The 115343-nt window shown below is 31.1% G+C and carries 116 protein-coding genes, 6 tRNA genes, 4 pseudogenes, 2 riboswitches and 1 other annotated feature (1 of these 129 running past the window's edge); of the genes and pseudogenes, 31 read left to right on the forward strand and 95 right to left on the reverse strand.

Translation table 11 applies throughout. The features are described 5' to 3' along the window. The 3 genes from FYJ33_RS02260 to FYJ33_RS02270 form a co-directional block, all read left to right on the forward strand. Positions 1–114, forward strand: a 114-nt coding sequence (locus FYJ33_RS02260; RefSeq protein ID WP_154530158.1) for an IS3 family transposase, incomplete at its 5' end; no start/stop codon positions are given. Between the two features lie 45 nt (positions 115–159). Next, the gene (locus FYJ33_RS02265) at positions 160–705 is read left to right on the forward strand and encodes a helix-turn-helix domain-containing protein (protein ID WP_154530159.1); all 546 of its coding nucleotides are present in this window, start codon (positions 160–162) and stop codon (positions 703–705) included. Between the two features lie 38 nt (positions 706–743). After that, positions 744–1742, forward strand: coding sequence for a PDDEXK family nuclease (locus FYJ33_RS02270; protein ID WP_154530160.1), 999 nt, complete (start codon positions 744–746; stop codon positions 1740–1742). A gap of 96 nt (positions 1743–1838) precedes the next feature. Here FYJ33_RS02270 and guaA read toward each other — a convergent pair whose 3' ends face one another. From guaA to groES, 12 genes and pseudogenes are all read right to left on the reverse strand, one after another. Then, positions 1839–3380, reverse strand: a complete 1542-nt coding sequence (gene guaA / locus FYJ33_RS02275) for a glutamine-hydrolyzing GMP synthase (RefSeq protein WP_154530161.1) — start codon at positions 3378–3380, stop codon at positions 1839–1841. 114 nt (positions 3381–3494) lie between these two features. After that, positions 3495–4949: an IMP dehydrogenase gene (gene guaB, locus FYJ33_RS02280; protein WP_154530162.1), complete on the reverse strand. Its 1455-nt coding sequence runs from the start codon at positions 4947–4949 to the stop codon at positions 3495–3497. Between the two features lie 172 nt (positions 4950–5121). Continuing rightward, positions 5122–5219: riboswitch (purine riboswitch) on the reverse strand. Positions 5220–5401: 182 nt separating this feature from the next. Continuing rightward, complete coding sequence (locus tag FYJ33_RS02285; protein WP_154530163.1) at positions 5402–5602, reverse strand: hypothetical protein; 201 nt, start codon at positions 5600–5602, stop codon at positions 5402–5404. Further along, positions 5602–6102: a type IV pilus biogenesis protein PilM gene (locus FYJ33_RS02290; protein WP_206046589.1), complete on the reverse strand. Its 501-nt coding sequence runs from the start codon at positions 6100–6102 to the stop codon at positions 5602–5604. Before FYJ33_RS02290 ends, FYJ33_RS02285 begins: the two co-directional genes overlap by 1 nt. Before the next feature lie 162 nt (positions 6103–6264). Next, positions 6265–6687, reverse strand: coding sequence for a prepilin-type N-terminal cleavage/methylation domain-containing protein (locus FYJ33_RS16780; protein WP_154530165.1), 423 nt, complete (start codon positions 6685–6687; stop codon positions 6265–6267). Positions 6688–6711: 24 nt separating this feature from the next. Then, entirely contained in the window at positions 6712–7110 is a 399-nt protein-coding gene (locus FYJ33_RS16785) for a prepilin-type N-terminal cleavage/methylation domain-containing protein (protein ID WP_154530166.1), read from the reverse strand. Between the two features lie 27 nt (positions 7111–7137). Next, positions 7138–7422 (reverse strand): annotated as a pseudogene (locus FYJ33_RS17105) (type II secretion system F family protein); the annotation flags it as partial. A 15-nt stretch (positions 7423–7437) separates the two neighbouring features. Next, entirely contained in the window at positions 7438–7842 is a 405-nt protein-coding gene (locus FYJ33_RS17110; RefSeq protein WP_235900751.1) for a type II secretion system F family protein, read from the reverse strand. A 15-nt stretch (positions 7843–7857) separates the two neighbouring features. Next, positions 7858–8706: pseudogene (locus FYJ33_RS02310) on the reverse strand (GspE/PulE family protein); the annotation flags it as partial. A gap of 109 nt (positions 8707–8815) precedes the next feature. Beyond that, the gene (locus tag FYJ33_RS02315; protein ID WP_154530167.1) at positions 8816–9568 is read right to left on the reverse strand and encodes a prepilin peptidase; all 753 of its coding nucleotides are present in this window, start codon (positions 9566–9568) and stop codon (positions 8816–8818) included. 236 nt (positions 9569–9804) lie between these two features. Then, positions 9805–11427: a chaperonin GroEL gene (groL, locus tag FYJ33_RS02320; protein WP_154530168.1), complete on the reverse strand. Its 1623-nt coding sequence runs from the start codon at positions 11425–11427 to the stop codon at positions 9805–9807. Positions 11428–11458: 31 nt separating this feature from the next. After that, a complete protein-coding gene (gene groES, locus FYJ33_RS02325; RefSeq protein WP_154530169.1) occupies positions 11459–11743 on the reverse strand; it encodes a co-chaperone GroES in 285 nt (94 codons plus the stop codon). A gap of 300 nt (positions 11744–12043) precedes the next feature. Between groES and FYJ33_RS16945 the strand changes: the two genes are divergently transcribed. After that, positions 12044–12763: a TIGR01906 family membrane protein gene (locus tag FYJ33_RS16945; RefSeq protein ID WP_154530170.1), complete on the forward strand. Its 720-nt coding sequence runs from the start codon at positions 12044–12046 to the stop codon at positions 12761–12763. On the opposite strand, the gene FYJ33_RS02335 is transcribed toward FYJ33_RS16945, so the two are convergent. After that, positions 12716–14053 carry an O-antigen ligase family protein gene (locus FYJ33_RS02335; protein WP_154530171.1) on the reverse strand — a complete coding sequence of 446 codons (1338 nt, stop codon included), beginning with the start codon at positions 14051–14053 and terminating at the stop codon, positions 12716–12718. The two genes, FYJ33_RS16945 and FYJ33_RS02335, sit on opposite strands and share 48 nt — an antisense overlap. Positions 14054–14181: 128 nt before the next feature. On the opposite strand from FYJ33_RS02335, the gene FYJ33_RS02340 reads away from it, so the two are divergent. Beyond that, positions 14182–14469: an HNH endonuclease gene (locus FYJ33_RS02340; RefSeq protein WP_154530172.1), complete on the forward strand. Its 288-nt coding sequence runs from the start codon at positions 14182–14184 to the stop codon at positions 14467–14469. Positions 14470–14471: 2 nt separating this feature from the next. Here the strand turns inward: FYJ33_RS02340 and FYJ33_RS02345 are convergent, their stop codons facing one another. The 20 genes from FYJ33_RS02345 to FYJ33_RS16790 all read right to left on the reverse strand — a co-directional run bounded on the left by FYJ33_RS02345 (position 14472) and on the right by FYJ33_RS16790 (position 32985). Next, positions 14472–15371: a DNA-3-methyladenine glycosylase family protein gene (locus tag FYJ33_RS02345; RefSeq protein WP_154530173.1), complete on the reverse strand. Its 900-nt coding sequence runs from the start codon at positions 15369–15371 to the stop codon at positions 14472–14474. 248 nt (positions 15372–15619) lie between these two features. Beyond that, the gene (locus FYJ33_RS02350; RefSeq protein WP_154530174.1) at positions 15620–15937 is read right to left on the reverse strand and encodes a GNAT family N-acetyltransferase; all 318 of its coding nucleotides are present in this window, start codon (positions 15935–15937) and stop codon (positions 15620–15622) included. 6 nt (positions 15938–15943) lie between these two features. Continuing rightward, positions 15944–16087 carry a hypothetical protein gene (locus FYJ33_RS02355; RefSeq protein ID WP_154530175.1) on the reverse strand — a complete coding sequence of 48 codons (144 nt, stop codon included), beginning with the start codon at positions 16085–16087 and terminating at the stop codon, positions 15944–15946. Next, the gene (locus FYJ33_RS02360; protein ID WP_154530176.1) at positions 16087–16539 is read right to left on the reverse strand and encodes a hypothetical protein; all 453 of its coding nucleotides are present in this window, start codon (positions 16537–16539) and stop codon (positions 16087–16089) included. Before FYJ33_RS02360 ends, FYJ33_RS02355 begins: the two co-directional genes overlap by 1 nt. Before the next feature lie 232 nt (positions 16540–16771). Next, on the reverse strand, positions 16772–17620 hold the full coding sequence (locus tag FYJ33_RS02365) for a 3-hydroxybutyryl-CoA dehydrogenase (RefSeq protein WP_154530177.1): 849 nt from the start codon (positions 17618–17620) through the stop codon (positions 16772–16774). Between the two features lie 398 nt (positions 17621–18018). After that, positions 18019–19026, reverse strand: a complete 1008-nt coding sequence (locus FYJ33_RS02370; RefSeq protein WP_154530178.1) for an electron transfer flavoprotein subunit alpha/FixB family protein — start codon at positions 19024–19026, stop codon at positions 18019–18021. Positions 19027–19045: 19 nt separating this feature from the next. Next, the gene (locus FYJ33_RS02375; protein WP_154530179.1) at positions 19046–19825 is read right to left on the reverse strand and encodes an electron transfer flavoprotein subunit beta/FixA family protein; all 780 of its coding nucleotides are present in this window, start codon (positions 19823–19825) and stop codon (positions 19046–19048) included. Between the two features lie 16 nt (positions 19826–19841). Then, a complete protein-coding gene (locus FYJ33_RS02380) occupies positions 19842–20981 on the reverse strand; it encodes an acyl-CoA dehydrogenase (protein ID WP_154530180.1) in 1140 nt (379 codons plus the stop codon). A gap of 28 nt (positions 20982–21009) precedes the next feature. Beyond that, entirely contained in the window at positions 21010–21792 is a 783-nt protein-coding gene (locus tag FYJ33_RS02385; RefSeq protein WP_328598640.1) for a short-chain-enoyl-CoA hydratase, read from the reverse strand. Positions 21793–22032: 240 nt separating this feature from the next. After that, entirely contained in the window at positions 22033–22668 is a 636-nt protein-coding gene (locus FYJ33_RS02390; protein WP_154530181.1) for a redox-sensing transcriptional repressor Rex, read from the reverse strand. A gap of 145 nt (positions 22669–22813) precedes the next feature. Continuing rightward, a complete protein-coding gene (locus tag FYJ33_RS02395; protein WP_154530182.1) occupies positions 22814–23389 on the reverse strand; it encodes a manganese efflux pump MntP in 576 nt (191 codons plus the stop codon). 429 nt (positions 23390–23818) lie between these two features. Further along, positions 23819–24094 carry a hypothetical protein gene (locus tag FYJ33_RS02400; protein WP_154530183.1) on the reverse strand — a complete coding sequence of 92 codons (276 nt, stop codon included), beginning with the start codon at positions 24092–24094 and terminating at the stop codon, positions 23819–23821. 107 nt (positions 24095–24201) lie between these two features. Beyond that, entirely contained in the window at positions 24202–26379 is a 2178-nt protein-coding gene (locus FYJ33_RS02405) for a heavy metal translocating P-type ATPase (protein ID WP_154530184.1), read from the reverse strand. Between the two features lie 49 nt (positions 26380–26428). Then, positions 26429–26794, reverse strand: coding sequence for an ArsR/SmtB family transcription factor (locus FYJ33_RS02410; protein WP_154530185.1), 366 nt, complete (start codon positions 26792–26794; stop codon positions 26429–26431). A 504-nt stretch (positions 26795–27298) separates the two neighbouring features. Next, on the reverse strand, positions 27299–27520 hold the full coding sequence (locus FYJ33_RS02415) for a hypothetical protein (protein ID WP_154530186.1): 222 nt from the start codon (positions 27518–27520) through the stop codon (positions 27299–27301). 73 nt (positions 27521–27593) lie between these two features. Next, positions 27594–28892, reverse strand: a complete 1299-nt coding sequence (locus FYJ33_RS02420) for a chloride channel protein (protein ID WP_154530187.1) — start codon at positions 28890–28892, stop codon at positions 27594–27596. 36 nt (positions 28893–28928) lie between these two features. Continuing rightward, positions 28929–30074, reverse strand: coding sequence for a DHHW family protein (locus FYJ33_RS02425; RefSeq protein WP_154530188.1), 1146 nt, complete (start codon positions 30072–30074; stop codon positions 28929–28931). Positions 30075–30095: 21 nt separating this feature from the next. Then, entirely contained in the window at positions 30096–31460 is a 1365-nt protein-coding gene (locus tag FYJ33_RS02430) for an MBOAT family O-acyltransferase (RefSeq protein WP_235900752.1), read from the reverse strand. A 199-nt stretch (positions 31461–31659) separates the two neighbouring features. Then, positions 31660–32163 (reverse strand): DUF4358 domain-containing protein, encoded by a 504-nt coding sequence (locus FYJ33_RS02435; RefSeq protein ID WP_154530190.1) that lies wholly within the window; start codon positions 32161–32163, stop codon positions 31660–31662. An 18-nt stretch (positions 32164–32181) separates the two neighbouring features. Continuing rightward, entirely contained in the window at positions 32182–32985 is an 804-nt protein-coding gene (locus FYJ33_RS16790; RefSeq protein ID WP_154530191.1) for a GDSL-type esterase/lipase family protein, read from the reverse strand. A gap of 211 nt (positions 32986–33196) precedes the next feature. On the opposite strand from FYJ33_RS16790, the gene FYJ33_RS02445 reads away from it, so the two are divergent. Next, the gene (locus tag FYJ33_RS02445) at positions 33197–33466 is read left to right on the forward strand and encodes a GIY-YIG nuclease family protein (protein WP_154530192.1); all 270 of its coding nucleotides are present in this window, start codon (positions 33197–33199) and stop codon (positions 33464–33466) included. Here the strand turns inward: FYJ33_RS02445 and FYJ33_RS02450 are convergent. Both FYJ33_RS02450 and FYJ33_RS02455 read right to left on the reverse strand, forming a co-directional pair. Next, positions 33426–33707 (reverse strand): hypothetical protein, encoded by a 282-nt coding sequence (locus tag FYJ33_RS02450; protein WP_154530193.1) that lies wholly within the window; start codon positions 33705–33707, stop codon positions 33426–33428. The two genes, FYJ33_RS02445 and FYJ33_RS02450, sit on opposite strands and share 41 nt — an antisense overlap. A gap of 159 nt (positions 33708–33866) precedes the next feature. Then, positions 33867–34553 (reverse strand): M48 family metallopeptidase, encoded by a 687-nt coding sequence (locus FYJ33_RS02455; RefSeq protein WP_154530194.1) that lies wholly within the window; start codon positions 34551–34553, stop codon positions 33867–33869. A 349-nt stretch (positions 34554–34902) separates the two neighbouring features. Here FYJ33_RS02455 and FYJ33_RS02460 point away from each other — a divergent pair, with 349 nt between their 5' ends. The 4 genes from FYJ33_RS02460 to FYJ33_RS02475 all read left to right on the forward strand — a co-directional run bounded on the left by FYJ33_RS02460 (position 34903) and on the right by FYJ33_RS02475 (position 40394). Beyond that, on the forward strand, positions 34903–36471 hold the full coding sequence (locus FYJ33_RS02460) for a MutS-related protein (RefSeq protein ID WP_154530195.1): 1569 nt from the start codon (positions 34903–34905) through the stop codon (positions 36469–36471). Between the two features lie 59 nt (positions 36472–36530). Next, entirely contained in the window at positions 36531–37403 is an 873-nt protein-coding gene (locus FYJ33_RS02465) for a hypothetical protein (RefSeq protein WP_154530196.1), read from the forward strand. Positions 37404–37484: 81 nt separating this feature from the next. Further along, a riboswitch (purine riboswitch) is annotated at positions 37485–37585 on the forward strand. A 4-nt stretch (positions 37586–37589) separates the two neighbouring features. Beyond that, on the forward strand, positions 37590–38993 hold the full coding sequence (locus FYJ33_RS02470; protein ID WP_154530197.1) for an NAD(P)/FAD-dependent oxidoreductase: 1404 nt from the start codon (positions 37590–37592) through the stop codon (positions 38991–38993). Between the two features lie 156 nt (positions 38994–39149). Then, the gene (locus tag FYJ33_RS02475) at positions 39150–40394 is read left to right on the forward strand and encodes a hypothetical protein (protein WP_154530198.1); all 1245 of its coding nucleotides are present in this window, start codon (positions 39150–39152) and stop codon (positions 40392–40394) included. On the opposite strand, the gene FYJ33_RS02480 is transcribed toward FYJ33_RS02475, so the two are convergent. After that, entirely contained in the window at positions 40387–41454 is a 1068-nt protein-coding gene (locus tag FYJ33_RS02480; protein WP_154530199.1) for a mannose-1-phosphate guanylyltransferase, read from the reverse strand. The two genes, FYJ33_RS02475 and FYJ33_RS02480, sit on opposite strands and share 8 nt — an antisense overlap. A 409-nt stretch (positions 41455–41863) precedes the next feature. Between FYJ33_RS02480 and FYJ33_RS02485 the strand changes: the two genes are divergently transcribed. After that, positions 41864–42580, forward strand: a complete 717-nt coding sequence (locus FYJ33_RS02485; protein ID WP_154530200.1) for an ABC transporter ATP-binding protein — start codon at positions 41864–41866, stop codon at positions 42578–42580. Next, a complete protein-coding gene (locus FYJ33_RS02490; protein WP_154530201.1) occupies positions 42577–43770 on the forward strand; it encodes an ABC transporter permease in 1194 nt (397 codons plus the stop codon). The genes FYJ33_RS02485 and FYJ33_RS02490 overlap by 4 nt, the downstream gene beginning before the upstream one ends. A 183-nt stretch (positions 43771–43953) precedes the next feature. Here FYJ33_RS02490 and FYJ33_RS02495 read toward each other — a convergent pair whose 3' ends face one another. Continuing rightward, positions 43954–44589, reverse strand: coding sequence for a hypothetical protein (locus FYJ33_RS02495; RefSeq protein WP_154530202.1), 636 nt, complete (start codon positions 44587–44589; stop codon positions 43954–43956). Positions 44590–45567: 978 nt separating this feature from the next. Here FYJ33_RS02495 and FYJ33_RS02500 point away from each other — a divergent pair. Next, entirely contained in the window at positions 45568–46575 is a 1008-nt protein-coding gene (locus tag FYJ33_RS02500; RefSeq protein WP_206046591.1) for a methyl-accepting chemotaxis protein, read from the forward strand. 63 nt (positions 46576–46638) lie between these two features. Here FYJ33_RS02500 and trhA read toward each other — a convergent pair whose 3' ends face one another. After that, a complete protein-coding gene (trhA, locus tag FYJ33_RS02505) occupies positions 46639–47283 on the reverse strand; it encodes a PAQR family membrane homeostasis protein TrhA (RefSeq protein ID WP_154530204.1) in 645 nt (214 codons plus the stop codon). 209 nt (positions 47284–47492) lie between these two features. On the opposite strand from trhA, the gene FYJ33_RS02510 reads away from it, so the two are divergent. Together FYJ33_RS02510 and FYJ33_RS16180 are read left to right on the forward strand one after the other, a co-directional pair. Further along, the gene (locus tag FYJ33_RS02510; RefSeq protein ID WP_154530205.1) at positions 47493–47819 is read left to right on the forward strand and encodes a hypothetical protein; all 327 of its coding nucleotides are present in this window, start codon (positions 47493–47495) and stop codon (positions 47817–47819) included. 78 nt (positions 47820–47897) lie between these two features. Further along, a pseudogene (locus tag FYJ33_RS16180) lies at positions 47898–48008 on the forward strand (HAD family hydrolase); the annotation flags it as partial. A 458-nt stretch (positions 48009–48466) separates the two neighbouring features. On the opposite strand, the gene FYJ33_RS02515 reads toward FYJ33_RS16180, so the two are convergent. Both FYJ33_RS02515 and FYJ33_RS17115 read right to left on the reverse strand, forming a co-directional pair. Then, positions 48467–49405, reverse strand: coding sequence for a type I phosphomannose isomerase catalytic subunit (locus FYJ33_RS02515; RefSeq protein ID WP_154530206.1), 939 nt, complete (start codon positions 49403–49405; stop codon positions 48467–48469). Between the two features lie 277 nt (positions 49406–49682). Next, positions 49683–50632, reverse strand: a pseudogene (locus FYJ33_RS17115) (hypothetical protein). A gap of 175 nt (positions 50633–50807) precedes the next feature. Here FYJ33_RS17115 and hydE point away from each other — a divergent pair. Genes hydE through FYJ33_RS02535 form a run of 3 tightly spaced genes read left to right on the forward strand, consistent with a single transcriptional unit; the run spans position 50808 to position 52429 of the window. Continuing rightward, positions 50808–51833 carry a [FeFe] hydrogenase H-cluster radical SAM maturase HydE gene (gene hydE, locus FYJ33_RS02525; protein WP_154530207.1) on the forward strand — a complete coding sequence of 342 codons (1026 nt, stop codon included), beginning with the start codon at positions 50808–50810 and terminating at the stop codon, positions 51831–51833. Positions 51834–51851: 18 nt separating this feature from the next. Beyond that, complete coding sequence (locus tag FYJ33_RS02530) at positions 51852–52040, forward strand: hypothetical protein (protein ID WP_154530208.1); 189 nt, start codon at positions 51852–51854, stop codon at positions 52038–52040. Next, positions 52031–52429, forward strand: a complete 399-nt coding sequence (locus tag FYJ33_RS02535; protein WP_154530209.1) for a cysteine peptidase family C39 domain-containing protein — start codon at positions 52031–52033, stop codon at positions 52427–52429. Before FYJ33_RS02530 ends, FYJ33_RS02535 begins: the two co-directional genes overlap by 10 nt. A 260-nt stretch (positions 52430–52689) precedes the next feature. Here the strand turns inward: FYJ33_RS02535 and FYJ33_RS16600 are convergent, their stop codons facing one another. The 3 genes from FYJ33_RS16600 to FYJ33_RS02545 all read right to left on the reverse strand — a co-directional run bounded on the left by FYJ33_RS16600 (position 52690) and on the right by FYJ33_RS02545 (position 55439). Beyond that, positions 52690–52815 (reverse strand): hypothetical protein, encoded by a 126-nt coding sequence (locus FYJ33_RS16600; protein ID WP_268891436.1) that lies wholly within the window; start codon positions 52813–52815, stop codon positions 52690–52692. 304 nt (positions 52816–53119) lie between these two features. Beyond that, positions 53120–53956, reverse strand: a complete 837-nt coding sequence (locus FYJ33_RS02540; protein WP_154530210.1) for a YjjW family glycine radical enzyme activase — start codon at positions 53954–53956, stop codon at positions 53120–53122. A 1-nt stretch (position 53957) separates the two neighbouring features. Continuing rightward, positions 53958–55439, reverse strand: coding sequence for a YjjI family glycine radical enzyme (locus tag FYJ33_RS02545; RefSeq protein WP_154530211.1), 1482 nt, complete (start codon positions 55437–55439; stop codon positions 53958–53960). A gap of 466 nt (positions 55440–55905) precedes the next feature. On the opposite strand from FYJ33_RS02545, the gene FYJ33_RS02550 reads away from it, so the two are divergent. The 3 genes from FYJ33_RS02550 to FYJ33_RS02560 are packed head-to-tail and all read left to right on the forward strand — an operon-like array spanning position 55906 to position 58641. Continuing rightward, positions 55906–56823, forward strand: coding sequence for an alpha/beta hydrolase (locus FYJ33_RS02550; protein ID WP_154530212.1), 918 nt, complete (start codon positions 55906–55908; stop codon positions 56821–56823). A gap of 15 nt (positions 56824–56838) precedes the next feature. Then, positions 56839–57681 carry a polysaccharide deacetylase family protein gene (locus FYJ33_RS02555; protein ID WP_154530213.1) on the forward strand — a complete coding sequence of 281 codons (843 nt, stop codon included), beginning with the start codon at positions 56839–56841 and terminating at the stop codon, positions 57679–57681. Positions 57682–57702: 21 nt separating this feature from the next. Continuing rightward, the gene (locus FYJ33_RS02560) at positions 57703–58641 is read left to right on the forward strand and encodes a polysaccharide deacetylase family protein (RefSeq protein WP_154530214.1); all 939 of its coding nucleotides are present in this window, start codon (positions 57703–57705) and stop codon (positions 58639–58641) included. A 143-nt stretch (positions 58642–58784) separates the two neighbouring features. Here FYJ33_RS02560 and rluF read toward each other — a convergent pair whose 3' ends face one another. From rluF to FYJ33_RS02575, 3 genes are read right to left on the reverse strand one after another with little or no spacing between them, the layout of a single operon-like run. Then, positions 58785–59540, reverse strand: coding sequence for a 23S rRNA pseudouridine(2604) synthase RluF (gene rluF, locus FYJ33_RS02565; RefSeq protein ID WP_154530215.1), 756 nt, complete (start codon positions 59538–59540; stop codon positions 58785–58787). Between the two features lie 22 nt (positions 59541–59562). Further along, complete coding sequence (locus FYJ33_RS02570) at positions 59563–60573, reverse strand: anti-sigma factor domain-containing protein (RefSeq protein ID WP_154530216.1); 1011 nt, start codon at positions 60571–60573, stop codon at positions 59563–59565. A gap of 13 nt (positions 60574–60586) precedes the next feature. After that, on the reverse strand, positions 60587–61177 hold the full coding sequence (locus FYJ33_RS02575; RefSeq protein ID WP_154530217.1) for a sortase: 591 nt from the start codon (positions 61175–61177) through the stop codon (positions 60587–60589). A 152-nt stretch (positions 61178–61329) separates the two neighbouring features. Here FYJ33_RS02575 and FYJ33_RS02580 point away from each other — a divergent pair, with 152 nt between their 5' ends. Both FYJ33_RS02580 and ispF read left to right on the forward strand, forming a co-directional pair. After that, positions 61330–61503: a hypothetical protein gene (locus FYJ33_RS02580; protein WP_154530218.1), complete on the forward strand. Its 174-nt coding sequence runs from the start codon at positions 61330–61332 to the stop codon at positions 61501–61503. Between the two features lie 90 nt (positions 61504–61593). Further along, entirely contained in the window at positions 61594–62067 is a 474-nt protein-coding gene (gene ispF, locus FYJ33_RS02585) for a 2-C-methyl-D-erythritol 2,4-cyclodiphosphate synthase (RefSeq protein ID WP_154530219.1), read from the forward strand. Positions 62068–62196: 129 nt separating this feature from the next. Here ispF and FYJ33_RS02590 read toward each other — a convergent pair. From FYJ33_RS02590 to FYJ33_RS02640, 11 genes are all read right to left on the reverse strand, one after another. Then, positions 62197–62272, reverse strand: a tRNA-Lys gene (locus tag FYJ33_RS02590). A gap of 3 nt (positions 62273–62275) precedes the next feature. Continuing rightward, a tRNA-Gly gene (locus FYJ33_RS02595) sits at positions 62276–62349 on the reverse strand. A gap of 71 nt (positions 62350–62420) precedes the next feature. Further along, positions 62421–62496 (reverse strand) — tRNA-Gln (locus tag FYJ33_RS02600). Between the two features lie 141 nt (positions 62497–62637). Then, positions 62638–62714: transfer RNA gene (locus FYJ33_RS02605), tRNA-Arg, on the reverse strand. Positions 62715–62807: 93 nt separating this feature from the next. Next, positions 62808–63479 (reverse strand): hypothetical protein, encoded by a 672-nt coding sequence (locus tag FYJ33_RS02610; RefSeq protein ID WP_154530220.1) that lies wholly within the window; start codon positions 63477–63479, stop codon positions 62808–62810. A gap of 150 nt (positions 63480–63629) precedes the next feature. Beyond that, positions 63630–63884: a hypothetical protein gene (locus FYJ33_RS02615; protein ID WP_154530221.1), complete on the reverse strand. Its 255-nt coding sequence runs from the start codon at positions 63882–63884 to the stop codon at positions 63630–63632. A 170-nt stretch (positions 63885–64054) separates the two neighbouring features. Continuing rightward, entirely contained in the window at positions 64055–64561 is a 507-nt protein-coding gene (locus FYJ33_RS02620; protein ID WP_154530222.1) for an ABC transporter ATP-binding protein, read from the reverse strand. Positions 64562–64722: 161 nt separating this feature from the next. Then, a complete protein-coding gene (locus tag FYJ33_RS02625) occupies positions 64723–64926 on the reverse strand; it encodes an ArsR/SmtB family transcription factor (RefSeq protein ID WP_154530223.1) in 204 nt (67 codons plus the stop codon). 12 nt (positions 64927–64938) lie between these two features. Next, the gene (locus FYJ33_RS02630) at positions 64939–65706 is read right to left on the reverse strand and encodes a hypothetical protein (protein WP_154530224.1); all 768 of its coding nucleotides are present in this window, start codon (positions 65704–65706) and stop codon (positions 64939–64941) included. 97 nt (positions 65707–65803) lie between these two features. Then, positions 65804–65878: transfer RNA gene (locus tag FYJ33_RS02635), tRNA-Gly, on the reverse strand. 17 nt (positions 65879–65895) lie between these two features. Next, a tRNA-Leu gene (locus FYJ33_RS02640) sits at positions 65896–65980 on the reverse strand. A gap of 164 nt (positions 65981–66144) precedes the next feature. Here FYJ33_RS02640 and FYJ33_RS02645 point away from each other — a divergent pair. After that, complete coding sequence (locus FYJ33_RS02645) at positions 66145–66402, forward strand: hypothetical protein (RefSeq protein WP_154530225.1); 258 nt, start codon at positions 66145–66147, stop codon at positions 66400–66402. A gap of 101 nt (positions 66403–66503) precedes the next feature. Then, positions 66504–66713: a binding site (T-box leader), on the forward strand. A gap of 407 nt (positions 66714–67120) precedes the next feature. Beyond that, positions 67121–69061 (forward strand): threonine--tRNA ligase, encoded by a 1941-nt coding sequence (gene thrS / locus FYJ33_RS02650; RefSeq protein WP_154530226.1) that lies wholly within the window; start codon positions 67121–67123, stop codon positions 69059–69061. 266 nt (positions 69062–69327) lie between these two features. On the opposite strand, the gene FYJ33_RS02655 is transcribed toward thrS, so the two are convergent. Next, positions 69328–70515 carry an MFS transporter gene (locus tag FYJ33_RS02655; RefSeq protein ID WP_154530227.1) on the reverse strand — a complete coding sequence of 396 codons (1188 nt, stop codon included), beginning with the start codon at positions 70513–70515 and terminating at the stop codon, positions 69328–69330. 317 nt (positions 70516–70832) lie between these two features. Next, positions 70833–72122, reverse strand: a complete 1290-nt coding sequence (locus tag FYJ33_RS02660) for a 5-formyltetrahydrofolate cyclo-ligase (RefSeq protein ID WP_154530228.1) — start codon at positions 72120–72122, stop codon at positions 70833–70835. A gap of 81 nt (positions 72123–72203) precedes the next feature. Here FYJ33_RS02660 and FYJ33_RS02665 point away from each other — a divergent pair, with 81 nt between their 5' ends. Both FYJ33_RS02665 and FYJ33_RS02670 read left to right on the forward strand, forming a co-directional pair. Then, a complete protein-coding gene (locus FYJ33_RS02665) occupies positions 72204–72935 on the forward strand; it encodes a phosphatase (protein WP_154530229.1) in 732 nt (243 codons plus the stop codon). An 86-nt stretch (positions 72936–73021) separates the two neighbouring features. Continuing rightward, positions 73022–73705, forward strand: a complete 684-nt coding sequence (locus FYJ33_RS02670) for a L,D-transpeptidase family protein (RefSeq protein WP_154530230.1) — start codon at positions 73022–73024, stop codon at positions 73703–73705. Here the strand turns inward: FYJ33_RS02670 and FYJ33_RS02675 are convergent, their stop codons facing one another. Next, entirely contained in the window at positions 73706–75103 is a 1398-nt protein-coding gene (locus tag FYJ33_RS02675) for a carbon starvation CstA family protein (RefSeq protein WP_154530231.1), read from the reverse strand. 261 nt (positions 75104–75364) lie between these two features. On the opposite strand from FYJ33_RS02675, the gene eutH reads away from it, so the two are divergent. Next, positions 75365–76435 carry an ethanolamine utilization protein EutH gene (gene eutH, locus FYJ33_RS02680; protein WP_154530232.1) on the forward strand — a complete coding sequence of 357 codons (1071 nt, stop codon included), beginning with the start codon at positions 75365–75367 and terminating at the stop codon, positions 76433–76435. Positions 76436–76443: 8 nt separating this feature from the next. On the opposite strand, the gene FYJ33_RS02685 is transcribed toward eutH, so the two are convergent. From FYJ33_RS02685 to FYJ33_RS02710, 6 genes are read right to left on the reverse strand one after another with little or no spacing between them, the layout of a single operon-like run. Further along, positions 76444–76797: a GNAT family N-acetyltransferase gene (locus tag FYJ33_RS02685; protein WP_154530233.1), complete on the reverse strand. Its 354-nt coding sequence runs from the start codon at positions 76795–76797 to the stop codon at positions 76444–76446. After that, on the reverse strand, positions 76772–77113 hold the full coding sequence (locus FYJ33_RS02690; protein WP_206046592.1) for an HIT family protein: 342 nt from the start codon (positions 77111–77113) through the stop codon (positions 76772–76774). The genes FYJ33_RS02685 and FYJ33_RS02690 overlap by 26 nt, the downstream gene beginning before the upstream one ends. A 13-nt stretch (positions 77114–77126) precedes the next feature. After that, positions 77127–77552, reverse strand: coding sequence for a GNAT family N-acetyltransferase (locus FYJ33_RS02695; protein ID WP_154530234.1), 426 nt, complete (start codon positions 77550–77552; stop codon positions 77127–77129). A gap of 11 nt (positions 77553–77563) precedes the next feature. Then, positions 77564–77965: an NUDIX hydrolase gene (locus FYJ33_RS02700; RefSeq protein WP_154530235.1), complete on the reverse strand. Its 402-nt coding sequence runs from the start codon at positions 77963–77965 to the stop codon at positions 77564–77566. Then, positions 77953–78396, reverse strand: a complete 444-nt coding sequence (locus tag FYJ33_RS02705) for a GNAT family N-acetyltransferase (RefSeq protein ID WP_328598642.1) — start codon at positions 78394–78396, stop codon at positions 77953–77955. The genes FYJ33_RS02700 and FYJ33_RS02705 overlap by 13 nt, the downstream gene beginning before the upstream one ends. After that, the gene (locus FYJ33_RS02710) at positions 78393–78713 is read right to left on the reverse strand and encodes an NUDIX hydrolase (RefSeq protein ID WP_154530237.1); all 321 of its coding nucleotides are present in this window, start codon (positions 78711–78713) and stop codon (positions 78393–78395) included. The genes FYJ33_RS02705 and FYJ33_RS02710 overlap by 4 nt, the downstream gene beginning before the upstream one ends. Before the next feature lie 176 nt (positions 78714–78889). Here FYJ33_RS02710 and FYJ33_RS02715 point away from each other — a divergent pair, with 176 nt between their 5' ends. Then, on the forward strand, positions 78890–79729 hold the full coding sequence (locus FYJ33_RS02715) for a helix-turn-helix domain-containing protein (protein WP_235900753.1): 840 nt from the start codon (positions 78890–78892) through the stop codon (positions 79727–79729). Here FYJ33_RS02715 and FYJ33_RS02720 read toward each other — a convergent pair. From FYJ33_RS02720 to FYJ33_RS02745, 6 genes are all read right to left on the reverse strand, one after another. Beyond that, positions 79692–80045, reverse strand: coding sequence for a hypothetical protein (locus FYJ33_RS02720; protein WP_154530239.1), 354 nt, complete (start codon positions 80043–80045; stop codon positions 79692–79694). The two genes, FYJ33_RS02715 and FYJ33_RS02720, sit on opposite strands and share 38 nt — an antisense overlap. Positions 80046–80219: 174 nt before the next feature. Beyond that, positions 80220–80663, reverse strand: a complete 444-nt coding sequence (locus FYJ33_RS02725) for a hypothetical protein (protein ID WP_154530240.1) — start codon at positions 80661–80663, stop codon at positions 80220–80222. 159 nt (positions 80664–80822) lie between these two features. Then, positions 80823–81308 (reverse strand): hypothetical protein, encoded by a 486-nt coding sequence (locus FYJ33_RS02730; RefSeq protein WP_154530241.1) that lies wholly within the window; start codon positions 81306–81308, stop codon positions 80823–80825. Further along, positions 81305–81982 carry an ABC transporter ATP-binding protein gene (locus FYJ33_RS02735; RefSeq protein ID WP_154530242.1) on the reverse strand — a complete coding sequence of 226 codons (678 nt, stop codon included), beginning with the start codon at positions 81980–81982 and terminating at the stop codon, positions 81305–81307. Before FYJ33_RS02735 ends, FYJ33_RS02730 begins: the two co-directional genes overlap by 4 nt. Then, positions 81982–83259, reverse strand: a complete 1278-nt coding sequence (locus FYJ33_RS02740; RefSeq protein WP_154530243.1) for an ABC transporter permease family protein — start codon at positions 83257–83259, stop codon at positions 81982–81984. Before FYJ33_RS02740 ends, FYJ33_RS02735 begins: the two co-directional genes overlap by 1 nt. Before the next feature lie 5 nt (positions 83260–83264). Then, entirely contained in the window at positions 83265–84287 is a 1023-nt protein-coding gene (locus tag FYJ33_RS02745) for an ABC transporter permease (protein WP_154530244.1), read from the reverse strand. Between the two features lie 559 nt (positions 84288–84846). Here FYJ33_RS02745 and FYJ33_RS02750 point away from each other — a divergent pair. After that, positions 84847–85749, forward strand: a complete 903-nt coding sequence (locus FYJ33_RS02750) for a CPBP family intramembrane glutamic endopeptidase (RefSeq protein ID WP_154530245.1) — start codon at positions 84847–84849, stop codon at positions 85747–85749. A 533-nt stretch (positions 85750–86282) separates the two neighbouring features. Here the strand turns inward: FYJ33_RS02750 and FYJ33_RS02755 are convergent. The 14 genes from FYJ33_RS02755 to FYJ33_RS02820 form a co-directional block, all read right to left on the reverse strand. Further along, complete coding sequence (locus FYJ33_RS02755; RefSeq protein WP_206046593.1) at positions 86283–88064, reverse strand: ABC transporter ATP-binding protein; 1782 nt, start codon at positions 88062–88064, stop codon at positions 86283–86285. Between the two features lie 23 nt (positions 88065–88087). Next, on the reverse strand, positions 88088–89878 hold the full coding sequence (locus FYJ33_RS02760) for an ABC transporter ATP-binding protein (RefSeq protein ID WP_154530247.1): 1791 nt from the start codon (positions 89876–89878) through the stop codon (positions 88088–88090). Between the two features lie 390 nt (positions 89879–90268). Then, complete coding sequence (locus FYJ33_RS02765; RefSeq protein WP_154530248.1) at positions 90269–91453, reverse strand: ABC transporter permease subunit; 1185 nt, start codon at positions 91451–91453, stop codon at positions 90269–90271. Further along, positions 91446–92354 (reverse strand): ABC transporter ATP-binding protein, encoded by a 909-nt coding sequence (locus FYJ33_RS02770; RefSeq protein WP_154530249.1) that lies wholly within the window; start codon positions 92352–92354, stop codon positions 91446–91448. Before FYJ33_RS02770 ends, FYJ33_RS02765 begins: the two co-directional genes overlap by 8 nt. A gap of 43 nt (positions 92355–92397) precedes the next feature. Next, a complete protein-coding gene (locus FYJ33_RS02775) occupies positions 92398–92703 on the reverse strand; it encodes a hypothetical protein (protein WP_154530250.1) in 306 nt (101 codons plus the stop codon). 173 nt (positions 92704–92876) lie between these two features. Then, positions 92877–94412: a Tn7-like element transposition protein TnsE gene (locus tag FYJ33_RS02780; protein WP_154530251.1), complete on the reverse strand. Its 1536-nt coding sequence runs from the start codon at positions 94410–94412 to the stop codon at positions 92877–92879. Then, the gene (locus FYJ33_RS02785; protein ID WP_154530252.1) at positions 94393–95946 is read right to left on the reverse strand and encodes a TnsD family Tn7-like transposition protein; all 1554 of its coding nucleotides are present in this window, start codon (positions 95944–95946) and stop codon (positions 94393–94395) included. The genes FYJ33_RS02780 and FYJ33_RS02785 overlap by 20 nt, the downstream gene beginning before the upstream one ends. Before the next feature lie 47 nt (positions 95947–95993). Further along, complete coding sequence (locus FYJ33_RS02790) at positions 95994–97670, reverse strand: ATP-binding protein (protein WP_206046594.1); 1677 nt, start codon at positions 97668–97670, stop codon at positions 95994–95996. Beyond that, positions 97660–99813 carry a Mu transposase C-terminal domain-containing protein gene (locus FYJ33_RS02795; RefSeq protein WP_154530254.1) on the reverse strand — a complete coding sequence of 718 codons (2154 nt, stop codon included), beginning with the start codon at positions 99811–99813 and terminating at the stop codon, positions 97660–97662. The genes FYJ33_RS02790 and FYJ33_RS02795 overlap by 11 nt, the downstream gene beginning before the upstream one ends. Further along, on the reverse strand, positions 99810–100652 hold the full coding sequence (locus tag FYJ33_RS02800; protein WP_328598643.1) for a TnsA endonuclease N-terminal domain-containing protein: 843 nt from the start codon (positions 100650–100652) through the stop codon (positions 99810–99812). The genes FYJ33_RS02795 and FYJ33_RS02800 overlap by 4 nt, the downstream gene beginning before the upstream one ends. A 226-nt stretch (positions 100653–100878) precedes the next feature. Beyond that, positions 100879–102705 carry a glutamine--fructose-6-phosphate transaminase (isomerizing) gene (gene glmS, locus FYJ33_RS02805; RefSeq protein WP_154530255.1) on the reverse strand — a complete coding sequence of 609 codons (1827 nt, stop codon included), beginning with the start codon at positions 102703–102705 and terminating at the stop codon, positions 100879–100881. Between the two features lie 467 nt (positions 102706–103172). Continuing rightward, on the reverse strand, positions 103173–103922 hold the full coding sequence (locus FYJ33_RS02810; protein ID WP_154530256.1) for a M15 family metallopeptidase: 750 nt from the start codon (positions 103920–103922) through the stop codon (positions 103173–103175). A gap of 162 nt (positions 103923–104084) precedes the next feature. Then, positions 104085–105434: a phosphoglucosamine mutase gene (glmM, locus tag FYJ33_RS02815; protein ID WP_154530257.1), complete on the reverse strand. Its 1350-nt coding sequence runs from the start codon at positions 105432–105434 to the stop codon at positions 104085–104087. A gap of 187 nt (positions 105435–105621) precedes the next feature. Next, complete coding sequence (locus FYJ33_RS02820; protein ID WP_154530258.1) at positions 105622–106242, reverse strand: DUF4004 family protein; 621 nt, start codon at positions 106240–106242, stop codon at positions 105622–105624. A 235-nt stretch (positions 106243–106477) separates the two neighbouring features. Between FYJ33_RS02820 and FYJ33_RS02825 the strand changes: the two genes are divergently transcribed. Beyond that, complete coding sequence (locus FYJ33_RS02825) at positions 106478–106903, forward strand: PBECR3 domain-containing polyvalent protein (protein ID WP_154530259.1); 426 nt, start codon at positions 106478–106480, stop codon at positions 106901–106903. Between the two features lie 400 nt (positions 106904–107303). Here FYJ33_RS02825 and FYJ33_RS02830 read toward each other — a convergent pair whose 3' ends face one another. The 9 genes from FYJ33_RS02830 to FYJ33_RS02870 all read right to left on the reverse strand — a co-directional run. Beyond that, on the reverse strand, positions 107304–107594 hold the full coding sequence (locus FYJ33_RS02830) for a hypothetical protein (RefSeq protein ID WP_154530260.1): 291 nt from the start codon (positions 107592–107594) through the stop codon (positions 107304–107306). A 72-nt stretch (positions 107595–107666) separates the two neighbouring features. Continuing rightward, positions 107667–108521 carry an AIM24 family protein gene (locus FYJ33_RS02835; protein WP_154530261.1) on the reverse strand — a complete coding sequence of 285 codons (855 nt, stop codon included), beginning with the start codon at positions 108519–108521 and terminating at the stop codon, positions 107667–107669. Positions 108522–108687: 166 nt separating this feature from the next. Beyond that, positions 108688–109152, reverse strand: a complete 465-nt coding sequence (locus FYJ33_RS02840) for a GNAT family N-acetyltransferase (protein WP_328598646.1) — start codon at positions 109150–109152, stop codon at positions 108688–108690. Positions 109153–109263: 111 nt separating this feature from the next. Then, positions 109264–110061, reverse strand: a complete 798-nt coding sequence (locus FYJ33_RS02845; protein ID WP_206046595.1) for a phosphorylase family protein — start codon at positions 110059–110061, stop codon at positions 109264–109266. Between the two features lie 187 nt (positions 110062–110248). Beyond that, positions 110249–110434 (reverse strand): hypothetical protein, encoded by a 186-nt coding sequence (locus FYJ33_RS02850; protein ID WP_154530264.1) that lies wholly within the window; start codon positions 110432–110434, stop codon positions 110249–110251. Between the two features lie 61 nt (positions 110435–110495). Continuing rightward, positions 110496–111185, reverse strand: a complete 690-nt coding sequence (locus FYJ33_RS02855; protein ID WP_206046596.1) for an HAD family hydrolase — start codon at positions 111183–111185, stop codon at positions 110496–110498. A gap of 200 nt (positions 111186–111385) precedes the next feature. After that, a complete protein-coding gene (buk, locus tag FYJ33_RS02860; protein WP_154530266.1) occupies positions 111386–112456 on the reverse strand; it encodes a butyrate kinase in 1071 nt (356 codons plus the stop codon). Between the two features lie 13 nt (positions 112457–112469). After that, positions 112470–113381, reverse strand: coding sequence for a phosphate butyryltransferase (gene ptb / locus FYJ33_RS02865; protein ID WP_154530267.1), 912 nt, complete (start codon positions 113379–113381; stop codon positions 112470–112472). A gap of 451 nt (positions 113382–113832) precedes the next feature. Continuing rightward, positions 113833–115343: the 3' portion of an NAD(P)/FAD-dependent oxidoreductase gene (locus FYJ33_RS02870; RefSeq protein ID WP_154530268.1), read on the reverse strand. The gene runs 91 nt beyond the window's last position; only the last 1511 of its 1602 coding nucleotides appear in the window; its start codon lies off the right edge, out of view; it ends in the stop codon at positions 113833–113835.

Below are 115343 nucleotides of genomic sequence, written 5' to 3' on the forward strand. Positions count from 1 at the left end.
GAACTTAAGTTAGAATTAAGAAGTTATGTATTATGGTATAACAATAAACGCATTCATAGTTCTTTAAACTATATGACTCCAGTTGAGTATAGACTTGCAAATATGACCGAATAAAAAATGTATTAAAGAGTGTTGACAATCCACAGGAGGAATATTATCATGACAGTAGGTGAAAATATTCGGCGTATTCGTCAAGAGCGCGGCCTTACATTGAAACAACTAGGTGACATGGTAGGAGTAAGTGAAGCATATATACGTGCCTATGAAACCGGGCGTAGGAACCCTAAGATAAAATCGTTAGAAGCGATAGCACAGGCTCTTGCAGTCAATGTAGAAGTATTAACTAATTCTGAATTTGACGGTATAAAAGCCATGCATAGACTCTTTCAAGTATTCCGTCAATATTACGGACAACTATTTGAATATCAGGATAAAGATGGAAATGATATGGTCGGAATCAGTTTTGGAACACTTGCTTTGATGAATTCATGGTTAGACCGCTATAATCAATATATGCAGGAAGTCGAAGAATGTAATAAGATAAAAGATGTTAAGAAACGTAGAGAAGCTCTGCTAAAATCCGAAGCAGATTTTAATCTCTGGATGGATATTTATCCAGAGTCAGAGCCTTTCCCAATGAATTTGCAGATACAAAAAACACATGATGAGTTTATGGATAAGATTGGATTGGAGCCGAAAGAATAATTTTTTAATCACTTTCGAAGACTATGGAGGTAATTGCTATGCTATATAAACTTTTAAACAATAAATCAGACTATTCCAAAGTTAACCGGGTTACTCTTGCAGATATTGGTTGGAAAGAACTTGACTTACAAAATCTTCTATCAAAACACATACAAGATTTTATCTATTCAAACGAATTATTAACAATATTTAATGAACGTCCTCGTCAAGAAGAACCTGATATTCTTGCTCTAGATAGAAATGGTGATTTGTATATTTTAGAACTTAAAAGATGGAGTTCAAATCAAGAAAACTTACTTCAAGTATTACGTTATGGACAACTATATGGAAATAGTAATTATGAAGAGCTTAATGAACTATATCAAAAATTTTGTTCATCTCATACTGATTTATATGAAACTCATAAAAACTATTTTGAATTAAATGATTCTTCTGCATTATCAAAATCTGATTTCAATAGACAGCAACATTTCTTAATTATTACTAATGGTTTAGATCAAAAAACTGTAGAAGCCATAAGCTATTGGAAAAAGAACGGTCTTAACATTGATGCTATTATTTATTGGGTTTTTGAAATAAATGGTGAATATTTCATAGAATTTAATATGTATTCACCTATAGAAGGTTATCTAGAATATGAAGGATATAATTATGTGCTAAATACAAATTATTCTAATAATAAACAACACACTGATGATATGCTTAGGGAACATAAAGCTGCAGCATATTACCCTGGTTGGCGTGAAAAAATATCAAGATTTCAGAAAGGTGATACTATATTTTTATATAAAAGTGGTTTCGGAATAGTTGCATACGGAACCGCTAACGGAAAGCTTGAAATGAAAGATTGTGACGGTTATGCAGATTATGAATATTTTATGCACCTTGATAACTTTCATATCCTATCTAAACCAATGAGCGCCGCTGAAATGAAAAAAATTACACAACAGGGATTTCCTTTCAGAACTACATTGTTTAATTTAAGTGAAGAATGTAAAGATAAAATACTTAAAGAAATCCACAAAAATTATCTCTAAACATAATAATTAATTTTTGTACCAAAATCGTACCCAACGCTATCTAAAAAATCCCTGCAAAGCCCATAAATACAAGCTTTGTAGGGATTTACCTTTTTATTCAAACTCAATAGTAGCTGGTGGCTTTCCTGTTAGGTCATACAGTACTCTGTTGACACCTTTTACTTCATTTACAATTCTTCTTGTTACTGTTCCTAATACTTCCCATGGAAGTTCTGCTGATTCAGCTGTCATGAAATCACTAGTGTTTACTGCTCTTAGAGCTATTGCGTAATCATAAGTTCTTCCGTCTCCCATAACTCCTACTGAACGCATGTTAGTAAGTGCCGCAAAGTATTGTCCGATGTTTTTGTCTACTCCTGCTTTTGCTATTTCTTCTCTATAAATAGCATCTGCTTCCTGAACTATCTTTACTTTTTCAGCTGTAACTTCACCAATTATACGAATTCCAAGACCTGGTCCTGGGAAAGGCTGTCTGTATACAAGCTTTTCAGGTATTCCAAGTTCAAGTCCAGCTTTTCTTACTTCATCTTTGAAAAGAAGTCTTAATGGTTCGATTATTTCCTTAAAGTCAACATAATCAGGAAGTCCTCCAACATTATGATGTGACTTTATTACTGCTGATTTTCCAAGTCCACTTTCAATAACATCAGGGTAAATTGTTCCCTGAACAAGGAAATCTACCTTTCCTATCTTTTTAGCTTCTTCTTCAAATACTCTGATGAATTCTTCACCGATAATCTTTCTCTTCTTTTCAGGATCTTCAACGCCTTTAAGTTTTTCGTAGAATCTATCCTGAGCATTTACTCTGATAAAATTAAGGTCATATGGGCCGTTTGGTCCAAATACTTCTTCAACTTCATCTCCTTCATCTTTACGAAGAAGACCATGATCAACAAACACACATGTAAGCTGCTTGCCAATTGCCTTTGATAAAAGAACTGCAGCAACTGATGAATCTACTCCACCTGATAAAGCACAAAGAGCTCTGCCATTACCTACTTTTTCACGGATTTCCTTTATTGTCTTTTCAACAAAAGAATCCATCTTCCAGTCTCCAGCACACTTACAAATATCCATAACAAAGTTTCTTATCATCTTTATTCCTTCAACTGTATGCATTACTTCAGGATGGAACTGAACTGCATATAAATTCTTCTCACTGCATTCCATAGCTGCAACTGGGCACACTGGTGTTTTTGCTGTTACTACAAATCCTTGTGGAGCTTTTTCTATGTAATCTGTATGACTCATCCAGCATATTGTTTTTTCTGATACACCATTAAATAGCTTTGAGTCTGTCTTTACCTCTACTTCTGTCTTACCATATTCACTTACAGGAGCAGTTTTAACACTTCCTCCAAGCATATAAGACATCATTTGAGAACCATAACATATACCAAGCACTGGTATTCCCATGTTGAATAATTCTTTATTGCATAATGGTGAATCTTCACCATATACACTGTTAGGTCCACCTGTAAAAATTATTCCCTTTGGATTCATTTCTTTTATTTTTTCTAAACTTAATGTATATGGATGTACTTCACAATATACATGACATTCTCTTACTCTTCTTGCTATAAGCTGGTTGTACTGACCGCCGAAATCTAAAACTAAAACTAATTCTTTTTTCATTTTATCCTCCAAGAACTATATTTTCAAATCATTAAGTATCCTTAACTTAAAAATTCTAAAATGGTTAATTCCATTAAATTATACCATTTTAGAATTAGTATTCATAAGGGTAAATTACATCTTAACGCTGTAGTTTGGTGCTTCTTTAGTTATATTTATATCATGTGGGTGACTTTCTCTAAGTCCAGCTGAAGTCTGAACTACAAATCTAGCATTATTAAATAAGTCTTCAAAAGTTCTTGCTCCAAGGTATCCCATACCTGATCTTATACCACCGATTAACTGGAATATAGTATCTGATACAGAGCCTTTGTATGCTATTCTTCCTTCAACGCCTTCTGGTACAAGCTTCTTGTTTCCTTCCTGGAAGTATCTATCCTTGCTTCCGTGTTCCATAGCTGCAAGAGATCCCATTCCTCTGTAAACTTTATAGCTTCTTCCCTGATATATTTCTATTTCTCCAGGTGCTTCTTCACATCCTGCAAACATAGATCCCATCATTGCTGTACTTGCTCCAGCAGCTAATGCCTTAACTATATCTCCAGAGTACTTGATTCCACCGTCAGCAATAACTGGTATTCCAAGTTTTCTTCCTTCTTCAGCACAATCCATAACAGCTGTAAGCTGTGGAACACCAACACCTGCAACTATTCTAGTTGTACATATTGATCCTGGTCCAATACCAACTTTTACACAGTCAGCTCCTGCTTCTGCAAGATGTCTTACTGCTTCAGCTGTAGCAACATTACCTGCTATTATCTGAAGTTCTGGGTATTTGCTCTTTATAGTTTTAACTCCATCGATAACTCCCTGTGAATCTCCATGAGCAGTATCAAGAGTAATAACATCTACTCCTACTTTAACAAGTGCATCAACTCTTTCCATCATGTCATGAGTAACTCCAACAGCAGCTCCACAAAGAAGTCTTCCTAATTCATCTTTAGCAGCATTAGGATATATTCTAGCTTTTTCTATATCCTTTATAGTAATTAATCCCTTTAAGTTATTATCCTTATCAACTAATGGAAGTTTTTCTATCTTGTGCTTTCTTAATAATTCCTTAGCATCTTCCATGCTTATTCCTTCTAAAGCTGTAACAAGGTTTTTCTTAGTCATAAGCTCTGAAATCTTTCTTCTGTTATCTTCTTCAAAAAGTATATCTCTGTTAGTTATTATCCCTACAAGTTTTCCATTATTAGTTATTGGCACACCAGAAATTCTGTACTGTGACATTAAATCTAAAGCATCCTGAATTGTGTGATCTTCTGATAAGAATATTGGATTTGTAATAACTCCATTTTCCTGCCTCTTAACTGTATCTACCTGCTTAGCCTGCTCTGCTATTGTCATATTCTTGTGAATTATTCCTATTCCACCTTCTCTAGCCATAGCTATAGCCATCTTTGATTCAGTAACTGTATCCATTCCTGCACTTAATAGAGGAATATTTAAGCTTATCTTATTTGTAAGCTTTGTCTTTACCTGAACCTCTTTTGGTAATACCTCTGAATGAAAAGGTACTAATAAGACATCATCAAATGTGTAACCTGTTTTCCATATTGTTGCCATAATAGCAATCCCCCTAACAATTATTTTTGCAAGTTTTCTTGCATTCTATTTTTAATCTTTCAAATTTAATTTTATAGTCTAATTAAATATGTATAACAGAAAAAGCATATTAACTCTTTAAGTAAGTTAATATGCTTTAACATAAATATGAATAATGTAATTCATATTTATACAATATACTAATCTCACTTATAGATGGAAATTAATGGTTTCCAGTAGAAACGCCCTGCCTTATTCAGAGCTTATATAAGTAACTTTTTCTTGATTTTTATTCATTATAATGCAATAGATATAACATGTCAACAATTTGTAAACGTAAACCGAAAATTAATTTATGATATTTTTTCCTTCATTTTTAAATTACAAATGCATTTTTTTATTCATTTTGCCTTTTGCACATAAAAAAGTACCTATAAAATACATTATAGATTCCTTCATTACAGCTATTTATATTAATATAAATCTGGAAGAGATTCATCACTAATCTTTACTGTTGCAGGGAATTTATTTGAATTAACTTCTAATATGCTTGTACATGCACTTCCCTTCTCAGTAATGTTATCAGTTAACTTTATATTATATAAAATATAAACTGTATCTCCTGATGACAATCCTGCTCTAATACTAGTTGAATCTATATTAGTAAACTCCACTACTTTTCAAGTTGTTTTGTTGATTTATTCACCTTATAAATAACAGGTTTACTGATAATTTTTCCGTTTACAACACTTATCTTAGGTTCAATTGCGCCTGTATAAGTAAAACTTGCTGCCATTGCCACTCTTGATCCTCTTGGAAAAGATAAATTATTGCTTATATCTATTACCTGATTTCCTTTATATACACCATGTATAATATTGAAAGCATTAATAAATACAGGCGTTTTTATAGCTTCCTTTTCATACTCTCCACTTATTTTATTCTCCTCCAGAATATATTGCACTGTTGAAAGAAGCTTTTTGTTATTTACTATATCACCATCATCAACGCAGTCATCAGGAGTAGGAACTTCAATACATTTGTTTATACTAAGCTTATTTTTAAAGTACATTCCTTGCACGATTTTGATATTGCTGCTTCCAATATCAAAGGCCACAACTTTTTTTCTAGTCTCTATTTTTGTAGAATTATTAAGCTTTTTTAGTTTTTTCAAAAAGCTTAAGTTCAGATCCTTAATATCCATCTACATCCAGCTTTTCTTATTAGCTTTGTCCTCCATTGCCCTGATCCTTTCCATATTTCCATAAGTTACTTCCCCATTATATAGACTAAAGTGTAAAGTCTAAAGAGACTTTACACTTTATAATCTTGTTATTTACTTCTTCTCGAAATCTTTTCCTTGCTTTGGATAAACTTCATTATCATTCCCATTTGCTGGTTTATCACCTGCATAAATTGTTATATTTCCACTGTTATCAAGATATACCTTAAAGTCAGCATTCTCTATTTTAGATTTTGTTCCGCCTGCATCTAGGCTGCTTGTAACATTGTATCCACCAACAGAGCTTAATCCATATGGTGTCTCTGCTGCTGGGAGTGTTACCTTTTCATTAGCTATTGCCTGTGCTACAACAGAGTGGATATTTTTAGCATTTGCTATATCAGTTGTTACATTCGCATTATGTCTTATTGTTGCAAACTTTGGTATAGCAATGGCTGCAAGTATTGCTATAATAGCAATTACAATGATTAACTCTATAAGAGTAAATCCTTTCTTCTTTTTATTCACTTTAAACATATTTATCGCCCTTTAATTATACAATTAATTTTTTTGATAATTTTCACCCTGTGTTGGATATACAATATCCTTATCATCATCAGTACCACCATATACTTTTATATCGCCATCAGTAACTACAACTCTAAATGCATTACCAGATACTTTTGATTTTACTTGATCAGCATCTATACTATTTTTAATTGCATCATCAGCAGATGTTAACGATGTTGTAGCACTTATTTTTTCATTTGCTATACCTTGTGCTACTATTGAGTGAATATTTTTAGCATTCGCTATATCTGTTGTGATATTAGCATTTTTTCTTATTGTTGCGAACTTTGGAATTGCTATAGCTGCTAATATGGCTATGATTGCAATTACGATGATTAACTCGATAAGAGTAAATCCTTTCTTCTTTTTGTTTACGACTTTTTTACCCATACTATCCCCTCCAAAAATATAAATAATTTAGATTTGAGTATAACTGTCGTACATCGGAAGCATTATAGAAATTATTATGAATCCTATTACAAATCCCATTACAACTATTAAAAGTGGTTCCATTAAAGCGAAAGTCGCCTGCAGCTGTGTTTCTACTTCTTCATCATAAAAGTCAGCTGTTTTGTTTAAGATATCGTCAAGAGATCCTGATTCTTCTCCTATCTTTGCCATAGAAGAAAGCATAGCTGGAAAAATCTCAGCTTCCTTTATTGATGAATTCAGCGTCTTACCTACTATAACTTTTTCCCTTACACCTTCAATTGCTGTCTACGCAATCCTATTTCCTAGTGATGACGAAACTATTGGAAGTGCCTGAGCTAAAGTTATACCGCTTGATAATAAAGTTGATAAAGTTCTTGTAAATCGTGATACAATTATTTTCTGATTAAGCTTCTTTAATATAGGCAGTTTGAGCTTAAGGCTGCTTGTAAAAACTCTCCCCCGCTCTGTTTTAGTGAAATATTTTATTGCAATACCAATTCCTGCTATTGCAATTGCGATCATTATAAAGTGATTTCTAAAAGCGTTGCTCATTCCAATAAGGAACCTAGTTGACCAAGGAAGAGCTGTACCGCTTTCTTCAAAGATGCCTGTAAAAGTAGGCAATACAAATGTCATTATTACTATTCTTTTGCCATCATTGCTGATGGCTTTATACTTGAATTTACTCATAGCTTATTCCCCCTTCTAAATTTCTTTTAAAATCGTTATAGTTGCAAGTTTATTCATAGTTGTCACGCCATCAAGTACAAGCTTCTTACATTCGTCTCCTAAAGAACTCATACCATTTTGCACTGCTATATCTCGTATTTCATCCATAGTCTTATGTGAAGTTATAGCTTCTTTAAGCTTTCTTGTAACTTCCATCACCTCATATACGCCAGTTCTTCCTGAGTATCCTGTATTATTACAGTATCCACAGCCTTTGCCTTTGTATAAAGTTAATGGCTTGTCCTCATCAACGCCTAAAACTTGTTTCTCATAGGAAGTAGCTTCATATGCTTGTCTGCATTTAGGGCATATCTTTCTTACAAGTCTCTGTGCTATAATTCCTGCTATTGATGTTGATACAAGATACGGCTGAATACCCATATCTACAAGTCTAACTATAGATGAAGGTGCATCATTTGTATGCAGTGTACTGAAAACAAGATGTTCTTTACCTACTTTATAATTTTTCTTATCAAGTATTCTGATAACTACCTTTTCGCCAAAAACTACAGGCAGAATAGAAACTCTCATATCTACCTCATTATCACCAACTCTTGTAATTATTCTTCCATCCTGAGGATTAATAAACTTTTTAATTACTGATGCTTTTGAAATAAAAGGTACTATTTCAAATCCCGTTGATATCGCAACGTCATCTATAGCATAAATATTTAAAGGATCAGCCATTGCAAGCTTTATACTATTATTTTCAAAAGCAAAAGGTACAACTTCATATTTATCACAAAGATTCTGAGGTACAAGACCTATTACTTTTCTATCGAATTTTATACTATTAAGATCTACTTCTTCAATTCCAGTCTTTTTTAGCTCTAGCCATAAAACTCTCCCTTCAAAATATTGACGATTTTCCTAAATTATTCTACTTTATATTATACTTGGTTATTATGTGTTTTCAACCATTTTGTTATTATTTTTATACAAAAAAAGACATGTACCACGAAATTACTTCTGCTCCAAATAGGAGTGATATTATAGTCCCAATTGCCAGGCTTGGACCAAATGCCATTTCATCTTTACAGCCTTTTTTTCTTCTTACAACTAATATAACTGCCGCAGTTCCTCCAATAACAAATGCAAGGAATAATCCTACTGCCAGAAGCTTTAAACCAAGAAACAAGCCACATATTAAAGCAATTTCTATATCGCCTTCGCCCATTCCTTTTGTTACCACAACTATTACTAAGATAATTAAAAAACCTACAGCTGCACCAATAACATAAGTCATTATTTTTTCTTTAAAAACTGCTGCTTCTATTACTGTAAAAACTACTCCTGCAGCCATTGCAGTTAAAGTAGTAGATTTGTAAACATACTTTGTCTTTCCATCTATCATGCCAATAACAATTAACAGAGATACAAAAATAGCATACTTAAGTAAATTCATTGTAAAACCAAATTTATAATATAAAGCTACATATAGAACAGCGTTGAGTATTTCAATTAACGGATACTGAATAGAAATCTTCTGATGACAGTATCTGCATCTTCCTCTTAAGAATAAATAACTTAAAACAGGAACAAGATCTAATACTCCAAGCCTATGATTACAACTGCTGCAATGAGAAGGCGGAAATGCTATAGACTGTTCTGCAGGTATTCTGTAAATACATACATTTAAAAAGCTTCCTATTACTAATCCTATAATTAATACAAATAAATAATCCATTTTTTTCTCCTTATTTTCTATTAATAAATTATTTCTACTTTTTTCTTATACTCCTTTATCATTCATTACTTATAGAATAATATGGAAAATAAAACTGTTCAAGAAAAAATATTTAGCTAAACAAAAAAAACAGACTGCATGATAGTCAAATTAATTACTATCAAAGCAATCTGTTTAAAATTTCATAAAAATAATCTTTTCAATTAATTAATGATCTTTATTCACTAACTGTTGTATTAGTACATTCCTTCCATTCCTGGGTTTGCAGCTGCTGGCTGTGGATTGTTTTCAGGAATATCTGCAACAGCTGATTCTGTTGTTAAGAATGTAGCAGCTACTGATGCAGCATTCTGAAGTGCTGATCTTGTAACCTTAGTTGGATCAACAATTCCTAATTTAATCATGTTTACATATTCACCATGTAATGCATCGTATCCAGTTCCAACTTCGCTGTTTCTAATCTTTTCGATTATAACTGAACCTTCATCTCCAGCATTCTTAGCAATCTGTCTTACTGGTTCTTCAAGAGCCTTAACGATTATGTTAATACCTACCTGTTCATCTGCAACATCTGAAGTAAGTTTTGCAACTTCATTAATAGCATTGATATAAGCAGTACCACCACCTGCTACAATTCCTTCTTCAACAGCAGCCTTTGTAGCATTAAGAGCATCTTCAATTCTAAGCTTCTTTTCTTTAAGTTCAGTTTCTGTAGCTGCTCCTACTTTAACAACAGCAACTCCGCCTGCAAGCTTTGCAAGTCTTTCCTGTAGCTTTTCCTTATCGAAATCTGAAGTTGATTCTTCAATCTGAGTCTTTATCTGAGCAACTCTGTTTTTGATTTCTTCTTTGTCACCCTTACCATTAACTATTGTAGTGTTATCCTTAGTAACCTTAACAGTTTCTGCTCTACCAAGCATTTCAATAGTAGTTTCCTTCAAGTCATGGCCAAGTTCTTCTGAGATAACTGTACCACCTGTAAGAATAGCTATATCCTGAAGCATTTCTTTTCTTCTGTCTCCAAATCCAGGAGCCTTGATAGCAACACATGTAAATGTTCCTCTTAACTTATTAACTACTAAAGTTGCAAGTGCTTCTCCTTCAACATCGTCAGCTATTATAAGAAGCTTCTTACCAGCCTGAACTATCTTTTCAAGTACAGGTAATATATCCTGAATGTTTGTAATCTTCTTATCAGTTATTAAGATGTATGGATCATCAAGTGCTGCTTCCATCTTTTCTGTATCAGTTGCCATGTATGATGATAAGTATCCTCTGTCAAATTGCATACCTTCAACTACGTCAAGTTCTGTTCCCATAGTCTTAGATTCTTCAACAGTTATAACTCCTTCGTTTCCTACTTTCTCCATAGCATCTGCTATAAGCTTACCGATTTCTTCATCTGCTGATGATATTGCAGCAACTCTTGCTATGTCTTCTTTACCGTTAACAGGCTTTGAAATCTTCTGTATTTCTTCAACAGCCTTATCAACTGCCTTTCTTATACCGTTTCTTACTAGCATTGGATTTGCTCCAGCTGTAACATTCTTAAGACCTTCTCTTATTATTGCCTGTGCAAGTAATGTAGCTGTTGTTGTACCATCTCCTGCTACATCATTTGTCTTAGTAGCAACTTCTTTTACAAGCTGAGCACCCATGTTTTCAAATGGATCTTCAAGTTCTATTTCTTTAGCTATTGAAACACCATCATTAGTTATAAGTGGTGCACCATACTTCTTATCAAGTACAACGTTTCTTCCTTTAGGTCCTAAAGTAACCTTTACTGTATTTGCAAGCTTATCAACGCCAGCTTGCATAGCTCTTCTTGCTTCTTCACCAAACTTAATCTGCTTTGCCATAATATATTACCTCCTATTTTTGTAGTAAATCCTATTCAACTATTGCAAGGATGTCATCCTGCTTTACTATTACAAATTCTTCTCCGTCAACTTTAACTTCAGTTCCTGCATATTTTGAATATAAAACTTTGTCATCAACCTTTACTTCCATAGGAACTACCTTACCGTCTAAAACTTCTCCTGGTCCTACAGCTACTACTAATGCTTCCTGTGGTCTTTCCTTTGCTGCTCCTGTAAGAACTATACCACTTTTAGTCTTTTCCTCTGCTTCTAATCTCTTTATAACAACTCTGCTTCCTAATGGTTTTATGCTCATTGTTATCCCTCCTCTACATTTATTTAAAATATAATTACTTTTAACTTTTTGTTAGCACTCATTATTATTGAGTGCTAATACAATTATTATGATAGTTAATGCTATCAGATTTTTCAAATATATTTATTCCCATCAAACAACCATATGAGTCAATATTATCTTATAAAATCTTATTATCTTTGTTATACTATTTTTTTCTGCTGTTTTCTTTATATTTCATATTTCATTACAAAAATACAATTTTTAAAACAATTTCATTACTGAATATATGAAGTTTTTTATGGCTATACTCTAGAATGGATGCTTATAGGAGGTGTTAATTTGAAGGTATTTTCACAAAAACATTATGCAATCATACTTTATAATTTTATTCTTTCTATACTAATATCTATTTCATCTATATTTATATTTACTTACCTCTTTTTAAAAAGTAAATTTATTTATGGCATTTATCTTACTAAAGTAGATTTTTCAAATTGTATATCTCTATCTAAAAATAAAATATACGAAAACTACTGTATTCTCTGTGATTTTATTTCATCACCATTTAAGAATAAATTAGTCCTTCCAGACTTCAACATCTCTTATAATTCAATGATTCATTTTTATGATGTCAAAAAAATCTTAACTACATTATTATTAATAACTTTGTTAACATTATGCATTATTATCATTCAGTTTATAATCAAATCACTTGCAAAAGCGAAATTCTCTCTCCACTTTCTTATGTATGTTCCTATTGAGCTTATTTTATTCTGCTCTACTTTAGTTTTATCATTTTACATAAACTTTGATAAATGCTTTTTACTTTTTCATAAGCTGCTCTTTAACAATGATTACTGGCTATTTGACCCTAAAATAGACCCTATAATAAATATACTGCCAGAAGATTTTTTCCTCATGGCAGCATCCATCATATTATCATCTTTAATTATTGAAAGTATCTTTATCATATTCATCAGGAAACATATCCTAAAGACTCATAGCATTCACATTATCAGGTTCTTCTTCCTTAGCTAACCTATACTGCTGTACAATAGCACCAAGCATGATCCAATAAATTGATGCGCAGGCTACCATGCTAATATTAACAAAACTCTGCATTAGATATGTGATAAAGAATAAGAACATAATTTTATATTTGTCATCATTATGCTTCTTCATTGCTCTAATAAGCTCTTTAAGAATAACTACAATTAATACAATGTAGCATATTAGTGATACAATTCCTCCACATGCCCATAACTCAATAAATTCATTATGTGCTTTATCAATTATTTCATTGTACTTTTTTATAAATATCCTATGTTCCTCAAACTCATCCCTGTTAATCCTATATTGAAGAGAGTCAAGTCCAGCCCCCATGAATGGATGTTTCTCAATTGATTTCATTGTTATTATCCATATAGCTACTCTATTTGTACCTAAAGATCCAACACCTTTTTCGTCGACTTGTGATATTTCTTGTCCAATACTACGAAATCTAGATGAAAGCTTTCCATTACTTGTTTGATTAAGCATAGTAAAAACTATCCCTAATGAAAAAATCACAATACCTGTTCTTATCCACAATTCTTTTCTCTTAATAACAAAAGATAATCCTACAACGCACATTATAGCAAACGCTATCCAGCATCCCCTTGTTGTTGTACATAAAAGCGCCCCAAAGAGAATTAGTGAGCAGACATAATATATCTTTTCTCCTTTAAATATATAAAGTGGTACTGATAAACTCAAAAAAATCAATATATACGTTGAAGCAAAATTTTTATTTCCTATAAGCGCAATTGAGCCAAAAGAAATTATTTTTTTACTTAGTATACTTAAGAATATATCGAAGCCATAAAACTGCAGAATACAGTAAATTCCCATTATACATGAAACTATAAGCACTGCTTTAATCATTTTTTTAGTTATTTTAAGATACTTAGCTGACATTAGAAATGAAAGGAAATAAATACCAAGTATAATAAGTCCTTCACCCCTGTCCTGCTTTCCTATTATTGCTGTATCTATATCTATAGAAAATATTGTTGTGAACACAAGACTTGCGAAATAACATAGTACAATTATTTTTTCCTTGTACATTTTCATCATTTCATTCTTAGTCAGTACTGCTGCAAATAATAGTATAGTTCCTGCTATATACATAAAAAGCAGCTTTGCTCCAAGATATGGACTGTAATAATTTCTTGTCACAATAAAAGGCATTACCAATACTATACTGTATAAAATCACATTAATAATTTTACATGGAGATATCTCTCTTGTTGTCATATACTCCACAAACTTCTTAAAACCCAAACCCATAATTTACTCCTGTTTTTACATTATCTAGTTAATTATATCGTAATATCTTTCTACTATTGTATTTATTTTATAATTTTTAATATAATTATATTAGAGTGATTATTTTATAATTATAGGAGTGATTTAATTTGTTAGAACATGATTATATTTGCGATCTTTGTGGAAGGAAAGTACCTACTATAACAAAACATCATCTTATTCCAAAGGAGCACGGCGGCAGGGATCTAAGCACAGCTAAGCTATGTATTCCATGCCACAAACAAATTCATGCTCTTTATACAAATAAATATCTCTCAACGAGACTCTACACAATTGATCTTTTGAAAGATGATGAAAAAATCAAAAAATATTTAAATTTTATACGCAAGCATCCAGGTGATACAATGATAACTATCAAAAAATCAAAAAGGAGATAATATTATATCTTTATATGATTTTCTCTTGCATAATAAAATAAATACTGCTGGGCGAATCCTGATAACCTGCCAAACTTCTCTCGTGCTGCCATTCTTATCTTAGGCAGGGATACATCAGGCATACCATAGAAATGTCCCATTGCCCTCTTTACCCATACATCAACTGGGAAGGCTGAATATTTCTCCATTGAAAATAGGATAACACAGTCAGAAACTTTTGCACCAACTCCAGCAAACTTCTGCATCTCTGTATGACAATCGTCATCACTTAATGATTTGATTCTGTTTAAATCATATTCCTCAAAGCCTTCTATGCCTAAAGAGCACTTATATAGTTTCTGCACAGTGTCAAAAATGTACTTACTTCTGAATGACGCTCCAGTACTTCTTATTTCATCCTCTGTTGCATCCTTAAGTGATTCTAAAGTAGGAAATGTATAATATGTATTTCCGTTATATTCTACTGGCTTCCCCCACATCTCGCTTATCTTTTTAATAGTTTTTGATATAACGGGAATACTGTTTCTTGCTGATATTATAAATGAGATAAGTATTTCAAAAGGATCCTGGTTTAAAATTCTAATACCATATCCATAATCAACTGATTTCTTTAGTATTTCATCCTGAGCAAGCTCTTCCTTTATCTTAGAATAATCTCTTTCCAGGTCAAAATACTTTATCCATATATTTTTAAAATCTTCTTCATTCGTATTATGTATTATAATATCTTCATCCTTTTCTTCAAGTTCAATTACCTTTCCAAAAGCAACTCCTATATATCCACGATCACTCTTTTCCCATCTGAAACACTGTCCACATTCAAATACCTGCTTTATATTAAAGTTCTTAACACCTTTAAGTGTAACTTTTTCATTCTCATAAACTGCATCTTTAAAATCCATAATTAGTCCTCCTATTAATGCATATTTAATGATGAAATCAGCAAGTTGATTTCTTTATTTTTTACGGAGGCAAATCCTCCAAACAACCTATATTAATTCTTTTTATCAATAATCACTATTATCTAGTTATTATTATTATTATTATTATACTCTTATTAAATATATTTTTCACCTATTAACTTATGGTTTCTTTTTATTTTAAATGTTATTCATCTTTCTTAAGTTTAAATGTGAAATGCAATTCACATTTATAATTTGCATATCATTGATCTCATGTATTCATTAAAGCCATTCTTCTCATATAATCCTAATGCTTTTGTATTATTTGAAAGAACTTTTAGTGACATATATTTATACCCATCTTCTTTTACTTTTTTCTTTGCTTCTTCCATTAATGTTCTTCCTATATGTAACTTCCTATATTCTTCTTTGATAATCAGCGCCTCAAGATGAGCATTAGTTTTATTCTTTTCTTCATCAAGTATTATTGCAATTCCTAGTATCTCATTGTTCTTTTCAGCTACCAGAACAAATCCAAACTTCCCATTTAGTACTTCTTTAAACAGCTCTTCCTATTCTTTAGAACATCCAAGTTCATTACATTTTAATATGCCCGGAAGCATATCATTCATCTCTTTATCAAGCTCATTAAAAAAGCTGATTACAGTATTATAATCTCTTGTATCACCTAATCTTATCTCAATATTATTGTTCATTATTTATATCCCTCCTTTTTAATAGGTCTTCCTATATGTTTATTCATTCTCCACTGAGGTGCAGGACCATCGTCCCCCCAATATTCATCAACTTCAATAATTTTATCATTCTTAATATTAATCTTTGTTTCTGAATATATTTGAATATCATGTTCTACAACAACTGCACATGATATATTAGTTGGATTCTTACTTATAGACTCACTATCAACCTCATAAATGTAACCTACCTTGTTATTATATAAATCCTTAAGTTCATCCTTATAATACTCAGTAAATACAGGCAATCCAGTTTCCTTATCAAATCCATAAGTATACCAATCAGTCTTTACTGTATAGAACAATGCAACTACCTCATTTGTTGTTAAATACACATACTTCTTCTTGTGATTAGACAAAAATGGTTTCAATACTTTAAGCCCACTAGCAGGACTTCCATGATAATATTTCATACTAATCATCTCCCTTAGTATTAAATTAAAAATTACAGTTTTGCCACAGCAAAACTTAACATTGATTATTTTAATTTGAAATGACAAAAAATCCTGCTCCCAAAAGAGTCAGGATTTTTTATCGATTTTGCCAAGCGAAGTCGCGACAAAATAACCTTCATTTGGCATTGCCAAAATAATAAGTTTCAATACCAGTATTCATTTAAATTATAATCTGAACTTAAATAAGTAATTACTTAGCGTAGTTGTGGAATCCTCTTCCAGACTTTCTTCCAAGCCATCCAGCTCTTACATACTTTCTTAATAAAGTACAAGCTCTGTACTTGCTATCTCCAGTTTCATTGTATAGAACATCCATGATAGCAAGACATACATCTAGTCCGATTAAATCTCCTAATTCTAGAGGTCCCATTGGGTGGTTTGCACCAAGTTTCATAGCTGTATCTATATCTTCAGCTGTTGCTACACCTTCCTGAAGAATGAATGCTGCTTCATTGATCATTGGGATAAGTATTCTGTTAACAACAAATCCTGGAGCTTCTTTAACTTCTACTGGAGTCTTTCCAATAGCTTCAGCTAATGCTTTTACTGTTGCAAAAGTTTCATCTGAAGTAGCTGCTCCTCTGATAACTTCAACAAGCTTCATTACTGGAGCTGGGTTGAAGAAATGCATTCCTATAACTTTATCAGGTCTGCCAGTTGCAACTGCAACTTCAGTTATTGATAAAGAAGATGTGTTTGAAGCTAAAACAGTTTCTGGTTTACAGATCTTATCTAGTTCTGCAAATATGCTTTGTTTTATCTTCATATTTTCAACTGCTGCTTCAACTACTAAGTCACAGTCAGCTGCTAAGTTCATATCAGTTGTTCCTGATATTTTTGAAAGGATGGCATCTTTATCTTCTTCAGTCATCTTTCCTCTAGCAACTCTCTTTTCAAGTCCTTTTCTAATGTTTCCTAGTCCTCTGTCAACAAATTCATCTTTAATATCTCTAACGATAACTTCATATCCTTTTTGTGCAAAAGCCTGAGCAATACCAGAACCCATAGTTCCAGCACCTAAAACAAATATCTTTTCCATATTAATATCCTCCAATTTTATATATAACCTGTCTCACAATATATTCTTAATTATCTCGATAAACTGAAATTCATCATATTAATGTAGAATGTATATTGTATAATGTATAATTCAGGACGAAATTAACCGCTCTAAGCTGGTTAATTTCATAATTTTAATGGAGGACACCTCCAAACCTCTGTAATTATTCAATTACAAAAGTTTTAAAGAGGAATTTGTCCTCTGTTTAAGCAGGCATTCCAAATCTTTGATTTGGCATGTTCGCTTACGTCTTGACCAAGCAGGCATTCCAAATCTTTGATTTGGCATGTTCGCTTATGCCTTGGCTAGAACTGCGCTTCAGCGAAGTTCAATCCAAAATTATACATTATAAATTCTAAATTATACATTGCAGCAAATTATTCAGCTTCTTTAAGTTCCTTAACCTGAGCTATAAATTCAGGAAGTACTTTATTTAAATCTCCAACTATAGCATAATCAGCTACTGACATTATTGGGGCAGATTCATCTTTATTGATTGCTATTATAACATCAGAATCCTGCATACCTGCAACGTGCTGTATAGCTCCTGATATACCACATGCAATGTAAATATTAGGTCTTACAGTCTTACCAGTTTGTCCAACCTGTAATGATTTATCTATCCAACCAGCTTCGATAGCTGCTCTTGATCCAGCAACTGCTCCACCTAATTCATCAGCTAATTCCTGTAATTTAGCAAAGTTTTCAGCAGAACCTACTCCTCTACCACCAGATACAATAACCTTAGCTTCACTTATATCAACTATATCCTTAACTTCCTTGAATACTTCAACAACTTCAGTTCTGATATCTGAAGCTTCTAATTTAACTTCAACATTTTCTACTTTGTAATCAGCATTTTCAGTTTCAACCTTAGCAAAAACTCCTGGTCTAACTGTAGCCATCTGAGGTCTGTGAGCTTCGCATGCGATAGTAGCCATTAAGTTACCACCAAATGCTGGTCTAGTTGCAAGTAATGTACCTGATTCAGCTTCAACATCAAGTGCAGTACAGTCTGCAGTTAATCCAGTCTGTAATCTAGCTGAAACTCTAGGTCCTAAATCTCTTCCGATGAAAGATGCTCCGATGAATAATATTCCTGGTTTTCTTTCATGAACAAGATCACATATTACTTTTGTATATCCATCAGTTGTGTAATTCTTAAGTAGTGGATTATCAGCAACTAATACTTCATCAGCACCATGTTTTCCTAAAACATCTGCTATATTTCCTACGTTTTCTCCTAATAATAGAGCTGTTAATTTAACTCCTAATTTATCTGCTAATTTTCTTCCTTCACCAAGTAATTCTAAAGCAACCTTCTGAAGTTCTCCATTTCTCTGCTCAGCGAATACCCATATGCCCTTGTAATCTGCTATATTCATTACATTTACCTCCTCAATATTAGATGTAGTGCTTTTCCTGTAATTTTGATAATACGTATTCTACAGCTTCTTTAGCTGGCTTATTAACTAATTCGCCTGCTCCTTTAGCTTCCTTTGTAACTGACTTCTTAACCTTTGTAGGTGATCCTTTAAGTCCAAGTTCTGATAAGTCAATATCAAGATCATTTTCAGACCAAACAGTTACTTCCTTGTCAGCTGTATCAAATATATTTACAACGTTCATATATCTTGGATTGTTTAATTCCTTAATTGCAGTTAATAATACTGGTGCTTTAACCTTTATTATTTCATGTCCATCTTCAAGAGCTCTGTTAACTAAAAGATATTCTCCATCTTTCTTAACATCCTGAACATAAGTAACCTGAGGAATTCCTAAATGTTCTGCTATTTCTGGTCCAACCTGAGCTGTATCTCCATCAATAGCTTGTCTTCCTGCGAAGATTACATCATAGTCTAACTTCTTTATAGCTGCTGCTATAGTTTTTGAAGTAGCAAGAGTATCAGCTCCACCGAATGCTCTACTGCTTAGAAGTATTGCTTCATCAGCTCCCATACATAAAGCTTCTCTTAATGCTGCTTTTGCCTGTGGAGGTCCCATACTTACTACTGTAACTTTAGCGCCTTCATTTTCCTTAAGAACTAGAGCTGCTTCTAGAGCATTCTTGTCTTCAGGGTTTATTATTGATGGAACACCATCTCTTATAAGAGTTCCAGTAACTGGATTAATCTTTACCACTGTTGTATCTGGTACTTGTTTTAAACAAACTACTATATTCATCTTAATGCCTCCTAAACTATCTTAATAAGCTGCCTGCGATAACCATCTTTTGAACTTCTGAAGTTCCTTCGTAAATTTCAGTTATCTTAGCATCTCTCATCATTCTTTCAACTGGATATTCCTTAGTGTATCCATATCCACCGAATAACTGAACACACTTAGTTGTAACGCTCATTGCTGTGTTAGCTGCAAATAATTTTGCTTTTGCTGCTGCAACTGTGTAATTCTTTCCATCCTGCTTTAAGCAAGCTGCCTGGTATACAAGGTTCTTAGCAGCTTCAATTTCTGTAGCCATTTCAGCAACCATCCACTGTAATCCCTGGAACTTAGCAAGAGATCTTCCGAATTGCTTTCTTTCTTTAATGTAGTTTACAGCTTCTTCTAAAGCTCCTTCAGCTATTCCTAGAGCCTGAGCTGCGATACCGATTCTACCACCATCAAGAGTCTTCATAGCAATCTTGAATCCTTTTCCTTCTTGTCCAATTAAATTTTCTTTCGGAACTATGCAATCCTGCATTATAAGTTCAGTAGTTGATGAACCTCTGATACCCATCTTGTTTTCTACTTTACCAATTGAGAATCCAGGGAAATCTTTTTCAACTATAAATGCTGAAATTCCGTGATTTCCTTTTGATTTATCAGTCATAGCAAATATACAGAAAACATCTGCAACTCCACCATTAGTTATGAATATTTTTGAACCATTTAAAACATAGTGATCTCCTTCAAGAACTGCAGTAGTCTGCTGACCTGAAGCATCTGTACCAGCGCCTGGTTCAGTTAATCCAAAAGCACCAAGTTTTTCACCTTTAGCTAATGGAACTAAGTACTTAGCTTTTTGTTCTGGTGTACCATTTTCATTAATTAATGAAGCACATAAAGATGTGTGAGCTGAAAGAATAACTCCTGTAGTTGCACAAACCTTTGATAATTCTTCAACAGCTATAATGTATGATAATACATCTCCACCAGCTCCACCATTTTCTTTAGAGAAAGGAATTCCCATCATTCCTAAGGCTCCCATTTTTTTTACGTTTTCCATAGGGAACTTTTCAGTTTCGTCTACTTCAGCAGCGATAGGCTTAACTTCATTTACTGCAAATTCTCTTACCATTTGTTTAACTAATTGTTGTTCTGTTGTCAATTCAAAGTTCATTTAATTTACCTCCTCAATCCCTCAAACATTATTTATTCTGGAAGTTCTTAGCTCTCTTTTCCATGAAAGCTGTCATACCTTCTTTTTGATCTTCTGTTGCAAAGCACTTGCCGAAATCTTCTGATTCAATAGCAACTGCTTTATCTATATCAACCTGTATGCCTCTATTGATTGCATCTTTGCACATCCTTACTGCAATTGGTGCATTAGAAGCAATTTTAGCTGCCATAGCCTTTGCCTCTTCCATTAAATTTTCTAATGGAACAACTTTATTTACTAATCCTACTCTTAAAGCTTCATCAGCTCTTATAAGATCACAAGTATAAATCATTTCTTTTGCCTTGCCGAGTCCTACGATTCTTGCAAGTCTTTGAGTTCCACCAAATCCTGGTGTTATTCCTAATCCAGCTTCTGGTTGTCCAAATTTAGCTTTTTCAGAAGCTATTCTTATATCACAAGCCATTGCAAGCTCACATCCGCCACCTAAAGCAAAGCCTGATACAGCTGCTATAACTGGCTTATTAAGAGTTTCAATTCTTCTGAATACCTTATTTCCTAATATTCCAAATTCTTGTCCTTGTTTTTCATTTAAATCTTTCATTTCTGATATATCTGCACCAGCTACAAATGCTTTTTCACCTGCACCTCTTATAATTACTGCATATATATCGTTATCATTTTCAAGTACATCTAAGACAGCATCAATGTCTTTTAATGTTTCTGAATTAAGAGCATTTAATGCTTTTGGTCTGTTAATTGTAACAACAGCTATGTTTCCTTCTTTTTCTAAAAGAACATTTTTTAATTTCACTAGATTGGCCTCCTTAGACTATTTTTTATAATAATTAGAGCTTTTTCGGCTCAAAATGGTAACAACAATTATCACTCTTGTTAATATTACAACGATAACATTGTTAATAATATAACAAATTTGATTAAAAAAAAGTACTTGAAGTTTCTACTTCAAGTACTATTATAGTACCATAAATACCCTATTGCAATAAAAATTAACATTATGCGAGGGTGTTTTAAAAATGTTTACAATACCATTCTATTGATGCTTTTGATTCGCAAGGTAAACAAGTGTCAAAAGGCTCTCACTAAGATGTACATTTTCTACTACTACATCATCCGGTGTTGTAAGATCTATAGGAGCAAAATTCCATATCGCTTTTATGCCGCATGCAGTAAGTTCATCACATACTGTCTGAGCATTTCTGCTTGGTACACATATTATCCCGATATCAACACAATTATTCTTTACGTATTCAGGAAATTCATCAATATCTCTGATTTCAATATCTCTGATCTTCATTCCAATAAGCTTTGGATTTGCATCAAAGATTCCTACTGCTTCTACTCCAAGATCCCTAAAGTTGCTATAGTTTGCAAGCGCCTGGCCTATATTTCCTGCACCGACAATTATACTCTTATATTTTTTATGAATTCCTAAGATATTACTAATCTGAGCATGTAGCTCTCTTACATTATATCCATATCCCTGCTGTCCAAAATCTCCAAAGCAGTTTAAATCCTGACGTATCTGCGAAGCTGTAAAGCCAATCTTTTCGCCAAGTTCTTTAGAGGATATTCTATCAACATCATTTTTAAGCAGGTCAGAAAGATATCTATAATACTTTGGCAGTCTTTTGATAACGGCCATTGAAATATTCTTTTTCTTCTCCATCTCTTACCTCTCTCCTACTTTTATTATTAATAAAAGTGACAATACTATAATAATTATATCACTTTTATTTTTATATTTCTTTCTTTAAAGAATTATTTAAATTTTCGCTCAATTCAACAAGTTTATGATTCTAAATACATTCTTCTTATTTAATAATATGTTCTAAGAGTATTTTAATTCCTATTATTATAAGTATTACTCCACCCAAAATCTCTGCTTTATTCTTTATTATCTCCCCTATTTTCTTTCCTATAACAACAGCAGCAACAGAAAATAAAAAAGTAGTTATACCAATAGTAACTGCCGAACTTATGATATTAACACTTAGGAAGGCAAAGCTCACTCCTACTGCCAGTGCATCTATAGAAGTCGCTATGGCAAGCATAACAAATTTCTTATGATTAAGATAATCCGCAGGCATTTCTTCCTTATCATCATCTCCGCTTAATGCTTCCCTAATCATATTAACTCCTATTACAGCCAGCAGTACAAATGCAATCCAATGATCTACGCTTTCAATATATTTTGTAAACTTAACGCCAAGAAGATATCCAATAACCGGCATAAGAGCCTGGAACCCTCCAAAGTATACCCCTGACATTAAAGCTGCTTTTTTTTGCTTATCTTTATCAACATCTAACCCAATTGTCAGTGATACTGCAAAAGCATCCATAGATAAACCTACAGCTGTAAGTAATATGGTTATAAAATTCACATACATTCACTCCTCAAATATAATTTTTAATATTTTTTTAACAATGATGATAACATTATAGTTTTCCACATTAACCTCTATAATATTTCCTGCTAAAAAAATTGTGAGGCTTATGTATAGAGTTATTCCTCTATACATAAGTCTCACAATTTAATACAAAGCCAGATACATAAACGTATCAATATGTTGACTATGCAACAAATCAAATGTTTTCATGATCTGCATGCTACTCCCTCATGTTAAAACACCATTTTTATGATACATTTGTATTTTATTTTGATATTTTAGTCAATATACTTAATTTAAATCTATTACTTAATATTATTACCATTTTCACTCATGTGCTCTTTCAAAGTTCCCTGTATTAACTGATACGGATCTATCTGCTCGATACTTATTATAACCTTACTCTTTTTATAGTACATCACCTTCAAATTAAAACCTTTTTTCTCTTTGAAAAAATATCATTGATATAATACTCGCAGTTTTACTTCTATTTTCCCTCACTGAATCCAATAACTTTTTTAAACCAGCTGTTAATACACATAGAAATATCAACCCCATGCACATTCCAAATATACCTCTTACAAATACTCTATATAACCCCTGTATTCCATACATGTCAAAAAAGTATTCGGCAATTCCGATAGCTACAGCTATTACAAAAATAACATTTAGTTTTATATTGCTTGTCCATTTTCTTTTCTCCACAAAAAACTATCCCCTTAATTTTACTAATACAATTAATTATACCAACAAATTTACATAAAAAATAGAGAGGCTACAATATATCATTGCAATCTCTCTAGTAATAATTTCTATAGCTTTTTGATTTTTAAAATTCTCATGGCATTAAGGACTGCTATAAGAGCAACTCCTACATCTGCAAACACTGCTTCCCACATGTTGCCTAAACCCGCTGCTACAAGCACAAGTATTACAACTTTTACTCCTAGTGAGAATATTATATTCTGCCATACAATTCTGTTTGTTTTTCTGGCAATCTTAATTGCATCAGCTATTTTTGAAGGTTCGTCATTCATGATGATTACATCTGCTGCTTCGATTGCAGCATCTGATCCGATACCTCCCATGGCAATTCCAACATCTGCTCTTGCAAGTACTGGTGCATCATTTATTCCGTCACCAACAAATAATATATTTGCTTTTTCATCTTTACCTCTAAATAATTCTTCAATCTTATTAACCTTATCACCCGGAAGAAGCTCGCTGTATACTTTATCAACACCAACTTTTTCTGCTACTACATCAGCTACCTTTCTGCTATCTCCAGTAAGCATTACAGTTCTCTTAACTCCAAGTGCTTTAAGGCTCTTCATAGCTTTTGCAGAATCTTCCTTGATTTCATCTGAAATTATTATATGTCCGGCATATTCTCCATCAACCGCTACATATACGACAGTTCCTATAGATTCCGTTTCACCAGACACTATATTAAATCTCTTCATAAGCTTGATGTTACCAGCTAATATATGCTTGCCATCATAAACTATCTTAATACCATGTCCTGATATTTCTTCATAATCACGAACTTTGTCCTTATCAACATCCTTACCGTATTCGTTAATGATTGATAATCCGATTGGGTGGTTTGAGTAACTTTCTGCATAAGCAGCGTATTCTAAAAGCTGATCATTTGATAAATCACTTTCTGACTTAACTTCTGTAACTTTGAAAACTCCTTTAGTTAAAGTACCAGTCTTATCAAATACAACTGAATCAACATTCTTCAGTGCCTCAAGATAATTACCTCCCTTAACTAATATACCATTCTTTGAAGCTGCTCCAATTCCACCAAAGAATCCTAGAGGAATTGAAATTACAAGTGCACATGGACAAGATACAACAAGGAATGATAACGCTCTGTATATCCACTGATCAAAAGTTGCTCCACTGATTACTAAAGGAGGTACTACTGCTAAAAGTGCTGCAGTAATAACAACTGCTGGAGTATAGTATCTGGCAAACTTTGTGATAAACTTTTCTGTCTCAGCTTTCTTATTTCCTGCATTCTGTACAAGATCAAGTATCTTTGATACTGTTGATTCTCCAAATTCCTTGTTAACCTTAATTCTTAAGACACCATTTTTACTGATACATCCTGAAAGCACACTTTCATTAACATCAACTTCTCTTGGAAGAGATTCTCCTGTAAGTGCTGATGTATCAAGAACTCCGCTTCCTGAAACAAGAACTCCATCTAGTGGAATCTTTTCTCCTGGCTTAACTACTATTTCTTCGCCAATTGCAACTTCGGAAGGAGATACTCTTACTTCTTTACCGTCTCTGATTACATTTGCAAAATCAGGTCTTATATCCATAAGACTCTTAATTGATCTTCTTGAATTATTAACTGCTTTATCCTGGAACATTTCACCTACCTGATAGAAAATCATAACAGCTACAGCTTCAGGGTATTCCTTAATTGCAAAAGCACCGATTGTTGCAACAACCATTAAAAAATTCTCATCAAATATTTGTCCTTTAGTTATATTCTTTAAAGCTTTAAGCACAACTTCTCCACCAACAAGAATATATGCTATTACAAAAACAATAAGTTTTGCAGTTTCATTATTTATAAAAGCAAGTCCAGTAACATAAGCAGCAGCTCCTGCTATAAGCATGATAAGTTTCTTTTTGCTGTCTTCCTCTTCGTCTTCAGCACCATGATCATGACCATGATGATGCTCACCTGTGCAGCTGCATCCACCATTACACTTATCTGTATTCTTATTTTTCTGATTTCCATTTTGTTCGCTTACAATAACATCGGGCTCAAGTGTATTTACTATTTTAGTAGCTTCATTTATAGCCTCGTCTCTGTTTTCTTTATTCTCTATTTTCATGATTAAAGTCTGCGTAGAAAAATTCAAAACTGCTTCTTTTACTACTTCTAATTTTCCTACTTTATCTTCTATCTTTGCCGCACAACCAGCACAATCAAGACCTTTAAGATTTAACTTTATCTCCTCCATAGCTGCACCCCGCTTTATCCAAATTTCAGTTTATTTTTTATTATATTGTTTACTCCCTTATATGGTTAAGTCCATCATTGAATATATGAATAACATGCTCATCACTAAGTGAATAGTAAATTGTCTTGCCATCTCTTCTTGCCTTAACAAGACTTGCATTCTTAAGCACTCTCAGCTGATGTGATACAGCAGACTGTGTCATATTTAAAAGTTCAGCTATATCACAGACACACATTTCACTTTCAAAAAGTGCACAAAGAATTCTAACTCTTGTACTATCACCAAAAACCTTGAATAATTCTGCTAAATCATAAAGAGTTTCCTCATCAGGTATACATTTTTTAACTTTATCTATTATTTCTTTATGAGTACATTCTTCAGAACATCTTTCAACTCCATTATTATCTCTTTCCATTAAGCATTTCCTCCCCACCAATTATATTTAAAAACTAATTTAAATTTAGTATAACCATCTTTTTAGTTTTAACATATGAACAAGTATTCATATGTTCACTTATTATTATACTCAAAGATAAAGAAAATGCAACAAATTTAACATATATTTATTATATATTTTTTCTCATACGATACAATCAAATTTAAATTAACGCATAATGCATAGTACAGGATGAAATTGGCTATGCTAATTTCTAAGCTTTAATGGCGGCAAATCCTCCAAACCTTCTAAATAATTCATCTTATAAGAGTTCTAAAAAGGTATCTTTCTATTATTTAAGCGAACATACCATATCAAAGATTTGGTATGTTCGCTTATGCTTTGCTTATTCTCTGCTCTCTTCGTTCTAATCTCTTATCTAGTACTTAGTGTTTACATAAATATAAAGATTAAATCAAAATAAAAAATAACTGCTAGAAAGCACATCTCTACTCCCTAACAGTCATATAATGTTCATTATATTTATTTTTCTTTATCTTTATCATTTTCTTTCTGTTCACAGCACTTCTTGCAGTAGTCACATGTTCCGCATTCATCAAAGTTTTCATTATCTTTTATTGATTTGATTTCATCATCAATCTTGTCATGCTCAATAGATCCTTTAGAAGAAACTGACATAAGCACTGCGATAATTGTAACTAGTATAACGATTAATAATACTACTGATACTAATGTAAATATCATAAGCATTTCTCCTGATTAATATTTACTATATAGTATATTCGATAACTAAATAAGCGTTAATAAATTATATTCCTTATTTAGCATTCCTATTTACATATTCAGCTCTTAACTTTGAATAAACTATTTTCTGAGTACCATAAAGGCTATAATAACCTGAAAGCATATAACTTACACCACAGGCTAGCGCAAATAACACAAGCCCTTGTGAACCAAACAATTCTATACTCAAAACAATAGATGTAATAAGAGAGTTTGTCACACCACAGAACAGTGCTGCTACTCCTATAGCTGCACCAAAGCCTGGGTCAAGTCCTAATATTCCGGCTGCTGTACAGCCAAAAGTTGCACCAATGAAGAATGTAGGCACAATTTCCCCACCTTTATAACCAAAGCTTATTGTCAGTGTTGTGAAAATTATCTTTAACAGGAATGCATACGAAACAGCCTGTCCATTAATTGCTTTTGCAATTACCTCTACACCTGCACCATTATAATCTCTTGAACCACATAAAAATGTAAGTGCAACAACAAGCATTCCGCCAATTATGACCTTAATATAATTGTTCTTAACATGGTCTGCTAAAAATTTATTTGTCTTATGAAGGCTTTCGCAGAACAAGATACTAATTACAGCACATAATACTCCAAGAATTATTACTTTTACAGCTACAGCGCCATCTAATGCTGGTATGGATTCAATAGTATATCTTACCGGCTTCACCGCAAAGAGCAGTGAAATCTTATAAGCAGTAAGTGCTGCCACTATGCATGGAATAAAACTTGAATAATATATAATACCTATGCTTACTACTTCCATAGAGAAAAATGTTGCAGTAAGAGGAGTTCCAAACAATGCAGAAAACACAGCACTCATACCACACATAGTGACAATGTGCATATCTTTTTTGTTTAGTCTAAAAAGATTTCCTATCTGTGTTCCTATACTTCCCCCAAGCTGAAGAGCTGCTCCTTCTCTTCCTGCTGAACCTCCAAAAAGATGAGTAATAACAGTACTTATAAATATTAAGGGCGCCATTGCAAAAGGAACCTTTTCCTCTGTCCTTACAGAACTTATAACAAGATTTGTTCCAGGGTCATTGCTCATATTGCATATTTTATATAACTTTGCGATAACCAGTCCCCCAACAGGCAAAAATAGAATTATAAAATCATTACGTACACGTACTTTTGTCACATACTCAACACTTATATGAAAAAGTGTTCCTACAATTCCGCCAATGAGTCCTGTTACTCCTGCCACAACTATCCACTTCAAAAAAGTGAAAATATACTTTTTAATTGAACTTATCTTTTTTGATGCTAAATACTTTAGAGAATTTTCATCTTCAATATCTAATTCAAACCGCTCCATAATCTACACTCACTCCAAATCCATTTCCTGCTACGTTTAATTTTCTAAATTAAGAATTGAATTATCATCATTAAATGTTGATGCATTATATAAAAATAAAATATCTGTAATGCCATCTGATTTGATTAATGACTGTATGTCATCCATATAATATCTTAAGTCAATCACATCTATACTACTATAATGCGAAGTTAGAAAAGGAATAAAACTGTTAGCATATGAATCCTTAATAACAAGCAGCTTCTTACCGCTTTCACTTAATGTCTTGATATTTATAAGTGAATGATTTCCACCTGTAAATACTTCATATTTATTCTTCTGATTAAGTGCATCACTCTTATACATAGTTGCTGTCTTTTTCTTTTCATCATTATATGTCACAACTACCTTATCATTCTTCTTAGGTATGTATAACTTTATTGAATCAGGCACAGCTTTTCCACATAGCGCCTTTGAATAAAGAGTTCCATAAAAATCATCAGTTACTGTCTTGATTTCAAAGTCTTTTTCATCCTCTGCTTTAAGGGCAGCCTTGCTGCAGTAATCACAATATGCCAAATATGCACCCTTAGTAGTCCAGTGATGATCTGTCTTATAATAAATATACTTGTTTTTATTTTTCTTCATTGATTCTCTGATATCAATAAACTTAATATTTTTGCTAAGACCAGTTTTTATCTTATTTATATATGCTGATTCATCACCAGCATCAGCATACTTCGGAAGCTTGTCTTTATATATTTCAGTTGAAGTTGGCGCAACTAGACAATACATATTAATACTCTTATTGTTTTCCTTAAATGCATTTATAGCCTTAAGTTTATCTTTTAAGTCATTCTCACCTGATTCAGTAAATTTCTCAATATAATAATTATCATTACCTACGAAAACACCATTGCTTTCTTTCCTGCCACATAACATATCAAGCTCTGATTTAGCTGATACAAAAAAGTTTCTAAGCGGAAACTGATCAGAAATATAGCTGTTATAACCATCTGCAAAATTTCTATTTTCAATATTTTTTAGTGAAAATTCAGGCTTCTGTGCAAGCTCTCTGTTTTCTACTTCAGAAGATGATGCATCTTTTTTCAAAACAAAGATACACAACATGCTGCAGATAAAAGCAAGGAAGAATATAGTGGTAAGCCTTGCAAACATTTTTTTATACTCATTATCATTCATTATTCTTTCTGCTCCTTATCGTTAAAATTTAAAATATAAAAACGGACTATAACTTTCATAAACAAGGAATGCAGTTGAGATAACAAAAATCGCCATTGAAATAACTACTGATACTATAATTCCAGGTGTCTTCTTCTTTTCTGTAATATACATTATAATCCTTTTTACAAGAGGTGTTGCACATATTATTGAAATAAATAAAATCAATAAATTACTGCTAATAAGATATTTTGCCATATTATCAATCATTAAATTGTTTCCTGCACCAAACATTATTCCTATATATGAAAAAGCTTTATTAATGCTTTCACTGTCAAAGAATACCCATCCGACAGTCACGATTATCATTGAATAAATAATCCCGAATATCTTAGGAATCTTTTTTAGATATTTAAGCAGAAATAACTTTTCAATTATGATTATTACTCCGTAATAAAGTCCCCAGAATACAAATGTCCAGTTTGATCCATGCCATAATCCTGTTGCAAACCACACAACACAAAGATTAAAAATCTGTCTTGATTTACCTCTTCTATTTCCTCCAAGCGGAATGTATATGTAGTCTTTAAACCATGATCCCAGAGAAATATGCCACCTTCTCCAGAATTCAGTTATGCTCCTTGATATATAGGGGAAATCAAAGTTCTCCTTAAACTCAAATCCCATCATCTGTCCAAGACCTATAGCCATATCTGAATACCCGCTGAAATCAAAATAAATCTGCAGAGTAAATGAGATTATACCAATCCACGATGAAATAACAGATATGCTGCCATACTGCATTGACTTAACATTATTCCATATAAGACTTAAGTTATTAGCAAGTATGACCTTTTTGCCAAGTCCAAATAAAAATCTCTGAATACCATACGCAAACTTTTCTATAGTCTCATTCCTATTAATAATCTGATTTTTTAAGTCTGTAAACCTGCCAATAGGTCCTGCTGTAAGCTGATAAAACATAGATACATATGTGCCGAAATTAATAAAGTTTCTTTCTGCTTCAACTTTGTTCAGATATACATCAGCCATATATGAAACAAGCTTAAATGTATAAAAAGATATGCCAAGAGGCAGCGGCAGAGCTTTTACCCTTAAAGATGTGCCACACAAAGCATTTATATTATTAATCAAAAATCCGTAGTACTTGAAGAAAAACAGTACACTTATATTTATAACCAGGACAGTAACAAATATAAATCTACTCTTATCCTTATCCGCTCTGGTCTTCTCAACAATAATTGCTCCAAAATAATCAACTATTACTGAAATGAGCAGTAAAGCTATATAGTAAGGTTCTCCCCATGCATAAAATAATATGCTGGCTATAAACACAACTAAATTCCTGAATCTCTTAGGTGTAATATAATAAATCAACAATGTCATTGGTAAAAATATGTATATAAATATTAAGCTGCTAAATACCAAAATCAATCACTCCACACTACTTTTTTAATTAGTCCCACATTTCTCTGTTAAGACAATAAGTCATTTTGATAAGTAAAAATTTAAAATTTAAATTCTACATTAATTCTCAAGTTATCCAATTTACAAAGAATCTACTCTAAGAATTGAAAAAACTAAATTAAGCGAAACAATCATCTACTGTTTTTTCTATTTTGCTGCTGTCTTTTGAAATAATAAGAATAAGGTATTCTCCTTCTTCTTTCAGCACACATTTTTTAATTATTTCATATTCTTTTGGTCTGTACTGCATAAAACTTTTTTCCTGCTTATCAATTCTTGACTGCACTTTCTCTTTTATAACTTTTAAATCATCCTGAGATTTTGTCTTAAGAACAAGGATTTCATCTGCATCCATATTGCTTTTAGGTGCATACAGCAGAAACTTTTCAGCTTCGTCTTTGTTTATGCCGTATAGTCTTCTTAAAGTTCTGCTGTCACCCTTAGTCATCCTGCTGATATATGGTGTTTTCTTTAAATTTCTATTAATATCAGTTACTGACGCATCTTTCACCTTAATCACGTTGTACATCATGGTAAACACATTAAGGACAATTACTATAAGCAATAAATATAATAATGAATATGCTATCTTTTTATAATTAATTTTTTCTTCTCTGATCATATATTCAGCCAGCCTTTGCTACTTTTTGTTGTTTTCCATCTCATCATGAATATAATTAAGCATGACTTTGTAAAAGTCGTATTTAAAATGTATTCCATCTGGTTCATGCATTGAATCTTTACCCATGGTCAGCTTGTTTATATCAATATAATTAACGCCTTCATTCTTTGCCACCTCAACAGCAGCACTTCTGTATTGATCCAAATTCTTATTATTAACTGCTTTATCAGTAGCAACTGCTTTACTATCGATAACTGATAATGGAGAAAGAATATAAATCTGTGTCTTAGGAATATTTTTCTTTACTTCCTTTACTACTTCATAATATTTTTTCTTAAACTCATCACATGTTTTAAACAGCTGTACATCATTCATTCCATAAAGCAGGAATACCTTCTGAGGCTTTATGCCATATAATTCATTAAGAGACTTTTCTAACTGTATTAAAGTTTGTCCTTTTTTAGCAAGGACATTTATATCATTAAGATACTTATATTCCTTAATTGACTCTGTTATGGAATCACCCATAAAAACTGAGTTTGAATAATAACTTTTAAAGTCTATATTACTATTCTTTGCTGCTGAAACTGCTTTCTTATCAGCTTCATCATACTGCTTTAATGCATCCTTCTTACTGTCAATTTCCTGTTCAATTGAAGCAACATCCTTATTTTCAAGACTTGCTAAGTATACCTGTCCCTTTTTATCGCTTTCATCTTTATAAGATACTGCTGAGTTTTTATTATATAAACCGACTGCCATAACAGCTAAAAGTGCTATTATAGACACTCCTGAAATAAACATTCGTACAATTTTTTTCACTTTGTATCCCTCAATTCACAACTTACTCAAAAAAACACACTATCTATTATATTACAATTTGTATATCTTTTGCTAGAAAAGTAATAGTTTTTGTAGAAAAAAACTGCTTATTGTCTTATTTAGTTATTCTAAAAAATATTTTCTATTATTGAAAAAGAGCGATAATTTGATTAAACTTTATTTTATAAGGAAATTTGAAAGGACGAGCTCTATGTGTTATGTATATATTTTAAGATGTTCAGATAAGACTTTATATACAGGCTGGACAAATGATTTGAAAAAAAGAATTGCAACTCATAATAAAGGCAGAGGTGCTAAATACACAAAATGCAGGCTGCCGGTGGAACTTATCTACTTTGAAGAATGCACAGACAAATCGGCAGCGCTAAAAAGAGAATATGCGATTAAACAGCTTTCACGAGCTGAAAAGTTTGACTTAATTAATAATTCATCATGCTTTCTATCTCATTCCTTCTCTTAATCAGCTCCTCCTGCTTTCTTCTCATTTTAAAAGTTATATTTTTATAACTACTTTCCGAAATGCGGTTATTGATTTTATCCTCATATAATGTTAAAAACTTCTTCTCAAATGTGCATAAAACATTATTAACTGTTAACAATTCCCTTTTGTAGTCTCTACCGAAATTATCATTTTCTGCTTTCCTGTAATATTTAACTTTATCTATGGTACTATTGACTGGTTCACAAAAATAATTTTCCATAGCTTTAATTTTCCTCCTCATTGCTACTACGATTTTTGTAATAAGTCTTTCTATCAATTTTTATTTGATTTACCATGCAAAGTATCATTCAAAGCATCTTCCTGTTGCAATTTTGATTAATTTCTACCATATAAATTATTCTTTTATTTAAATTTATTATTAAAACTCCATTCTTATGCCATTAACCTTCAACCATTGTTTTCTAATTTTATAATCAGGCATTATATTTTCAACGCTGTTCCAAAATTCTTTAGAATGATTTTTATATTCAAAATGACACATTTCATGAACAACAATGTAGTCAACAGCGTTTATATCAGCCATAACACATCTCCAGTTAAAAAGTATCCTGTTATCATAAGTGCAACTTGCCCATCTACTCTTCTGCTCTTTAACTTTTATTTCTTTTGGACTATCTCTAAAATATTTTTGATATAAAGCAATTCTCTCTGTAACAACATTAATACACTGTACCTTATACCATTTTTTTAATTCCTCCTTTATCTTTTCTTTATCATAGATATCAACAGTAATTATTATTTTGTCTTCAGTCTTAGTTATATTCGTCTTTTTATATAATTCATTAATTATGATTTCAAGAGGATACTCTTTTCCTAAAAACATAAGACTGGAGCCATTTTCAAGTGTTCTTTCAACCTTTGCCTTCTGCATCTCTTTAATTTCCTGCTGCTTTATCATAATCCATTCAGATTTAGACTGTATGAACTTAATTACGTCATCATTTTTCATTCTTAATGGACATCTGACGATTATACCTCCATCGTATTTCATTGTTATCGAGATACTCTTTCTTCTGCTACGTATAAGCTCAAATTCCACTTTCATTTTATTATATTCAACTTTCAAAGTTTATCACCATTTTTTCTTTCATAATTTCATTTAATTATATTTTATACTACAGATTCCAATATACAACAAAAAAAAAATAATGTTATATTTAATATATATTTATAGGACCATTGCGCACTTAGTCATCTTGATAAATAGCAGTTGGAAAGTCAATTTATAATTTATATTGTATAATGTATAATTTAGGTTGAAATTCATGAGCACGGCTTCATGAATTTCTATTCTATAATAATAGAGGATACCTCAAACCTCTGATTAAATAATCTACAGAGTTTTAAAGGATGATATATGTGCATAATTCTAACAAAAAAGAGGAGATGATATTTTGAATAAAGCCTATACTACAGATTACATAAAAAGAGATTTTGGAGAGCCTCACAATAAAAAAATAAACTTTAAATATACTAGGCAATACTTTGACCTTCTGGAAGAAGACGAATACACAATCGATGATCAGACATGGTCTGACCTTAATATGGACCAAGCCTTTGTTAAACTTGACCATACTTATAGTTCACCTGGTCAATCAAAACTTTATGCAATGCTTAGAAATCCACTATTTAGTCAGCAGAAACTTGATGAAAGAAGTAGCATGATTGAATTTTTAACAAGAAGTGCTGATACACGATCAAAAATGCAGTATATATTCTATACTCTTGGGCTAAATAGAAAAAACACATTTTTAGATATGGTTACTGGTGACATTAATAAAAATAAGGCCAAATACTGGATATACACTATCCTTGGAAAGATTGTACCACTAATAATAATCATTCTAGCTTTCATCCAGAAAAAGCCGGAATACATGCTTGTACTAATGGCCTCAATATACATTAACATCTTCATTAACACTAGAGAAAAGAAAAATATAAAAAGTAACGGTATGATTTATCTTAGAAAGCTGCTTACAGCTGGTAAGAAACTTTCTTCTTTTAAAAATGAAGAGTTAAAAGGATATACAACAAGAATCAAAGAGCTTAACTCAAGCTTGAGAGCAATGGATATAAGTACAAAGGCAATGACATTAAGTACAATGGCTGCCGGTCTTTTTGAAATATTCTCCTTAGTATTCCTTATAGATGAAGCTGCTTACTACAAAGTTGGCGAAGAACTAGATAAAAAATTTGATGACATTATGGAACTTTATGCACTTATCGGTGAGCTTGATGCTTTAGCTGGAATGGCGTCATATAAAAAACATGTTGAAACATTATGCTCAAAACCAACATTTACAGATAAAATATGCTTTAACATTGAAGAAGGTGTTCAGCCACTTCTGCCAAATGGAGTTCCAAACTCAATTCATATGAAGAAGAGAGGCATAGTATTAACAGGAACAAATATGTCAGGTAAATCAACATTCCTTAGAATGCTTGGTTCAAACATACTTCTTGCTCAGACTTTTAACTTTGTACTAGCTAAAAAATATGAAGCATGCTTCTTCAACCTGGTTTCTTCAATCAGTCCTGACGACAGTCTTTCTTCAGGAAAAAGCTACTACATGGCTGAAGCAGAAGGAATACTTAGAATCATCAAAGCACTTGATAAAGAAGTTCCTGTATTCTGTGCTATCGATGAAATATTCAGAGGAACAAACCCTATAGAAAGAATATCTGCATCTGCTGAAATACTTTCATACATTAACAAAAAGAAGTGTATTTCAATAGTTGCAACTCATGATAGAGAACTTACAGAAATACTAAAAGCAAACTATGAGTTCCACTACTTCAGTGAAACTGTAAACTCAAAGAAAGGCTTAAACTTCGACTATAAGTTAAAAGACGGAATATCATCAACTAAAAATGCAATCAAACTTCTTGATTACATAGGATATCCTAAAGAAATAACTGAAAAAGCATATGAACGTGCTGATAAAATAGAAGGATTTATCTAAAAATGATTATTGTTCCTAGTGGTATAATATACCTGTATACATACTTGGGGGCGAAAAATATGTTTAAAATAATTGATAAAAACGATATAGACTCTGCTTTAAATTTTTCCTGGAAGCTTTATCAGTCTCCAGAGACTACAAGCTATCCTATCAATATGACTAGAAAGCAGATGACTGAGAATTTTAATAAAAGTTTAGTTCAGGATGATGATGTGCTTCTTGGATATTACGACGGCAATAATCTTACTGCAGTTTTCCATTATTACTTTATAGAAAAAGAGAATTACTTACAGACAACTGGCGTTTTCATTGAAGAAAATTATAATACAGTTATGAACGCATTTATTGATAAATTAAAAAATGAGTATCCTGGCTACAAAGTTGTATTAGGTTTTCCTAAGGAAAATAAAAATGCAAATGAGTACTGCTTAAAAAATCATTATAATTGTAAAGAATCAGCTACAGTTATGAAGCTCCGTCCATCTGAGTTTAAACCGTCAAAAAACAACAACTGTATTACAAAGGTAACTGAAGAAAACTTTGAGGAATATGCACCTTTTCATGATAATTTTTTTGCAGGCTTCTTCTGGACAAGCAGTAAACTAAAAGACGTATTTAATAATGAACAAAATCACTGGTATATGTTTTACTATAAGATTAACGAAAAAATTGAAGGCTGTTCATTTATTAGAAGGTATGAAAAAGATAATTCTTTAGAAATATACGGACTTGATTTTTCTCCAGAATATGAAACAAAAGAAAATGTAACAGCACTTCTATCTTATACATTGAAATACTGCTTTGAACATATAAACGGCATAACAGAAGCATCTGACTTCATTGATGATGACAACACTATTGAAATTGCAGCATCAGAAGAATTAGGTTTTAGGCCCACTAATTCTTATCGCAGCTACGAAATGATACTATAATAAAGAGAATTTTTACGTATAATTTTTGTTGATTTTTTTACAATATTCGTTTAAAATCTTCTTGTACGAATAATTAAATATTTAATTATAATAACATTCGCTTATATAATTCTAGTAATATGGTCTAGATGTTTCTACGAGCTACCGTAAAAAGCTTAACTATGAGTACATTTTGGAGGTTTTATTATGAAATATGATGTAATAATAGTAGGAGCAGGTCCAGCAGGAATTTTCACAGCTTTAGAAGCAAAATCTAAAAATCCGAACAAAAACATTCTTCTTATCGAAGAAGGCAGAAGAATTGATAAAAGATCTTGTCCTAAAGCTAAGACTAACAAATGCGTATCATGCAAACCTTACTGTAACATTACTTCAGGATTTTCTGGAGCAGGCGCATTTTCTGATGGAAAGTTATCATTAAGCCATGAAGTTGGTGGAGACCTTCCCGAATTAGTTGGAATAAAGGTAATTCAAGATTACATAGACTATACTGACAAAATATACTTAAGCTTTGGTGCTGACACAAAAGTTGAAGGCGTTGGACAAAATGAAGCAGTTAAAGAAATTAGAAAAAAAGCCATTCAAGCTGACTTAAAGCTTGTTGACTGTCCTATAAGACATTTAGGAACAGAAATGGCTCATCAGATATATTTAAAAATACAAAACAAACTTTTAGAACTTGGTGTTGAAATTAAATTCAATACTGTTGTAAAAGATCTTGTAATTGAAAATTCAGAAATCAAAGGTGTTATTATCGCTGATACTATGAATCAGACACAAGAAGACACTGTTTACGGAGATATGACAGTAGTTGCAACAGGAAGAAAAGGTGCTGACTGGTTAAGTGATATGTGCGTAAAACACGATATAGATCACAAAGCTGGTACTGTAGATATTGGTGTCCGTGTGGAAGTAAGAAATGAAATTATGGAAAGTGTTAATAACGTATTATATGAATCAAAACTTATTGGCTACCCTGCTCCATTTAGGGACAAGGTCAGAACTTTCTGCCAGAATCCAGGTGGATTTGTAAGCCAGGAAAACTACGATAATGATTTAGCAATTGTTAATGGTCACTCATATAAAAACAAGAAATCAAACAACACTAACCTTGCTATATTAAGTTCACACAACTTCTCTTCTCCTTTTAATGAACCTATTAAATATGGAAAAAGAGTTGCTGAACTTGTAAATATGCTTGGAGGAGGAAAAATACTTGTTCAAAGATATGGTGATATCCTTGATGGTAAGAGAACTTGGCCAAAGGAACTTCATCAGTCAAATGTTGAATACACTCTTCCAGATGCAGAAGCTGGAGATTTAACTTCAGCAATTCCTTATAGAACTATGACAAATATATTAAACTTCATAGAAGCTATGAACACTGTAGTTCCTGGTTTTGCAAGCAGAGAAACTTTGCTTTATGGTCCAGAAATCAAGTTCTACAGCAACAAAGTTAATATCAATAAGGATTTCCAGACAAACATCAAAGGACTATACTGCTTAGGCGATTCAAGCGGTTGGACAAGAGGTCTGATGATGGCTTCAGCTATGGGTGTTATGATGGGTAGAAATATCGCTCAAAATTAATTAGATTATTTAGAATTTATAATGAGAAGAAAAGCCATGAGACACGCTCATGGCTTTTTTATTTTTCTTTTTTCGACATTGTTAAGTATTTATTCTATATCGTCGATATATTTATAAAATACTTTTAAATTTTATTAAAATGTATCAAAAAAACAGTTGATTAACTTATTATTACGAAAAGGAGATACTTATGTCAAAGAAGAATATGTTAAAAAATCAAAACCTAATGACATAGTATTTAATAATCTTGATTTAAAAGGCTTAACTTTAGACAAACTTTATATTAATACAACAGTAACTAATAATTCAATTACTATTCCAAGCGAAGTAATTGAAAATTTAAACTTAAGTACAGGTACTAACTATCTTGCGACTCATTTTTCAAACGGATATGTTCTTTCAGGCGTACTTGGAATTAATATAGTTGATAACAGTGTTGACGACACTCCTATTCCAGACACAAAGCCAGAAGACAAACCTTCTGAGGATAATAAACCTGATAACGACAGCAAACCTGATGAAGATGCTCCAATTATCAAGTATCCGGGAATGAATTATCAAAATCCTAAATATGATTTAAATAATCCAAATGAAATTACTATAACTGACGTTAATTTCAATGGAACTACACTAAAAAGTATAATAATAAACAGTAGAATATTAGATTCAAATTATTTTTCAACAACAGATACTTCAATAATTATACCATCTTCTACATTACAAGCATTACATCTTGTTGAAGGAAATTACCAAGTTACATACATCTTTTCAAATGGTGTAAGTATGGCTGCTTATTCAGATATTACTGCTTTTAGATCAAAAAATACAATTATTAAAGAACCAATAAAGGTAAGTATTGACGAAAACAAAAATGAAGATATAGAAATTCCAAACTTAATTCCTGAAGGAAAAAAAGTTGCTTCAATTACAATTAACAATGTGGTTTTAAATGTAATCTATCGAAATGAACAGTTCGCAAGAATTGCTCTTTTAAACATTAGTCCAGTTGTTTATATTGATGGTTCAAAACTAATTATTCCTACTGATACAATAAAATATATAAATAGTACTTCAGACAGCTATAACATAAATATAAACTTAAATGATAATTCTACAATATCTCAGCAGTTTGTTTTATCTGCTAAACCTGTTGATAATGATAATAATATAGCTGACAACAATAATAGCAGCAACGATAATAGTACAGCTGGCGTTAACAACTCAAGCTCTAGTGATAATGCATCAGACAATAACAGTATCAGTAATGAAGATACTACTAATAGTAACATTATCAAACCTATAGCTTCATCAACTGAAAAAGAAAAAATAACAAAATACAAAAAGAGGAGTCAACCTCCTCTTTTCTTTATATTTTCTGCAATTATAAATTACTCTACATAAAATCTCTGTACTGTTCCTCTTCATTTAATGTATTTAGAAGATGTTTTATTTCCTGGTCTCTATACTTGTCCATAACAAGTATTACATCTCCTGCATCCACAATTACTAAATCTTTAAGACCAAATCCTATGATAAGATTTTTCTTTCCAAATACTGCGCAGTTCTCACTATCCTGCAAAAACACATTATCTGACCTCACATTATTATTGTCTTGTTTTAAGAATCTGCTGAGAGCAGTAAAGCTTCCTATATCATCCCATATAAAATCACATTTAACAACATAAGCCTTTCTTGTCTTCTGCATCACTCCAAAATCAATTGAGATGCCTTCTATAAGCTTATACTGTTCTTTGATTACTTCCTCTTCATCATCTTCTCCAACGTGCTTATATATCTCTGTAAGGTTCTTATAAAGCTGTGGCAGATACTTCTCTATCTCTCTCAATATAACGTCTGCCCTAAAAATAAACATTCCGCTGTTCCAAAGATAATTTCCAGTAATAATGAAATCTTTAGCAACTTCTATATTAGGTTTTTCAGTAAACCTTGATACCCTGTACGTATCTACATTAGACTGAATCTTGTCTCCCATCTGTATATATCCATATCCTGTTTCCGGTCTTGTAGGCTTTATTCCTATAGTTACTATACCTCTTCTTCTCTCTGCAATCTCTACGCCATTTTTAATTGTCTCGATAAAACTCTGCTGCCCTTCTATAAAATGATCTGATGGAAGCACTATAAGCATTGCATCCTTATCTTTCTTTAAAAGTTTCACTGCAGATAATCCAATACAGGTTGCTGTTTCTTTATTTTCCGGCTCAGTAAAAACATTATTTCCATTCAAGTCACTTAGTTCCGCTTTTACTTTCTCCTTATACATCTCATTTGTCACTACAAAAATATTTTCTTTATCTATAATAGGTGCTACCCTTTCAACCGTATTTACAAGAAAACTCTTATTGTTAACCACCTTTAAAAACTGCTTTGGTGTATGAGTTCTTGACAGAGGATATAATCTTGATCCCTTTCCACCAGCTAAGATCAGTGCATAAAGCAAAATTATTCACTCCTGCATATTACTATGGTTCATAATATGAATCTGTGGCGGAAGATGTGAATAAGTTACTATACATTCATCAAACTAAAGCCAATAAATTCATTTTTTCTAACACCTTCTATTGTTCTTTAGTGAGTCCTTCAATTTACCACCTATGGACTTACACTTAATTTCAAAAACAAATACAACACCTTTTTTAAAAAATAATTATTTATACATAAAAGGAGGATTTTGTTAATTAATGAGGAATTTTTAAAGTATAGGGTGATTATAATTAATAGAACTAAAAATATGTTACAAGATTCAATTTGCAAAGGGGAGATATTATGAAAAAAATAAAAAAGATGCTTGCTTTAACTTTAGTATAATGACTAATCACCTTATATTTTATTCTATTGGGGGAATTAATATGGACATATTGAAAATTTCTAATTTATCTAAAATAATAAGCAATAAATTAATATTAGATGATATCAGTTTTTCTGTGCATGAAGGTGAAATATTTGGTTTTCTTGGTCCCAACGGAGCAGGAAAGACAACTACAATTAAAATAATTACAGGACTTATGAAACCAAGTTCAGGAGAAATCCTAATTAATAATACAAATATAGAAAAAGAACCATTGAAGGCAATAAGCAATATTGGGGCTATAATAGAAAATCCTTCTCTTTACAAATATTTAACTGGTTTAGAAAACTTAAAACTTGTTGCAAAACTAAGACATGTAAATATTAATGAAAGAGATTATGTAATCGATGAAATAATACCTGCTGAAGCATTAAATGAAAAGGTAAGTAAATATTCATTAGGAATGAAAGAGAGACTATCTATAGGCTGTGCACTTATAGGAAACCCTAAAATTTTAATACTGGATGAGCCCACTAATGGACTTGATCCTGAAGGAATAATACACCTTAGAAAGATACTAAAGAAATTAGTTCAGGAAAAGAATATGACAATATTTATATCATCACATCAGCTTAATGAAATACAAAATATTTGTAGCAGGATTGCATTCATCAAAAAAGGAAAAATTCAATCAGTAGAATGTATGGATGAGATACTTAAATCAGGAATGAATTTAGAAGACAAATATATGAGTATTATGGGAGGTGAATTGTTATGATGGATATATTTAAAATTGAATTCAAAAAAATGTTCAAACAGAAAAAAACATATATTGTGTGGTTTTTTATGGTGACAATGTTATTAACCAGTATTCATATGAATTCTCTTGACATAGATCATTTTAATTCTTTAAATTATGATGATCCACGACTACTAGATCAAAGCATAGATATTCTTAAAAAACAGAATGATATATTAAATAATAACTTATTAAATACTTCTGCAAAAGACTCCTTAAAAAAGACTTTATCATCACTAAAAAAATCTATTGATAACTTAAAAGTCATACAAAATAGTAAATCAAGTTATATGGATAAGCTAAAAGCTAAAATTGCAATCATGGAAAGTGAGAAAAATGGTTCACAAGAAGGAACTATGAGTGGTAGTCCAGTATATCAATATGATAAAGAGTTACGATATTTAAGATATTTATATGATAATAAAATACCTGAATACTCATATCCTGTTTATAATTCATATAATTCTATTTTAAATTTTTTAATACACTCATCATCAGCAATTATAATTATTATTCTTATAGTTATATTATCAAGTGATATTATTTCTAGAGAAATTGATGAATCAACAATAAAATTATTACTTATACAGCCAGTTTCAAGACTAAAAGTATTAATTGGAAAGTACTTCGCATTAATAGTTTCCATATTAATTTTGATATTCTCATCATTTGCAGCACTATTTATAATAGAAGGTATCAAAGATGGTATTGGGAATCCTTCATATCCTATACTTATAAATGTTAAATATTCATCAAGTCCAGTCAAGGATAGTCTGTTTAGTCAGTTTGACGGTAATAGTGGGTATTTTATAAATTATATTACAATGTTATTCATACTCGTTTTATTCTTTGCACTTGTATGTATTACAGCCGCATCAATTAGTTTTATGATATCATCATTTATAAATAAGTCTGTATTATCTATCAGCGTAAACATAATAATAACCTTTGGTCTTTCATATCTTGTAAATAATACCAATATACTGAATAGTATAAAACAGTACATTTATATATCATATGCAAGCTCAACAGAAGTGTTTACAGGTAAAATAGTATCTACTTTACAAAACGAAAATATAAATATTTTTACTGGTATCATAGTTATGATTATGACTATATTAATTTCGTTATTCATTTCATGTAAAGCATTTGTGAAAAAAGAGATATAAAAAAGTAGCAGGTCTTTTCCTGCTGCTATATAAGGACGAAATTGCATTCTACCATTCTTTTACACAAACGTGTAAACCCTTTATTTATAACACTTTATATCATTAAAAAATTGTGTTTTTGAATGCAATTTCCTTTACATTAAAAAAGAACTAGTACATAATGTACTAGCTCTCAGCAAAAAATTAATCAATCTCAAATTGAACATCATCTTGAATTGTGAGGAATGCTCCAGATTTATTAAATCCATCGTTTATTCTGGTTTCCATAGCCGTCTTTACAGGATACTGCATCCATGTCTGCTGATGGGTATAATTCATAAACGAGTCTATAACAGCATAGTCCTTATTATTTTTCCTAACAGAATAGCATAAATACCCTCTCTGTTTCACCACATCATTAGGCATGGAGAATGTGGCAAAAACAACAGGCATTTCTATTTTTTGTTGTAATGCTTTAATTCCACAACAAAAACATACTAGAAATACAGAACTAAGTATCAAATTCATAATATTAATCACAGACATGATTGGTGATGAGGTTATTATGCTTTGTATAATAGTTGTACTAAGTATTATATTTAATATAAGATATATGGCACGAATTACTGTTATGACGTAACAACTTTGAAACCATTTGTTTTCATATTTTAAAATGCGAAACCCTAACAAACACAATATCATTCCTACTACGGAAATAATATCTCCCAAAAACGAAATATTTAACGAAATCAAACTCAATGCTATTCCAATTACAGCACGATTTATTGACCTTTCATATGGCATACCAATTTCTATTGATTCACAACCATCTTTATTCATATTATCACCTCCACATTATTTACATTTTTATCTATATTTTATCATATATGCATTTATACAGAACTACAATTCACAAAAAAGACTCGTTTTCACAAAACGAATCTCAAAACAAGTTAGCTTACTTTTTCCTCTTACCGTTCTCATCAAAGTTTTTCTTCAAAGCACTCTCCACAAAAAATACAATCATAATTAACAACATTATCTGAATTATCACTATAATTAGCCCAACGCAGCCAACATAATTCACACCTTTTCCAAAACCCTATCATAACTTACCCCTTCTTATTTCAAACTCAATTTATCATATTCATTTATTGCACGATAAATTAACAACCAGCAAATCACCAATTACTAGTATATTTTACATTGTATTGCATGTATATAGCGCTTTTCACCTCTCATCTTCTTTATTTATCATTTTTTCCGTTTTTTATTTTAATTATCATATTTTTTCGTATATCCATTATATTCTATTTAAGTTCTACGATAACTAAATATATATGTTATTGAAAGGTGTGAGATTTTATGAACGAAAAACAATTTAAAGCAACTAACAGAATAGTTTTCCTTATGTATATGATTCAAAATATATATTTATTTCTTTCTTTTATTGCTCAAATTCTCGTTAGTTCAATTAATTCAAGATTAATTATTGAATTATTATTAGCGGTTATACCATTAATATCAACAATAATTATCTACTTAAAATATAAAAGTGCAGAAAAATTTATATCTATTTTATTACCAATACAAATCATTGCGTTTATAGGTATAATGATATTTAATCCTATACTATACACTTGCCTTTATTCTTTTCCATTAATAATAACTCCAGTATTATATTTGGATAAGAAAAAAACTATAAGAACAGCGATTTGTATATTCGCAGCCAATATTATCCATTGTGTTATTTACCTATTAAAAATTAGCAATGCAACCATTCAAACAGAAATATTTCTTATATTAATAATATATCTAATGACTTCATTTGGATGTATAAAAGTATCAAGTTTACTGTCTAAATTTCAAAATGAAAAAATAGCACTCATTACAAAAAAGGCTGATGAACAATCTGCTTCGGCTGCTAAAATAGCTAAAATAGCTGAAGATTTACTCGATACCTTCAACAAAGCTGAAAAGGTATCTAATGAACTTGCAGATATTGTTGATGTAACCCACAATTCTATGGTTAATATAGCAAACAGTGTTGATGATACAGCAAGGACTATAGAACATCAGAGTAATATGACTATGGATATAAAAAACAACATTGAAGATACTGTACACGAAGCAACTAATATGGTGAAAACTTCGACAAACGCTAACGAACTTGTTAATATAAGTTTAAAGACTTTTGATGTATTCAAAGAACAAGCTAACAAAGTTGAAAATGCAAATAAACTTTCATCTGCATCAATTGATAATCTTACAAAGAGTATTTCTGAAGTACAAACCATAACAAAAAGTATTTCTGAGATATCAGACAACACTAATCTTCTTGCACTTAATGCATCAATAGAAGCTGCAAGAGCTGGAGAAGCAGGAAAAGGATTTGCAGTAGTTGCTGATCAGATAAGACAATTATCTGAAGAAACAAATAATGCTGTAAACAAAATTGCAGATATTATTTCTGAATTAGTTAATGATATTAATGATGTTACTACAAATGTTGAAAATTCTACAGAATCAATTAAAAAACAAAATGCTATATTCAAGGAAGTTGACTCTAACTTTGAAGAGATTATCTCTGCAATAAAAGAATTGCATACATCCATAGGACATATTAATAATAAAATCCATGATGTTAATGATTCAAACTCTTCGATACTGGACCATATTTCCAACTTGTCCGCAACTAGTGAAGAAGTTGCAGCAGCATCACAGGAAAGTTTAAAAGTAAGCGAAAAAACTGTCTCAATATTCAATGAATTTAAGGAATCATTAAATGTAATATTTGATTTAGCTAATCAATTAAAGCAAGATTAATTTAAAAAAGATGAAATTAAACGCAAAATTGCTTAATAATTTCATCTTTTTTTAATATAAAAACTATTTTCGTAAATATAAAAGACTAATTACAGCTATAAAATGAAATGCACTTCCTAAAAGCACAAAAAGATGCCATATAGCATGATTATACTTTATCTTATCATTAGTGAAGAAGTATGTTCCTGCTGTATAGGCGATACCTCCTGCAATTAAAGATATAAGTCCCCATACTTGCATTCTCTCATAAAGTGTCTTGATTGCAATTATGATTATCCAACCCATAGCTATATACAATGCTGTAGATAAGTTCTTATACTTTCCAGTGTTGAAGCACTTAAGTATTATTCCTATAACAGCGCATCCCCATACTATTCCAAATATAGTCCACCCTATTGGTCCTCTTAGCACTGTAAGGCAGAATGGAGTGTATGTGCCTGCTATCAATATGAATATAGACATATGATCAAATTTTCTAAACAATCTCTTTACCTTTGCATTAGGAATACTGTGATAAAGTGTAGATTCAAGATATAGTATTATCTGAGTTGCACCATAAATCGAAAAGCTCACTATATACCATGCATCTCCTCTTAGTTCTGCCATTATTATTGCTATAACTAGTGCTACTATGGCACATGCTGAACCAAATCCATGCGTTATAGCATTAGCTATATCCTCTTGTTTAGTATAAAAATTATCGTCCATTATCTCACCTGCTTCTAATTTATTTAAACCAATTATACCATTGTTATTATTTAAACAAAAAAAATTTTCCTTGAAATATTCTAGTTTTCCTCATAATATGGTATTATAGTTTGGAAATATATATTAAATATTTTTCAATTATCCGAAAAAGAATATAAACTTTAAATAACGTTTATAATAATATTATCTTATTAAAGGAGTGTTTACTTATGAAATCTTTTCAATCTTTAATAGATGAAACTGCTATTGCAGAAGATTTAGAGGAATTAGAATCTGCTGCTGACTTATTTCAGTTTGGAATAGAAAAAGGATACTATAACAAAAGACAGGCCGATAGATTTAACCTTACATACTGGAAAAGAAAGAACAAGTTCTTATCAGATGATATAGCATCTGAATTCCAGATGAGCAGACTAGATTTAATGAGCATTGTCGCAAGTGCTCCAGTAGAAATCAAAGACAACAGAGAAGAGCTTATAAGCTACGTTAAAGGACGTATCAAAGCTTTAAAAGGAAAAATACACGGACTTAAATAAATTTCTTCAAATTAAAACTACCCGCATACCTGCAGGTAGTTTTTTGTATATATAATTTTATGTTTTGGGGGGATATATATGTATCAATATATACTATTTGATTTAGATGGGACATTAACTGACCCTGGAGTTGGCATTACGAACTCTGTGGGCTATGCTCTTAAAAAATTCAATATTAATGTAAAAAATAAAAAGGTAAAAACTCACGTTATTACGTGAGTTTTATCTATTTCTATTCGTTGTTCTCTATTACTATTCGTTAACTTCTATACTTTTGTTTATGAAGTATATGTTAGTAATAAATTATTACTTTGTTCTATACTATTGGTACACATATTTCACAGTAGCCGCTATTGACCATACCTACTTTGTACCTCTCAATTATAGGTCTTGTACCGTCCATATTACAGCCATGATTATTCATTTCTTTTTTAAAGGTATAATACCTAAGTTCTATAGCTTAAAAAGACTATTCATTAGGTTCAGAAGACCATACATCAATTTTTTTATCAATACACCCTTTTTTTACATTTTAATTAAATAACATCACAAATTATCACTTTACGATTCAATCAAAAAACTCGATAAACAAGAATTCATTTTAAATTCTAGTCTATCGAGTAATTAGTCAAAATTTGGACTCTCACTTATATTGTTGCTGCTAGTATTTCTAAGTTTCCACTAAACTTCATTTTTCCATAGCCAGCTGGAACTATAAAGTTATCCCCTTTTTTAACTGTTTCACTTCCAATAGTTCCTTCTCCATTAACTACTGTGCATAAAACAAATGGGGCTTCTTCTGATATTTCGCAGTTTCCATGAATATCGTATTTATATGAGCTAAAATACTTGCTCTTTGTAAATATTAGTTTGTCATAAACTTCATGTTTTTCTACTATTGGATTTACAGGTTCAGATTTCTGTGGAACTTCTATAACATCAATTGATCTGTCTATATGCAACTCTCTTTTCTGTCCTGTTTTACTGTCCACTCTGTCATAATCATATAATCTGTAAGTAGTATCTGATGATTGCTGTATTTCATATATAAGAGTGTTACTGCATATAGCATGAACAGTTCCTGACTTTATGAAGAAGAAATCACCCTTCTTTATAGGTCTGTAGTTTAATAACTTATCCCATTCCCCATTATGAATCATTTCTGATAATTCCTGCTTAGTCTGTGCATTGTGCCCAATCTCAAGTACAGTATCATCATTACAGTTTAATACATACCAAGCTTCAGTCTTACCAAATTCCTGATTAAGCACTTCATTAGCATACTTATCATCTGGATGAACCTGAATTGAAAGATTGTCAGCTGCATCAAGAATCTTTGCAAGAAGCGGAAATTCCTTATCTTTTATATTTCCGAATAACTCTCTATGTTTATCGTATAATGAAGAAAGAGTTTCTCCTTTAAATTCGTCATTTATTATCTCACAGTCTCCTTCTTTGTGCGCTGAAATTGCCCAGCATTCACCTGTCTTATCAGAAGGGATATCATAACCATATATATTTTTTAACGTTTTTCCTCCCCATATTTTTTCTTTAAAAATAGGCTTAATTCTTATAATATTGTTCATTTTATCCTCCCATTTTTCCGAGAAAATCCAATATACCCCTTTTTATTGTATCATGTTTTATTCCCTTTGTTATATATATTGTTAATGTATATAATAATAGTATACTATTTCTGAAGATAGTGTAAAGTTTTGTATGAAAAAATAAAGAAGAAATATTTCTTACTTATTTTAGAAATATGAACTTAATCTTTCATTTTATTTCTAAAATTGAATATAGCAAATAGGCCTTCGTTATCGGAGGCAAAAAATAGTAGTCAATATTTAGTTGAGTTACTTGTCAGGAAGCATCTGATTCTTGCATTTGAAAAATTGTCTGTTGACCTAAGCTAATGAGTATCTGCCATTTAGCAGGCCTGTTTTCGGCAAACTCTAACTCTTTAAGCTCATTTAATGGCTTCCAATAGTTATATGGATGAGGTCGTAAGAAGTTGTAATAAGCAGTCCAGAGAGAAAAACTGTAAAGGGCACCGTCATCACTGCTGTATCCGCAAGTAACACGATAGGATGATTTGAAGGTTCTGTTTAGACGTTCTACAACTTGCTTTACCCACCTAAACTCCGTTGAAACAGGATCATCATTTGTTAATCCAATGACTTGAGTTAAGTCGAAGATTTTATCTTCTTCTAATTCAAATTGCTGTTTTGCAAGTGGATATGCACTATAACCATCAGCAATGAACTTAAGAGTTTTGTTTGGGAAGTTTTTAATTAAATTAGCAAGATAGTATGAACACTTATTATTTGTGCATTTATGTACTTTAAAGTGTTTTCGTTCCTTACGTTCCGTAAGCGTCGAGCCACAGTATGGACATTTAAAAACTAAAGGCTTAGTAACAAAATTAGACTCTTGAAATGAAGTGCCACAGACTTTACATTGATACTGGCCTTTGCCACCATTGTTATCATAGATGTATTCATGAGTTGCACCACATTTAGGACAGATAATTTTGTGTGAAATAGTTTTACCGTTACGTCTCTGAACGGGTTTGATAGTCTTATTGTATTTATACTTGTAATAAGCCAGTAAAAATATGTAATCAACTTGTTCAAATGCTTGATTATAGGCAGTTTATCTACTTTAAACTTTTGATATTTAGGACTGTTTGAATCATCAAATTGCATTTGCTTAAGTGGAATATGTTGAACAATAAATCCTATAAGTTGATAAATAATTTTAATTAGATATTGATTATATATTAGTAAATAAGTTATAATTGAATCCTCAATAACGACATCCTTTCGTGTTTATTTTTGTATTCTAGGAGATTCAATTGTAACATGAAATTAGGGGGTCGTTGTTTTTTATACAAAAAAACTTCCGAAACCTTGATATATAAATAAATTTTAAAGTAAAAAGTGTGAAGAAACTTTACACTAACTTTCTGAATTTGGGGAGGGATTTATGAATACGATCTTACAAAAAGCTGTCGAGACTCACAACTTAGAAAAAGATGAAATCATATATTTATTATCTAATGATGAATTATCAGAAGAACTGTATACAGCAGCTGACAAAGTTCGTGAAGAATATGTGGGTAATGAAGTTCATTTAAGGGGATTAATTGAATTTACAAACATATGCAGGGAAAACTGCTGTTATTGCGGCTTAAGACGTGATAACACTAACTTGAAACGATACAGACTTACAGAAGAACAGATAATTGACTTTGCACATAAAGCAGTTACATATGGATATAAAACTATAGTTCTTCAAGGTGGCGAAGATATGTATTATACTATAGAAATTCTTGAAAGAATCGTTAAAGCGATAAAATCATTTGATGTAGCACTAACATTAAGTATCGGAGAACGCCCTACTCAAGAGTATAAAAGGCTTAAAGAAGCTGGAGCTGATAGGTTCCTTATGAGAATTGAAACTACAGACAAAAAATTATACGAAGAAATGGATCCCGGTATGTCTCATGAAAACAGAAAGAGATGTCTTAACGACTTTAAAGTTCTTGGATATGAAGTAGGAAGCGGCTCTTTAGTAGGACTTCCTGGACAAACAGTTGAAAGCCTTGCTGATGATATACTTTTCTTTAAAGAAATAGATGCTGATATGATTGGCATAGGACCATTCATTCCAAATGCAGACACACCATTAAGAGATGCTTCAAATAACAACTTTGATATGTCCTTAAGAGTAATGGCTATTACAAGATTACTCCTTCCTACTATTAATATTCCTGCTACAACAGCCATGGAAAGCTTAAATTCAAACGGAAGAATAATTGCCCTTCAAAGCGGAGCAAATGTAGTCATGCCAAATGTTACAGAAGGTGAATACAGAAAACTTTACGCACTGTATCCCGGAAAAATATGTACAGGAGATACACCAAGCCACTGCAGAGGATGCATCACTTCAAAAATATTAAGCATCGGCAGAACAATCTCAAACACAAAAGGATTTCATAAACGAAGATAATATCTGGGGAGATTATATATGAAAAACAAATTAATTTACCAAAGATCTGAATTTGACTGTGGTACAACTTCCATGATTAATGCTATATCCTACCTCTTTGACAGAGAGGAAATCAAACCTGAAATTATTAAAGCAATTTATAATTATACTTTAGACGAATACGATCAAAATGGTAATGCTTATCATGTGGAACATCAATGGAAATAATGAGATACCTAGCAAACTGGCTAAACGGATATGCATCCTCTACAAATTATCCAATAAATGCTCAATGTATTTATGGCAAAAAGATTAGTCCTACACCTAATTCATTACTTTACAAATGGATTAATGATGGTGGTGTTGCGGTCGCAAGAATGCATTTTGGTTCATATGGCCATTATGTTACTATAACAAAAATAGATAATGAATATGTCTATTTATTTGATCCATATGCTCAAGAAGAAAAAGAAGATTGGGAAGATGGAATATCTGTAATAAAAGATAGACCTTATCAGTTTAATCGTAAAGTCAAAATAGAAAATCAAGATCAAAGAGACTATTATTCTTTTGGTGATGCTGATTTTTGTAATATTATTTTACTAAAAAAACTATAAATAAAAATAAAGCTTTTCATTAATAATTGGGGCTATACAAGAACATTATTGGTAAATATAGCTTAAGAAAAGCAGAAAAGTAAATCTAACCCCAGGTGAAATTACGTTCAGCAATTTCACAGGAGGCTTGGAGGATCTATCCTCCATTATGTTCAAGGAATTCATGAGTTCAGCGCCATGAATTGACGCCTCCATTTGGCATCTGGCACTTGGCATTAAAAAAGGAAGTCCAGCGATGCGGACTTCCTTTTTTATATATGTTATTTTCTTACTCTAACTCTCTTTAATTGCAAAGAACTCATCTTCTTATACAATTTATAAAAATATCCTGTTATAATTGATAGACCTAATAAGAATCCTCCAAGTAATATGTTCTGTGATTGCATATCTATCACACTCCTAACCTATAACCTTTCTTTAATTATAGCACGTTTACAAAACGAAACAATGGATATATTGTTACTATTCTTTTAACAATATAGTCATTATGGTAATAATAATTTATAATGTATAACTTATAATCTTAATTTATCGCTATTCAAAAAGGATGTCCATTTAGATATCCTTTTACGTTATGCTAATTTCAACACTATTTTAAAACATAGCCTTAAAATCAAGAAATTAGCTAGCATATTAATGCTAGCTAATTTCATCTCTAATTATACATTATACAGTATAAATTATACATTTCTAAACGATGACTATGTTTCTACATCCATTCTTTTCGCATATGTCTTTTAAAGAACCAATATATTCATTAGTTGGTGTTTTGATGCCATCCATGATGTTTCTTACACCCATTGGTCTGTATTTTATAATCTTGTATCTTACATCAGGATTTATTTCTGCAATTACTCTGCTGACATTGTCTACAGTTTCTTCATTATTAAGCATTCCTGGAACTATAACTGTTCTCACTTCATACATCTTATCCTTTTCTAGCAGGAATCTAAGATTGCTTAAAACGGTGCTGTTATCCTTAGCAATGTACTTTGCATGCATATCACTGCTCCATGCCTTTACATCAAGCATAACTTTATCAGTTACGCTTAGAAGCTCTGGCATTTCACTGAAGAGATTTGATCCGTTTGAATCTACAAAACATGTAAGTCCTTTTGCTTTTGCTTTTTTAAAAAGCTCGATTAAGAAATCTTCTGCTAAAGTACATTCACCGCCTGATGTTGTGATTCCTTCAATAAATGGTGCATACTTTTCTACTTCATCCATAACTTCATCTACTGACATCATTGTTGTCTTTGGGCTGCTGCAATGAGTACATGTCTTGATACATGTATCACAATTAACACACTTATTCTTGTCCCAGACAACTTTAGCATCTATAATCGAAATTGCATTAACTGGGCATGCTTTCACACATGCTCCGCAGTTAATACAAAGATTAATAGTTTCTGGATTATGGCAGTAAGCACAGTTAAAATTACAGTGCTGAAGAAATATGCCTGTCCTATTTCCTGGCCCATCAACAGAACTAAATGGAATTATCTTATTTACTAATACTTTCTGCATACTATCTTACTTTTCTTTCAAGAACTTTTGCATTCTTTACAGCTCCAAGACCTAAAACAACAGTATCCTGAGTAACATTTTCACCTCTATCAAGCTTTTCCATGTCGCTCTTCTTAACAAGATATCCAGTAATTCTTATAACATTACTGTCTGAAGAATATAATGAGAAGTATCTCATGTCGACTTTAAATGCACCCTTGATTATATCTAGTATATATTCAGGGTTATTCTTTGAATTCTTTTCGAATGGGAAAATATCACCTATTCCTGATGGGAAAAACTTATGGAATAATCCACAATTTCTTAAGTGATCCCAAAGTTCTGGTTCTTCACCTATTGGAATTCTGCATGCAGGACTTGTACCCCTATCACTATCGATACCAACCTGAGCATGCATTAAAAACTTTTTATCAGCACAATACTTATTTCTGTGCTGCTTCACTCTCTTGTCCATAGCATCTATTATCTTGACACCTAATTCATCAGCCTTATTAGAATGTCCAAATCTCTCATTAAGCTCTGTAGCATTAAGAAGATGGTTTACACATTCTGCAAGACCAAACATACCAAACATTGCAGTAAAGTTTTCTCTTGATATAAGCCCTTCTTTTACTAAGAATGAACTTTCAAAGAATCCACTTTCTTCTACTATATATCTTACTCTTTCATCCTCAAATCCAAGCATAGCATCAATTGCATAAGGTAGCTGTACATTAAAAAAATCATCAATTGATTCCGATTTCTGCGCTATCTTATACATATTTAATCTTGAAAGAGTATAACTTCCTCCACCGATTCTTAAACCGTTATAGCAGCTTGCTATTGCATAGTCACCATTAAAATCATCTCTAAACATCTCATCATTTGCAAAGCTTGGCTTAGCAGTAACTAGTGCAGTCTGCACACAGTCCTTTGCAAAATCATCACTTGTCTTTTCTTTACTGTATTTAAGTGTTATGTTAGGAATTGCATCCTGAAGCTCTCTTTCAGCCTTTAAAATAAGTCTACCAGCTTTAGTATCAACTGGTCCTATATCCGCATGACAGAATGAATCTGAAATAGTTCTATCTATCTGCTTTAAGAATAACTTGATTGCTTTATACGCCTCCTCTTCGTCTTTTACGAAAGGCTCTAAAAGCGTATCAATATTTCCTATGTAAACAGGGAATGTTGTAATTGATGGAACGTGTCTGTAGATGATAAGCAGGTTATTTACTGCTTCCCAAATATCTTGAGGTGGAGTCAATCTTAAAAACTCGCTTCCATTTTTCATGAACTTCTCGTAATTAGGAACTATATATCTTGGTCTATAAGGTGCATTTCCTTCACCAAGATCACATATTACTCCTTCTTCTCTTAATTCTTGAGCTTCTTTGCTGATATTAAGCACATGTAATGAGTTTTCAGCTTCCTTTGCTAAAGAAATAAGTTTCTGCTCATAAGTAAGCGTTCTGTCTTTAATAATTGTTTCTGCATTATTCATTTTTATCACTCCATAATCATATTTTAACTACTCGAATTGTTGTAGTTCTTTAACACGGTACATGGATTGTAGACATGCTGTTAATTACATTTTATATTAATTTTTTCCTCTAGTAAATATCGTTTTTATTATTATCCTCATAATCCACAACTAAAAAATTATATCTACAAAATATTATCCTAATAATTATAATTTATCACCACAATTTCATATTTCTTTTAATTTTATAGTTATTACAGTATTATATTTTTCATAATATTGGAAATAAACGCTTGTTAACAGTGTAATTAACAGGTTTCCCACCACTTATCCACAGGCACTTGTGAATAATGTTGATAACTTCCATTATTTTGTATTACATGTCCATTTTTATAAAAGCATGTTTGTATTCATTTATTCATTTATTTATTTATATCTATATGTTATGATTTAGATGTAAAATGATTATACGAAAGCGAGGCTTTATATGATTACTGCAATTATCATAATATTATGTGCACTAATTGCAAGTTTTTTCTTAACAAGCAATCATCTTTTGCAACTGCTTATCAAAAGAAGACTTCATGATGAAAAATCATCTATAAAATCTTATTCTGATAGACAAATAATAAATATTGATTATCTTAAATCTTTAGGGAGAGAAGATATCACAATAAAGTCAAAAGATAATCTAAACCTTCATGGATTTTTAATAATGAACAAAGAAAAAAGTGATAAGTTTATTATACTTGTTCACGGAATATCCATAGGTTATGTAGGCTCATTAAAATATGTTGAAACATTCTACAAAAGAGGATTCAATATTCTTGTTATTGACCAGAGAAGACATGGAAAAAGTGAAGGAAAATATTCCACATATGGTTACTATGAAAAACATGACGTAGATTGCTGGGTAAATTATATTATCGAAAGGTTTGGTAATAATATCTATTTAGGACTTCATGGTGAATCAATGGGTGCAGGAACAGTTCTTCAATACACTTCAATAAATAAGTATGTGAAATTCATAATAGCAGACTGCGGATACAGTGATATGGTAAAACTTTTAAATTATCAAATAAAACATGATTATGCTAAATGCCTTCAGCCATATCTGCTTATTGTTGCAAAACTTTCAAGAATTCGTGCTATTAATTTTGCAAAGTTTGACTTTAAGCATGTATCACCAATTAAAGTAGTACATTCTACAGACCTGCCTATATTATTTATCCATGGAAAGGAAGACTATTTTGTTCCTTGGACTATGAGTGTTGAGATGTATAACAATAAAAATTCTGGATATAAGCAGCTTCTGCTTGTTGATGGCGCTTCTCATGCAAACTCAATAGAAGTTAATAAAAAAGCTTATGAAAACGCAATAGATAAATTTTTATCTTCAATTTAATAGGATGGTGAAAATATGAGATACAGAAAACAAATATCCTGCCTTATAGTGTTACTTGGCATACTTATCACATCTACTGCATATGTGGTAAATGTCGGCAGAATTGATTCAAAAAACAATAAAAATACTGCTTCTCAAAATAGCAATACTAATTCTTCTTCCAAGAAGACTTCATCAAAAACTGATAATAAGACAACAGCTGATATATCAATTCCTGTACTGGAATATCAGGCTATAAATTCTCATAACGTATCACCTAACAGCTTTAGAAGTCAGATGTATTATTTAAAAAATATAAATTATAACCCAATAACTATTGATGATTTATATAATTACCTTGTAAACAGCAAAAAGCTGCCTGAAAAGCCAGTTCTTATTACCATAGATAACGGATTCTCAAGCACCGCTCGTGATGCATACTCAATATTAAAGGAATTTGGATTTAAGGCTACAGTTTTTATTTCTACAGACTTTATTGATCATAGTGATTATTTAACATCTGCTATGATAAAAGATATGATAAACAATAATATTTCTATTCAGTCAAATGGACCAAACAGAAATTCATTTACATCGTTAAAAGGCGATGCCCTAAAGAATGCGCTGTCTGCATCTAAAAGCAGGCTTGAAGCTGTAACAGGGAAAAACACAGATTACCTTGCTTACCCTATAGGATTCAATGCTGATTCATCTTTAGACATTATCAAACAGTCAGGCTTTAAGATGGCTTTCAATACTTCTGGAGCAATGGCAGATAAAAGCGATAATCTATTGAGCATTGATAGAATTCCAATAACAAACAGTGATAATTTTGACAGTTTTAAAGAAAAACTATCTTCACCCAAAAATAAACAATAAAACAAAAATGGAGTTGATATTTTGAAATTTAACAAGAAAAACTCAGGAAATATAATCTTATTTTCTTTATTAATAATTTTAGCAGCAGTACTCGTAATCGGTATAAAGAAAGATTCTGCTGAAGGACTTGATAATAAGGATACTTCTACACAGTTATCATCAGTGACTAATAATAAAAACACAACAAATACTGATTCAAATAAAACTGAAAAGAAAAATGCTGCTGAGAAGAATAATACAAAGAAAACTGATAGATTTGAAGGTCTTACCTTAACTAATGGCGACATAACTGTGCCTGTATTATGTTATCATGATGTAAATCCTAAACAAACAAATGATATGCTTATGGATCCAGTAAAATTTAAGGAACAGATGCAGTATCTTAAGGACAATAAATACACTACACTAACTATGGATGAACTTTATGGTTTCCTTAAAGAAGACAAAAAAATACCAGAAAAATCTGTAGTTATAACATTTGATGACGGCTACATAGGGAACTACACTTATGCAATGCCTATACTTAAGGAACTTGATCTTCATGCTACAATGTTTATGATTTCAGGAATGCTTAACAATGAACTATATGTTAACGAAAAGCAGCTTAAAGAAATGTCTGACAGCGATGCATTTGAAATTCAGAGCCATACAGCAATGCATGAACATCTGGCAACACTTACTGAAGAAAAACAGCTTGAGACAATGAAGACTGCAAAAGAAAAGCTTGAATCAATAATTGGAAAACCTATTGAATATATAGCTTATCCTTATGGTGAATCAAACAAAAACACAAGAACAGCAGCAAAAAATGCAGGATACAAATTAGGCTTTTCACTTGATGGTGCCATGGCAGATAAGAAAGATAACAACTACAATATAGATAGATTATATGTAAGCAACAACTATACTATGGACCAGTTCATCAAGAAGCTAACAACAGCACCAAGAGACCCTCAATAATGTATAATTTAAAATGTATAATGTATAATTTCGGATTGAACTTCCAATCGGGAATTCAAAAATTACATAAAACAAAAATCCGTGCATCCGCACGGATTTTATCATTTAATTTTAAATTTTAAATCTTAAAATCTAAATTCATTTTATTCAGCTTCTTTTTTAGAACTCTTTATAAGATTATTTATCTCTTTCAGTTCCTGTGGAGTAAGATCACGCCACTGGCCTATCTTAAGTTTGCCTAGTTTAACATTCATTATTCTTACTCTTTCAAGCTTTGTTACAGTATATCCAAAGTACTCGCACATTCTTCTTATCTGTCTGTTTAACCCCTGTGTAAGTATTATTCTGAAAGTTCTTTTGTTTTCCTGAGTTACTCTACACTTCTTTGTCACAGTACCAAGTATAGGCACCCCATTTGACATTCCTTTGATAAATTCAGGATTTATATTCTTATTAACAGTAACTATATATTCCTTTTCGTGATTATTGCCTGCTCTTAAAATCTTGTTGACTATATCACCATCGTTAGTAAGAAATATAAGCCCCTGTGAATCCTTATCAAGTCTGCCTATTGGAAATATTCTCTGCTTATGCTTTACAAAATCAACAATATTTCCTTTGACCTTGCTTTCAGTTGTACATGTTATTCCAACAGGTTTATTCAGCGCAATATATACAGGTTTCTGATGATTTCTGATTACTTTTCCGCACACTTCCACAACATCACCACTGCTTACTTTTAAGCCTGTAACAGCAGTTTCTCCATTAACTTTAACTTTACCACTTTCTATAAGCTTATCTGCTTCTCTTCTTGAAGTAAATCCAGACTCACTTATATATTTGTTTAATCTTACTTCACTGCTCTTTTCTTCATGTGTTATTGCAAATTGTTTTATCATTAAGATTTTCCTTTCATATATACTATTTCATAAGACCGCCGTTATTAATTCTTATCTTTACATTGGTTTTATTTTCAGTATTCTTATCTTTCACAGTCTGTTCCATAAGTCTAAAATCAATATTTTTAAGCCTATCACCACTAACAATTATGCCTATCTCAGAATTTTCGGGAACCATTTTATTATTTATTATTTCTGTAGTAAGCTCATTTAAAACATAATCTATATCCTGATACTGATAAGTCATACCAGATATAACTCTCTTGCCCTTAGTAGTTTTGGAAGCAATATCTATTACTTTAGAATATCTATTAACTTCAAGCTTGAATGTAGATGTTCCCGAAATTAATATTGTAGTTTTAGGCTTATTATATACATAATATACACTGGAAAATGCAATAACCAAAATCAATACAAGTGCTACAATCTGTCTTGAATAATACATTATCCCTTTCTTTTCACGTCCTGTAACTTCATAACCTATACTTGATGACTGATGCTTTACCCTTACTATTTCACCACTATGAGTGATAACTATTGCATATCTGCTGTTCTTCTTCAAAACAAGTCCAGTTATCTTATCATTCTTTTCATGTTCTACAACTACAATATCAGTAGACTCTTCTCTTCCATCCACTATAGCCAGATAGTTCTGTATACACTTATACTTATTATTATGTATAAGCAGGATATAAAGCATAAGATAATCCTTATATTTTTCAATAAATTTCTTAGATTCACCAGTTCTTTTTGCGAACTTTATATATGGAATTTCTCTTCTTCTTGTTACAATATCAATAAGTTCTTCATCTTCAGCCACATAACAAGCTATATTAAGCAGTACGTTTCTCGCAGAATACTCAGGTATATTATTATACAGTTTTTTGATATCAAGATTATATAGCCTTAACTGCTTATTCAAAAATGATATTGCTTCCTTTTTCTTATCTACATCATTTTTATTTTCAACAAGCTTTATTGTTTTTTTATTTGTAAACTTCAACTTATTTCTATCAAATATTTCTTCATTCATAAATTTATCCTCTTTACTTTTGTAATTTTCCTGTAACGATAATTCTGTTCTTTGCTCCAAATGTACATGTTACCATTGTAATTGTAGCATCATCTGTTTTATTCAAAACTTCACTATGTTCAGGAGAAACAATAAAGTTTTTTTCAACTATATAAGTATAATCGCCATCCTTAGTTGATACAATCACCTTATCTCCTTTAACAAGCTTGTCAAGATCCGCAAAATAGTCAGCATAGACAAGATTTCTATGTCCTGCTACTGCAAAATTACCCTTCTCTCCTGGTTGTGCCGTATTTTCAAAATGTCCAGCAGCATATCTTAAAACATAATCAGATGTACCTTCTGCGACACCTACCTCTACATTTATCTTTGGTATTTTTAATAATGCAATAGGTTTTGGTCCCTCATACTTCTCTGTATTTCCTGCTTTGCTGTCTTTAGCTTTATTTTTATCTGAAGACTCGTGAATTATATTATAAAATTCAGTTTTCATTTTATCCTGATCTTTAGATGATTCATATTTTGAATACACAATATAACCAATTAGACTTATTCCTGTTACAATTAAAAGTATAGCTATAATATTAATAATTTTATCTTTCATATCTCCTCCACTTTGAAAAGTACTCTAAATTAATTTTACATCATACATATTTTTATGTGAACTAATTTTTCAAATTAACTCCCTTTTTTTGTCATAAATATAAAATTTATGATATAATGATATAAAGAAGTTTATTTTAAGGAGTGTTCTTTATGCAGGATAAGATTATTTATGTTAATTTTAAATCAAAAGTAGCTACCAGCAGAAACAGTGTAGTAAACAATTTTTTTAAATCAATCTTTAGCAAAATATACAACCTTTTTAAAATAAATCATTATTATCCTGATTCAAAAGTCATCTATTTAAAGCAAGACAGGATTATTTAGCCTCTATTGGTAACGTTAACATTTTATTGTTTGGTTATAATTTTTATATATGATACAATAGCTATATAAAATTGTTAACGAGGTGACAATATGAGAATTGGTTTAGGATATGATGTTCACAAACTAGTAGAAAACAGAGATTTAATTTTAGGCGGTGTAAAAATTCCGCACCAAAAAGGATTATTAGGTCATTCTGATGCAGATGTTCTTCTTCACGCTATTATGGATGCTATCCTTGGTGCTTTAGCTTTGGGTGATATTGGAAAACACTTTCCTGATACTGATGACAGATATAAGGGAATTTCCAGCCTAAAGCTTCTTAAGGAAGTTAATAGTCTCATAAAAACAAAAGGCTATAATGTTTCTAACTTAGATTCAATAATAATAGCCCAGAAACCAAAGATGGCTCCATATATATCTGAAATGAGAAAAAATATAGCTGAAGCTTTAGATATCTCTATAAATGATGTAAGTGTAAAAGCCACCACTGAAGAAGGCCTTGGTTTTACAGGCACTTGTGAAGGTATTTCTTCTCAAGCAATATGTATGCTTGAAAAATTATAAATTTATTAAAAACAACACATAAGCAGGCATTCCAAATCAAAGATTTAGAACGCCTGCTTAATTAATAATTTATTTTTTCTTTAACGTAGAAAGGATCTATGCAATACTTGCATAGATCCTTTTAAAATTTGGTGGGTCATCGGAGACTCGAACTCCGGACACCCTGATTAAGAGTCAGGTGCTCTACCAACTGAGCTAATAACCCATGTGGAGCGGGTGGCGGGAATCGAACCCGCATAACTAGCTTGGAAGGCTAGGGCTCTACCACTGAGCTACACCCGCAGGTAAAATGTGTATTTTAACCCACAGTTGTTGTTTCATCAAAATTTGTTTAATAAAATTATTTTATTAAATGGCTGGGGTAGCAGGATTCGAACCTGCGGAATGCTGGAGTCAGAGTCCAGTGCCTTACCGCTTGGCGATACCCCATCACTAAGTGTCACAACGAAACTTATTATATCATAGTTTTTAAAAATTGCAAACACTTTTTTTAAAAACTTTTCAATAACTTGTCTTATTTTTTAATTATCCAAAGCTCAACGGCTGTAATTCAAAAACTTGACATAAAAATGGTGCGTTTTAAGGGATTCGAACCCCTGGCCCACGCCTTAGAAGGGCGTTGCTCTATCCAGCTGAGCTAAAAACGCACAACACACGTAATAAGGACTGCTCCTTACCACGTGTATTATTATAATCATCATTTTTTAATTTGTCAAACATTTTATAAAGTTTGTTCTTCACTAAACCATTTCTACTAAATCTACTGATAAAACTTTCTTAAGCTTGTCAGCTTTATCAGGATCATTAGCTGCATTTTCACATATATCCTGTAGTTCGTCTTGGCTTATTCCTATCATTTCTTCCATTGTATCTGAAGAAACCATGCTCTGTGTGTAATTTATGAAATCAAGAAGTTCTGATGGTGTAACAAGTATCTTTATATATATAAATTCATTACTGTCACCAATCCATGTTTTATTAAATTCTCTACAAAAATGTTTTAAAGCTCTTGGAAGTTTTTCAATAGGCATGTCCCAAAGTTTTTTCATTTCATCAATATCTCTTTTTATATTTTTTAGTTCTTCTCTATATTCGGATTTTTTTCTAGACATCTCTTTTACGATTTGCTTAACTTCTTTAAAATGAGTTTTTGAAATATTGCCTTCTCTTCCATCAAACCATTTTTGATATGCAACAGGCAGAAAACAATACTGAATATATCCTAGAAGCATCTTTAAATTAGGTATAGGTGCCCAAACATTTTCCAATCCAGATTCTTTATTAAAAACAATAGTATGAATATATACTGTTTTTTCTGTAATAGGTTCTTCTAAAAAAATTTTTCCTTTATAAGTTTTATTTTTTTCTATTATCTTACTCCAATAGTCTGCTGAATTATATTTTGAAATCATCTTATCACACCCTAACTTAATTCATATAAATTATTTACTATCTATACTTATATAATACCATCTGAACGTTTACATTTCAATGTAAAATAACACTTCTAAAACTATAAAATGATCAGCAGTACTGGCTGCTGATCATTTTATAAATATATCTTAATATAAGTCTATTAATGCTTTTTTAATACTTAGTTTTTCCATAATCTTAAACAATATAAATGCAACTATAACATATATAACGCCTATGCTTATTTCTCTTAAAATATATGCCATAACATTAATGTTACCTGCCATTATAATCTTAGAAGCCTTTAAAACATTCGTAAGTGGCAATACTCTAGAAAATACTTGAAGCATAACAGGAAGCTTTTCTATTGGAAAATCCACGCCAGAAAGACACATTAGAATCATAGAAGAAACATTCAATAATAAATATATATGTTTTTGGCTCCAAAAAACCATAAAGACCTTTAAATGAATAAAGAGCATTTCTATATAGCCTTCTAACTACGTTCACTTAGCTCACCCCCAAAGTCCCATCTATTCTTGTTTTTCTATCAATTCGTTTGAACAGCAGCCTGCTAATAATTATATAAACCGAACAGCTCACCATTGCCTATATATTTAATTTTCAAATTACGTGATGTATCTACATCTATTACCTCACCTTTATTTATTAACGCTATTCTGTCACATAGCTCATATGCCTCATACATATAATGAGTTGTTAGTATTACAGTAGTCCCTATGCTTTTTAGCTTTAGGATAATACTTCTTAGTTCTCTTGCACCTACAGGATCAAGTCCAATTGTAGGTTCATCGAGAAATAATACTTCTGGCTTATTGATAAGGCTTCTAGCAATTTGAAGACGCTGTTTCATTCCTTTTGAAAAATTCTCTACCTTTTCTTTTTCCCTTCCGGACAAGCCAACAATATCAATAAGATATGGTATCCTCTGTTTAAGTTCTTCATCAGGTATCCTATATAAATCTCCAAAATACTTCATATTTTCTTCTGCAGATAATCTCCAATACAATCCCCTCTCTCCACCGAAAATAAGATTATTTACTCTAATTATTTTTTCCATAGAAACCTCCCCCTTAAAAATAAGTTTTATGTGTACCTAATTAGATATTTGTATAACTTGCTCCTTTTTCTTCTTTTTGTCAATTACAAAACAAAAAAAGACTGCAGATTTGCTAAATAATTAGTAATCCTACAGTCATTTTCTATATATCACCTAAAAACTCATCTCTTGAATTTATCAGAAAACACTCTTATAAAATCATTCATTCTTTTATAATTCAAACTATATAATTTTGAATTTTTATTTCTCTCTTCATTAATTAAGCCTGCTTCCTTTAAGATATCTATATGATGAGATATAGTAGGCTTTGATAAATTTAATTTTTCGGATAGCTCTTTTCCAGTAAATGAATTGTTTTCGCTCAAGCTATCTATTATCTAGAATCGTGTCGCATCAGATATTACTCTTAATACATTAGCAATTTCTTCAGAATTCATTGTATCTGCAAGCGATGAATAAACAAGAATTTGATCATGCTTAAAATATCTTATACATTTCCTTGTAATAAAACTACTATGAATAAAAACAAACTTGTTATAAGGCCCCTTATTATAAAATTTCTTACCCATAATATCCTGAGATACTTCAAGCGGCGCCTTAATACTAAGCATTTTACTAAGCATCTCAATATCTTTACAATCAGACTTCGTAATATTTTTATAATTACTAATAAAACTATCAGTCACCATACATTTCATATAATCTATAATCCTATTAACAATGCTCTCTCTATTCTTAATTATCATTTCAAAGGATAATATACTGCTGCATATTTCTGTTTTGTTAAATAACGAAACAAGTCCATTTTCCACATTCAACAATTGATTTATATAAGTTTTATCCACAATATATCCTGATAATATATACAAATATTCAGCCTCATCACTTTCAAGTATAATCTTTCTGAATTGTTCAAAATCATTAAAGTCATCTATATACATAAGAAATTCAAGAAATTCCAGCCCATTAAGTTTAAATGATGATAAAACTTCTTTTATGTATACATCACTCTTTATATCATTTAAAATTGATTCTTCAACATAATCATTTTTATACTCATTATCACATATACTTTTAATAATGATTGATAATGTATCTACAACCAACGAATTTGTGAAATATGAATTACATCCTATTTCTATCATAAAACACCTCTTTATTTCATATTCAAACACATAGATTAAATCAAATAAATATATAACGAAAAAACCGCGCAAGATAAAATCTTACACGGTTATTATTTGGAGCGAAAGACGGGACTCGAACCCGCAACTTTCACCTTGGCAAGGTGACACTCTACCATTGAGTCACTTCCGCAAAATTCACAAAAAAATTGGTGCAGATGAAGGGAGTCGAACCCCCACGTCGTAAAACGCTAGATCCTAAGTCTAGTGCGTCTGCCAATTCCGCCACATCTGCATCACAAGACTTATTATAAACAATGATTTTCAAAAAAGCAAGACATTTTTTCAATATTTTTTTAATAAAAGAGTAATTCTTTTTATCTTTCATGAATATTCTTTTATGTAAGAAGCAATTTATTTTTCTTTTTACACGAATTTAATTAAGGAGGTGAAAGTACCATGTTGAACTTAGATGATCTTTTATTATACGAGGCTAAACATGCAATAAGATCTTTAAATAAAGAATACTGTGAAATTTCAACAATAAAAATAATCGAAAAGATTACAGGAACAAAATACAAACCTAGTACAAGCAATATAGGTTTATCTGGATTTTTAAGCATACATCAAAAAGAATTGGGTATTCAATACTTAAATATGCAACTTGTTACTATTGATGAGCAGCCTATATCAACAACAATATGGCGCTTAGTGTAGCCCCTCTTATTCTGAATATATTTTAAAGAATACTCTTATTTATGAATTTTTCATTTATAAGTTGACATATTAAAATATGATATTTATAATCTATCTTATACTATAAAATGATGACGAGGACAGTAGGTTATATATCACATTTTTAAGAGAAGAGTGCCATTAGGCTGTAAGCATTCTAAATGTATTTAACTGAAGACTACCTCTGAGTGGCTTTAATACAGCCCGTTTAAAATCACGTTACGATTTTCATGAGTGGCTAATTATTATTAGCAATCAGGGTGGAACCACGAGAGTAATATCCCGTCCCTTTCTATTTATTTAGAAAGAGACGGGATTTTTTATTATCAACTTTTACCACATATCACTGTTGCATGAAGTTATTTTATGAACAATATTTTATTCACTCAAAAAGATGAGAATTTAATATCAATGTAAAATGTATAGAGTATAATGTATAATTTCGGATTGAACTCCCTAATGGAGTTCCCAAAAGAGAACACATTTCTCTTTAAAACACTTTGCGTTAATAATTTCAGAGACTTGGAGGTGTCCTCCATTAAGATTTTAAAATTAGCCAGCGCAACGCTGCTAATTTTATCCTGAATTATACATTATACGATATAAATTATACATTAACCTGCTAAATTAAAATGAATATATCAACTACAATGCAGCAGTACAACAAAAACAACATACAACATGAAAGGAGATTCTTTATATGATTAAGATTACTTTAAAAGATGGTTCAGTTAAAGAAGTTGAAGCTGGACTTTCAGTACTTGAAATTGCAAAAAGCATCAGCGAAGGATTAGCAAGAGTTGCTCTTTGCGGAACAATAAATGGTGAGGTAGTAGATTTAAGAACAGTTGTTAACGAAGACTGTGCTCTTAACATCTGCACATTTGATTCTCAGGAAGGAAAAGATGCATTCAGACATACAGCTTCTCATGTATTATCAGCTGCTGTAAAAAGATTATTCCCTGAAGCTAAACTTGCAATCGGACCTGCAATAGAAAATGGATTCTACTATGACTTTGACAAGGAAGGTTCATTCTCACCTGAAGATCTTGAAAAGCTTGAAGCTGAAATGAAAAAAATCGTTAAGGAAAATGCTGAAATAAAGAGATTTGAACTTTCAAGAGAAGAAGCTTTAAAACTTATGGAAGAAAGAAACGAAAACTACAAAGTTGAATTAATCAACGATCTTCCAGAAGGCGAAGTTATTTCATTCTATGAAGTTGGCGGCCTTGTAGATTTATGTGCAGGTCCTCATATAATGTCTCTTAAACCATTAAAGGCATTTAAATTAACAAGATGTACAGGAGCTTACTGGAGAGGAAACGAAAATAACAAAATGCTTCACAGAATTTATGGAACTGCTTTCCCTAAGAAAAGCGAACTTGACGCTTTCCTAGAAGCTCTTGAAGAAGCTAAGAAGAGAGACCATAATAAACTTGGAAGAGAATTAAAATTCTTTACAACTAATGAGAATGTAGGCCAGGGTCTTCCACTATTAATGCCTAGAGGTGCAAAAGTTGTTCAGGTTCTTCAAAGATGGATTGAAGATGAAGAAGAAAGAAGAGGCTATGTATTAACAAAAACTCCTTTCATGGCTAAGAGCGACTTATACAAAATTTCAGGACACTGGGATCATTACAAAGATGGCATGTTTGTTTTAGGAGATGAAGAAAAGGATTCTGAAGTTCTTGCTTTAAGACCTATGACTTGTCCATTCCAATATGCTATATACTTAAGTGAACAACACAGCTACAAAGATCTTCCTATAAGATATGCTGAAACTTCTACTCTATTCAGAAACGAAGCATCAGGAGAAATGCACGGACTTATAAGAGTTAGACAGTTTACGCTTGCTGACGGACATCTTATCGTAAGACCAGACCAGCTTGAAGAAGAATTCAAAGGCGTAGTTGATTTAATAAAATACGTTATGACTACTTTAGGAATCGAAAACGACGTAACTTACAGATTCTCTAAATGGGATCCAAACAACACTGAAAAGTATATAGATGATCCAGCTGCTTGGGAAAGTACTCAGAATGCAATGAGAAAAATATTAAATCACTTAAATATCCCATTCACTGAAGCTGATGATGAAGCTGCATTCTACGGACCAAAGCTTGATATTCAGTTCAGAAATGTTCATGGAAAAGAAGATACTCTATTCACAGTTCAGATAGACTTTGCTCTTGCTGAAAGATTCGGAATGTACTACATTGACCAGAATGGTGAAAAACAGCTTCCATACATCATCCACAGATCATCAATCGGATGTTACGAAAGAACTCTAGCAATGCTTATAGAAAAATATGCAGGTGCTCTTCCAACTTGGATGGCTCCAGTTCAGGCAAAGGTTCTGCCATTATCAGATAAGTACAATGAATATGCTGAAGAAGTTGTTACTGAATTAAGAAGAAGAGGTATCAGAGTTGAAATTGATACTAGAACTGAGAAGATCGGTTACAAAATAAGAGAAGCTAGATTAGAAAGAACTCCATACATCCTTGTTGTTGGTGAAAAAGAAGCTGAAAACAGAGAAGTATCTGTAAGAAGCAGAAAGAATGGAGACGAAGGTGCTCTTAAACTTGATGAATTAGTAAACAGAATAGTTCTTGAAGTTGCAAACAAAGAACACGAGTAAGAGATTTTAAGACCTATTCCGACTCCTCCGTCGACACGCTCCAAGTAGGCTCTGCATAGGTCTTAAAACTCTTAGATAACTAAAGGAAAAAAGTGCATTTCTAAATGCACTTTTATATAAAACTAAAAATGCCAGAGGTAATAAACCTTCTGGCATTTTTTAATGGAGGCAAATCCTCCAAACCTCCTGTTAAATCACTGAACGTGATTTAACCTGTTGTTCTTGCTTAGTTTTATGCTTATTCTTAGTTATGTTCACCAATATAGCTATCTCTTTTTTCTTAAAAGTATTATCATCAATGTGATTTGTAAAATACCCAGTCCAAAGAATGTGTAGTTTAGGTTAAGCTTGTCTGCAATTAGTCCGCTTAATGGAAACAGCAAAACCATAAACATTGAAAACAGCATGCTGTCTATTGATAAGATTGTTGCTCTCTGTCCTGATGGTATCAGCTTATTTAGGGAATTAGACTGTATTGGATATAAAAGCGAATTTGCATAATTCATTATTGCGAAGAAAGCTACAGCGAGAAATGCATTATTTAAGCTTATAATAATTATACTTATTCCCATAAGAACTGAGGCTGCATATTTTGTTTTTTCTCCTAACACTGATATTACCTTTTCACAACTGAATGCCCCTAATACTGAAAACGACCCACTTAACAGCATAATAAGACTTATTGATATTTTATTAAAGCCAAGAAGACTGAAATACTGTTGACCGTAATAATAAACTATTGTGTTAAATGTAAATACCATTGGAAAATATAGAAGTACCTTAAGCAGCTCCCTATTCCCCTTTAATATCTGATAACATTTCTTAAAGTGATTTATAAGGGACACTCTTTCCTCTTTTTCACCTTTAATGCAGACTGCCGGCTCTTTAAACAGCAATGCTGGAAGTATTGATATAAGTGAAATAACTATAACAGTAATGTAACATACTGAATACGAGTACTGTGCAAGCACTCCCCCTGCAAAAGTAGCCATTCCCTGTGATACCTCAATAATCATATTAATTCTGCTGTTTACCTTGATATAAGCCTCTTCTTTATTTACAGCTTTCATACTGTCATAAACAAGTGCCTCTTCTGATCCCGAATTTAGATTATAGCTAAGTGCTGAAACTATAAACGCTATTGAAAAAGAAAACACATTGCTGGAAAAGAACATCATCACAGCAGATACAGCACTAAGTATTCTGCCTATTATTATTACTCTCTTTCTGCCAAATAAATCTGCCAGTGCTCCAGATGGCACTTCAAAAAGGAAGCTCGACACATGGAAAACACCTTCGGCTATTCCCACCTGATATAGTGGCAAACCTTTAAACACCATGTAAAGTACCCAGATGGCACTGGATATATCAAAGTTATGAAGAAAACAGTACACATAGTCTGCTCTGACGTTTCTCTCCATACTACTATTCATATTTTTCTTTATATTAACCATATCAAAAACTCCTATCATCTTTTATTAAATAAAAAAACATGGAATCGAAGTTCCATGTTATCTACAGGAGTCCTGCTTACTCATTTAACTATCTAAATAAATAAAGATGATAAATAAATGACTTCCTAAAAAAGGGCGCAGTTATCCTGTAGTGTCTCTGAAATATATGATAATACATATGAACTACTGCTACATACCGCCTTATAACCAAAGCCATTCATTTTATCATCTCCTTTCTTCTCCAATAAATATAGCTAAATTTTATCATAATATTATATGTTCTGATGTGTAAAACATTAATTAAAAAATACTCTGCACTAGTAAATAATCTTCTCTATCTTAACGTCATGTTCTTCTTCTGGTACTTTATCAATAACTTGAAAATCATAACATAGTGCAACTGTATGAGCTTCCTTATGACGTTTTATAAAATAATCATAGTAACCTGCACCATGTCCAACTCTTCCTCCCTGATTATCAAAAGCAAGTCCAGGAACTATTATAAGGTCAATCTTATCCATTTTATCTTTATCATCAATCGGTTCAAGGATACCATAAGGCTTTACTGGTTTAAGTTTAGCTAGAGAATCAATAATAACTGCATCCATGGTAATTTTCCCCGTAACCTTTGGCACAGATATATTTTTACCATCCTCTATAGCTTTCTCTATTAATATAGAAGTATCTATCTCATCATTCATGCCAATATAGCAGAAAATATTCTCTGCCTTCTTATATATATCGCTTGATGTAAGTTTATATACAAGCTGTCTGTCATACTCTTCTTTTCTGCCGACATCACCAAGAAACTCCTCTTTCTTAGCCTTGATAATATTACGTACATTTTTCTTTTCTTCAATAAGGATCTGCTTAAACATAAAGCTGCAGAATTCACCGCTTTCCTTTTTATCTATGAGCATTTCTTCATCACTGCCATAACACTGAAGCGCCTGGATAATAATATGTACATACTTTTCATCAAGATTGTCAGCAGCCCATATTCCTCCCTGCTGTTTAGACATAACTTTTCCTGTCTTAATATATGAAAGAACCCTACAAAGGTTTAAAACTGTATAAATTGGTTCAGTAATAATTGTCTTCTCTGCTTCCATGATGTCATCTTTTATGCTATCCATATAATACTTCTGTGGAATATCACCAAATACATCATCAATTTTCTTTCCATACCATACTAATCCACATTCTTTTATGACAGTAAAATGTGCTGCAAGATCAATATCGTCACCATTCATAGTCCTGCAGTAATTATCAGGATCTTCCTCATATCTTTTTAAATGCATATTAGAAAAATGTAATTCAAAGGGTGTAGGACATTTAAAATTACGGCAGTATTCTTCAAGTACAACACTCATTTCAATTCCCTTTTCAGGAAAACTCTCCTGCATATCATATATAACTTTCATAAGTGCCATCTTTTCAGTCTGTGAGATTTTATCCTTTACTACAACAATAAAATCTATGTCACTCTTCTTAAAATTAAAACATCCAAAAGCAATAGAGCCATGTACATAAATCCCTGTGAGGTTATCTCTAAGTATGCATCTAAATTCTTTTGTTATGTTATCAAGAATTACTTTATACTTCATTACTAATCCCCCATTTTATAAAAAACCAATTTATTGATATAATATAATTATATCAATCTTACACAAAAGGAGAATCACATTATGGAATTTTTATCAGATTTACATACTCATACAATTGTAAGTGGACATGCTTATACAACATTAACAGAAAACATAAACTACTGTGCACAACATGGAATAAAAATACTTGGAACATCTGAACATGCTCCATCTATGCCAGGTGCTCCTCACAGATGGTACTTTGGTAATATGAGAGTTCTTCCAAGAGTTATAAATGGTGTTACTCTTCTTAAAGGTTGCGAAGCTAATATTATGAAAGAAGATGGAACTTTAGATATGAACGATCATGATGCCAGATCTCTAGATTACATGATTGTATCACTTCATGAACCATGCTTTGAACCAAGTAGCAAGGAAGTTAACACTAAAGCAGTACTTAACGCTTTAGATAAATGTGAAAAAATCGAAATAGTTGGACACTTAGGAAATCCAAACTACGAACTAGACTATGAACCAATCGTTAAAAAAGCTAAAGAACTTGATATAATGATTGAATTTAATAACTCTTCTGTATCAGGAATGTCAAGAAACGGTAGCAAAAAGTTCTGTACTGAAGTTGCGAAGCTTTGCATGAAATACGGAAATAAAGTAATATTAACATCAGATGCTCATTACTGTGATTACATTGCAAAATTTGATGAAACTATAGAAATGCTTAAGTCTATTAACTTTCCTGAAGAACTAATAATGAATGACCCTGAAAAACTAATCGCTCACTTAAAAAGCAAAGGCAAACTAGAAGACCTAAAATAGAATGATCATTGATAATTGATAATGAATATTTATAAGTCCTTTTTCTCAAACTAACCTTGTAAATAATAAAATTAAGGTGGATTTATATGAGAAAAAGGATTTTTTTATTTTTAATAGTTATTATAATGATTTGTCCTACTCTATGTTATGCTGAGGAAAATGAAGAGGCTCTTCTTAAAAATCATAAGAGTTATAATGTATTTATAGATTTGAATGATCTTACACTTAATCTCGTTGATCCTGTAACAAAAAAATTCGAAAAAAAATATCCAATAAGCATAGGCAAAAAAGAAACGCCTTCGCCTATTGGAAACTGGCATGTTAAAAGCAAAGCAAATTTAAAAGGTCCATTTGGTGGCTATTGGCTTGGACTTGATGTTCCTTGGGACACATTTGGAATCCATGGAACAAACAGACCTGACTCCATAGGTTCAATGGCCTCTCATGGCTGTTTTAGAATGAACAACTACAATATAATAGAAGTATTTAACAGCGTTGATGTAGGCGCATCTGTAATAATTTATCCTGGACCAAACTTTCGTTTTTCAATTTATTCAAGAATCATAAAACCTAATGATTCTGGATATGATGTTTATGAAGTACAGCGGCGTTTAAAAGACCTTGGATACTTTAAATATGATCCAAACGGTATATATGGCTATACATTAGAACAGGCTGTACTTAATTATAAATTCAACTTTGGTCTTGGAGACACCCCTGAAATAGATGGAAAATTTCTTGATTCTATCGGGCTGCCTCTTATGGATTAACTACTCTGCTTGTTTCCTTGTATATCTACAGAAAACCACAAATAAAATCAAAGCAAATACTACACCTGCACAATTTGAAACAGACGCTGGAAGCGTAAGACCTTCTGGTGCCTGTAATATATATGCACTTGTAACTGCTGACATAAATACAGCAGGTACTGCACATATCCAGTAATTTTTCTTGTTTTGAACCATATATGCTGCTGCTGCCCAAAGCATAATCATTGCTAACGTCTGATTTGCCCATGAGAAATATCTCCAGATTATTGTAAAATCAATAAATGTAAGCAATATTCCTACTACAAATAATGGTATTGCTATTTTAAATCTGCTTAAGATATTTTCTTGCTTTATCCCAATTGCATCTGCAATTGTAAGCCTTGCACTTCTAAAAGCAGTATCTCCTGATGAAATAGGACATGCTACCACCCCTAATATAGCGAGAACTGCTCCTACTTTTCCTAATAGAGTATTAGAGATTACATGAACAACACCTGATGCTCCACCCTTTGCAATTGCTTCACTCAAGCCACTTGTTCCTCCAAAGAAAGCCATAGCAGCTGCTGCCCATACAAGTGCAATAACACCTTCAGCAATCATAGAGCCATAAAATACTTTTCTAGCTTCTGATTCCTTCTTAACGCATCTTGCCATAATTGGTGATTGAGTTGCATGAAATCCTGATATAGCTCCACATGCTATAGTTATAAATAAATATGGGAAAATAGGTGTTCCTTTTGGATGTAAGTTGCTAAACTGTATTTCTGGAACTACATATCCCTTAGCAAAAATTCCAATTCCAATTCCTACAGCCATAATAAGAAGACATGCTCCAAATATAGGATAAATCTTACCGATGATCTTATCTATTGGCAGTACTGTTGCTAATATGTAATAAACTATTATTATTGCGATAAGTATATTTCTATCAATTCCAGTAAGTGTTTTCAACAAATCTGCCGGTCCTGTTAAAAATACTACACCAACAAGTACAAGTAGCACTACTGAAAATACTATCATTATTTTTCTTGGCCATTCACCAAGATATTTTCCTACCAGCTCAGCTACTGATGCTCCTTCATTTCTCATTGAAAGTACTCCTGTAAAATAATCATGTACAGCTCCTGCAAATATACAACCAAAAACTATCCATAAAAATGCTGCTGGTCCCCATAAAGCTCCTGATATAGCTCCAAATATCGGTCCAAGACCTGCTATATTTAAAAACTGAATCAAAAATATTCTCGGCCAGCTCATTGGTACATAATCAACACCATCCTGCATTTCTTCTGCCGGTGTCTTTATAGAATCATCAGCACCAAATGTCTTGTCTACAAATTTACCATAAATAAAGTATCCTACAATAAGAGATACTAGCGCTAATAAAAATGAAATCATATTGTCCCCCTCCACTTTTCTTTTGCATCCCATTAAAAGATTGTTATTTTTTCTACAAAGTTTTGTATCTTTGAATAGTATACATTATATTTCCTAAAAACAAAATACTTTTTATTGAATTTTCAGAAAATTTAAAACATTCTCTAAATGTATACATTATCAATAATATTATCACAATTTAAAAGGTAGTTATTTGATATATTGTTTATATTTATTATGATATAATATAAATCAAATTATATATTCATAGGAGATATAGACATGCAGAATTTTTTATTATACATAATAGCCATTTTCTTTGTTATCGGTGCTATTGATTATATAATGGGAAACAAACTCAAATTAGGCCACTTATTTAGCAATGGATTAAAAACTATGGGACCATTAGCAATTTCGATGGTAGGTATTTTGTCCCTCACTCCTTTGTTTTCAAATCTCATAAATACATATTTATCACCTTTTATGACTAAATTATCTTTAGATCCATCAATCTGCTCATCATGCTTTATAGCAGTAGACATGGGAGCTTATAATTTATCGTTAAAAATTGCTCAAAGCAGTTCTTTTATAAAGTTTTCAGGAATTCTTGTATCTTCAATTCTTGGATGCACATTAAGTTTCACTTTGCCACTATCACTTGGTATGATTAAAGAAAAAGATATGAATTTGCTTGCAAAAGGTATGCTTTGTGGACTGATAACATGTCCAATAGGTCTGTTTATAGGTGGATTACTTTTAAAAATAGAATTTTCTATTCTTTTATTAAACCTGATGCCAATTATAATCCTTTCTGTTATTTTATCAGTATTTATAATATTTAAACAGGATATGTGCATAGCAGTATTTAAAATCTTCGGGAAGTTAATCGTAACAATAAGCATTATAGGACTTATTCTTCAATCAATAAATTCAATTGCAGGAATTCAAATAATAGACAACCTTATGGACTTAAAAGAGGTGCTTTATATTGTAGGAAAAATAGCAATATTTCTTGGTGGTGCATATGTAATGCTGGAATGTATACAGCGTGTATTTAAAAAACAACTTGCAAAGCTTTCTACAAAATTCAATATAGGCGTAAATTCAATTACTGCTCTTATAGGTTCACTGGCTTCGGCCATTGTTGTCTTTTCCGATTTTGATAATCTTGATGATAAAGGAAAAATATTATGTTCTGCATTTTCAGTAGGTGGCGCATACGTTTTAGGTGGACAGTTAGGCTTCGTTGCCAGTGTAGATACATCAATAATAAGCATATATATTATAACTAAATTAATATCTGGAATAGCAGCCATAGTTTTATCATCAATTATTCACAAACATAATAGCTGATAAAACTGCTACTCCGCTTCCCACAAAAATATATATTGTTCAGTATTAAACCTATATACCTTTTTCATAACCTTCATTCCTAACTTATTCAAAAGTCCACATGATGCTCTATTAGCTGCCTGAGTCTCAGATACAATCTTTTTTATATCAAGTTTATCTGCTGCATATCTAAGCATATATCTTGTGACTTCATAAGCATAACCTTTACCCCAAAAATCTGATACGAATTGATATGATAATTCCTTATACTCTCCATCATGATAATCATCTATAGAAACTAACCCAATAAGCTCATTAGAATCTGTTAATCTTACTGACCAGTAAAATGAACCATCCTCACATATACACTTTTTCTGCTCCAATAATCTTTTTGTGGAGTTTTATAATATCATTACTTATTCTTAAAATATGTGTTCCTAAATCAAGTTGCATTTCAGAAATATCCTCATAATGTTGCTTTGAGACTATAATGGTCTGCCCTACTGCTCTTGGAAATTTTTCAAACTGACATCTTATAAGATCATCTTCATAAATAATCAAACCATCCTCAGTGAAAATATCACCTGTAATAAAATTCTCACATGAAAAACATATCCCTTTATCCTGATATTCTTTTATTTTTCTACGTCTCTCCTGAAGCAAAATTTCATCATTCTCATCAAGCGGTTTAACATACAATTTTACTCACCTCTTAATAATATTTTTTAAATCCTCTGACATCCTCAGTAAATCCTAAGTTTTCATAAAACTCATGTGCCTTCTTCATATATGCTTTAGATACTAAAATAGAATAGCCACAATTACTTTTCATAGCAAATTCATCAATACTCTTCATAAGCTTGCTACCAATTCCTAAATCCCTGAATTCGCTCTTAACAATCACGTCTTCTATAACAAGAAAATTCCTGCCTTCATATCCTAAAAGCATGCAGCATACTGCTAAAGCTGAGCCAACAATTTTACCTTTTTCCTTTGCTACTAAAACAAGATATTTATCATCTTTTAGCATTTCATTATAAATCTTTTTTGCTTGTTCTTCTGTATTACTATATTGCATAAGTTCCTTATATAATTCTAATAACTCATTAATATCTTCGCTTCTCAACTTTTCAATCATTTGAACCCTCCCTATCTAAAAACTCTAAAACTGCTCACTCTATTATCATATGCATCATTAATTCTTGTAATATTCCAAGAATGAATCTGTTTGGGCAGATTATTTCTCTCAAAGAAACCTATCTTTTCAATTTCATCATTAGGAGTCCACTGTGTATGCTCCTTAATTACTCCTTTAAAAACAAATACTACTTCATCTTTTGCTGGAGTTGAATAAACAGATATAAGCTTTTCTATATCAATAATATAGCCAGTTTCTTCATAGACCTCACGCTTTGCTCCCTCATCAGGCGACTCATTCTTTTCAAGATGTCCTCCTGGCAAAGTCCAGTTATGAGAACCATAATTAATCTTCACACAAAGTATCCTGTTCATATCATCAAAAACGGCTGCAAAAACACCTACATTCGCCATAGTAATTCCCTCCTGTATCTCATCTGATCTCTATTATCTATAAATACTCTGTCCACTGCCTTAAAGCCACAACTCTCATAAAACTTTCTTAAGTTTGGCCTGAATGTTCCGCAGTTTAATCTTATCGAATGGATATTATTAGATTTACAAATATCATCAGCTGTAGCCATAAGCTTTCTGCCATAGCCCTTCCCCTTATGTTCTGGCAGTAGTGCCAGTTTATGAATCACTGCAAAATCACTATTGTCATCAGACCAAAAAAGTTTGTCTCCATACTGCAATATATAAACACCAATAAGCTCATTATTCTCATAGCATAGTTTCATGTCCTCAATTTTGTATTCTTTAAGAAGTACATCTGGTTTCAATTTTTTTATATCCCACATATGCATTCCTAATTTATCAAGATTCCTGGCAGCCTCTACAATCACATTAGTGAATATCCACCACATAGATTCTGTGATACACAGAAAGGCATGAAGCTTGTTATTGTATAGTCATTTACTTTGCTTACTTTAACATCTCCCTCTCCTTTTATTTCTTTGATTTTAAGTCCTGTTTTCTCTCTTATTTCCCTTCTTAGAGCCTGAAAGATATCTTCATATTCTATTATCTTACCAGCAGGAATTTCTAAAAGCTTGTCTGTATCTCCTTCTTTATATCTCTTCTGAATAAGAATACAATCCTTTCCGTTAACGTTTCTTTCAATAATTGCCCCTACAGCAGGTTTTACAAATACTTCTTGCATTATTTATCTTCCTCCATGTATTCTTCTTAAAATTTCACGCTTATTTGTCTTGATTTCTTTATTATGGTAATATATTGATAGGTTTACATCAATACAGATATAAAAAATGATAATAAACTTGAAAAAGTGGTAATTTAGACTTGAATACCATTCAAGTATTTAAGAGGTGATTGTTTTTGAGCAGTCTAAATGATTTAAATAAAAAGATATCTTTAGAGATAGCTTTAGTTAAGCATAATGATATAACTGATGTTAATAAGGTAAAGGAAATTAAAAATGATATGTACCAGAAAGCATCTCTTGTATTTCTTCACAACTTAAAAATTCTTATAATGATAGAATCAACACAGAAGAAACTGGCAAAGAAGATTGGAATTTCTGAAGACCTGCTTTCAAAATACAAGTCAGGTGCAGCTTTTCCTTCTATAGAAACTCTGTTATATATTTCAGAAATATATAATATCAAGCTAAATGATTTTCTTACAAAGCCTTTAAGTATTAATGATTTCTCTTCAGATAACAACGATCCTGACAACTCAATATTTGAAGATAAGTATTATGCATATTTTCTTGTAACAAATATAGGAAAAAAAGGTGTAATTCATGAGGGAACATTATCTTTTGATGAAAACAGAGTAAATTTTAAAATATTAAAAAATACAAATATACTTAAAAGTTTTGATGGATTATATCATAAAACTGGAAGAATAATTTCTATTGAACTCAAAAGCAACGAAGATGGAAATGCTTATATAAATATGATTAAACCAAGCCTTAACAAGAAAAAGTATGTAGGTGGAATTGCTCTATTAATGCTTCCATCTGACGCTAACAGCAAACCATGCTGTCAAAAGATTATCATTAGTAAATATAAGATAAACAGATCCGACTATAATTCTGATCTTTTAGATTTCTTAAAATTTCATAATAAAAATTATGAAGCTGATAGTATGAAGCTTTCAGTCAGTGATGATGAAATCATATATAACTTTCTTCAAAGTAATTTTTCTTCTTAAATCTTCTTTTTCCATACCTTTTAGCTGCTTCTTTATAAGCAGCTTTATTTACTTTATAATTACTTTTATCCACAAACGACTTGCTTACATAACGATACAGCATGTTAGGATTACAGATTAAGTATCGTTCTGATCCATAGTTTTCCTGTACGTCTATGCTTTTTTTCTTTTTCAAAGACAGCTCATCTTTATTTATAACTTCTTTGCACTCTTCTTGTCTATTAACTTTAGATGCTTTACTTATAGAATTAGACGTATATTCAAGCACTTTATTAATCCTGCCGAAATCCACAAAACCACTTCCTTTATATTCCATTTATATCAAGAAGTATACTCTTTCTTTTGCTGTTTGTAAATATATGTAAGTTATTTTTGTGTGTCGCCTTTTCCATAATTCCATATTTCTTAACAAAAAAACTGTCAGATTAACAGCTTTTACTGTTAATCTGACAGTTCTCCATTACTTAATTTATATATTCTAATCTATCTTCTATTCATCCATCATCCACTGATCTAGAATTCTGAACTCTTCTACATTCTTAAACTCTATAATTTCCTGCAACTTGCTAAGTTCAGAATACTTCTTACTATCGCCAACAACCTTATATTCCTTAGTATCCTCTTTACTACATATAAGAATAATTATCTTATCTCTATCTCTGCTTCTCTCAGCAAAAATAAGCCCTATAATCATTGATTTATTGTAGTTCTTACCATAGTTAATTCTGCAGTATGTACTTTTATCAAGTTTTATTGCATACTCAGGATATTCGTTCATGCTGCATTTTTCACTATATCTAATTATATTTTCTAAAAAACTGAATAAGCCATAATCTTTTTCAGTAAAATTACACCACTCAACTTCTCCATTTTTCGTTCTAGCCTTTAATGACTCAATTAATTTAATGCAAAATTCATTTTGTTCTGGACACATATTCAACTCTCCCTCTATTCTACTATATTAATTTTCTCGATATAATAAAATAAAACTTTATGATATATATTAATCCAGTAAACTCACCTTTATCCTATATCTATAAGCATCATAGCAAAATCTATACATAATATTCCAAAACATTAAATTGATATTTATTTAAAAAATGCTATAACTATAACCAGTTAATTTATACATCCCATGAAACTTATTGCTTTTAACATTTATGATGTATCCATTATCAGATTTCACAATCATCATCTTACTTGTTTTCTCGCCGCTTTTAACTGTAAAAGATTTGATAACATCATAATCTGAATTAAGAATCTCTACAATTATTTCACCCTCAGGTTTCTCTTTTGTAAAATATGAACAACCTTTAAGTTCATCTATAGTAGCTGGAATTTTCACAAAATTATTACTATCTGGGTTTTCTTTACCTGATAATGAGTCAATATTTATCTTTACAAGATCATACTTATCTTTATTGTCAACATTCTCTCTAGGTGGACTACTTTGCTCATCAAGATACTGAAGACCATTCCCCCCTATATATTGTCTATTATTGTACATTAAGAGTCCCTTGATTCCCAAAGCAATTATGATAACAGCTATGATTAGTAAAATAATTCTTTTTTTTCTCATTTTTCAATCTCCTTTACCATACCATCTTCAATATACACAATCTTCTTACACATACTTCCTACTCTTTCATCATGAGTAATTATAATAATAGTCTTTCCTTCATCATTAAGTTTCTTAAATACCTTCATTATTTCATCACTATTCTTCCTATCAAGTGCTCCTGTAGGCTCATCTGCCAAAATTATATCTGGTGAATTAACAAGTGCTCTTGCTATAGCTGCTCTCTGATTCTGACCTCCTGACAGCTCTTTAGGTAACTTGTTCTTCTTATCTTCAATTCCCATTATCTTTAATAAATATTCTATCCTCTTTTTCTTTTCTTTTGATGAGACATGTGCATAATCAAGTGGTACCTTAACATTCTGGAATATAGTATAATCATCAATCAATGCAAAATTCTGAACAACAAAGCCAACATGACTGTTCCTGTACTTTGCAAGTTTAGCATCCTTTAATGAATCTGTTTTTTCACCATTAAATATATATTCTCCTTCAGTAGGTTTATCTAAAAAACCAAGAATATTTAATAGTGTAGATTTACCTGAACCTGATGGTCCCATTATTGCAAGGAAATCGCCTTTGTCCACATTTAAGTTAATGCCTCTTAAAGCTTTTACTTCATTTTCTCCACACCCATAAGTCTTTTTAATATTTTTTATTTCAATTAAACTCATTATTCACTTAACCCCCTTACAACATCATTAACCTGAAGTTTCTTAAGTTTTCTGCATGGTACATAAGATATAATAATAACCAGTATTAAATAAATCACAAAAATAACTATAAACACTCTGCTGTCATAATCATGGCCATCATTCATCATCAATTTCTTATACTCTATATAAGAACCTATAAGCGTTCCTATTCCTAAATATATAACTACTGAATATATATTTCTAAGAATAATATCTTTTTTTGATGCTCCACATAAAAGATGTGTACCATACTCAATTCTTTTATCTTTTATACTGTTTAGCTGTACAGTAATTATGCCGAAAGCAATAAAAAGTAAAATAACTAAATTAAGAAGAAGTGCTGCTTTTAAGTCTTTTCTTGTAAAGTTAATTAAATTCTGTTTTTCTTTTTGCATGCTTATAAGATTAAAGCTGTACAATCCAAGAGTATCACTTATACTTCTTATTTCTTCAGCTGACTTGTTCTTATTAGAAGTTATTAAATTAATTGAAGAAAGCCATGGCATTACTTTCTCATTACAATTTTCTGATGATTTTATATCTTGTATAGGGCATATTACCTTATCATCAAGAGTTTCAATTCCAGAACGATCAAACATATATTGATACCTATCAAGAATTCCTACTACCTTCAGCTTTTTAAGACTCATTGAATTACGATAATCAAAATGCTCAAATTCATCACCTATCTTATAAATACCTTTATAATCTGCTCCTAATAAAATTGGATATACATCTTCACTATCAAAATCTTCTTTCTTTAATGTTCTACCATTTTCAATATTAAATGGAAAATTTGATGCATATGAGTTATCAACATATAATGCTTTAATATCACTGAATTTTCCTTGTACACTATCTATAGGGTTTAATACATACTTTCCTTTATCTGTTGGATTACTATAAAATTTATCTTTATCTGTAAACTTTTCTATAATTATATTTGAAAAGTTATATGATACTACAGTTCCATTATTTAATGTTTTTAGTTTTTTATATAAAGAAAATATCTTCTCACCCTTATCAGGATCTTTATCTATATTTTTTTCTTTTCTAAAACTATCGCTATATGAAATACTATACATATCATTTCTATTAAGTGTATTCTTTGATTTTGTATATAAATCATAAGCCTTTATGCTCTGTAATATACCTGGCGATAAAATACATGTTCCTATAGCTGTCTGCAATATTATAAGAATAAGGATAAGAGGTTTCTTTACCATTTCATTAACTGCATATTTTAAATTATTCATTTCTATCACCTCATCATCTCTGCTGGCTGAACCTTTACAGCTTTAATTATAGGTACAATAGCACTTATCAGTCCTGAGAAAAATGTTATTAAGAACACACATATCATTGTTGCAAAATATAGATGAACATATCCGTCAGCAGCATAAGTTACTGCTAAAAATATTACATATCCTGCTACAAACGATAATATGCTTGTCAAAGAAAGTTCAAGTAGAATTTCAAGAGATATCCTGACTCTTGTTGCTCCCATTGATCTCTTGATTGCAATTTCTTTTATTCTCTTTTTGATCCAATATGATGTTATAAGAAGAATATTAATAACTAATAAAGCTATTACCTTTAGCATATCTGCAACAATTTCTTTATAACTATTTTTAAGCTTGTCCGATAACGGACTTTCATACCTTGGTGGCAATTCATTAACAGTAATATCATCATTTTTATATTGTGATACTATATTAGAAAATATTTTTTTAGTGTTTGCTGCTGCATCTATTGTCATATCATCAGTCATTATAGTGCTATCTTTTTTCATATAATAATCAAGATTATAATAAATCCTATAATCATAATATGATTCTTCCTTGGAATCCCCTATAACTCCAATTACCTTATAATAATCATTGTTTAAGTAATAGTAATTCTCACCATTTTTCTTTTCTATATTTCCCTGAAGTTCCTTTCCAATAACAATAAACTTATTACCTTTGCAGAAATCATTTTCATTAAAAAATCTTCCTTTTACTATAGGCGGAATCCTTTTCAATTTACCCTTTAAATATATTGCTCTAGCCATATTAGCATCTTCTTTTGTTAGTAATAAATAATCATCATTTATATTAGTTAGATGATTTTTAAGATTTTCATCACCATTTACATTTATTCTAAAGTTAACAGCATCAAAGCTCAAGAAATCGTTACCAAAAGAATTAATGCTTATATCTTTCTGAATAAGATAAACAGTAGTGGCTGAAAAAAACGACACTGCTATAAATATGATGATTAAGTATATATTTTTCTTTATCATATTTATCACTCCTACTTGCTATTTTAATATGTATATAAGGCTCCAGATTTTAATTTAAAAATTGTATTCTTGGTGTGAAGTAGAATCTTTATAGCCAAAAGATCCTTGCCATCCTTTTACGTCCCTAGTTCTAACATGTCCCCAACCGCTTTGCCATCCGCTTGAATCTACTCCTGTTCTTACCATCGCTTCGACTGTATAGTGTTCATGCTCAGCCCATGCATAATGATAATTACCTGAACCATATAAATGTCCAACTAGTCCATCATATGCATATGCAGCTGTTGGTATGCAAAAAGCTCCTATTAAACTTAATGTAACAATTCTTTTTTTTATGGTATTTTTAATATTACCACTCCCCTTTCAATACAAGTATATCTTTTTTTTACTTTTTTTCAATTATTATCAAAAATTTTTTAATATAAATATTTCATTCATAATTCAAAAATTTTCAATTATATTCTTCATTACTTCTTTATGTGAAATTATACCACTTTTAGGTTATTTTGTATTGAAAATTTAATATTATATAATAAGTTTAAAAATGAGGTGGTGTAACATGAAAAACATATTTATAAATGATAACCATCAGATTAGAAGTGGTTGGAAAATTGTTATTGCTTTATTAAGCATATTTCTTGTTGTTCCTATCATATTAGGAACACTACTATTACCTATATTCGCATTATGTGGATTTAATACTTCAGATAGGTATACTTTAAGTCAGATAAGTATATACATTCAGGAAATCATTACAATTATAATTCCAATAATATTGTGGAAATTACTTGATAAAAAGAACCTTACTGAACTTGGTCTGCCTTCTATAAAAAATAATCATCAAAACTTTATATATGGTCTTTTATTCGGTGCTCTTTCATTAACAGCCGCAGCTATTATTATTTTATGTACAAATTCTTCTATACTTAAAGGAAGCTTATTAAAACCAAACTTTTCATTACCAATCCTTACTGCTCTTATATTGTACATCTTAGTTGGCTTTTCTGAAGAAATCTTATGCAGAGGTTACTTTCTATCAGTACTGAAACAATGTAAAAATAAATACGTACCTTACATGGGATCAGCAGTAATCTTTGCATTAATGCATTCATTAAATCCAGGTATAAGTGTATTATCATATATTAATTTATTTTTATTTGGACTTTTTGCAGCATATGCTGTATATAAAACTAAAAGTATATGGCTTGGAATTGGTTTTCATATTACATGGAACTTTTTTCAAGGAAACGTATGGGGATTTCTTGTCAGTGGCACTACCAACAAAGATTCTATATACACTATACAGGTACTAAATAAGAACATCATTAACGGCGGTGATTTTGGTCCAGAAGGTGGACTTGCTGTAACTCTAATACTTATACTATTAATTATTATGCTTTATAAATTTGTACCAATAAAAAAAGAAGCAGAGAATGATGACTATCTCACTAATACGCTTTAATATCAATTGTGTACTCAGTGTAATAAAAGGGATTTTGTAGATTATGTCACAGGTCAAAAGTCACAGGTCACAGATAAGGATGAAACTTCTTCACAGCAGTTTCCTTGATAATAAATTCAGCTTAACTGTGATCTGATAACTATGAACTCTATGACAAATCTCAGTTTGTCTATAAGAATTATATGCTACAAAAAATCATTATTTTGCTGTATTCATATCTTTTATAGTTTCTTCTCCATAAGATAAAACTTTCCTTTTAATCACAACACTATTTCTCTATAATTTATTATACTTTTATCTTATATCTTTTTAATTAAAATCAAGCAAATTCAATGCATTTACAATAATGTCACTTTTACTTCAACAAAAAGCTTTGCCAATAACTTATTTTTCCAAATCAATGATTATTTGTTTAATTGAAGTTATACCACGAAACATATCTATCCTTGTATAGAACTTTTTATAGCTCTCTATGTTTCTCAATATATCAATTAACATCAAAATAAATCATTTTGTAATTACATAAATAATAATTATTTATACCATTTACTCTGCAAATTGTACATTTCTCTATACTTTCCCTCTTGATTAATTAAACTTTCATGTGTTCCTTGCTGAACAATTCTCCCCTTATCTAATACAATAATTCTATCAGCTAATTTCGCTGATCCGAGTCTATGCGTAACTATAAATGATGTTTTATCTTTAGATATTTTTTGGAACTTATTATATAGTTTTGTTTCTTCAATTGGATCTATTGCAGCTGTTGGTTCATCAAGAATTATCATATTATGTAATTTATAAAAACCTCTTGCTAAAGCTACTCTCTGCCATTGACCACCTGATAACTCCACTCCATCAAATTCGCGTGAAAGCATTGTATCATATCCATCCGAAAAATCAACCTTTCTCATCTCTAAATCAGCCTCTTTAGCAGCACTCCTTACTCTTTTTTCATTTACATCTGATATTGTATCACTTATTACGATGTTCTCTTTCAACGTCATTTTATACCTTTGATACTTTTGAAATACACCTGATATAATACTGGATAAACTCTTTATTGAAACCTCTTTAGTATTATATCCTGCTATTTCTACATCTCCATTACTGGGAATGTAAAGACCTATCAAAATTTTAATTAACGTACTCTTTCCTGACCCATTCTCTCCAACAAGTGCTATAGTTTCACCTGGATTGACATATAGATTAATGTCAGCAAGTGCATCTGAAGTCGTTCCTGGATAAGTAAATGAAACATTATCTAATCTGATAGACGGATCATCATTTATTACTGCATCTTTTCCAGTACGTTCTTCTGCACTTAAAAATCTTATTAAATTATTCTGAGTACCTATATGCTGCATAATACTACTTATATGTTTACATATAAGTTCCTGCATCCTATTTACAAATGTTATTAAAACACCACATACAGCTCCAAAAGCACCAATTGAAATATATTTTTTAAGCATACTATCTATAAGAATGAATAGTACAATAATATAACCGCTTAACGTAAAAAGCTTTAAGCAGATTTCTATTTTAATAACCCTCTTTTGAATCTTCAATGTGTATTCATTATATTTACTTAATGATTCTTTATATAATTTCATAAAATAGCCTGCACACCCTAATGATCTTGTTTCTTTATAATACTCCTTATCTATTAAACATCTTTCATAATATTTAAATTGTCGTCGTATTGGTGCAATTTCATCCTCTAAGTTTGTAAAAAGCTTTATTTTTATGACTTGAGATATCATTATTGGAAAGAATATTAATGCTATTGATATCACAAGAACTGGCCTCAATTTATATAAATATATACCTATAAATACGAAGTATGGTATGTAAAACATACTTACTACTAATATCATTCTCACAATAAAAATACCACTTTCGGTACCCTCTTCTGCTTTATTTATATCATCTAGAAAAAGTGGATTTTCAAAATCAGTCGGATTAATTTTAGAGCTTTTTATATTAATCTTTTCTCTAATCTTTCCTTCAACTTTTGTACTAAAATCATCACCTATAAAATTCATAACTCCATTAGCAGCCTGATATGATATTAAGCATATACCTAAAAATAATAATTCTAGACAAACTCCATAAAAAGTGCACGTTTTGTTGAAAAACTTCTCTATAGAATCAAGAAAATTATTCATGGTTACAGTATTCATAGTTGATAAAGCTGCTGTTAATAGACTAACAATGCAGAAAAAGCCAAAATATAAGGGACATGCTTTTACCACCATGGGAATCATAGTTTTTATTATATCAATTATTTTAATCTTGCCACTTTTATTCATAATTATCATACCTTCTATATACTTTATGATTTAAAATACCAGCTTTTCTGGCTTTCAAACATTTTTGCAAATAAGCCATTATTCTCTATCAGTTCATCAAATGAACCTTGTTCTGCTATTTTCCCTTGATCTATTACAAATATATTATCAGCTATTTTAGTTGAGCCCAAACGATGACTAATAAATATTGTTGTACTTCCCTTACTCATACTTGAAAATCTCTGATACATATCATTTTCGCTAATAGGATCTAACGCAGCTGTTGGCTCGTCCAGTATTCTAAGTTCTGAAGAGCTCATCATTGCTCTAGCCATAGCAACTTTCTGCCACTCTCCGCCAGATAAATCAACACCATCTTTTTGTATCTTACCTAGGTTTGAATTTAGACCATTTGGAAGCTTTTCTATTGTATCTTTAAGGCTTAAAATATCCAAGAAAGATTCTATATCTTTATTTTGATATTTATTTACACAACCCAAATAAATATTATCTTTAACTGATATAAAATATCTTGCGAAATCCTGATAAACAATTGAAAACATAGATTTGATTTCACATTGACTATATTGTCTTATTGATTTACCATTAATTAAAATTTCACCCTCAAAATCTTCGTATAATCCTGTTATTAATTTTGTAATAGTTGTTTTTCCGCTGCCGTTAGTTCCAACTAAAGCATAATGTTTTCCCTTCTCAATTTTAAAACTCATATTTTTTAAAACATATTTTTCAGTACCTGGATACTTAAAAGATACATCCTTAAACTCTAGTGAATTAACTACAACATTAGGTGAAATTGGTTCATCCAAATATTCTTTCTTACCTGGAAGATTTAATATTTGAATCAAATCTACTATATATTCTTTATTTTTAGCAAGACTGTTAACGTAACTAGGAAGCTGCCATGATAAATTCTGTATAAGTAAAGTCTCACTATTTACTATTGAAATAAAAAGTCCAATTGATAATTGGCCAGACCTTACGGAAAACAGAAGTATGAGGATTGTAGTTAATGATATGAAAGCTGTTATAATTCCTCCAGACTTTGCTTTTATAAACCACTTAAGATTTACCTTAAACAATAATTTTCTTGTTTTCTCAAACTGTCTATGCCATTTCTCATTGATTTTATTACTGTAACAAAATAACATTCTTTCATCTACAGCATCACGACCATTTAATACTTCAGATAAATAATCAACTTCTCTGATATATCTTCGAACTTGCCTATTAGCCTGGTAACTTGCCTTTCCACCGTTTATAGCCAATTTCAGCAATGGTATTGAAATTGCTACAATTAATAAAGCTGACCAAAATACATTCATAGCTAGGACACCAACAACTCCACAAATAGTAATTAATAATGATAATATATCGAAAAACTGGCTGTATGCGTCCTTACACTGTTTTTCAGGCTCTTTGCAGACTCTTGAAATAAGATCACATGTATTTTGATTTTCAATATTACTATATTTTAATGAAGTTACTTTATTTATAATGTAAACCTTAAAACTTACTCTCAGATTATTCTCTAACCTTGTTTCATCATAAGTAACTAAATAGTCGTATATCCATTCATATGCTGTACAAATCATTATTAGAGTAATTGCAATAATAATATCACTATAGCCACTATGATATTTAAATAACGTAATTGCAGAATTTATAAACTTAGCAATTGCGAACATATTTAACGTTGGTATTATTCCGCCGATTATTTTTAAAATTGCAATCATTATTGCACTGTAAGTGCTATATTTTATTGGTATTTTAAGTATATATCCTAATGTGCTTTTTCTTTCTTTTAATAACATCCACTTCACCTTACTTCTACAAATACAATTTAAAAAATCATTATATCTTTTTACGTATTAACCCCTTTATATTGGACAAAATCTATTAAATTCTTCTTTTTTCTCAATATTATATCTTTATGCAAATTTTATCTAGATGCTCTCCAAGATAAAGAGTATAAAATTCCTTTGGTGGCATATAGTTTAAACTTGAATGTAATCTTCTTTCATTGTAAAAAATCATAAATTCATTAACTGTTGGTTTTAAATAAAGTTTGATCAAAACACCACTGTCAAACCGCATTGTTATGTAAAATAAAGAGGACTATTTTGAAACAAAGTTTAATCAAAATATTCTTTTTTACATTTCTAATACATTTATTTTTTGTAATAAAGTTTGAATAAAATAATTTATCTGCTCAGCAAATTTGTACTATTAGTATTAAATTTTGCCCATGTATGTTTGTTGAAACACATAAAATTAGTAAATATTAATATTATTGAAAAAATACTTAATGTTAATATTCCATGATAAAAATCGACATTATTATTAGAATATATAGTTGATGCAGTTCCCTGTAATACAGATGAGATATCAAAATAAGCAAATGGGTTTAATGAGGCAATACTTTTAAGCATTCCTTTAGTCGTAATCATATATAATGCTATTGATATAATAATTGAAACAGCCATGGACATACTCGTATTCTTAAATAAAGATGACATAAACACAGACAAACTAGCCATAAAAATAATCATACAAACAAGCATTGTTATCTCTAACATAATAAACTTTCCAATACCAATATACTGAATAACATTATTTTTAAAATATTGTATTGGATATTCACTTGAACCAAATCCATTAATAATTCCCAGTGAAATAAAAAAAATAGTTAAAACAAATAACAATATAAAAACTGACAAGATAATCATAGCTAAGAGCTTACTGATCAATATCTTTGATTTACTTACTGGTTGAGTAAATAACAATTTGTACGTATTAGAATCAAATTCAGAAGATACTACATCAGCACACAATATTATTACAACAATTGCAATTAAAATAGAAAATGGACTATTTAAAAATATCCTAAAAAAATTATAGCCTTCCATAGATACACCAGTAAATATAGGTACTATTTTCTTTTCTAAAAGCAATGAGTTCATCTTTATATTATTTTTCAAATTTTCTATATTATCTGCAGGAGCTACTATAGTATTATTTTCTATGCCATTTACCTCATCTTTATCGAGTTGTATCTTGCATTTCAAATATGTACTATAATCTTTATTAATATAAGCTTCCTTTTGCTTTTCATATATTTTTATCTCTTTTTCTTGAGTTTCTAACAATACTTCAAGATTTTTGTTTCCCGGATACTGCTTTAATGTATCTTTTGTATCAGGAATATCTTTCTTAAGAGATTCTATGCTATAATCTATTGAACTTATTTCACTCTTTTTATATTGATTTTCAAGACTGGAATTAATCATAATAAAACCAATAGATAATGCTATAAAAATCATTATTATAAATATATTCTTTTTTCTATGAAAAAACTTTTTTATTTCAAAACTTATCATATTACTCATTCTTTTTTCCTCCTAGATAGATGTCCTTATAAATAGATTCTATGCTATTATTTGATATCTCTATATTTTCATATTCAACATGCTTTTCCACCAATATAGACATTAACCTAGAAGTATTGTTTTTATTAATATACATATATATTTTGTCATCTTTAATTGTAACTTTAGACACAATATCTATGTCTTTAATCTTTTCATATATGGAATTCACATCATTTACAGTTAATATTATAGTTTGAGTTTCTTTATCTTTTTCAATCTTTTCATTTTCAATCAATTGACCATCTTTAATAAATATAACTCTTGTACATATTTTATCAATCTCACTAAGAATATGAGAAGATATAAGTACACTCATCTTATTTTTCTTAGCCGACTTTATAATTAATTCTCTTAAATTCAGTACCCCTTCAGGATCTAATCCATTAGTTGGCTCATCAAGTATTAATAGCTTTGGTTCTGTAAGTAATGCTATTCCTAAAGATAATCTTTGTTTCATACCTAAAGAATAAGTTTTTACTTTATCATTTATTGCATCACCAATATTAATAAATTCAATAATACTATTCATTTTTTCAATTGATACTTTATTTAATTTTCTTATAAAATTAATATTCTCATATCCACTCATCATTTCATAAAGCGATGGATTTTCTATTATACTTGAAAATTCTGAAAGGTATTTAATCCTATCATCCTGAAGTGATAATCCACAAATTTTAATAGTTCCAGAATCTTGGTGGATTAACCCTGAAATTATCTTCATAATAGTAGTTTTACCAGCACCATTCGGTCCAATTAATCCTAATATTTCACCTTCATCAATATTCAAATAAATATTTTTCAAAACACTTTTTTCCTTAAAACTCTTATTTATATTTTTTATACTTAAAATATTCATATTTCACCTCATATACTTTTGCGGAGGATGTCACAATAAAATTTTAGTAAGTTGTAAATGTAACTGTATGTCTTATTCTGCTATATATCTTGCCCACATTATCCCAAAAACTAGTAATGTCTTTAGTCCTTTCACTTGTTTTATAACCGTGTACGAATTTAATTGTCTTATAATATTCATTCGTATCATAATGTAGATCTTTGTATGATTCTTGGTGAATCTCATCCCACTGATAACGTACATAAGCTGATTGTGCAGCATATACTGCTTTAGGAATTGACAGTATGCAAAAAGCAATCATAACTACTGCCAACATTTTACTTATTTTTTTCACTTTTATTTTGTTCATAATACATTTCCCCATAGCATCATCCTTTTTATAGTATATTCCCCATAAAAAGTAATGTAAATATTTTTTTACTTATTTCTTAGAATTAAAATTTAATATCACTATATTTTCTTATACTTATTTTTAACAGCTATATTAATACTCTCTTGTATAATACCTGTTATAGCATGTGCTCAAAATACTTGTATCTTTTTAATAATGTTATTTATATTGCAATATTTTCCACTATGAATTACTCTTTCAATCTTTATACCTTTGATTTTTAACTTATTGATTTTTTTATTACTCCATTTCCCACTTTCAAAAATTAATCCTTCCAATAATTCATCATAAACAATATTCTTGATCATCTTATTATTTGATTTTACAATTAATGTTGATAAAGCTTTTCCTTCTCTCTCTACTTCTATAATCCCAATCATTTCTCTATTAGTCTTTAGTATTCTTCCTATAATACATCTACGCCTATTAATTCCATCTTTTAGATGTGAAAACTTTCTTCCTAATGGAACAAAAATAATATTTATATCTACACTCTTAATTCCATCCATTTTTCTAAGTTGCTGAAGCACATTAATGAAATCCTGTAATTCCCCACTAAGCTTGCTATATTTCAAATCAATATTTGAAACATCAATTCCTGCCCCTGTATTGAATCCCCCTTCATCAGCAAATGTTCTATTGTTATCATCATTCTTAAAATAGATTTTAGTTTGCTCATCTACTTTCGTATGTTTATTAGCATGTCCTGTTTTTTGTCTATGTATCTCTGGCAACTTCACATATTCATGCATTATAAAATCATTCTCAATACTCTCTGTCATTTTATTTGCTCCATCTAATTCATTGTCAATTACTCTTTTATCGCCTTTATTTCTATTCACATTTATATATGTCCATTTCTTACTTCCATCACTTTTTTCATACTCCTCAAGACTAGGATGGAACACTTGAATTTCGTTAAAATTAATACGCTTTTCTTTTAATTTAATAATTTCAAGTATTGTATAACCAGCTTTATTTTCTTTTACCCTTGCTGTAAATTTAAAATGTTTCATATTGAAATCAAACATCATTTTATGTTTGAAACAATTATTATAACCTATGCTCTCCACCATATTTAATACATTCCTATTACTTATAATCCAAGCAAAATGATTAAAATACGTATCCTTTAAATTGGATGTTTTATAGCTACCGTTAAAATATAGTTTTAATATCTCATCATTAATTTCATATGTAAAATAATCTTCAAATGTATTATTGTACAGTATGTTATTCAGCATAAATGTATTAGGTGCTAATACTGATCTAACAATTTCTATTATTGGTATAGTATATAGTTTATTATTTTTATAAAAATTATATGTTCTTGATTTACTCCTGCAATCAGTACCTTTTATTCTCCAGTCATTCTCATTATATTTTGGTGTTATACCACTTAAATCTATATCTATAACTTTAGTTTTATTCTCTTTATCTATTAGTTTTCCTGATTTTAAATCTCCATCAATATAATATTTATCTATGGATAAAAAATGAATGTTAGCCCAATCCTGTATTACCTTTTTAGTGCTCTTTCCATCATTAAAATATGTATCAATCATCCATTTATTTTGATATTTAAAAGGCTCACCTATCCATATAAGTTGAGCCTTAATTCCTTTATCAAATGGCCAGTTCTTAAGTTTAAGTTGCATCCTTCCCATTGTCTTCCCCCTGATTTTCATTAATATATTTAAGAACTTCTTCTTTTAAGCTGCAAAAATCCTTCGTTCTAATTCCAGCTATCCTTTGTACCCTCCATAACTGAACTTTCTCTTCACTTCTAATAAAGGTATCTACAACATATTTACATCTTCTCAGCTGAAATTGCTGCACATTTTCACAGACTTCATTCAAAAACTTCTCTGTCATAGGAATCATACATAACTTTTTTTCTAAATTAGGCAAAATGCCAAAAACTTTTGCTAATGAACCTTTAGTAATTCTTATAGGTATTTTAAATGACAATAATTCATTATATCTCCTTTGTAATAGTTTCAAATATTCCTTGTCTCTAGCCTGCCAATCGACTCTGTTCTCTGAATAATTATTACTTGGTTTAGTTTTATTAGGTAGATTACTAAACAGCCATTTCTTATCATACCTATATAAGAAAATATATTCTTTTTTTAATTGTTTCCTTAACATTGTTCTTTTAATTCCCGGATTATCTACAATAGCATTAAGTATATTTTTTTTATATTGATTCATGCATGAAATATTACACTTTGATATATCATAAATGTGCTGCTGTGAATTTACATTAATATCATGTATGTCTGCATTGAAAAAATAAGCAATACTGTCACTTAAGAATTCAATTAATAATAAATGTCTTAGTGGATGTGAATGTCTTTTTGATTTTCTTGTGATAACTTTTAACCAATTATATTCATTATCATAATCTATGCTACATTCAAGTTGTTGTAAAAATTCTTCACCATAATAATCAATAAATGCTTCATATAATTCTCTTTGCTTAACGCTGCCACCATCCCTGATAAATCCTTTTTCATAAAGAAAATACCTATATCTATCGAACATCTTATCCTTATCAAACTTATTAAGATTGTGAATCAACAAATAGTATGCATCCTTTGATAAGCGTAAGTATTTATTGAAATGATCAATATCGAGATTTTCAGAAGCAAAATCTATAAGTTCATTTTCAAACCTCACATACTCTACTTTACTTGCTTCTAATCTTCCCTTTTGGTATTTCTTTAATTTACAACCATGATGTGGACATAGAATTATACCTTGAAGCTGATGCTCTCTATGTATATAAGCTTCACCATACTTCTCAACTTCATCTTTAGCACAATAAGGACAGTAATAAATATGATTTTTCTTACATACTGAGCCTGCAACAATTCCTATCTCAGTATATAAAGAAATTCCTCCATCACTTTTCATCTTATTTATTACATCTTCTCTTCTGTCTTTATCCATAAATGGAGCATAATAAGGAAGTATAGTATTATCTTTTATTATTTTATCTGAAGTATATGTACCTCCTAGCTGTCCAGCAAGATAATCTAATCTTCCGGCCAGTTCTAATATAGGAACAACAGAACGCTTCCCAAAGCATTCCTCTATAGTGTCTTTATAATCCACATTTCCTGAATAGAAATGATATCTTGCTATGGCTGAATATATAAGTTCATCTTTGTAGGGATCAGTAAAAAAATCAATCAAGATATTATCTCCTTTTTTATTTAAATTACTGTCCCATCCCCCTGAATTCAATTCACATTCAAAAACTCATCCACTGGATTCTTTATATACCCTTCCTTTTTTAGTATTTCATATGGATGTTTTTTGTTGCTTCTTGCAAAATCATATATCTCTAATAAACTTCCTGTAGCACTTGACTTAGGTTTTTCTTTACTTTTTGATTTTAATTTATCATTTAATATCATTACTTCTTTTAAAGCTTCTATCTTGAGATTGCTATATTTCTCATGTACACTTGATTTTGAAACAATTTTCTCACATATTTTTCTTATATCACTAAGTTCTAAATACTGAAATACATCCATTTCAGTTAATTCCATTATTAAGTTTTCCACAAGGCTTTTTCGCTGCAGCTCGATATCTTTCTTACGTTCTTTAAAAGATTCACGTATTTTACCTGCAAGCTCAACATTTCTAGCATATGAATTAGCTACTTCTTCATAATCTATTGATATATCTTCATACCTCATAATTTCAGCTAGATTATTATTCCTTAATGCTTTGATCATAGGCTGTATCAGATGCAAATCTTTTTTTGCAGTCTCTCTTACAATAGATACTGTTAATTCTTCTTTTCCATCCTGTAAAGCTCTTTCTTGTGATAATATAAACAAATTAACTGTAACAGCAGTAATCCCCTGACATTCATCATAAAATGCATCTGACATTTCTTTTGTAAGTTTAGCAATATGTTTTAATCCTTGAAGCTCCCATATTGATTCTAAGAAGAATTGCCACTCATCACTATCCTTTGACATCCTATCCCATATAATAGAGCCATCACTACCAGCTCTTCTCGCCTGCCTAAAGTTCCCGTTAAAAACATTCTGAGCTTTACTTGTTCCAATTAAAACTGTTGGTATACCTACTGTATTAGTAAGTGTAACAAAGAAATTAAGCATCTCTTCTTTATCATTTTTAGCATTTAATAGATGCTGTATTTCATCTATTACTAAAACTCCTATTCCATATCTCCAAGCCAGCTTTGTCATGTTAATCATCATTGTAGAAGTCACACGACTTGAGTAACCAAACTTCTCTAAATATCTAGTTCCTAAAATATCATCAATAGCTTTAAAGAAATTTTTGCACAAAGTCGATAGGCTGCCATCATAAGGGCAGTCTATTTTCAGCCATACAATTTGAGTTCTGGTGAATGTTTCTCCTTTATATTCTGTATGTCTAATAACCTGTGGATACATAGATAATAATTTCTCTATTGCTGTTGTTTTTCCTATTCCTGAAATTCCTATAATAGAAAGGCTATCAGCTGTTGTGCTAATATTTTTAAACTCATTCTGAAGTTCATTTTCCTTTAATGCATTATCATCTAAGCTATTTAATATCCTCAGATTCTCAAGGAACTCTTTATCTAATGGATTTCGTCCCAAATAGCCATGTCTTATGAAAGTAGATAATCTTCTTTCCAGCACAATGTGGATTGGTAATGGTTGAAGAAATTTTTTAATTCTTTTAATAACATGGAATCTTATATTTTCAGCTTTACTTCTATCAATATCATCAATATGAGGCTCAACGCTAAATTGTTCAATTACAGCTTCCTCTGAAAAAATAGGAGGTAATGCCTCAATAAAAGGATTGTATTTATATTCTTCTAAATCCTGTTCTTTGTACACAGCTTCTTCATATTTCCCCTGCAATATAGTTTCTCTACTATTTCCCATGTTTCTCATCTCTCTTCTGCTTAATTAATGCCATTAACCTATTATGTCCAGCTTCATCCTCACTAACTTTAGCAGTTGGTAATTCAATAACTTCTGCTACCTTATCAGCTTTTATAACATCCTTTCCTATCTTAAATGCTTCATCCTGCCTATTAATCTCTTTCTCTACAGCTCTGTTTTTTCTAATACCTTTAAGCTTCTTATTCTGTGACTCGTTGTAATTAATATCCTTTGATTTTTCTTTTTTAGCCTGCGCTACTATCTTTTCAATTTCATGTTCTAAATCAATATTATTTTGATGCTGCTCTCTTGAAGCTTTATTTTTTAATTCAGCATCTAATTCTTGATTAAAAACAATTTCTTCCAGAATGCAATTCTTATACTGCAAACTAGTATCTATTAAATAACATTCATCATAAGCTGCTCCATTGTTATATGGTATGTAGATTTTATTCATATTTCTTGGATCATAAACTATTTCAATACTTCTAACCTTTAAGTTTATAAACCACTGTTCTTTTACAGCTTTATCTGAGCTATAATATAATCCTTTAAATCTTATACCAGCTCTTGAAACGCTTGCTCTTCCTTTAGGAAGAATATTAAGTCTTAGAACCTCTCTATCAACTGTTTTTAGTCTTCCTTTTCTATTTTCAATACCCCAATTCCATAGATTAATTGGTGTAGCTGTTATTTCATCAGCTATCATTTCTTTATCCATAGGATATTTATCAATTATTTTACTGTTATGACTTAATACTATCTTAATATAAATCTGCGTAAATTCTTCTAATGTTAAAACAGCATCGAGTCTATAATCCCTGTCACCACGCTGTCTAAATTCTTTCTGAATTGCCCCTGGAGTCTTATGCTTTATTTTTTCATTTGTAGTTCTAAAACTCCTCTCTACAATTCCTTTTAAATCGCCTCTATAAGGTGATGTATTTTCTATTTTTACATTTAAATTATTAATAAGATTTTCAACATTAAATCCTTCAAATTCTCCTCTATCTGCAATAATAATTTCAGGTAAATGTCTGCATGGCCATTGTTCTTCACTTATTTCAATTCCATACTCTTTACAATACTCCACCTTATCAGCAATCATATTATCTAGACACATCATAGCTCCAATCCATGATGGTCCTTCAAGTCCTACATATATTCCTGTAATCATTCTAGAAAACACATCAATAATGGCGTATACCACAGGCCTTCCTATTATCCTATTTCTATTAAGTGAGCTAACCAAGTAAAGATCAGCTATAGTTGCATCAACTTGAAATCTTGTACCTGGTCCATCAGTCTCTTGTTTTGAATTACTCAAAAGCGCTCTATGCTTTAAATTAAATTCTTTTTCACTTTCTCTGAAAATAATATCTTTCTGAATATCTTCCTTTTTCTTAACCCAATAATAGAATTGATCATACGTTGGTATTCTAGATTTATCCCATACTTTATATTTAACTTCATTATTTTCTATGTAATTATCAGAGTAAAAATCCTTTAGCAATAATGTGTATACTTCTTTAAGTGATTTTTTCTTATTATTTCTGTAATATTTATTAATAACAAAAGAAAATTGTTTTTTTACATCATCAGTAATATTAATTCCATCGACTTTATTTCCATAGTAATCAGTTTTACGAGGTTTACCTACCTTTGCTCCAGACAGTTTTTTCTCTTTTCCTTTTCCACCAGACTTATAATAATCAGGAAGTAAGGCATTTTTATTCATTCCTCTTTGCCAAAACCTGCTGAATACTTTTTTTATCTTAGTTAAACTATAGCCTGTATCTTTACTCATAAACTCCAGTACTTTTGAACGTTTTGATTTATTTAAAATCTCTTCTTTATATTGATTCCAATATTTCTCGATAAAGTTCCAATCTTCATTTCTTATTTTTATTTGTGTATCTGTTAACTCGCTATCTTCTATAATTTTTATATAAGGATCCTTTATTTCTAGTAACTTACTGCATTCTACTTCATCTTTAATTTTATTAATATCCTCTTTTTTCGGCATTGAAGTAACGGAATCAATATTTACAACATAAACATTATGTTGATTTATTTCAATAATTCTAATTCTTTCACCATTCTCAACATCAACATATTTGTAAACAGAATTAATAGCTATCATATTGCTTCCACCGCCTTCTTTATTTCAGCATCATTTACAGATAAAACAGGAATATTCTTATTAACATCAATTTTCTGAGATAAATCTATTTGTATAATCTTATTTATAATAAGATACTTATATATACTAAGACCGCACCCACTTTTAAGACTCATATCCTTGTCAAACTCTGTGGCAATGCATCTCACACTTCTCTCATTATCAATTATTCTTTTTATGAATTCATAGACCATATCCTGAATTTCAATTGCATCCATATCATTAAACACATCTACATTATGTATCTCTTTATATGATTGAATAAAGCTTATATTATGTGCAATATTCTTATCTATCTCTTGATCTGTTACTATACCCCAATCTATTCCTCTCTTCTCCCAATAGACACGTTCAATCTCAAACTTCTCAATTATTCTTTTAGCTAATAAATCCTCTTTTGATTTTATTGTTCTTGCAACATTTTTAGGTCCATCTTCGGAAGAGATTGTTACTAGAAAATCTGTTGTCATTACTATATCCTCTCCTGTCTCAGGATTCTTTGGATGCTTTAACCCTAACTCATCTGCTATATCAATTGTGTCTTCAATAGGCAAAAGTGGATACTGCTCTCTAATATCTAACACTTTATCTGAAAACTCTAGTATATAAAAATAATTTCTTTCCATATCTGATAAGAATTCATGCTGCCTCTGCGTCTTCATACCTTTTACTCTTGTAACTCTGCCAAGGGAAGGTACATCCTGAATTTTAATCCAAGGTTTATATTCAGCTCCTACACCAGAACCATATCCATCTTTTATCATTTTCTCAATATCATGAGTTCTTTTTCTCTTTGCCACTTTTACACCACCTATATTTAAATGCGCAAAAAGCTAGACACCGTTATACTGATGTCTAGCTTTCTTCTTCTGTAATCAGTAATACCATAATTTAGTATTACCTGTATATTTAATTTTGATTCAACTTTTTTTCAAATGATTAAACTTTTTTACAAATAGTCGAACTTTTTTTCAAATGGTTAATCTTTTTTTCAAAACCACAGAATTTTATTTCATGTTTTTATTCTTATTCAACAGTAACTGATTTTGCTAAGTTTCTTGGCTTATCAACATCGCATCCCTTTTGTTTAGCAACATAATAAGCTATTAATTGATGAGGCATTATTGATAAAACTGGTGCTAGTAATTCTAATGTTCTTGGTATATAAATCACTTCATCGCATACCTGTTCTACCTTTGTGCTTCCTTCAAATGCTATTCCTAAAACCTTAGCTCCTCTAGTTACAACTTCTCTTATATTACTGATCATCTTATCAAGTAAAGCTTCCTGAGTTAAAGTTGCAATAACTACTGTTCCATCTTCTATTAATGCTATTGGACCATGTTTTAATTCTCCACCAGCATATGCTTCTGAATGGATATAAGATATTTCTTTAAGCTTTAATGATCCTTCAAGTGAAACTGCATAGTCAAATCCTCTTCCAAGGAAGAACATATCTTTTTCGCCATATGCTTTAGACGCAAATTTCTGTATTTCTGATACATCGCTTAAAAGTTTTTCAGCCTTTTCTGGAAGAGTAAGCATTTCCTTCTTTATTTCTTCTATTTCATCTTTGCTTAATGTTCCTCTTAAATCTGCAAGATATAAAGCAACAGTATAAACAGCAACTAGCTGAGTTACATAAGCCTTAGTTGAAGCAACTGCTATTTCAGGACCTGCCCATGTATAGAATACATCATCAGCTTCTCTTGAAACTGAGCTTCCTACAACATTAGTTATAGCAAGAACTCTTGCACCCTTCTTCTTTCCATCTCTTAAAACTGCTAAAGTATCTGCTGTTTCACCTGACTGAGAAACAACTATTATCATAGTCTTATCAGTTATTATTGGATCTCTATATCTGAATTCTGAAGCTATATCAACTTCAACTGGTATTCTTGCAAGCTTTTCAATAGCCATCTTTCCAACTAATCCTGCATGATAAGCTGTACCACAAGCAACTATATATATCTTGTCTATATTTTCAAGCTGTTCCTTAGTTAATGTGATTTTATCAAGACATATATCCTGGCCAGCCATTATTCTTGAAGTCATTGTATCTTTTATAGCCTTTGGCTGTTCATGAATTTCTTTTATCATGAAATCTTCATATCCGCCTTTTTCAGCTGCATTAGCATCCCAAGTTACATGGTAAACGTCTTTTTCAATCTTTTCGCCATCTTCATTGTAAAGATTAACTCCATCTAAAGTCATTTCAACAAATTCATTATCGTTAAGAAGATATACATCTCTTGTGTGATTTAAAACTGCTGGGATATCTGAAGCTATGAAGTATTCTCCTTCTCCAAGTCCAACGATTAACGGACTGTCTTTTCTTACTGCTATAAGCTTTCCTGGATCATCTTTGCAAAGAACTCCTATAGCGTAGCTTCCTTCCATCTTAGTAGTTGCTTTTCTTACAGCTGCTAAGATATCACCTTCATAGTAGTAATCTATAAGATTTGGAATTACTTCTGTATCTGTCTGAGAATAGAAAGCATATCCCTTTGATTCAAGCTTTTCTCTAAGCTTGATATAGTTTTCGATAATACCATTGTGAACAACGCTTATTTCAGCATTATTACTTGTATGTGGATGTGAGTTTACATCTGATGGTTCTCCGTGAGTTGCCCATCTTGTATGACCAATTCCTATAGTTCCGTTAACTGGATCCTCTTCAAGCTTTTCAGCTAAATTAGCAAGTCTTCCTTTACACTTTCTAACTGCTATCGCTCCATCCTGCATAACAGCTACTCCTGCTGAATCATATCCTCTATACTCTAGTTTTGATAATCCTTCAACTAAAATTTTTGAAGCTTTCTTCTTACCAACAAAACCTACTATTCCGCACATATATTTATTCTCCTTTTATCTCTAGCTCAAATACTAAATAAGCTATTAATGCTTTAAATACCCGATTGAGTTTGTATTCAAAATTACTTTTGAATTTTGCCAATCTTTATCGACAGTATTAATTGCCGTGAGGTATCCGCCGAATTTTTCGATACTCCTCATCCTCGTCAACTTAAGTTTTACATTCATCTTAAGTCCTGGCGCTTTAATTATTATAAATTTATTCTGCCCTCCTTTATATAAAAATAACAGTGAAAAAGATTCTATCATTTCAAATCAATTTCACTATTATTCTATACTCACTATTTAATTTTGTCCACTAAATCAGCCTCAATTTCTTATTTCTTAAGAAAAAAGACATAAAATCACTTATTTTCTTTAGTTTTCTCTAGTTTACTTGTATATTGGTCTATACCACTAGACTATTAAACGTTTATGCACCTTAACAGTCAATTTATCTCTATATCTTAGTCTATTTTTTTATAGAATTCTTCCATAGTCAAGTTATTTTTATGCAGATACTTCGCTATGTCTTTTCCTATAAATCTATAATGCCATGACTCATATTTATATCCTGTTATACTTTCCTTATTCTTTGGATATCTTAAAATGAAACCATATTTATATGCATTATTACCAAGCCACTTATATGCTTTTGACTTTTCAAATGAATCATCAAGTTTAAAATTCACTTCTTTGGAGCTCAAATCTGCCGCAAGTCCAGTCTGATGTTCACTTTCACCTGGTTTTGCTATATATTCATCTGATTCACCACTCTGCTTTTTAGCTGAAGCATATATTAAATTCTGTGTATCATATGATCTGAAACCACTGTGAAGATATAAAATCACACCATCTTTTTTTGCAGCTGCAAACATTTCTTCAAGAGCCTCTGCAGCATTTCTTCTTAAAAGGTTTCTATTATCCTTGCCTTTTATAACTGTATTTACTGAAGGATATACAAGATCACCTGGTATATAACTCTTTTCAAGTTTATTAGATTTATTTATAAGTTCATACATCCTGCAATCATCATTATTTACAAGCCTATTCATATTGGTAAGCTCTTTTTTCTCAATTTCTTCGTTCTTCATAGCCATAACAGACTGCTGCTTATCATATTCATAGTTACTATAAAATTTTGTACCTGCACATATAACACATACTATTATAAATAAAGAATATATAACGACAGGCATACTCCATTTACGTTTCATCAACTTTCCTCCCTGAACTTAACAATTTATATTGTAATTATGTCCAAGTAAGGATTACTTTAATCATAAAAGGTTCATCCTTTGTTATACGTTATACTCTGTTATCTATGCTCTACACCAAAAGAAGCAACCCTGGCTAACAAGGCTGCTTCTTTTTGTGTTTTATCTGTTTGCTTTTGTTTCTATTAATTTTGCAAGATTATGTGCCATCTTATCTATTTCTTCTTGGTTTTCACCTTCAAGCATTACTCTTACAAGTGGTTCTGTACCTGATGGTCTTATAAGAACTCTTCCTACTCCATGAAGTGATTCTTCTATCTTCTTGATTTCATTGATGATTTCTTCATCTTTTTCATGAATATCCTTCATGTTGTTAGGAACCTTTGCATTAGCAAGTACCTGAGGAAGTGCCTTCATTATGCCAGCAAGACTGCTTAAAGTTTTTCCTGACTTCTTAACTATTGAAGCAACCTGAAGTGCTGTTACAAGTCCATCTCCAGTACTATTATGATCTAAGAATATAACGTGTCCAGACTGTTCTCCTCCAATTATATATCCATTGTTAACCATGTTTTCAAGAACATATCTGTCCCCTACCTTTGTAACTTCAAGGTTAATACCTTCTCTTTCACAAGCAATTTTAAGTCCTAGGTTACTCATAACTGTAACAACTAAAGTATTATCCTTAAGTCTTCCACTATCCTTTAAATCCTTAGCACACATTGTAAGAATGTGATCTCCATCAATAAGAGTACCCTTTTCATCAACTGCTAAACATCTATCAGCATCTCCATCGAAGGCAAATCCGCAGTCACATTTCTTCTTAACTACATATTCCATTAATTCTTCTGGATGAGTTGAGCCACAATTTTCATTGATGTTAGTTCCATCTGGATTATCATTAATTACATAAACTTCAGCCCCTAGGTCTCTAAAAGCCTTAACACCAGCTTCGTAACATGCACCATTAGCACAATCTAAAGCAACCTTTAATCCTTTTAGGTTTGTTCCGATAGTTGATTTTGCAAAATCTATATAGTCTCCAATTGCTCCAGTTTCTTTTCTCTTCTTTCCAAGGTGAACTCCAATTGGACTTGGAACTCCTTCAAATCCACTTTCAATTACGCTCTGAATCTGATCTTCAAGATCATCTGAAAGTTTGTATCCCTTGTTGTCAAAGAACTTAATTCCGTTGTATTCAACTGGATTATGTGATGCGGAAATCATTACACCTGCATCTGCTCCATATTCTCTATTTAAATATGCTATAGCTGGTGTAGGAATTACTCCAAGACATACTGCTTCAGCTCCAACAGAAAGAATTCCTGCTACTAATGCTGATTCAAGCATATCTCCAGATATTCTTGTGTCTTTAGCTACCAATATCTTAGGTTTATGAGTTCCTTCAGTTAAAACAAATGCTCCTGCTCTTCCTAAATCATAAGCCATCTGTGCTGTCAGTTCGTTGTTGGCAATACCTCTGACACCATCTGTACCAAACATTCTACTCATAGTTTTACCTCACTTATTTATATAATATAATTGATTACTTTTTATTTTATATTAATCCAACATTTATTATATAAAACTTTACTATTTATAACAACTATTTTTGAATTATGATATTTTTTTGTTATATTTTCGTTGGATTTCGGCAAGCCCTTCTTCTATCTCTTGCCTTGAAACTTTACACTGTCCATTACATAATTTCTTTTTTAATTTGAGATGCTATCTTATGAATGTTCACATCAAATATTACTTCTGAATTATCAAGCACGTAACAACTAGATTTTTCACTCATAATAGTAACAGTTGTTTTATCCTTACCTATAACTATCAAATCATAGTCTTTATTCTGTAGACTATCATATTTTTCATAAAATTTTCTTATTATATCCTCTACTACCTTAAACTCAATAATATTTTTCTTAATCATCATCTTAAACAAATACATACACATTAAATCTTTGAATTTAAAATTTTCCCTATTACCAAAACTCCTGTTATATAAATCTATAAACCCTCCTGTCAAAATACCCGATGACAATATATCTTCTCTTGAATATACCTTAGTTGCAGGATTTATTGAAAACATATCTGCAAGTTCATCTAGCGATGTATTATCTTTAAGCTCCATTATCTTGTTTATTCTCTCGAGAATCTTATCTTTTTCAAAAAAAGTTTCCTGTCCCGTAAAACTGGATTTCTTTATAAACCACTGTTCAGGAATTATTCCTTTCCTTTTCCACCTATATAGCTGTCCATATGATATCCCTGTAAGATCAAGAAGCTGTTTTTTTGTAATTAATTCTTCACTCATAACTTCACCTCTTATTTATATTGTAACATAACATTGTTTCATTACAATACTTTTTTACAATTTTGCATCTATATTCCTGCTATTTTAATAAGATATACCAAAATACTCTCCATTTCGGATTATTTAATACTATCATTCAAGATTTTATCATATAATAATGTTAGAGGGCACCTCTCACAAGCGATGTGCCAAAGTTAAGTTTTCTAAATAGCTTCTTACTAAGGTGGTATGTAGAATGGGCATGAAAGGTTATATTCGGGTTGGCAAAATACATTCTAAAGTCGCAAGACTTGCTGGTTTTAATGCTAATGGAGATGTTTTTGCTTCACCTGGTGTGTACAAGCATATTAGAAAAAGACATTTTAAGCAGTTAGGTCAGAACGCTATTGACAATATGACTGCTATAATGAAGTCAATTTTATCATCTCCAGACTTTATTGGACATGACCCTGAAAAAGGTGCAACTTCTATTGAACTAGTAAAAAAAGCTGGCCCTTTTATACTTCTTGCTTTAGAAGTTGATACTGAAAATAACTATATATATGTAGCTTCTCTATATCCATTAACAGAGGGAAAAATATGCAGCAGACTTCATAGCGGACGCCTTATTCCTCTTACATCTATTTCAGAGTTCAAACACCTCGAAAAAAAGATTTTGTGAGATGAGTAATTTTTCTATTTATTCAAATTTTATTGCACACTTTCCCACGGAACTGTATAATATGTTATTGTTGAGCATAAAATTATATATTGGAAATGAATGTTACTAAGGTGAGAAAGGGCTCCTCACGCGCTAATGTCAGAATTAATCTGACTGAATAATAGTAACCAGAGATGCAGGATACGCCGCCCTGCTAGTAACCTACATATATAAAAGATTTTAAATTAATAATTATATTTGAAAATTTTTTATTCTATAAAGATAAAAGATACACTACAAAAATCTTTTTACGATTAATATAGTGTATCTTTTTTACGCCAAAATATTTTTTATATCTTGGTTCGAAACTCCCCAAAGAAGTTTCCTCCTATTCTCTTATCTCTTGGTTCATATCTCTAATCTATTGTGTTATTTTTTTGCTGCAATTTGGACAAATGTATAGTTCTTTATTGTTTTCAACAATCTTTTCAATTTCTATGGGCAGCCTTTTGCCGCAGTATGGACACTTCCAAAATAGAAATGTAAGAATAATAAATGCTATTAGCATACTTTCCCCTAGCGCTATCATAATTACTTTCATCGAAATTGTTGGAATAAATATACTTACTAAATTAATTGGTACTGATAAATACAAGCATATTAAAGAGATTTTTCTAACATTTTTTAAAAATCTCATTGTTCTTTTCACCATACTTCCCCCTTTTACATTGCTTACCCAAATATGATGCTGAAATGATTTTATGTCAAAAATACTATCTGCTTTTTATTCATCCTGATTTTCGTTAGTGTTATTTTTTCCGTAACTGCCACCTGGATTAAACATGTTTCCAAGACTTGTGTTCTGAAGATTTTCATATACACTCTTTGTTGGTACCAGCCACACATCTCCTGTGCCTCTGTAAACATTAAGGAAACCTTCTCCGCTTGTTGCTGTGCCTATTATTGACTTAGTTGCCTTTTCTACTGTAAACTCAATATCTCCAGTCCTTAGTATTGCAAAGTTTCCATCTACTTTTAATTCATCATTGTTTAATCTGCATTTAAAGATTTCAGTTTCTGGAACAGGAAGTTCTAAGACTACTAGTCCATCTCCACTTATTCTTGTCTGAAAAGCACCTTCATTGCCTAATAAAAGTGAAGATATGCTTTTCTGCATTGCAGATGAAACTTCAATGCCGTCTTCACATGCATAAAACATACCATCATCTACAATAATTTCATCATCCTGAAGCTCAACAAGTGCAAACTGTCCAAATGAAGGTTCAAGAAAGATTTCTCCTGTTCCGCTGTATGTAGGTTTAAACATTGTTTCTCCAGTCACCTTACTATTAAATAGTTTTTTGCCAAGTCCTAGCGGTCCACCTATCTTATTCTGTATCTTTATGTCACCTTTAAGATAACTTAATGCCCCTGATTCCAGCTGTACAGCACTATCATCAAGCAGAATTCTTACCTGTTTAAGTTTAAGACCTGCTTCTCTCATGAAATTAAGCTTTACAGCAAGGTTAACGTCTTCACTGCCCCTTAAATCATCATATTCTAAAATCTGAAAAATAGAATCATTTCTCATTTCTGCCTTAAGATTAAGATTATTAGTTATATTAAGTGATGTTCTCATCACGCACCTCTACTTTCTTAAAATATACCATCATTAAAATTTATACTCTAAGTATATCATTAACATGATTGATTCCACTATATATTTATAATTATTAACAGTATACATAATTTTAAAACAAAAAGGCAAAACAGAAACTTAATTCGTTAACTGATTTGCCTTACTTTTATAATTTTTTTGAATAATAAATTAGATCACTATAAGTCTTAGACGCTTCTTCATAACGTCTTTCCTTAAGAACTGCCTCTTTTATCATTCCTGCTTTCTGCATAACTCTGCCGCTTGAAGGATTTAAACTATAATGTTTTGCCTCTACTATATGCATCTCACATTCCTTTAGCATATGATCAAGAACTGCTTTTAAAGCTTCAGTAGCGTAACCCCTTCCCCAGAATTCACGCCCATAGCAGTATCCAATCTCACAATTACTATTTTTCTTACTAACATTAAATGCACTGATATTACCAATAAGTTCATGAGTATCTTTAAGTTCAACTGCCCAGTTATAACTATTATTTTTATACTCCTCTATCCAACTACTAATTAGCTGCAAAGTCTCATTTTTATTCTTATGACTATTCCAACCAACATATCTAGATTTTAAAATTAAGGATAAAATTAGTAAACTGATTTTTTAAATTTAATATTTCAAAAAGTTTAAAGAGAAATGTGTTCTCTTTTTGGAACTCCTCTAAGGGAGTTCAATCCGAAATTCTACATTCTAAACTTTAAATTATAAGCTCTACTCCATCTCGCAAATCATATTTATTAATTTCGGTATATTTACTTCTCTTGAATTATGATAATTAAATGTTGATTCTTCATCTCTTGCTACTAATGAAATATTAGCAGCTGAATTATCTGAAACACAAAGCAGTGCAATGCCTTTTTTATTCATCATGTTTATAGCCTTATAAAAACTTGCTGTTTCCATTTCAATAAGCTCAGCTCCTGTATTCTTTATATAATCAAGGAACTTATATTCACAAAATAATGAATCAGTACAGAATACTTTTCTCTTTACCATATTAATCTCCTGATCTTCTGCCTTTTTTATAACTTTATTTATATACTCCATATTTTGAGGAACAATTTTGCAGCCGAAATTATTTTTATCTAAAGAGTCAAATAAGTACATAGTAGCGCTTTCATATGCGTATGATTCAATTGGTGTTGATAACTCACCAAGCTTAATATCTGATTTTAAAGCTCCAACTGATCCAACAAAAATGATTTTTTCTGCTGCACTATCTGCAAGACATAACATCACATCTACAAGATTACAGGAACCTACACCACACATAATCCAGGCGATTTTCTTTCCTGCAAATTCAACCTCATATGATGATTGATTAGCGTATTGAATCATATTTTTAATACGTACTTCTTGATTCTTAAATATCTTTTCTGGAGTCCATACAGGCGCTACAACAACTGCATCATATTTTGTATTTGAATCTATGCCGTATACGTCCTTAAGCATGTCCTGTGAACCGTTATATTTCTTTGCTTCTTTTAATATCTCCTGTACTTTATTCATAATCATCTAATCCCCCTATTTTTATTGCTGTTAATATTAGCTCAAACACATGGATAAATTAGAATTTATCAGAATAATGTAAAATGTATATTGTATAATGTATAATTCAGGATGAAATCCGTAAACGGATTTCTAAATTTAAATGGAGGATACCTCCAAACCTCTGAAATTATTTATTCAAAGAGTTTTAAAGAAGAATCTGTCCTCTGTTTAAGCAGGCATTCCAAATCTTTGATTTGGCATGTTCGCTTACGTCTTGACCAAGCAGGCATTCCAAATCTTTGATTTCGTATATTCGCTTATGATTTGGCTGGAACTGCGCTTTGGCGAAGTTTAATCCACAATTATACTTTATACATTCTAAATTATACATTCTCACCTGTGACATGCTACATGTGACCTAATTCAAACTCTAATTTATCTAATACTTGTCTTTACTTATCTTTCAAAAAATCAACAATTTCACTTAGTGATTTTATGTCCCACTTATCCTTAAGTTCTCCGTTTCTGCAGAGATGGAATGATGTAAATCCTAGTTTTCTTGCTCCATCTGCTTCTTTATCATAATCATAATCATCAACATAAATGCTTTCCTCAGCTTTTACACCAAGTGTATCAAGCGCTGTCTTATATATTTTAGGATCTGGTTTCATTACTCCCACAATATCTGAACAGATAAAACAGTCAAAGTATCTGCCTATGCCTAATGATGTCAGCGTTAATTCAAGTGATGGTGATGTATCTGAAATTACGCCCATCTTATAATTGTTGTTTTTAAGATACTCAAGAACATCCAGCACATCAGGAAAAAGCTCTCTATCCTTCAGCCATACTTTGCTGAATATTAATTCTGATTTTTCGTCAAGCTTGTCCTCTTCTATTCCTTCATCTTTTAAAAGCTGCTTATAATAACGTTTCCAGAACTGCACTTCTTCATCGACAGTTTTGAGACCACTTTGAGGATATCCTGACTTCTTAAATAAATCCATAGTCCTGTAATAATCAAGTTCAAGCTTTCTACCAGACCATTTCTCAATTAATTGATTTCTCAAAAGTTTTGTTTCCTCTTTTGCATGTGTCAATGTATTATCTCTATCAAAAAATATTGCTTTATATTCCTTCATATCATCGCCTTGACAAGGACGAAATTGCATTCTACCATTCTTTTACACAAACGTGTAAACCCTTTATTTACAACACTTTATATCATTAAAAAATTATGTTTTTGAATGCAATTTCCTTTACATTAAAAAAGCAGCACATCCACATTTCTTATAGATATGCTGCTTAATTAATCAACTATATAGTTTACTTTGCAAATAAATTATTTGTATTCCTTAGCTTTTTCTTCTCCGTTAAGGACTCTTAGTCCTCCTTGAGCTAAAGCAAGCAATTCATCTTCACCTGGATATACCTTAACTGGAGCTATCCAGCTTACGTTTGAAATTAAGTCTGGGATAAGAGTATCAGAATATGCAATACCACCTGTTAAGATTATCTGATCAACTTTTCCATTTAATGCAGCTGACATTTCTCCAATAGCTTTAGTTATCTGATACAAGAATGCTTTATAGATTTTTTCGCATTCTTTATCTCCTTCTTTCATCTTATCAATAGTACCCTTAACATCATTAGTGTTTAAATATCCAACAAATCCGCCTTTACCAACTATCTTAGAATAAACTTCTTGTTCAGAATATTTTCCACTAAAACACATCTTAATTAATGCGCCTACTGGAACTGATCCAGCTCTTTCTGGTGAAAATGGACCATCTCCATCAAGAGTATTATTGACATCTACAACCTTTCCATTTTTATGAGCACCAACTGATACTCCTCCACCCATGTGAACTATAACAAGATTCAAGTCCTCATATTTCTTACCAGTTTCTTTTGCAAATCTCTTAGCAACAGCTTTCTGGTTTAATGCATGGAACTTGCTCACTCTTGGAAGTTCTGGTGTTCCTGAAAGTCTTGCAACATCAGCAAGCTCATCAGTAACAACTGGGTCAACAATGAATGAAGGTATACTTAATTCATCACCTATAGCCTTGGCAAGTATTCCTCCTAAGTTAGAAGCATGAGGTCCCTGAACTCCGATTCTTAGATCTTTAATCATCTCATCATTAACAGCATAAGTACCACCTTCAACTGGCTTTAACATTCCGCCTCTTCCAACAACAGCATCTAGGTTCTTGATATCAAAGTTCTTTTCTTTAAGGACCTTTAATATTACGTCTTTTCTAAACTGGAATTGATCAACTATCTTATCATATTTCTTTAACTCTTCATTAGTATGTCTTAAAGTTTCTTCAAATAATTCTTTCTCATCTTCAAAAACACCAATCTTAGTTGATGTTGAACCTGGATTTATTATTAATAGTAACTTAGACATTCTATAATCCTCCCTATTTTCTTAATTTTTCAGCTACTAAAGCAGCTAGCGCAATTGAATTCACCTTAGTTTCAAATGAGTCAGCCCTTGAAGTTAATATAACTGGAGCAGATGTTCCAACTAAAAGTCCACCATTTCTTGACTTTGAGAAATAAGTTAAAGTCTTATACATAACATTGGCAGTTTCAATGTTAGGAAGCATTAATACATCTGCTTTTCCTGCTACTTCACCAGTAACACCCTTATGATGTGCTGCTTCTTCTGATATAGCATTATCAAGAGCAAATGGACCATCAACTATACATCCCTTAAACTGTTTTCTGTCGCTCATCTTTGCAAGTAATGCTGCATCAACTGTTGATGGCATGTTAGGATTTACAACTTCAACAGGACATACAACTGCAACCTTTGGTACATCAATACCACAAGCATGTGCAACTGTTACTGCATTGTTAATTATTCCTTGTTTGTCCTTTAATTCTGGGTAAGTATTAAATGCTGCATCAGTTAAAAATAAAAGCCTGTCCCATCCTTCAGTTTCAAAAACAGCAACATGTGACATTAACTTTCCTGTTCTTAATCCAACTTCTTTGTTTAATACGCTTCTTAAGAATGTAGCTGTATCAATCAACCCCTTCATTAACATGTCAGCATGTCCACTTGATACAAGCTTAACAGCTTCTAATGTTGCCTTTTTAGGATCTTTTACATCCATGATTTCAAAGTCAGTTAAATCTAAGTCTATCTTTTTTGCAATTTCCTGAATCTTTAACTTGTCTCCTACTAATATTGCATCTGCTACACCTTTTTCAGATGCTTCTTTTATAGCTTCTAGTACAGGTTCGTCTTGTGCTACTGCTACAGCAACTTTCTTTTTCTGAATTTCCCTAAGTTTTGAAAATAAATCGTTAAAATTCTTACTCAATATACCGCACCTCTTTTATACTATTGTTAATTTTATAACAAACTTATGATAAAAAAAAACAATAATAAATATTTTTTCCTTTATCATTACTATTCTATAATAACATAAATAAACAATATTTTGCAAAAAATATTATATTTAATCATAACGTTTACTTGACCTACACAACAAGTTTGTAAGAAATCACAAATACATCATAATTATAATAATCATCTATAAATAAAGATTTTATTTCTGTTGTTAAGATAATAACAGATTGATTAATAATATATATCGTAATTTAGCCTTTACACATAAATTAAATAAAAAAATAGAGGCTAAATTAATCAGCCTCTACATTAATTATTAATTAATAAGTTTTAAAGAGAAATATGTTCGCTTACTCCTCAGTAGAAACTGCCATAAGGGCAGTTTCATCAGTAATTATACATTCTAAATTATAAATTATACATTACAAAGGCTTATATGCCTTTATGATATTTTCAGCAATTCTTAGTCCGTCTACTGCTGCTGATATTATTCCACCTGCAAAACCTGCACCTTCTCCTGCTGGATATAATCCCTGAACAGATATGCTCTCACAGTTATCATTTCTTGAAATTCTTACTGGAGCTGAAGTTCTTGTTTCTATTCCAGTCATAACTCCATCACCTGATGGTCCAAATCCTTTGATTTTTCTATCAAAGTTAACAAATCCCTCTTTTAATGATTCTGACACATAACCTGGAAGGCACTTTGTTAAGTCTCTAAAAGCATAACCAGGAGTTACTGATGGAACAACATCTCCAAGTTTGTCTGTAACCTTTCCTTCTATGAAATCGCTTATCTTCTGAACTGGCGCAACATAGTTTCCTCCACCAAGCTGATATGCAAGCTCTTCATAATGTCTCTGGAAATGCATTGCTCTAAGAGGTGAGCTTCCTTCAAAATCTTCTGGACTTATCCCAACAACTATAGCTGAGTTAGCATTCTTCTTATCTCTAGCATGATAACTCATACCATTAACAACAAGTCTGTTTTCTTCTGAAGCAGCACCTACTACAACCCCTCCTGGGCACATACAGAATGAATATACAGGTCTGTTGGTACTCTGTGCTCTATATGTCAATCTGTATTCTGCAGCTTTTAATCTTGGATGATTGTAAAAATCACCATACTGATTCTTACTTATAAGTTCCTGTGAATGCTCAACTCTTACACCTATGGCAAACGGCTTTGGCTCCATGAATATGCCTATATCATTAAGCATTTCATAAGTATCCCTTGAGCTGTGGCCAATAGCTAATACAAGCTGTGTACATGGCACTTCATTACCATTAACAATAATTGAACTTACTTTTCCATTCTTAACATTTATTTTTTCAAGTTTTGATGAAAAATGCACTTCTCCACCTAAAGATTTTATTTCTTCTCTTAAGTTCTTAACTACACCTTTAAGTATATCTGTACCAACATGAGGCTTACCCATATACATTATTTCTGAAGGTGCTCCAGCTTTAACAAATGATTCAAGAACAAGATCACATCTCTTATCCTTTATTCTTGTTGTAAGCTTACCATCTGAAAATGCTCCAGCTCCGCCTTCTCCAAACTGAACATTAGAATTCGGATCAAGAATACCTGTAGTCCAAAACTTCTCCACAGTCTTTGTTCTGTTATCTACATCTTCTCCTCTTTCAAAGACTATAGGTTTATAACCTTTCTGAGCAAGAAGAAGAGCTGTGAATAATCCGGCAGGTCCAAGTCCTATAACTACAGGCCTATGTTTAAGCACTTTATCTCCCGGCATCATCTCTTCTACAAATGCATTATCTTCAATAAGCACATCCTTGTCTCTAAGTTTCTTAACGATATTTTTTTCGTTGCTGCAGACTACATCTACTGCATAATTAAACTTAATATCATTTTTCTTTCTAGCATCGATAGATTCCTTGATTATTTTAAATTCCTTTATATCTTTTT

The organism is Inconstantimicrobium porci, from assembly GCF_009696465.1.
Classification (GTDB): Bacteria; Bacillota; Clostridia; order Clostridiales; family Clostridiaceae; genus Inconstantimicrobium; species Inconstantimicrobium porci.

Excerpts from the sequence above, each read along its gene's own strand:
- FYJ33_RS02265 (WP_154530159.1), top strand. The coding sequence starts at position 160 with ATGACAGTAGGTGAAAATATTCGGCGTATTCGTCAAGAGCGCGGCCTT.
- FYJ33_RS02270 (WP_154530160.1), top strand. The coding sequence starts at position 744 with ATGCTATATAAACTTTTAAACAATAAATCAGACTATTCCAAAGTTAAC.
- guaA (WP_154530161.1), bottom strand. The coding sequence starts at position 3,380 with ATGAAAAAAGAATTAGTTTTAGTTTTAGATTTCGGCGGTCAGTACAAC.
- guaB (WP_154530162.1), bottom strand. The coding sequence starts at position 4,949 with ATGGCAACAATATGGAAAACAGGTTACACATTTGATGATGTCTTATTA.
- FYJ33_RS16780 (WP_154530165.1), bottom strand. The coding sequence starts at position 6,687 with ATGTTTAAAGTGAATAAAAAGAAGAAAGGATTTACTCTTATAGAGTTA.
- FYJ33_RS16785 (WP_154530166.1), bottom strand. The coding sequence starts at position 7,110 with ATGGGTAAAAAAGTCGTAAACAAAAAGAAGAAAGGATTTACTCTTATC.
- FYJ33_RS17110 (WP_235900751.1), bottom strand. The coding sequence starts at position 7,842 with ATGAGTAAATTCAAGTATAAAGCCATCAGCAATGATGGCAAAAGAATA.
- FYJ33_RS02315 (WP_154530167.1), bottom strand. The coding sequence starts at position 9,568 with ATGGATTATTTATTTGTATTAATTATAGGATTAGTAATAGGAAGCTTT.
- groL (WP_154530168.1), bottom strand. The coding sequence starts at position 11,427 with ATGGCAAAGCAGATTAAGTTTGGTGAAGAAGCAAGAAGAGCTATGCAA.
- groES (WP_154530169.1), bottom strand. The coding sequence starts at position 11,743 with ATGAGCATAAAACCATTAGGAAGCAGAGTTGTTATAAAGAGATTAGAA.
- FYJ33_RS16945 (WP_154530170.1), top strand. The coding sequence starts at position 12,044 with ATGCTTATAGGAGGTGTTAATTTGAAGGTATTTTCACAAAAACATTAT.
- FYJ33_RS02335 (WP_154530171.1), bottom strand. The coding sequence starts at position 14,053 with ATGGGTTTGGGTTTTAAGAAGTTTGTGGAGTATATGACAACAAGAGAG.
- FYJ33_RS02345 (WP_154530173.1), bottom strand. The coding sequence starts at position 15,371 with ATGGATTTTAAAGATGCAGTTTATGAGAATGAAAAAGTTACACTTAAA.
- FYJ33_RS02355 (WP_154530175.1), bottom strand. The coding sequence starts at position 16,087 with ATGAACAATAATATTGAGATAAGATTAGGTGATACAAGAGATTATAAT.
- FYJ33_RS02360 (WP_154530176.1), bottom strand. The coding sequence starts at position 16,539 with ATGAAATATTATCATGGAAGTCCTGCTAGTGGGCTTAAAGTATTGAAA.
- FYJ33_RS02365 (WP_154530177.1), bottom strand. The coding sequence starts at position 17,620 with ATGGAAAAGATATTTGTTTTAGGTGCTGGAACTATGGGTTCTGGTATT.
- FYJ33_RS02370 (WP_154530178.1), bottom strand. The coding sequence starts at position 19,026 with ATGAATATAGCAGATTACAAGGGCATATGGGTATTCGCTGAGCAGAGA.
- FYJ33_RS02375 (WP_154530179.1), bottom strand. The coding sequence starts at position 19,825 with ATGAATATAGTAGTTTGTTTAAAACAAGTACCAGATACAACAGTGGTA.
- FYJ33_RS02380 (WP_154530180.1), bottom strand. The coding sequence starts at position 20,981 with ATGAACTTTGAATTGACAACAGAACAACAATTAGTTAAACAAATGGTA.
- FYJ33_RS02390 (WP_154530181.1), bottom strand. The coding sequence starts at position 22,668 with ATGGAGAAGAAAAAGAATATTTCAATGGCCGTTATCAAAAGACTGCCA.
- FYJ33_RS02395 (WP_154530182.1), bottom strand. The coding sequence starts at position 23,389 with ATGTATGTGAATTTTATAACCATATTACTTACAGCTGTAGGTTTATCT.
- FYJ33_RS02405 (WP_154530184.1), bottom strand. The coding sequence starts at position 26,379 with ATGGAGGAGATAAAGTTAAATCTTAAAGGTCTTGATTGTGCTGGTTGT.
- FYJ33_RS02410 (WP_154530185.1), bottom strand. The coding sequence starts at position 26,794 with ATGGAAAGAGATAATAATGGAGTTGAAAGATGTTCTGAAGAATGTACT.
- FYJ33_RS02415 (WP_154530186.1), bottom strand. The coding sequence starts at position 27,520 with ATGATATTTACATTAGTATCAGTAGTATTATTAATCGTTATACTAGTT.
- FYJ33_RS02420 (WP_154530187.1), bottom strand. The coding sequence starts at position 28,892 with ATGGAGCGGTTTGAATTAGATATTGAAGATGAAAATTCTCTAAAGTAT.
- FYJ33_RS02425 (WP_154530188.1), bottom strand. The coding sequence starts at position 30,074 with ATGAATGATAATGAGTATAAAAAAATGTTTGCAAGGCTTACCACTATA.
- FYJ33_RS02430 (WP_235900752.1), bottom strand. The coding sequence starts at position 31,460 with ATGACATTGTTGATTTATTATATTACACCTAAGAGATTCAGGAATTTA.
- FYJ33_RS02435 (WP_154530190.1), bottom strand. The coding sequence starts at position 32,163 with ATGATCAGAGAAGAAAAAATTAATTATAAAAAGATAGCATATTCATTA.
- FYJ33_RS02445 (WP_154530192.1), top strand. The coding sequence starts at position 33,197 with ATGTGTTATGTATATATTTTAAGATGTTCAGATAAGACTTTATATACA.
- FYJ33_RS02450 (WP_154530193.1), bottom strand. The coding sequence starts at position 33,707 with ATGGAAAATTATTTTTGTGAACCAGTCAATAGTACCATAGATAAAGTT.
- FYJ33_RS02455 (WP_154530194.1), bottom strand. The coding sequence starts at position 34,553 with ATGAAAGTGGAATTTGAGCTTATACGTAGCAGAAGAAAGAGTATCTCG.
- FYJ33_RS02465 (WP_154530196.1), top strand. The coding sequence starts at position 36,531 with ATGTTTAAAATAATTGATAAAAACGATATAGACTCTGCTTTAAATTTT.
- FYJ33_RS02470 (WP_154530197.1), top strand. The coding sequence starts at position 37,590 with ATGAAATATGATGTAATAATAGTAGGAGCAGGTCCAGCAGGAATTTTC.
- FYJ33_RS02485 (WP_154530200.1), top strand. The coding sequence starts at position 41,864 with ATGGACATATTGAAAATTTCTAATTTATCTAAAATAATAAGCAATAAA.
- FYJ33_RS02490 (WP_154530201.1), top strand. The coding sequence starts at position 42,577 with ATGATGGATATATTTAAAATTGAATTCAAAAAAATGTTCAAACAGAAA.
- FYJ33_RS02495 (WP_154530202.1), bottom strand. The coding sequence starts at position 44,589 with ATGAATAAAGATGGTTGTGAATCAATAGAAATTGGTATGCCATATGAA.
- FYJ33_RS02500 (WP_206046591.1), top strand. The coding sequence starts at position 45,568 with ATGACTTCATTTGGATGTATAAAAGTATCAAGTTTACTGTCTAAATTT.
- trhA (WP_154530204.1), bottom strand. The coding sequence starts at position 47,283 with ATGGACGATAATTTTTATACTAAACAAGAGGATATAGCTAATGCTATA.
- FYJ33_RS02510 (WP_154530205.1), top strand. The coding sequence starts at position 47,493 with ATGAAATCTTTTCAATCTTTAATAGATGAAACTGCTATTGCAGAAGAT.
- FYJ33_RS02515 (WP_154530206.1), bottom strand. The coding sequence starts at position 49,405 with ATGAACAATATTATAAGAATTAAGCCTATTTTTAAAGAAAAAATATGG.
- hydE (WP_154530207.1), top strand. The coding sequence starts at position 50,808 with ATGAATACGATCTTACAAAAAGCTGTCGAGACTCACAACTTAGAAAAA.
- FYJ33_RS02530 (WP_154530208.1), top strand. The coding sequence starts at position 51,852 with ATGAAAAACAAATTAATTTACCAAAGATCTGAATTTGACTGTGGTACA.
- FYJ33_RS02535 (WP_154530209.1), top strand. The coding sequence starts at position 52,031 with ATGGAAATAATGAGATACCTAGCAAACTGGCTAAACGGATATGCATCC.
- FYJ33_RS16600 (WP_268891436.1), bottom strand. The coding sequence starts at position 52,815 with ATGCAATCACAGAACATATTACTTGGAGGATTCTTATTAGGTCTATCA.
- FYJ33_RS02540 (WP_154530210.1), bottom strand. The coding sequence starts at position 53,956 with ATGCAGAAAGTATTAGTAAATAAGATAATTCCATTTAGTTCTGTTGAT.
- FYJ33_RS02545 (WP_154530211.1), bottom strand. The coding sequence starts at position 55,439 with ATGAATAATGCAGAAACAATTATTAAAGACAGAACGCTTACTTATGAG.
- FYJ33_RS02550 (WP_154530212.1), top strand. The coding sequence starts at position 55,906 with ATGATTACTGCAATTATCATAATATTATGTGCACTAATTGCAAGTTTT.
- FYJ33_RS02555 (WP_154530213.1), top strand. The coding sequence starts at position 56,839 with ATGAGATACAGAAAACAAATATCCTGCCTTATAGTGTTACTTGGCATA.
- rluF (WP_154530215.1), bottom strand. The coding sequence starts at position 59,540 with ATGATAAAACAATTTGCAATAACACATGAAGAAAAGAGCAGTGAAGTA.
- FYJ33_RS02570 (WP_154530216.1), bottom strand. The coding sequence starts at position 60,573 with ATGAATGAAGAAATATTTGATAGAAATAAGTTGAAGTTTACAAATAAA.
- FYJ33_RS02575 (WP_154530217.1), bottom strand. The coding sequence starts at position 61,177 with ATGAAAGATAAAATTATTAATATTATAGCTATACTTTTAATTGTAACA.
- FYJ33_RS02580 (WP_154530218.1), top strand. The coding sequence starts at position 61,330 with ATGCAGGATAAGATTATTTATGTTAATTTTAAATCAAAAGTAGCTACC.
- ispF (WP_154530219.1), top strand. The coding sequence starts at position 61,594 with ATGAGAATTGGTTTAGGATATGATGTTCACAAACTAGTAGAAAACAGA.
- FYJ33_RS02610 (WP_154530220.1), bottom strand. The coding sequence starts at position 63,479 with ATGATTTCAAAATATAATTCAGCAGACTATTGGAGTAAGATAATAGAA.
- FYJ33_RS02615 (WP_154530221.1), bottom strand. The coding sequence starts at position 63,884 with ATGATTCTAATGTGTCTTTCTGGCGTGGATTTTCCAATAGAAAAGCTT.
- FYJ33_RS02620 (WP_154530222.1), bottom strand. The coding sequence starts at position 64,561 with ATGGAAAAAATAATTAGAGTAAATAATCTTATTTTCGGTGGAGAGAGG.
- FYJ33_RS02630 (WP_154530224.1), bottom strand. The coding sequence starts at position 65,706 with ATGATAGAAATAGGATGTAATTCATATTTCACAAATTCGTTGGTTGTA.
- FYJ33_RS02645 (WP_154530225.1), top strand. The coding sequence starts at position 66,145 with ATGTTGAACTTAGATGATCTTTTATTATACGAGGCTAAACATGCAATA.
- thrS (WP_154530226.1), top strand. The coding sequence starts at position 67,121 with ATGATTAAGATTACTTTAAAAGATGGTTCAGTTAAAGAAGTTGAAGCT.
- FYJ33_RS02655 (WP_154530227.1), bottom strand. The coding sequence starts at position 70,515 with ATGGTTAATATAAAGAAAAATATGAATAGTAGTATGGAGAGAAACGTC.
- FYJ33_RS02660 (WP_154530228.1), bottom strand. The coding sequence starts at position 72,122 with ATGAAGTATAAAGTAATTCTTGATAACATAACAAAAGAATTTAGATGC.
- FYJ33_RS02665 (WP_154530229.1), top strand. The coding sequence starts at position 72,204 with ATGGAATTTTTATCAGATTTACATACTCATACAATTGTAAGTGGACAT.
- FYJ33_RS02670 (WP_154530230.1), top strand. The coding sequence starts at position 73,022 with ATGAGAAAAAGGATTTTTTTATTTTTAATAGTTATTATAATGATTTGT.
- FYJ33_RS02675 (WP_154530231.1), bottom strand. The coding sequence starts at position 75,103 with ATGATTTCATTTTTATTAGCGCTAGTATCTCTTATTGTAGGATACTTT.
- eutH (WP_154530232.1), top strand. The coding sequence starts at position 75,365 with ATGCAGAATTTTTTATTATACATAATAGCCATTTTCTTTGTTATCGGT.
- FYJ33_RS02695 (WP_154530234.1), bottom strand. The coding sequence starts at position 77,552 with ATGATTGAAAAGTTGAGAAGCGAAGATATTAATGAGTTATTAGAATTA.
- FYJ33_RS02700 (WP_154530235.1), bottom strand. The coding sequence starts at position 77,965 with ATGGCGAATGTAGGTGTTTTTGCAGCCGTTTTTGATGATATGAACAGG.
- FYJ33_RS02710 (WP_154530237.1), bottom strand. The coding sequence starts at position 78,713 with ATGCAAGAAGTATTTGTAAAACCTGCTGTAGGGGCAATTATTGAAAGA.
- FYJ33_RS02720 (WP_154530239.1), bottom strand. The coding sequence starts at position 80,045 with ATGGAATATAAAGGAAGTGGTTTTGTGGATTTCGGCAGGATTAATAAA.
- FYJ33_RS02725 (WP_154530240.1), bottom strand. The coding sequence starts at position 80,663 with ATGTGTCCAGAACAAAATGAATTTTGCATTAAATTAATTGAGTCATTA.
- FYJ33_RS02730 (WP_154530241.1), bottom strand. The coding sequence starts at position 81,308 with ATGAGAAAAAAAAGAATTATTTTACTAATCATAGCTGTTATCATAATT.
- FYJ33_RS02735 (WP_154530242.1), bottom strand. The coding sequence starts at position 81,982 with ATGAGTTTAATTGAAATAAAAAATATTAAAAAGACTTATGGGTGTGGA.
- FYJ33_RS02740 (WP_154530243.1), bottom strand. The coding sequence starts at position 83,259 with ATGAATAATTTAAAATATGCAGTTAATGAAATGGTAAAGAAACCTCTT.
- FYJ33_RS02745 (WP_154530244.1), bottom strand. The coding sequence starts at position 84,287 with ATGATAAAGAAAAATATATACTTAATCATCATATTTATAGCAGTGTCG.
- FYJ33_RS02750 (WP_154530245.1), top strand. The coding sequence starts at position 84,847 with ATGAAAAACATATTTATAAATGATAACCATCAGATTAGAAGTGGTTGG.
- FYJ33_RS02755 (WP_206046593.1), bottom strand. The coding sequence starts at position 88,064 with ATGAATAAAAGTGGCAAGATTAAAATAATTGATATAATAAAAACTATG.
- FYJ33_RS02760 (WP_154530247.1), bottom strand. The coding sequence starts at position 89,878 with ATGTTATTAAAAGAAAGAAAAAGCACATTAGGATATATACTTAAAATA.
- FYJ33_RS02765 (WP_154530248.1), bottom strand. The coding sequence starts at position 91,453 with ATGAGTAATATGATAAGTTTTGAAATAAAAAAGTTTTTTCATAGAAAA.
- FYJ33_RS02770 (WP_154530249.1), bottom strand. The coding sequence starts at position 92,354 with ATGAATATTTTAAGTATAAAAAATATAAATAAGAGTTTTAAGGAAAAA.
- FYJ33_RS02775 (WP_154530250.1), bottom strand. The coding sequence starts at position 92,703 with ATGAACAAAATAAAAGTGAAAAAAATAAGTAAAATGTTGGCAGTAGTT.
- FYJ33_RS02780 (WP_154530251.1), bottom strand. The coding sequence starts at position 94,412 with ATGGGAAGGATGCAACTTAAACTTAAGAACTGGCCATTTGATAAAGGA.
- FYJ33_RS02790 (WP_206046594.1), bottom strand. The coding sequence starts at position 97,670 with ATGGGAAATAGTAGAGAAACTATATTGCAGGGGAAATATGAAGAAGCT.
- FYJ33_RS02795 (WP_154530254.1), bottom strand. The coding sequence starts at position 99,813 with ATGATAGCTATTAATTCTGTTTACAAATATGTTGATGTTGAGAATGGT.
- glmS (WP_154530255.1), bottom strand. The coding sequence starts at position 102,705 with ATGTGCGGAATAGTAGGTTTTGTTGGTAAGAAGAAAGCTTCAAAAATT.
- FYJ33_RS02810 (WP_154530256.1), bottom strand. The coding sequence starts at position 103,922 with ATGAAACGTAAATGGAGTATGCCTGTCGTTATATATTCTTTATTTATA.
- glmM (WP_154530257.1), bottom strand. The coding sequence starts at position 105,434 with ATGAGTAGAATGTTTGGTACAGATGGTGTCAGAGGTATTGCCAACAAC.
- FYJ33_RS02820 (WP_154530258.1), bottom strand. The coding sequence starts at position 106,242 with ATGAGTGAAGAATTAATTACAAAAAAACAGCTTCTTGATCTTACAGGG.
- FYJ33_RS02825 (WP_154530259.1), top strand. The coding sequence starts at position 106,478 with ATGGGCATGAAAGGTTATATTCGGGTTGGCAAAATACATTCTAAAGTC.
- FYJ33_RS02830 (WP_154530260.1), bottom strand. The coding sequence starts at position 107,594 with ATGGTGAAAAGAACAATGAGATTTTTAAAAAATGTTAGAAAAATCTCT.
- FYJ33_RS02835 (WP_154530261.1), bottom strand. The coding sequence starts at position 108,521 with ATGAGAACATCACTTAATATAACTAATAATCTTAATCTTAAGGCAGAA.
- FYJ33_RS02845 (WP_206046595.1), bottom strand. The coding sequence starts at position 110,061 with ATGAATAAAGTACAGGAGATATTAAAAGAAGCAAAGAAATATAACGGT.
- FYJ33_RS02850 (WP_154530264.1), bottom strand. The coding sequence starts at position 110,434 with ATGTATAATTTAGAATGTATAAAGTATAATTGTGGATTAAACTTCGCC.
- FYJ33_RS02855 (WP_206046596.1), bottom strand. The coding sequence starts at position 111,185 with ATGAAGGAATATAAAGCAATATTTTTTGATAGAGATAATACATTGACA.
- buk (WP_154530266.1), bottom strand. The coding sequence starts at position 112,456 with ATGTCTAAGTTACTATTAATAATAAATCCAGGTTCAACATCAACTAAG.